We start from the raw sequence: 115,343 nt of genomic DNA, 5'->3' as shown, positions 1-115,343 counted from the left end.
GAAAAATGGTTTATCAGTTTTGGCAAAACTATTGATGTATGAAACGGTCGTATCATTAATAGCGTCGGTATGGTAGTAGTCTTTCGGAACTGTTTTGACCGGTTCTGTTCCATTCACAAGACTGAAAGGATCAAAGAAATCAATAACACCCCATATTGTGCCAAAAAATTTATCAAAACCATGATTGGTTGGATATTGTTCGATGGGAGAGAAATTGCCGAAATCCTTCTGATGGTTTAGCCAGGCCAATTGCTCTTTCGGATCTTTCTGAACAATTGTATTGGAGACGTGCCATTTACCCGTCATTCCGGTTTGGTAACCAGCCGCTTTCAAAACCTCGGCCAATGTAACAGCATTCGGCGTCAAATGTCCTTGATAACCGGGCTGATTCTCTGGCTCGGTCATTTTTCCAATGCCCGCCTGCTGATTATATAGCCCTGTCAACAGCGAGGCGCGGGTAGGGCAGCAGCGGGATGTGTTATAAAATTGCCGGTAACGAATGCCATTTTGGGCCAGGAAATCAATATTTGGGGTTTGGATTTCCCCTCCGTAGCATCCCAGATCCGAATAGCCGAGATCATCAGCAAGGATGACAATGATGTTTGGTCGTTTTGCTTTCTGACCAACATTAGTTTCTTGCCGTTTCCAGGCTAATAATGTAATAATGAAAATTGCGGTAATTAACGCGCACAGTAAACGGAGTGATTTTCTGATCATGTAATATATGCTCTATAATCCTTAATTATACACTGTTATTCAGCGCTTTAAATTTGTAACCCTTGTTTCTTTAAATTTTCTTTTTTCAATGTAAAAAAGTAATTTCACTTGACCATCTCCAACTATCAAGCCATGAAAAAAATTATCCTCTTGTCGTTGATCGCAATTTTTGTGGGTTGCAAAGAAAGCAATGAGCTTAACCCCGTTTCTTTTATTCCTGTTGGCGGTTTAGAGGATTTCTCAGTGCCTGGGGTTGGCCAAAAAAATATCAAGATCACCGACGGCAGGATCGTGATTCATCTGCCTGCAAATTATAGTGCGGGTGATTTTATAAAACCTGTTTTAAAAGCTTCAAATGATTACAAACCATCTCCCGATATCTCAAATGGGTTTAGTTTTGAAGGGAAATCAATCAAATTTGATTTAAAAAGTGCAACTTATTCACCTGTCTCTTATGAGATTTACGTAATTCCTGCCAATCCAATTCAGGCAGTTGATCATGACAAGGACTATGAATTGATCGTTCAGGAGGGGCTGGAAATTGATATTCCACTTCAAATCCGAGGGACAGCTTATACAATTACAGATAGCGGCTCGGTTGTTGATTTACCTGCATTGATACTAAAAAACAAATCAGATCAAACGTCTGTACGGATTCCGGCGAATATGGGAATTGATGCTTCTGGTGAGAATGTTCTTCGTGTTAATTTTCCCTGGAATATGCAGGTGGGAGAATTTGAAGGCACAGTAGAATGGGGAAGCAAAAAGGCAGTTTTGCCCGACAATTTCATCTTGAAACCTGGTGCAATTGACGTTGCAGCGATGCCCTGGGTAGACGCCCGATCAGCCAGGTATCAAGTTCAGGGATATAATTTTTTACCAGGAAAGCGTTACGAAGTGATCATTGAAAACGATTTTGTAAAACCGAGAAAATTGCTTCTTGACAGGAAAGATTACAGCAATCTCGAACTTAATATTCCAGCCGGATTGCCGAAAGGAAGTTATAAAGCATCGCTTTTGGTTGACTCAAAACCGGTGGCGGTCAGGACTTACAAATATCTCTATTATGGGAATTTTCATATTCGGGAAGATGAGACGCAACCTATTTTGGGCCTGATTTCACAGCGGTCAAAAAAAGCATTTTTAGAAGCAACCCGCACTGAATATTATGCTGCGGCAACGGATATCTCCCGGAATGAACCAGTGATGACATATGTTCAGAAATTTTCGTCAAATAACGCGGTACCAACATTAATACTCCGAAACATTACGACAAAAAAAGAATATTCGTTAACACAGATGCGCGACCTCACTTGCATTATGGATGGGGCCTTTTGCTTCAACAATTTCGAAATCAGCAAAGAAATCCCTGACGGTCAGTATGAAGCATATGTGACGATGAATAATGGTGGAGCAAGTGAAAAATATGGGCAGATTCTGAATATAAGGTAAAAAAGTCAGCTGGCGGCTGAAAGAAAATAGAAATCTCGGGCCTAGTTGAATCCGCACTTCCATCGGCGCAATACATAAGTATATCATTCGCGTCACTTCCTTTTTTCAAAACCTCTCCGTTTGAAATTTTAGATAGTTGCAAATTTCGGTTGCTGTAAACTCAACTGCACTCTACTATATATAATACTTTTTTTCCTAATTTTAAACCGAATAATCATAACACAATCTTTATAATTTTTATGTCCACATTCCGAAAATCTTTGATCCTGCTGCTTTTCGTTGGTTTGATGGGATTGCAAAACCAGATTGCGGCACAACAAAAGCCCAAAGCTGCCTTGGCAAAGACAGATACGGCAAAGTACGACCGCGATTATGCACTGGAAGCAACAATGCTCGGTTTTTTTGGCCCGGACGGTGCGCGTAACCCGACATTAAAAGCCAATAAAGGTGACAAGGTCCGCATCAAGATCACCAATGGAGAGCTGATGACGCACGACATTGCTTTGGAAAAGTTGGGCATCAAGAGCAAAGTAATCCTGGAAAAAGGATCGAGCACCAGCATTAATTTTGTGGCAGAGCAAAGCGATACCTATTTCTGTTCCGTGCCCGGGCACCGCGCTGCGGGTATGGTAGGCAGTTTTGAAGTTGTGGAAGGGAATGTTACCGAGAAAACGGTTGCCGGACAACTGCCGATGAAAGACGGCCAACCCCTGAACCTGAATTTTGAAACAGGCACATTGAAGGACTGGACTGCAACGGGCGATGCTTTTGCAAACCCATTGTTTAGCGACGACCCCTCGCCCGTGCATGAAAAGGAAATGAAGATTGGTTTTGACGGAAAATATTTCCTAAGCAGCGGAGGAAACACGAATTACAAGCTGACGGGAACATTAACGTCGGCGCCGTTCAAAGTAACGCAGCCTTTTGCCGCATTTAAAGTTTCCGGCGGTGCATTGCTGGATACGCGCGTTGAGCTGGTTTTGGCGGGCACGGATAACGTCATTTACCACATTACCGGACAGGGCCGGGCAACATTACAGCCTGCGGTTGTGGATTTGCAGAAATACCTGAACCAGGAAATTTTCATCAGGATCATTGATAATGAGACGGGTATATCGCAAATCCCTTACATAGCGAACGACAAATGGGCGCACATTAATTTTGATGAATTCCTTTTCTATCCAAGCCGTCCGGAGTTCGCCAATGAGTTGAAACAGAAAGATATCATCATTCTCCCGCCATTGGATCCAGTACTCAATGCCGGGCTTTCGGGTGAAAAAGCGGCTGCTGCAATGACGCCCCCAAAAGGTTTCAAAGTGACATTGGCGGCGTCGGAACCCGATATTGTCAAACCCATTGCATTTACGATCGACGCCAAGGGCAGACTTTGGGTTGTTGAGGGACATACTTATCCAGTTCGCGCCCCGGAAGGCCAGGGCAGGGACAGGATACTGATTTTGGAAGATACAAATGGTGACGGAACCTTGGACAGCAAGAAGATTTTTACCGAAAACCTGAACCTGATCAGCGGGATAGAAGTGGGAATGGGAGGCGTTTGGCTGGGTTCTGCACCCAATTTATTATTTATTCCGATTGATCCAAAAACGGATAAACCGGCCGGCCCTGAGCAAATATTGCTCGACGGCTGGGGCTTGCACGACACGCATGAGGTGCTGAATAGTTTCAGGTGGGGGCCGGATGGCTGGCTTTACGGGACGCACGGTGTTTTTACCAATTCTGAGGTTGGCAAACCAGGGACACCGGCAGCGGACAGGGCAAAAATCAACGGCGGTGTTTGGCGCTATCATCCTACGCTGCACAAATTTGAGGTGTATGCAGAAGGTTCGAGCAATCCCTGGGGCATCGACTTCAATGATTACGGGCATCCGTTTATCACCGTTTGCGTGATCCCGCACATGTATCACGTGATCCAGGGTGCGCGTTACCAGCGCCAGGCAGGCAAGCATTTTAATCCTTACACTTACGACGACATCAAGACCATCGGCGACCATGTGCATTGGCTTGGTGAACGTGGCCCACACGCTGGCAATTTCCGGTCAGCGGCAGCAGGTGGCGGGCACGCACATGCAGGGGCGATGATTTATCTGGGCAACAGCTGGCCAAAAGAATATCGCAATGAGATTTTCATGAACAACATCAATGGCGCCCGCATGAACATTGACCATTTCGAGAAAAAAGGATCAGGTTATGTGGCGCAGCACCGGCCGGATTTCATGGCTATGAACGATTCGTGGTCGCAGTGGCTGAATTTCAAATATGATGCAAGTGGTTCTGTTTGGGCTATTGACTGGTATGATAAAAACCAATGTCACAGCCCTAACCCTGACGTGCACGACAAAACCATGGGCCGCATTTTCAAAATCACACACGAAAACGATAAGTGGGTGAAGGTGGACCTGACTAAGGCGTCTGATATGGAACTGGTTAATTATCAGTTGAATGACAATGATTACTACGTAAGACAAGCGCGCACGATTTTGCAGGAGCGCGGCGCGAACAAAAAAGTGCACAAAGCCTTGAAAGAGATCCTGGTAAAAAATCCCGACGTAACCCGCAAGCTCCGTGCATTGTGGACATTGCATGTTACGAAAGGTTTGGAGGACAAAGATTTGATGGACCTCCTGGCAAACGAAAACGAATACATGAGAAGCTGGTCCGTTCAACTGCTGACAGAAGACAAGCAGGTTTCCCCGGAAGCATTGAAAAAATTTGCAGAAATGGCACAAACCGACCAATCGGCCATGGTTAGGCTTTATCTGGCATCCGGAATGCTTAGGCTGGATCCGGCGCAGCGCTGGGATGTGGTGGATGCATTGATGCAAAAAGAACAGGACAAGGATGACCATAACCTGCCGTTAATGGTTTGGTATGCCGCTGAACCGCTAGCAGCATTGGATATGAAGCGGGCACTTCAAATGGCTGAGAAAGCAAAGTTGCCAAAAATTCTGCCTTACACAATTCAACGTGTGGCTGCGATTGGAACCGAAGATTCTAAAAAGGTTTTAAAGGATCTCAACCAAAAACTGGGACAAAGCGGCTCGCATGAAAATCATGAAAGCCAAATGCTGATCGGAAAAGTACTGGATGAAAAGTAGGTTTTGATATGGTCGAAAATGAACGAGGCCCGGAATGTTCCGGGCCTCGTTCATTTTCAGACTATTGCATAAAAAAACACGCAGGTTTCAAAATGAACCCGCGTGTCAAATTACACTTCATCAACAAACTAAAAACCAAATAAAACTAATACGAAAAAATTCGCTTGTCAAGTTTTTTTTGCTGTAGGAGGGGGATTCGAACCACCCACGGTGCGGTTAGCTACGGTACAAATACTGTTGGTGGTCCACCCCAGTCGACTTGCGTCGGCATTATGCCGCGTTTATCCCTAATTCACCACCCCCGAGACAGGAGGGCATGGCTGCCAATTTCATCACCCTACAATGTGACATTTCTCATTGCAAGAGGCATTTTTTTGTGATGCCTCATACTTTGGTTCTGCAAAACTAAAAATTCTGAACTTAAATATAAAATATTTTCATTTAAAATTGTTAAAATTTACAATTGTTTCATAATTTAGATAGGATTATTATGAAAAATTCAAACATTCAGGGGTAAATGCAGAAATATTCAGATATTGACAGCACCGATTTACGCATACTTTCTTTGTTAATCGAGAATGCGGCACTGCCTTATACGGAAATCGGGAAAAGAGTGTTTGTGTCCGGCGGTACCGTACACGTTCGCATGAAAAAGCTGGAACAGATGGGCATTGTGAAAGGCTCGCAACTCGTCATTGATCCCGCAAAATTAGGTTGGGACATCAGCGCATTTTTAGGAATTTACCTGGATAAGAGTTCGCTGTACGAACAAGTCGCCACAGAGCTGGAAGGCATTCCGGAGGTTGTGAATATCCATTATACCACAGGCATTTACAGCATATTTTTGAAAATAGTTTGCCGTGATACGGGCCATTTGCGCGAGATCCTGCACGACAAGATTCAGAAGGTAAATGGCATCCAGCGAACGGAAACCTTTATTTCCCTCGAAGAAAGGATTAATCGCTCTATTCCTTTGGCAGAAAGTTAAAATTTTGAAGCAAACATTTGTAAGGAAAAATAAATCCAATAATTTTGTATTGTATATATAAAAAACTTATATATATTTGGTCAGAAACAAAATCACTCATGGAGAATAACGCAACGAGCAACGAGTACGTACGCGGTACATTGAAAACCATAGTATTAAACTTATTGGCAGAACATGACCGGATGTACGGATATGAGATCACCCAGGAGGTAAAAGACAGAACAGGAGGCGCCATCGCATTAACATTCGGTGCATTGTATCCTGTTTTGCATAAATTGGAACAAGAAGGAATGCTGATAACCGAGTCGGTTGAGGTGGATGGCCGTTTGAGAAAATATTATTCATTGACAACCCCTGGAAATGAGGCTGCCCGTAATAAAACCAATGATCTTGAACGTTTTATAGATGCAGTAAGATTATTACTTGCTCCTAAGAGTTTGGCAACTGAGTAAAACCTTGTTACATGGCTCATATCTAAAACAGATAATCCGATGAAACGCCTTCAGGAAAATCGCATCGATTTGATTAACAAATATTTGCAATCAAGCAAGTTGGACCCGGATTTACTACCCGAAATCCTGGACCACCTTGCTTGTGAAGCAGAAGAGCGTCTTTGGGATGGGAAACCGTTTGAGCAAATCTATGATAATATCCTGGAAACTGCTGATCCGCAATCGCTCCTGAATCTGAGTGTCGATCACAAAAATCTGTTAGCCATGAAAAAATCATTAAATGACATTGTTTTTGAAGGCCGTAACAAGTTGTATGGAGCGTATGATCTGCGTAAAAGCTACGGGCAAACCATTCAGCGCTCGGTGTTGATGGGCGTTACGCTTTTTCTGCTTTTGGTCATGTTTCCCAATCTTTATGCACGTCTGGTGCCGGAGTCCAAGCCGGAGGATATTGCGTATATCGTTGAAGCGAACCCATTGAATATTACGCCGGAAATGCTCCCGAAGCCACCTGTGGAGGATGAAGTTGCGCCAGCACCTAAAACAGTGCGCTCGCTACCGCCAGTTGTGCTGCCGGACGAGGAGGTTACCATTGAAAATCTGCCGCCGGCTATCGAAGAGCTCGAAAACGCTCAGCCCGCAGAAAAAACACTGGACGGTATGGAGGAGATTACCATCATTATTCCGCCGGCCCCGGAAGCCGCTTCATCCAAACCCGCGACGGCAGGATTGGAGCCCAGGAAAGAAGAAATATTCAGGAGCGTTGAACAAGCGCCTCAATATAAAGGTGGATTAGCGGAAATGGGTGCTTTCCTGCAAAAAAACCTGAGATACCCTTCCAGCGCGGCGCAAGCTGAGGTTCAAGGAAAGGTGTTTGTCGAATTCACTGTTGCATCTGATGGAAAAATTGAAAATGTGACTGCAATCAAGGGAATTGGTTTTGGCTGCGACGAAGAGGCAGTACGCGTGGTTAAGCTGATGAAAAACTGGATTCCTGGCAAACAAGCCGGCGTGCCTGTGAAAGTTCGCTTCACGTTACCAATCGTTTTCCAGCTGAATTAAGGATTGCTTATGGCATTGTGTAAATGCCTCCCTATTATTGAAAAAATCCTCGCTTTGCCGGGGATTTTTTTGTTTTTTTGTATGTAAATAAAAAAGAAAGAGCAGAAAGGTTAATGTACGCGATAGTAGATATTGAAACAACAGGCGGAGGAGGGGGAGCGCGCATTACCGAAATAGCCGTGTTCAGGCACGATGGCCAGCAGATCGTCGATATATTTCATTCCCTAATTAATCCGGAAATATATATTCCGCCATTTATTACCCGCCTCACGGGAATAGATAATGCAATGGTGCGCGATTCACCTACATTTTACGACGTGCAAGACTCCGTTCGTGCGCTAACCAAGGACGCCTGGTTCGTCGCCCATAATGCCAAGTTTGATTACGGGTTTATCAAAAGGGAGTTTGGCGCTATGGACGAATATTTTCAGCGGGACTTACTGTGCACCGTTCAGTTAAGCAGAAAAATATTCCCGGGGTTAAAATCTTACAGCCTCGGCAACTTATGCCAGAGTCTCGAAATTTGCATTGAGAACCGTCACCGCGCGCATGGAGACGCAGCTGCAACGGTCCAATTGTTTGAAAAACTGCTCGTTAATGACCGTCAGAGCCTTATTCCAATGGATTTCATGTTGAGATAAATGCGATTTCCGGAAGTGGAACGATTATTTAGGTAAAGCATTAAAGTATCAACTTAAATTTACCTGCACATGAAAGCATACATCAACTTCCTCGTCGTTTTGCTATTAACAGTAACACTTACAAGCTGTGAGGTCGTAGGCGGCATTTTTAAAGGTGGCGTTTGGACAGGTGTGATATTAGTGGTTGCGGTCATTGCGATCGTGATCTGGGCATTATCCAGAGCATTTGGAGGCGGACGAAGGTAATCAAGATAAAATTTGCCACATGCTTGCTTATAAGGATTCTCCGTTTCATCTTTGCACTCCCTTCAAAGGAGGGGGCATTACAGACTTGAAATGGGGGATTAGCTCAGTTGGCTAGAGCGCTTGCATGGCATGCAAGAGGTCGTCGGTTCGAATCCGATATTCTCCACGTGATAACCAGCCACTTACAAATGTTTTGTAAGTGGCTTTTTTTTAGGTCGAACATAGGTCGAACATTTTTTATCACATTGCCTCAGGTTTTCTAGCTTTTATAGCTATCTGATTTCCAGAAATTCTTTGTTTAAATTTTTTCTAATATCCTATATACTCTAATCGACTACAAAGTTGACTTTATTTAAGGGATTAGGCCATCTTCTGCAATCCACTACAATACTCTAGTAAACCGTTGTGGATTTAACTAATCTGAGCCGTCGTTGCATGTTCTATTCTAACCATTATTTTTTCCATTCGGTACAAACACAGCCCAAGTATTACAGGCATTGATCTGAATTAACCAAGGATATTTAAGCATGCATGACAACTATGCCAGTTTAATAGACCATCTTGGTTAAAAATAGAACATGTCAATAAACATAGTCCGGAAGGATATTGTATTTCAGCCCGATTCCAGTCGCGTAATTGCCCGTTTTTTGTTCAGCAGTGAAGATAGGGCCAGACAGTTAATCACACTGATTCTAAATCTTTCAGAGCAGCAGCAAAAACAGGAGCTTAGTAACGTTTTCCGTAAATACGCCAAGCGCCACCGGAATATTCTCAAAATATTTGAACGACATTTTAACAGGCTGCACCACATTCTTGATTCGCTGGGAATTGATCCTGAAACAATTGGGATACCGCAAAAGATGCTCATCGGTTCCTACTTTACAATGGAATATTCGATTGAAGCAGCAGCTTTTTTCAATCCGTCCATTATCGAGGATCCCGACCAATCCCGCGTCGGCTTTAATGAGCGACGGGTCATCATCAGTTTCAGGGCCACAGGCGAAGGACACATCTCTTCCATTGTTTTCCGCTCGGCCATTATCGACAATAATAACACGATCACAGTGGAGCCGCCGGGCAGAATGCTGGATTCGCCTGAACATGTCCGTAACCATGTCTACGACAAGCGTTTGTTCCTGATCAAGCTGGGTGAAATGCAAAATTTGGAAAATGCCGCTTACCCGATCATTGAACAAAAGCTGACTGAAACCTTTACTTATGAGGAGCTTAAACGCTACGTAGATGAGACGAATAAGTCCATTGAGATAGATCAGCCAAGCCGCGTTTTCCTTCGCGAGACCATGTGGCTTGCGTCTTCACATTATGAAATGGATTTTTCCCTGGACACTGACATTTCCGAGCGGGTCATTTTCCCTATCGCGGATACGGAAAAAAAGGGAATTGAAGACGCCCGGTTTGTGAAGTTTAGTCAGGACGATGGAAGCTCTGTTTACTATGCCACTTACACCGCTTACGACGGAATTTCCATCCTGCCGAAGCTTTTGATGACCGATGACTTCCAGCATTTTCAGGTATTGCCAATTCACGGAGAAATAGCCCAGAACAAGGGAATGGCACTTTTTCCAAGAAAAATAAACGGTAAATACGCAATGCTTTGCAGGATTGACGGCGTTAATAACTATATCGCCTTTTCCGACAACATCAGCATCTGGCGTAACGCTGAAATGATCCAGTCACCTAAATACCCGTGGGAATTTGTTCAGATCGGCAATTGCGGATCGCCATTGGAAACTGAGGCGGGCTGGCTGGTACTCACGCATGGCGTTGGCCCGATGCGCGAGTATGTGCTGGGCGCTTCTTTGTTCGAGATTGACAATCCTGCGAAAGAAATTGGCCGGTTAAGCCAGCCGCTTTTGATCCCAAACCGGAAGGAACGCGAGGGTTATGTGCCTAATGTGGTTTATTCCTGCGGCGCAATTATCCATCATGACAGTCTCATTATCCCTTATGCCATGTCGGACTACGCCTCGACTTATGCAGTTGTTAATATGAAAGAGTTATTGACAGAATTGACCCAAAATGCTGGTGTTCTACCTTCCTAAAATGGTCTTATAAACTGCGAGGTAATCATCGACCATCTTTTCCCTTGAAAACATAGACTGTGCCCAATCGGCGCAGTCTTTTCTATTAATGGTATGAACGAGCTTTACAGCCTCCACGGCCTCATCAACAGATTTCACCAGAAAGCCTGTCTTTCCATCTTTTATCAGTTCCGGCATCGACCCGCGGTTGAATGCAATGACGGGTGTGCCACAAAACATCGATTCGGCAACACTCAGCCCAAACGGTTCCTCAAAGTCAATCGGGTGCAGCATCGCATAAGCCCTTCCTAGCAATGTGCTACGTTTTTTTGGACCCACGTTTCCGCAATAGATCACATTTTCGGAGTCAATGTGCGGTTCAATTTCCTGTTTGAAATAAGCTTCGTCCTGGATTAACCCCGCAATCAGCAACCTGCGACCACTTTTGTGCGCAATTTCAATCGCATGGCTGGTCCCTTTGTCGGGATGTATCCTTCCAAAGAATAACAAGTAATCGTCTGGTTCATTGGTAAAATGAAATGCAGCGGAATTTATCCCATTATAAACCGTAGCCGCATAATCTAAATCTGGATCCCGATCCGCATTGCTGATAGAAACATAATGTGAACTGGCATTGTACTTCCGGTAAACTTCTTTGATTTTGTTTGAAGAAAACCCGTGAATGGTTGTCAAAACGGGCGTTTGGATGAGCCTGGAATAAGTTAAAGGCAGAAAATCGAAATGATTGTGAATCAGATCAAACTGGTTCGCCTTTTCCATCACGTTACTAATGTGCAGACATTCAACAACTTTGGGATCGACGTCCGGATTTTCTGCGTAGGGAACCGCACAGGTCGCGTCCAATTTTGCATGGGTGACAGAGTCAGAAGTGGCAAAAAGCGTCACATCGATTCCTCTTGCCACCAGCCCCTCGGCCAGGTCGGAAGTGACCTGCTCCCATGGCCCGTAATTGCGTGGCGGCGTGCGCCACGCAATGGAAGATAAGATAGCTATTCTCATGATTTGGCTGCCTTCAACTTGGTCAGCTCTTCAAATGCTTCCAGCACGCTCAGGTGTGATATCAGATAAGCCAATGTGCTCTCAGCTCCCTGGTTGCGGTTTACTCCATAACTTTCCAAGCCATCACAGCAGCCTTTTGTTTCAAAATCATAAAGACTGATCCTAAGGTCATTTTCACCTAAAAACCACATAAAACAAGTATTAAGCTGCTGGACATAAGCCTGGTCACCCGTTAGCCGGAACGCCTGATGGAACATAAGGACCATAGCCAGCGCATCAAGTGGCTGCTGGGCAAACATCGAGCTTTCGCCATCCTTTTTGTACCATTTTTCATTGCCGACAATGGATAGATAACCGTTCTTCAAAGTGATGTCGCAAAGAAAATCCATACTTTCCAGCGCAATGCGGTTCACTTCTTCATTGTTTAAAAACTCTGCGGCGTGCAACATCGCCAGCGGCAAAAACGCATTGTCGTATGCCAGCAGGGATTCATACCAATGCCAGTCGTCAGTCCGGTTAAGCTCGTAATCCGCCATAAGACGATTGGTAAGTTGCCTGAGGACTTCGATCATTCCCTCATCGGTAGGATTGCTTTTCAGATAATGGCAAATTCCTACAATGGTATTCGCTATGCTCCTGATGGATTTGAGCTTTGCGAAATTGGGCATTGCGTCAAAGAAGATTTCCCTGCCAGTTTGGTAATAAGCGTCATTCGGGGCATTTCCGAGCAAGTAACCCAGTGACCAGATCGTGCGGCCAAAGGAATCTTCCGAACCAATTTTATCCAAAAAGTTACGGTTGAAACTAAGGAAGTTCCTAAATGCACCATCCGGGTTCTGCATATAATTGATGTAGCTCAGATAGGTCGGCGATAACCGCAACGCGAGCGGATGCTTGTTTCGCTTGTAAGTCATCAGCACCATTAAAAGTGCCCGCGCATTATCGTCAAGACAATATCCTTCTTTCAGATTTGGAATGCCGTATTTGGCATGTTGAATGATCCCGGTGTCGTCCGTGAGCCGCTGGATATGGTCGAGCAAAAACGGTGGAAGCGCCAGCAGATCCAAGATCGTTTCCGTTTCGCCCACGACATCGGGCTGCTCGGCTACGATTTTTTCGGCAAGCTGCGCGTACTTCTCACCTATTTTCGGCCAGGTGATTTCCCGGCCATAGTCATAGGCGTTGCCGCGAAGCGTTTTCATCGTTTCGGGATTATCAAGCAAATCCAGAAAAATATCACTCAGAGCCTGCACATCATTAAACGGAAACAACCTTCCCCGATCTTCTGAAAGCAGCTCCGCCGCATGCCAGTAGGGTGTCGAAATCACCGCAGAGCCTGCACCGATGGCGTAGGACAATGTTCCGCTGGTGATCTGAGCCTCATTGGTATAAGGTGTAATGTAAATGTCAGAAGCTGAAAGATATTTGAAAAGCTCGGTCTGGTCCACGAACTCGTTCATGAAAATGACATGCTTTTCAATGCCGAGTTTCTTGACCAATCCCATTAAAAAAATCCGGTATTCCTCGCCCGAATGCCTGATCACATTTGGGTGTGTTTTTCCCAAAACAATGTAAACCAGCTGCGGATATTTGGCAACCACAGCGGGAAGCGCTTTCAAAACAACTTCAATGCCCTTATTGCGGCCTATAAACCCGAAAGTAAGCAAAACGTGTTTAGTCGAAAGCTTAAATTCCTTTTTAGCCGCCAGCTGGTCGAACTGAATGTCGGGAACGCCGTGCGCAATCTGCGCGATCTTGCTTTCGGCGACGCCATATTCCTCTATCAGCATTTCCACAGCCGTCCGGCTCATCACGACAACGGTATGCGCAATTTTGCAGATCTCTATCATGACCGCCCTCTCATTGTAAGAAGGGGTTTTCAAAACCGTGTGCAAAGTGACGATCAACGGGATTTTCAGCCGGTGAAGCAGTGGGAGAATGTAAATGCCGTTCTGTCCGCCAAAAATCCCAAACTCATGTTGCAGTACGCAAATGTCGGCGCCGCTGATATTGATAAAGCTTGCAGCTTCCAGATAGTCGGCCTGCTCTTCCTGACGAATGGTCAGTTTTACTTCTTTTGGATAATCATAACGCTGGCCGTGATCATCAATAGCGACTACCATCACCTTATTGGGGCCATCATTGCCCGGTGCAGCAACCACCGAATCGATAAGATTTCTAGTAAATGTACCAATTCCGCATTCCCGTGGCGGGAATGTTCCTATAAACGAAATTTTCATGAAGTGCGGAGTTGATTTCTTCTAAGTTAACCCTATTATCCCGCATTATTCGCTTATTTTCCTGTGGATTGATTCACTCTACCTTAATAATGCTAGCCTTAAAACAGCGAGGTTGAATGTCCATTATTAAGGGTTACCTTACATAAAACCGAAACAGATCATGTCAAAAGAAAAGGGTGCGCAGAAGGGTGACAAAAAAAAGGCGGAGAAAAACCTGAAAGAGAAAAGGGCCGATAAAAAAGAGAAGAGGGATACAAAATCGCAGGCATCCTAGCAGGGCGAAACAGACTAATAAGTTGTTTTTTAACCCGCTATCAAATCTAATGTCTGCCAAAAATGAACAAAGATGGCGATATCATCATCATTGAAGATGATTCAGATGACCAACTACTAATCGAGCAAGCCTTCCAAGAGTTTGGTTATGCTAATAAGCGAATATACTTCGCGGATGGGCTCGAGGCATTAACGTATTTAAATGGTCAAACACCGTTGCCATTTATTATTTTTATCTGATATCAACCTCCCCAGGTTAGACGGGTTGCAATTAAGAAGACGGTTGAAAGAGAATGCATCGCTAAACTTAAAGTGCATCCCTTATCTGTACTTTACGACTGCACTCAACCAGGATGTGGTCATTGAAGCTTACAGCGCATCAGCGCAAGGTTTCTTTGTAAAACCCTCAAACTTCAATGAAATCAAGCAAACTTTGAAATTCATCATCGAATACTGGAAGCGGTGCGCCTCTCCAAATAATTTTTAAAGTGTAATTGGTCGGTAGCAGTAACGACAGAGTATACAAATGAATCGGTTATAAAAGAGAGTTAATCCCGCTAACAAGCCTTTAATTTACTCAGCGCTTTCCTAAAACATTAGGTGTGTTACCAATATGCTTATACATGATTTATTTCATATGACTGATGTGACAAAAAAGCCTTTTTTGGGGTTTTGGGAGGTGGATTTAGCAAAGCAACTTACATTTGACTTTCCCGAATTGGCCGTTTTACTAGGTTATCAGATCACCGAGTGTGCTGGTGGATGGTCATTTTTAAAGCTTGTGATTGATCCGACACAATTGTTTAGATTGAAAAGATCATTTCTAACTGCTGGGACATCCCCATTTAAGCAAAATTTAGATTTAAAGCACAAGAATGGGTCCCTGATTTACCTTGCAGTGATCGGCAGGGCTAGAATGTCGCAAGCCGGACATATAAGGATTGAAGGTACTATTGAGGACATCACTGACTATAAATCTGAAAAGGAAGTTTTATGGCTTGCCAATCGGCAGCTCGCGTCTTTCATACAACAATTGCCGGTGGCGATTGCAATCATAGATGATAATCAAAAGTACATTGCCGCAAGCAACGTCTGGAAAGTCCACTTTAATCTCGAACACACCGAGGTTGCAGGAGAGAGCCATTATAATATGTTTCCTGGTACCCCAAAAATCTGGAAGCAATATCACCGGCGAGCGATGGAAGGTGAACATATAAAAATGGAGGAAGACAGTTTCTTGGACCGGTATGGAAATACTGACTGGATACAGTGGGAAATCAAGCCCTGGTATAAAATATGGACGGCTATTAGGCCACTAAGACTATTAGGCAATTGGTTGGGGACAAGTATTGTAGTTTACCAATTCTTGGCCTAACAGCGTCTGCGGTTCCTAGCATTAAAGGTCAAATCCTTGACGCTGGGATGAACGGAGTGCTAGGTAAACCTTTTGAGCCGAAAGAGTTATTTGATCTTATCAATGAGGTTACACGGACAGGTTTAAGGCCACAATATGCTATGGCAAGACAGGTGTAGTTAAATAATATTCTTCAATCTGGTTCCAGGAATAGCTGTAAGTTATCCCTCCTACTTCCTGGACAAAGTCACCGGTTTCGCCATCTGTAAAGCCAACGCGCCAGTTGGTTGTATTTTTGATTCGGAACTTCAATGTTGAATTCGACGGCGGGAGATCCTTTTTTCCTAGTATCTTAATTTTCATATGCTAAGGTAACCTTATTCAGACAGAACCATCCACATTCCGTTAGTTTGGCCATTGTGTGACCTTTGAAGGTTTATACCGAAGTTTCTGCATATTCACCTTTCTACATCGGCATTTGTGGTATTGGTTTTGGGGCATCATGTGCTCGTAAATGTGTCTCCGAAGGACATTTGAGCTATTTGTCGCCTTGACAGCTTTCGATCGAAAATTGGCTGCTGCTGGCTCATTCCCAGCCTTGGTCAAGTTATTAGCGGTTAAGTTAAGCAGCATGATCCATTCATCGAGACTACGAATAGATTGCCAAAGCTTTTCTTCAATTGTCTCTTTTACTTGAAGCAAGAGTGAGCTAGCCGAGAAACGGTTGTTAATTCGACCAGCAGCGTAAGTGCTGGGCTGAGCTGCCTGGCAATCCGGAATTTGAGATCGGTGTCTCCTAGTCGGTTGCTTTCGTTGTAATTGCTGATCGCCACTGCAACGCTTATACCAGTTGTGAGCAATAGCACTGCTGCCGAGATAACAAAGCCTTTCGAACGAGAGTCGAAATGATGGTGGTGCCTCGATTAGCCACTTACAAGTACTTTGTGAGTGGCTTTTTTCTTGCGGTCAAACATGGCGTCCGTCCTGAAATTTATGTACCGAATCTTTTTTCGGTTATTTCCTTATGAATGGATCCTGTCGATTTTTGCTTTCAACGTTTAGCAAAAATTTATGGATAATCAATTTAACAACAAAACAGTTTTATCACTCGACCGAACTGACATTGTCCCGCTGCTTTTGTGGGCCCTCATCGTATTTCTGACCTGGCTGTTCATGCATGGGGCCGATCATTTCCTTGCACTTACACCGGCAGCGCTGGGGAAATATTTCGAACTACGTTGGGTTTTGATCGCACACATTACCGCCGGGGGTGGTGCGCTCATCATGGGCTTAATTCAATTCTGGCCAAAACTTAGAAAGTATAGCTGGAAACTGCACCGCATTGTGGGGTTTTTGTATTTGGCGGCGATCCTTTTGAGTAGTTTATGCGCTGTAATACTGGCATTCAGTACGGCATACGAGGTCAATTGGGCGTATGCATTTTCTTTACAGATTTGGGTTGGAGTTTGGATCAGTTCCACTGCCATTGCTTACTATGCTGCCCTGACAAGAAAATTTCAGCTTCATCAGGAATGGATGGTAAGAAGTTATCTGGTCACTTTGGCATTTATTTTATCGGGGTTGGCCGTTAAACTTCCTGTTATCCAAAGTTTGGGTAGCTTCGCCGAGATCTCACCGTCACTTTTCTGGATGGGCTGGTCGGTTCCACTTTATATTTATCAAATTATTTTAAGCGGCAGGGCCAAGAAATGATGTGTTATTTTACTAAACGGCCTCTGTTAGTACATCTTTTAGCTTGTGCTTGTGGCTATTACCCCATTCATCCAGCTGGGTCACTATCGGAACGATGCTTTTGCCCAGTTCAGTAAGCGTATATATGGTGTAAAGTGGAAATCCGCTTCCCGACTCGCGCGTAAGCACGCCAAGTTTTAGTAGTTCACTGAGCTGAATATCAAGCACACGTGGTTTTGCCTCAGGTATGAAACGATGAATTTCACTTGGTCTTCGAAAGCCTTTATAAATTGCGTCAATAATGCAGGGTTTCCATTTATTACAAAAAACACGCATTGCCACCGTAATTCCGCATTCGAGATCCTGGCTGATTTTTCTTTGATACTTCATAATGGTAAAATTTGATCGGATGGTAATCAGGTTATGCATACTTCATCGTTTTTTTATTACCATTTAAAAGACATATTCGTTCATTGCTGGAATCAAATGTCAGGCCTGGAAATTTTATGAGCGGATTGGTTTAGAATTTGAAGAAAACCGCCAGTTTGGAGCGGATAAGTGCGCTATCTACCGCCTTCCGAGAGGGGTGTGGACAGTGAGCCGCGGATTCCGTTTTTAAGGGCACATACTTATCTCTGGATACCTTTTTCGGCAAGCTTTACATCCAAATTGTGCATTTTTCGAACTTTACCCTCAACTTTGAGCCTGGTTCGCATCATTACCCACAATTCCCATGAAAGGTTATATTAACCTGTTCGATTTTACACAAAAAATAAACTATAAGAATGAGATTCTTGCCGGGCTCACCGTCGCGATGACAATGATGCCCGAATCGCTTTCATTCGCCATTCTTGCGGGTTTTTCGCCATTGGTTGGCCTTTATGCGGCATTCATTATGGGGTTGATCACTTCCGTTTTCGGGGGGAGGCCTGGTTTAATCTCGGGAGGAGCTGGGGCGACGGTAATCGTTTTGATCGCGTTAATGCAATCGCATGGTGTCGAATATGTGTTTGCTGCGGTGGCACTAGCGGGCCTTTTCCAAATTCTGGTGGGGGTTTTCAAATTCGGCAAATTTGTGCGTCTGGTGCCGCAACCTGTGATGTATGGCTTTGTGAACGGCTTAGCTGTTGTGATTTTCTTATCTCAGCTGGAACAATTCAAAACCGTTGTAAATGGTGAGCAGGTTTGGCTTGCCGGCTCCGAACTAATGATTATGGCCGGATTAGTTGCTTTAACCATAGCAGTTGTTGTGCTCTTACCAAAAGTTACCAAGGCGGTCCCGCCTTCACTCGTCGCAATTATCGTTGTTTCTTTGATCGTGCTGGGTTTCGGAATTGAAACCAAAACGGTTCGGGACATTGCCTCGGTAAGCGGCGGATTTCCTCCCTTCCATATTCCAATTGTTCCTTTTGATTTCTCGACATTACAAATTATCTTCCCCTATGCGCTAGTAATGGGGGCAGTCGGCTTGACTGAAGGCCTTTTAACATTGAATTTGGTGGATGAAATAACCGGCACCAGAGGAGATGGGAACAGGGAGTGCATTGCGCAGGGAGGTGCCAACATTCTCAACGGATTTTTCACTGGAATGGGCGGCTGTCCCATGATCGCGCAAACGCTGGTTAACCTTTCCGCAGGTGCGAGAGCCAGGCTTTCGGGCATTATCGCATCGCTGACCATATTAATGATTATCCTCTTCGGCGCTCCAATTATTGAAGTAGTGCCTATGGCTGCGTTAACCGGCGTGATGTTCATGGTTGCGATTGGCACTTTTGAATGGGTCAGTTTCAGGATTATTAACAAAATGCCGAAGCAGGATGTTTTTGTCGGTATTCTGGTTGCAGCGATCACCATTTACCTGCATAATCTGGCATTGGCTGTTCTGATCGGCGTAATTATATCGGCATTGGTTTTCGCATGGGAAAGTGCTAAAAGAATCCGCGCGCACAAAACGATTGATAAAAATGGCGTCAAGCATTACAAAATTTACGGCCCGTTATTTTTTGGTTCAGTAACCGCTTTCGCCGATAAATTCGACATTGCCACCGATCCGGAAAGAGTGGTAATCGATTTTTCCGAAAGCCGCGTCGCCGACATGTCTGGCATTGAAGCGCTGAACAAAATCACTGAAAAATATCGAAAAGCGGGTAAAAAGATCCACCTCACGCATCTTAGCCCCGATTGCCGGAGGCTGCTGGACAATGCACAAGATGTGATCGAGGTGAACATTATTGATGATCCCAATTATCATGTGGCATTGTAAGATGCACAATCAAGGTCGTTCGTTTCAACATTGCCGGCATACTGACAGCGTGAATTATTCCTGATTAACAGAGTGATCCCATTTGATCATGTTGTATTAACTACTATTTGACGGAGTAATCTTTCGGAATAGTTACTAATAACTATATCAAAAGTTGATAGTAGATAAAATTAGCTACAAAGCGAATCCCATAGCGTAAATTCCTTTATTATTGCAACTTCTTTATTCAAGACGCTTAAATTATGTCAAATAACGTATTCGATTTTGGAATGATCGGACTTGGGGTGATGGGTAGGAACCTGTTGCTCAACATGGCCGATCATGGCTTCTCTGTTATCGGTTTCGATAAAGATGGGGCCAAAAACGCGGCTTTGGAATCTGCTGCAACACCCGGAACCACTGTTAAAGGGGTTGCCGAGCTTGCACAAATGATCCAGCTTTTGCAGCGCCCTCGCAAAGTAATGATGCTTGTTCCAGCCGGTCAGCCTGTTGACGACGTGATCGCTTCTTTGCTTCCTTTGCTGGAAAAAGGCGATGTGATCATCGACGGTGGAAACTCACATTATACAGATACATTGAGACGGGTTAAATACCTGCGTGAGAAGGAAATACATTTTATGGGCATTGGTGTTTCCGGCGGCGAGCAAGGTGCACGCACGGGACCGAGCATTATGCCTGGAGGTGATCAGGCTGCTTATGAGCATGTCAGGCCTATGCTGGAAGCCATTGCTGCCAAAGTGGATGGAACTCCCTGTGTAGATTACCTTGGCAAAGAAGGAGCCGGTCACTACGTTAAAATGGTGCATAACGGTATTGAATACGCGATCATGCAATTGATCAGTGAATCATATGCAATCCTGAAACACGCCGGACTGACTAACCAGCAGTTGCACGAAGTTTTTAAAACCTGGAATGAAGGTAAGTTGCAATCGTTTTTAGTTGAAATTACCGCGGATATATTCTTGCAAATGGACGATCAAAGCGACGCCCATCTTGTTGACGTGATTTCTGATAAAGCAGGTTCCAAAGGAACTGGTAAATGGACTTCGCAGGATTCTATGGAACTGCCTGTTGCTGTGCCAGTTATCGATACAGCGGTAGCAATGCGTACATTGTCTGGCTATAAGGATGAGCGTGTGCAGGCCGCTGAAATTTATGCGAAAGAAGGTTACGGATCATCTGCGCCGTCTGACGAACTAGTTCAGGAAGTGCATGATGCATTGTATTTCGGGACGATTTTGGCCTACGCACAAGGACTTGCGATGTTGTTCCAGGCTTCAAAAGATCTGGCAATGGACATCCCGCTTCCAAAAGTGGTGAGCGTGTGGCGGGGCGGCTGTATTATCCGTTCTTCCTTATTGGAAATATTTACGCATGCATATACGCAAACACCGGAATTATCCAACATTCTGCTGAACCAAGAGGTCGCCTCAGTCGTTAAGTCGGTAGAAGATAATACGCGTTCGCTGATCGCGTTTGCAGCCAAGGCAGGAGTGGCTGCAGCAGGGTTAATGTCGTCTCTGGCTTACTTTGACGCCTATAAATCCAAGCGCATGCCTACCAACCTGATCCAGGCACAGCGTGATTATTTTGGAGCGCATACTTATCAACGTATCGATATCCCCGGTACTTTTCATACAGAGTGGGGTCAACAATAAATTAGAAATTTTATGCAAACCAATAAACGTCCACCTGCCTCAGTGTTATTTATTTTCGGAGGAAGCGGGGACCTTAATTACAGGAAACTGACTCCGGCACTTTATAATCTGTTTTTAGATAACTGGATGCCAGAGAAGTTTGCCATAGCGGGCATTGGCCGCAGTGCTTACTCAAACGAGAAATATCACGAGCATCTGCTGGATGGCGTAACCAAGTTTTCGCGCCGTAAAGGAAAACAGAACGGTCACTGGACAGAGTTCGCTGAGCACGTTTCCTATCTGCAAATGGATGGTGACGATGCAGCTGCTTACCATTTAATCACCGATTTGGTAAAACAAAAAGAAGAGGAATGGGGCGTACATCCTAATGTTATATTTTACCTGGCTGTTGCACCTCAGCTTGTTCCTTCGATCGCCCAGAAATTAGGCGCATTGAAAATCTGTTCAGAAAAAGGCACGACCAGGATTGTGGTTGAAAAGCCGTTTGGGCATGATCTGGAAAGTGCGCACGAGCTTAATGAGTTGCTTTCCAGCATGTTTGCTGAGGAGCAAATTTTCCGCATTGACCATTATTTAGGGAAAGAAACGGTTCAGAATATCCTGGCTTTGCGTTTTGCAAATGCACTTTTCGAACCGCTTTGGAACCGCCATTATATTGATCACATTCAGATCACAGCTGCGGAGAGTGTTGGATTAGAGGGCAGGGGAGGCTATTTTGAGCATGCCGGAGCTTTGCGCGATATGGTTCAAAACCACATTCTGCAGATTCTTTGTATGATCGCAATGGAGCCTCCTGTTTCTTTTGATGCCAATGAAATCCGTAACAAAAAAGTGGATGTTCTGAATGCGATCCGTCGCATCACAAAAGATCAGGTTCACGATTATGCTGTCCGCGGGCAGTATTCGGGAGGTTGGAAAAAGGGTGAAAAAGTGGTTGGATATCGTCAGGAAGAAGGGGTGAACCCGCAGTCCAACATTGATACATTTGCCGCTGCGAAGTTTTATATTGATAACTGGCGTTGGCAGGGTGTTCCTTTTTATGTACGCACAGGCAAGTTTTTGAATCAAAAAGCAACGCACATTACATTGCAGTTCAAGCCGGCCCCGCATTACGCATTCCCGGCAGAAGCTGCCGAAACATGGCGTTCTAACCGGTTGACGATCAGTATTCAGCCGAACATGGACATTAGCATTCGTTTTCAGGCGAAACGTCCGGGACAAACCATGACATTGGATCCTGTTGACATGACGTTTGATTATGACGCAGTTGCTGGCGAACATGCTCCCGAAGCCTATGAAACATTGCTTCTGGATGTAATGGAGGGCGATGCAACATTGTTCATGCGCAACGATCAGGTGGATGCAGCCTGGAAAGTGATTATGCCGATCCTGGAAACCTGGGAGGCCAGAACACCGCAGGATTTCCCCAATTACGCACCAGATTCCTGGGGCCCGGACGGCTCGGACGCACTTCTTGCACGCGACGGGCACACCTGGATCAACCTTCCACCAGCGCCTTAATTATGGAAATGCACATTGCAAACGATACCGGACGGCTCAGTCATGATCTGGCTGCCTGGTTAAGTGATTATATCAAAGACGTGCTGTCAAAACAGGACCGATTTACATTCGTATTGTCCGGTGGCAGCACACCCAAGCAACTTTATGCATTGCTGGCAGAATCACCTTATAAAGAGGCAATTGACTGGCAAAAGATCCATTTTTTCTGGGGAGATGAGCGGGCTGTTCCTTTTGAAGATTCGCGGAACAATGCAAAAATGTGCTATGACGAATTATTGAATAAAGTGCCGGTTAACCCCGCTCACATTCATATCATGCGCACCGATATCGGGCCTGAAGAATCTGCCATTGAATACGAAAAGGTCTTGAAGGAATATTTCAATGACCCGGAAGTTACATTCGATTTCGTGTTGTTGGGTATGGGAGATGACGGACATACATTGTCCTTATTTCCTGGTACAGAGGTCATCCACGAAGAAAGAGCCTGGGTTAAAGCATTTTATCTGCCAGCTCAGGAGATGTTCAGGATTACGCTGACGGCTCCGGTTGTCAATAGTGCAGCCTGTGTTGCTTTTCTGGCAGCAGGCGCGGGAAAAGCAGAAACTTTGAAACACGTTTTAAAGGGCGAGCCTAACATTGATCTTTACCCATCTCAGATCATAAAGCCGGTAAAAGGACAACTTCATTGGTTTGTTGATCAGGCTGCGGCGGGAAATCTCTGAAATTGAAAAGATTATGATGTCAAAAAGACGCGTCTGAAAAGGATGCGTCTTTTTTGTTTGTAATGCTTTTTGATACGTTTAACGTTCCAAAGACACCACTGGATAAATTTATTACATGTCTGGGTTTGATAGCATTAAATTTACTTCAAACAAACCTCACAGACATGAAATACTTTCTCAAAATCGTGGCGGTTATCATCGTCATCACTTACTCCCTTAAGCTTATTAATGCGCAATCCGACCTGCTTGTATTTGGCGGTTTGGCGATCATTGGTAGTGCCATCTATTTTCTTGTTGCGGATCTCAATCAGTTTTTCAGCTCTTCTAAATCTAAAATATAATGACCCTAGGTAGAAAAATTGTTATTGCTTCTGTAAGTTTTTTCCTGGCCGTAATGTTGCTGTTCGTCCAGCCTTTTACGTTTGAAAACATCGATGCTGGTAATGTAGGCATTCGAATCAACCTTTACGGAACAGACAAAGGGGTTGATAACATTACATTGGTGACCGGCCGCGTTTGGTACAACGCCTGGACAACCAAGATCATTGAGTTTCCTACTTTTACGCAAAGCGTTGATTACGATTCTTTTGTAATTACAACAAAAGATGCCGCAGAATTTAAGGTGGACCCGAAGCTAAATTACCACATTAACCCGGATAAAGTCCCGCAGATTTACCGCCAATACAGACGACCGTTAGGAGAAATTCAACAAGGTTTTATGAAGAACACAATTTATGACGCCTATCGGATCGTTGCCAATTCATTCAGCTCGGACAGCGTGATGTCGAACCGGGAAGCGTTCGAGGACCGTGTTCAGAATGTATTGACCAAGACACTGGGAAAAGACGGCTTTATATATGACCAGCTGACCTCTGCCATCACACCTCCGCCTTCTTTGCGCCAGATGATCGACGAGAAAAATACGTCTATTCAAGCACGGTTGAAGGCTGAAAATATGGCGAAGCAAGCAGAGGCGGAGGCAAAAGTAATTATAGCGCGTGCGGAAGGTCAGGCTAAGGCAACATTGATCAAAGCCCGGGCCGAAGCAGAAGCCAACCAACTCCGGCAAAAAACATTGACGCCATTGCTGATTCAGCAGGAATGGGTTTCCAAATGGAACGGTGTGCTGCCCACTACTAATGCTGGCGGCAGCACCAGTTTAATGCTTGGGATAAAATAGATTTATTCTTTTTTGATCTCCGGGTTCACCCGGAGATCAAAAAAATCATAGTTTCCTCAGCAAGCTTCCGGGCAGATTTGCGTGAGCGCTGTTTCCGACTTTGAGGTCTAAGGACTCGAAAATATCAGCGTCAACTTGAAAACTGCTGCTGTCCGTTACTACGATCTTGCTCTCTCCAAACTGGTTCTTACCATTCAATTTGGCGATTGCGCCAGCGCCAAATTGTGCATCCAGGTTGGTTACCTGATTGTCTGACAGAAGAATTGCACTTCCATGTTGCATGACTTGCAACTTTTCTCCCTTGAAGCCTTTGATCTTACAAATGATGTTTTGGGATTCCAGTCCGTCCAGCCGTGGAGCCAAAATGTACACGACAGGCCTTGAATAAAGTAAGTGTTCCGAAAGTTGCCATCCTTGCGGTATTTCCTTATTGTAGCTAACTATCAATGTGTCATTTACAACTTTCCAGTTAATGTTTTTTTGATCCAAAATAGACTTGATCTCATAGTCTTCACCATAACTAATCTCACTAACGCCAAAGTGTTTGCCCTGTAATTTTACATAACGAAATGGTGCAACGCTGTGGCCCTTATAACCTGTATATGGATCTTTTCTGTTAAGCGAATCAAAACCTTTTTTCAGGATCAAATTGGATCCGATGACCGCTGTCAGGAACATGGAGACCATTATTACGAGTAATATATTGCTGGCTTTCATAGCTATTAGATTAATTGTTTAGAGGAAATGTATCTACGACAAACTGCTTATATAGCGTTTCTACCTCGTCCATGGTGATATTGAGCAGATAGAGCGTTTTGAAAACTTCCGGCAACTCCGATTCAAGGAAACGCTCTTTTTTATAAAGCAAAATGCGTTGTTGCGCATCTTCGCTCACAGAATAGCCAATGCCTCTTTTATTAAAAATAATTTCCTTATTCTGCAAAAAATCATAGGTCCGCATAATTGTGTTCGGATTAACTTCCAGCATTCCGCCGAGATCCCTAACAGATGGAATGCGCTCGTTTGGAGGCCATTTACCCAACAATATCTGCTCGCAGATATAATCCGCAATTTGAAGGTAAATAGACTGTTTATCTTTAAATTCCATGAATGCGCTTTTTAAACTTCCTTTTCTTTAAGTCGTAGATAGGCCATGTACCAAAAGCTCAGGATAAATAGTGCCGTAAAACCTTGTATCACACGATAATTTGTTAATGAATGTATAACATGCAACTCATTAACGCCCGAAGCGATATTTTGCCCCTCGAAATACCAAATTTCCCATCCGGCAAGGGGTAAAGTGTTAATATGGGATGGATAGTGAGCCAGATATCCGGCGAGCACAATGTGGATGGTGAAGACAACAGTCACTGCAATGATTATAAATGCCGCAGTTTTGACATATGACCGCTTTGAAAAATAGATTGATCCTAAAAAGACAATGCTGTGCAGCATAAAATAGGTAAAGCAAAAGTAAACTGCCAAATCTGGTTTTATATATGGGTATTTGTAGCTGTTAGCCGGGAATTGGGCATTGGCAACATCAATTGTTCTGTAATGCAATTGGAAAAAAAGGATCAGGAACGGCACAATGAACACGAGGTTGAAGAAAAGAGCACTTAGAAATTTCTCCAAATTTGAGGCAGGCAGCATCAAACTGCTGATGGAAGTTGGGAAAGCGGTATAATGTGTCATTGCACTGCCCGTGTAAAGAGAAGTTGCGAAAATCATGACGACGAAAAGTGCCATGTAATGCAAAGCTTCGTAAAAACCAACTGGTTTATTTGACGTTGTAATGGGAAGCATCATTGAGAGCAATAATACCAGCAGGATAGCGGCGATCATCAGGTAATTTTTGGCCCGCTCGGAAAAGTCAAGCTTGATAACGAGTGCGAACCTGTGAATGTTAAATGTCTGATTCATAATCTGCTAGTTTTTGCTAAAAATTTGTTTGATTCGTTCCGGATTTTCAAGCACGGCATTGAATAAATATTCAAGGTCTACACGGCTTTCTTCGAGGTCAGAATTTTCAAAAACCGCCTTGTAACCTTTGATTGAAGGCTCGGAATAAAGCACACGGCTGTCGTAATCAATGCTGGCTAATGTTCCGAAGCATAACTTTTCAGCCACCGTATCCAGGCTGTGCTGAATCAATATCTTGCTGTTTTCCAAAATAATGATTGAGTCGATAAGATTATCAAGGTCACGCACCTGGTGTGTTGAGATGAGGATGAGCCTGTTTTTATCCAGACTTGTTGAAACCAGTTTTCTGAACTGACTTTTTGAAGGAATGTCCAGCCCGTTCGTCGGCTCGTCCATGATCAGCACTTTGGTGTTGGTGGACAGCGCAAATGCGATCAAAAACTTTTTGCGCTGGCCGTAGGACATATCTGTGAGTTTGTTGCCTGCGGGCAGGTCCATTTGGGAAATGTAATTTTCAAATTGCGCTTCATCAAATTTCGGATAGAAGGGCGCCATTATTTCCAGGTATTTCCTGATGGTTACCGACGGCAGGTAAATCTCTTCCGGCAAGAAAAAAACATCTTGTAAGAATGCCGGAAGTCGTTTTTTTGGTTCGTATCCTCCAACATGAATCTTGCCGGTTTGTGGAAAAAGGAGCCCCACCATATTTCGCAGCAAGCTCGATTTGCCTGCACCATTTGTGCCTAGCAAGCCGTAAATGTGCCCGCTTTCCAAATGAAGCGACAAATCCTCAAACAGTTTTTTCTTCTTACTATATCCAAAGGTTACACGGTCTAGGTGGATCATTTCAGAATCGTTTAGTGTTCTAGTTAAGTAGTACACTGTAAAGGTAAATATCTGAAATTAATAAGCAAGGTTTTACGGGAAAATTTTTAATAGCATGAAAGGGGACAAGTGGCCCGGCGAAGTTGGTTACGTATCAATTAGCTGTTACGCAGCAGCTTCTGATAATCATCGGGTGTATCAATATCCACGCTGCCCAGTGGGAATGGGATGGAGGTGGCCTCGTCGGCAAATTTCTTCACGAGTTTTTTAGCTCCTTCCGCACCGCTAAGGGTTAGCAGGGCAGGAAAATACTTGTTGGAAAATAGAACGGGCGTTCCAAATGTATTGTCGTATTCCGATGCAACAATACCGGAATTCTTTTCCAACGCTTTATTAATTAATGCATCAAAAAGCGCAACACTAACAAAAGGCTGATCGCTCACCGCATAGATGGCCCCGGCAATGTTCGGATGCGTTCTCATGAGTTCATCAGTGCCTACCACAATAGAAGAAGCCATCCCACTTTCCCAATCCGGATTGTGAACGGAATGACAGGAGAGTGAATGCAATTCTTTTTCGATCGATGGCGCATTGGAGCCGGTTACTACAATCACGGCTGCACTTTTCGCTTCAATGGCTGCTTCTGCAATGTGTCTGATAAGCGTTTTGTTTTGATATACAAGCAATTGCTTTGGCTCACCAAGCCTAGAAGAATTGCCCGCAGCAAGAATAATGATCGCATATCCCGACAGCTCCGACATAATTTATGATTGAGTAGTTTGTATTTCACACAAAAAATCTTCCCGCGTGGATTTGTGGTAATCCACTTTCTGGTCGGACCTGCTGTGGATAGGTTCGGGTTTTTCACGCAGCGAAATGCCGGTTCGGCCATTCATAACAGCCTTGATTTCCGCGAGAACGGACAATGCTATTTCTTCCGAAGTTTCTGCGCCAACATCCAATCCAACCGGGCCAAAAATCTTTGACTTTTGTTCATCAGTGACCTCAACTCCTTCATTTCGAAGGTCATTATACATTCTTTCGAGCTTTTTTTTGGGTCCAAGTGCACCAATGTAAATGCATTCTTCCAAATTGATCAGCTCTTTTAACAGCGCCAGATCATAGTTGTAATTGTGCGTCATAAGCACGAAAAATGTCTGCGCGTCAGTTTCAATTTTAGACAAAACATCTGAGGGCCTTGCAACAATAACATTATTTGCCTTGGGAAAGCGCTGCCTCGTTGCATGGCCATTGCGACCATCAACAATCGTAATGTCCCAGCCCAGAATGTGCGCCATTTCAGACAGGGGAATGGTGTCATTTCCAGCACCGGCGATGATCAGCGCGGGAGCCGGTCGTAGATATTCCACAAAGCCAGTCAGCTTCTGACCATTAAAGGCAAACTCCTTGAAAAATGATTCCTGACGTTCCTTTACCAGCTCAGAATGTGGAAGCAGGCGTTCCAAAAGCTCGGGCTCCGTCAAATTGTTAATGGTGACCTTGTCCGTTTCTAAATCCAGAAAGCAAGTTCCAGGTTGATTTCCGGTTCTTGAATTAAGGGAGAAAAGTGTGATAACCACTGCGTTTTGCCGCTTTTCCAGCACCTTTTTTAAAAGTACAATCGGATTGGCAGGATCATTATGATGAATGGGCTCGAAAAGGATATGGACAATGCCGTTACAGCCAAGCTGAACGCCTAGTGTGGTGTCGTTATCGTCCGTTGTGTCGTAGGTTACGAGTTTGTTTTTTTGTTGAGAGATAGCCAGCAAAGCTTTCCTGAGCGCATCTCCTTCCAGGCAACCGCCACTAATAGCGCCTGTCAGCTGGCCATCGTCCGTAACGAGCATGCGTGCTCCGGGACGCCGGTAGGACGATCCTTCCACATGTACAACCGTTGCCAAGGCAGTTTTTTTTCCCTTCGCAACCGCCACGTCATACGACTTTATGATGTCCGTGATTTCTTTCACTCCTATGCTCTTTTACAATTTTAGAAATTACTTTAACAGCGTGATCTACTTGTTGTTCCGTAGAAAATCTGCCAAAGCTAAACCTGAATGTGTTGTGGATCAATTCATTGGAAAGGCCCATCGCTTTTAACACATAACTGGGTTCAAGTGTGGCAGAAGTGCATGCTGAGCTTCTGGAAAAAGCAATGTCACTGGCCGCCTCAAAGATCATTTTTTCACCATCAATATCATGAAATGAAATATTGGTTGCATGCGGCAAACGAGGGGCATTACCCGCATTGATATCAATATGGTGCAATTCCAAAAGCTGCTTTTCAAAACTGTCACGCAGCGCACTCAGTCGCTCACCCTCCGAGGCAATCTTTTGCGCGCAAATTTCGCATGCCTTACCAAAAGCAACGATGCCCGGGACGTTAAGCGTGCCGCTTCGCATGTTGCGCTCGTGACCACCTCCATCGATTTGAGCGGTGAGCATTACGGCCGGGTTTTTCTTTCTTACATAAAGCGCGCCCACGCCTTTGGGGCCGTAAAGTTTGTGTGCGCTGAAAGTCAGCAGGTCAATGCCGTCTGCCTGCACATTTACCGGAATTTTACCCACAGCCTGTGTCGCGTCGGTCAAGAACAGAATGCTGTTCGCTTTGGCAATGTCGCTTATCTCTTTGATCGGCTGGACAACACCCGTTTCGTTGTTGGCATACATCACAGCAATCAGGAATGTGTCCGGCGTAATCGCTTGTTGCAACGCTTTCAAATCGATTAATCCATTGGACTCGACGGGCAAATAAGTGACTGAACCGCCCAGATTTTCAATGTGCTTACAAGTATCCAGAACCGCTTTATGCTCGGTAATAACCGTGATAATGTGTCCTTTTTCCTCCCGATTATTTTCCCAAAGGCCCTTAATTGCCAGGTTGACCGCCTCAGTTGCACCTGATGTGAAGACAATTTCCTGTGGATGCGCACCGATCAGACTGGCGATATTTTCGCGGGCCATGTCAACGGCCTCCTCGGCTTCCCAGCCATAGGAATGTGTGCGGCTGGCAGCGTTGCCGAATTTGTCTGAAAAATAAGGCAGCATTTCCTCCAAAACCATTGGGTCCATTGGAGTGGTCGCATTATTATCCAGATAAACAGGCAATTTTAAATTCATGGCAACAAAAGCGGATGTTTATTGAGAAAACAAAAACCTTCTTTATAGTTCAAATTAAGCAAAAAAGCATCTTAATGTGAGAAACGCATTTTTGAAACTTATTATTTATTTTTGTGTTAAACTCTATAATGTTAGTAGATTAGATTTTCATTTAAAACATAATCATTATGTCACTTCGACTAGGAGATATTGCCCCTGATTTCGAGGCAAACACCACCCAAGGCCAGATCAAGTTTCACGAATGGTTGGGAGATAGCTGGGGACTGCTATTTTCTCACCCTGCCGACTTTACACCGGTTTGCACAACAGAGCTCGGTAAGACGGCTCTTTTGAAAGGAGAATTTGAGAAACGGAATGTCAAGGTGCTCGCTGTGAGTGTTGATGACATTGATTCGCACAATCGCTGGATTCCGGACATTAATGAGGTGAACAATACGGAAGTTAACTTCCCGATCATCGCAGACGAAGGCCGCAAGATCGCAGAGCTTTATGATATGATCCACCCGAATGCAAGCGAGAAAGCGACAGTTAGATCTGTCTTTATCGTTGGGCCGGATAAAAAGATCAAGCTTACATTGACTTATCCTGCTTCCACTGGACGTAACTTCAATGAAATTCTGCGTGTTGTTGATTCACTTCAATTGACTGCAAATTATTCTGTCGCAACGCCTGCCGACTGGAAGGATGGCGAGGATGTGATTGTTGTGCCGGCAGTAAGTACCGAAGATGCACAAAAGAAATTTACAAAAGGTCTTAACATTGTGAAGCCTTACCTGCGTTACACGCCACAGCCAAATAAATAATCGGTAATCCGGTAGGATGGCCCGGCCATAAAAAAGAGGATGTCTGTTGTCAGGCATCCTCTTTTTTAATTTGTCAGATCAATTTTCACTTTCGCTTTCAAGCACTTCTTCCGGCTTGATCATTTCTTCACCATAATAGGTCATATGCCGTGCTCCCTGGTAATAAAACCATATCGAAGCGCCCATACTAATGTGACTGATATCATTATAGTTGAACCACGGTCCGAAACTGAACTTTAAGGCATGCAATCCCGCCGAAACGGCTCCCAAGCCTGTGGCAATGAATATATTGACGCTCCCCGGATCCTTACGTTTTTTGTAAACATAAATTTCTATTAAGAAGAGCATGAGGAAAAGACCGTAAAAGGCGTGTATTTCCACTACTACGAAGTTGAGCGTAATAAAGGTCAGTATGAAGAACACAGCAAGCTCTACGTAATTTAACCATCCCAAAATAAGTCCATTACGCTCTTGTAACAGCGGTTTGATGTGCCAGATTGCCGCACGTTCAAACAGCGCCACTGCGATCATACTGGCAAACCATCCCGGGATTTTTCCTGGCTGACCGGTCAAATATAAGAAACCGTGCCCGAGGACGCCACCAATTGCCGTGGCAATTCCCATAAAAAGAAAGAAAAACTGGATTTGTCTATACATCCTGTGTGCCCGTCCCAGCTTACCTAAATGGACAAAGGCGTAGATGCATATCACTGTCATCATCAGACTGGAGATTACAGTCGAAGGTTCCAAAATGGTAATTCCAAAAAGCTGAATCTGGTGAACCTTACTGAAATCAATGGCAACTTCATTCATGAACGGATGAGTGTTTTAGATATTTAATGTAACAAAATTATACCACGATTTGGAAATGATACCCCATTTCCCGGATTATCTTCCATATTTGCTTATATTGACGATATATTTGTAGCGAATAAAACGTTATTATACAGAGGAGTTTTAGTATTTTTTTAATGTGGAATATTGATTGAGCAGTTTCCATTTTTTAATCACTGTTACATGAAATGGTCTTTTGTAATTCAACAGAAAATGAAAGCAGCATTGCTTCTGGGAGGCATTATGGCGCTGATCATATTGGCCACACTGCTGTCCAGACGCAATATGGAGGGGATTGACAAGTCATTTTCGTCTATTTACCAGGACCGGCTGATACCGGCGACAACCATCATTTACTTAACCGAAAATCTGTATGGGAAGCGGCTTTCATTGGAAGAATATTTACTGACGAAGGGTGCAGGAAATAAAAGTGAAATAAAGGCACAATTAAGCGCACATAATCAGAACATCGATTCGCTGATAGGGGCATTCGAAAAGACATATCTTGTGGATGAAGAGGCAAAAAGCCTCACTGCATTTAAAACCGAAGTGCTCCGGTATGAGGCATTGGAAAAGTCGGTGCTCAACTTATGCAGTTCCGGCGCACAGGAAGAAGGCAGGAAATTGTTTGCCGGTGCCGGATCGAACACATTTAAAAACACGATTACCAATCTGAATGAGCTGACAAACATTCAGTCGAGCATTGGTAAGGATCTGATGAAAGAGTCTAAAAGTGATATTGCAAGTTTTGGAATAATTTCTTTTCTGCAGATTGGGCTAGCGGTTGTTATCGGATTAATGTTGCTGGTCCTTATCCAGAACTCGGCCATTATTAACAAGCCAAAGATCACAGGTGAGAAAAATCAATATTTTAATCTTAACTAAAAGTTTGTAATGCAAAAAGGTCAGGATATCCTGACCTTTTTGCATTACAAACTTTAATATGATTTACTGGCCTACTTTACGGCCTTTCAATGTTTCTCTTGAATTTTTAACCTGCTTCAAAAGGTCTTTCTTCACGAATAAACGGGCGCCGTTTCCGCCTTGCAGGTCAAATGTCCGTTCCTTATAGTCGAACTTGTTGTTTGGAAGCACATCCAGGAAATAATTCTGACCGCTCAAATTGAACTTCATTCCTTTTGTATCCTGCTGCGTATCATCCCATGAAACGTGGATAACACCGTTGTCGGAGCTTAGTGCAACGCCTGGCGTAAATGGAAGCACATTAATGGTCTGAATGCTTTTGCCATTGCTCATCGTGATCTGTCCTTCCGGGTTTACCTTAATGTCGTTCGGATCCGAAACCTCTCGGCGGATATTGATCGCTTTGTCATTGAAAAACTGAACTTTGGCTATCTCAATATTTGCTGCTTCCAGGTCGCGGCGCAAATCTTCCGTAAAGACAGTATAATTAGATAGAGGGACAGAATTCATTGTGGTGCAAGCTGATACTGCGCTCAATAAGAATACGCCTGCGAAGAGTTTTTTAATAAGATTCATGTTACTAATTGGTGTTCTGAATGAACTGTTTGGATGATTTTAGTTGAGTTGTTTACAGATCGCAATATTAACAAAAAAGCCAGTCAGTTACCAACCCATTGATTATATGTCGTTGATTTCAGCTTTCCTGACAATCTGTCAGCCGGCTTGCATTTTAATTGTATTTGGAACGCATATTTGTATTCGGTATTGCAGGACAGAAAAAACAATTTCTTCAATAATATTAACAAAAACGGCATAACTATGGAATCAGTGATTCAGGAAAAAGGAAACCTAAGCATTCATACCGAGAACATATTTCCGATTATCAAAAAATTCCTTTATTCGGACCACGAAATCTTTTTACGTGAATTAGTATCCAACGCAGTCGACGCGTCTCAGAAAATCAAAAAACTTGCTTCTTACGGCGAATTCAATGGCGAGCTGGGCGACCTTAAAGTGGTTGTGAAGCTAGATAAGGAGGCCAAGACCATTACAATCAGCGATAATGGGATTGGTATGACTGCGGATGAGATCAAAAAATATATCAACCAGATTGCATTCTCAGGAGCGACTGAATTTGTTGAGAAATACAAAGACAAGGGCGAAGACGGGAAAGGTGATAAAGGCATAATTGGTCATTTTGGACTAGGTTTCTACTCTGCTTACATGGTTGCAGAAAATGTAGAGATCATTACAAAATCTTACAAGGAAGGTGCGGAAGCGGTTCGCTGGGAATGCGACGGTTCTACGGAATTTGAGCTTGGCCCGGCTGAGAAAGCAGAGCGTGGTTCGGACATTATCCTGCACATTGCTGCTGATTCTGAGGAGTTTCTGGATGAGCACCGTTTGCGCGGCATTCTTGAAAAATATGGCAAATTCCTGCCTATCGAAATTGAGTTTGAAGAAAAAGTCATTAACAATCCGAATCCGATCTGGACGAAAAATCCGGCTGACCTGAAAGACGAAGATTATTTGGCTTTTTATAAAGAGCTTTACCCGTTCAGCGAGGATCCGCTTTTCTGGATCCATTTAAATGTGGATTATCCGTTCAACCTGACAGGGGTGTTGTATTTCCCGAAATTGAAAAATGATTTCCAGGGACAACGCGAAAAAATCCAGCTTTACAGTCGCCAGGTGTTCATTACCGACGAAGTAAAAGACATTGTCCCCGATTTCCTTCAACTATTGCACGGTGTGATTGATTCGCCGGACATTCCTTTGAACGTGTCGAGAAGTTATCTGCAAGCGGATGGTAATGTTAAGAAAATCAATGGCTATATCACTCGTAAAGTAGCGGATAAACTTTCTGAGATCTTCAAAAACGACCGTGAAGGTTTTGAAAAGAAATTTGATGATATCGGCCTTTTTGTGAAATACGGGATCATCAGCGACGATAAGTTTTATGAAAAAGCGAAGGATTTCTGCTTGTTGAAAAACACAGAAGGTAAGTTCTTCACTTTCGAAGAATATCGCGAACACGTGAAAGGCAACCAGACGGACAAAAACGACACACAGGTTTGGCTTTACACGACAGATGAGAAAAAGCAGGATGCATTTATCCAGTCGGCCAAGAAACGCAGTTATGATGTCCTTACATTTACTACGATCATTGATTCACATTTCATCAATGCGCTTGAACAAAAACTCGAAAAAGTGAATGTGAAGCGTGTGGACGCTGATACGCTTGACAAGCTGGTTGAAAAGGATGTGACATTGGAAAGCATTCTTTCGTCGGACGATCAGGAAAAAGTGAAAAAGATCTTTGAAGAAGTGGCAGGAAGCAAAAGCGCGCACGTTCAAGTGGAAGCGATGCCGGTTGATGAATTGCCGGTTGTAATCACATTCCCTGAATTTATGCGTCGTATGACGGATATGCAGGCGACCTCAGGACAACGCTCGATGTTTGGTGATATGCCGTTGATGTATACGGTTTCACTGAATTCTAATCACCCGGTAATAAGCCGTGTGCTGCAAAGTGAAAATGAGGAAGCGCAGAAATCGCTGGCAAAGCAGGTTTTTGATCTCGCATTGCTTTCGCAGGGATTACTTTCAGGAAGCGATTTGACGCAGTTTATCCAAAGAACCGTTTCGACATTGTAATACAAATAGAATCAAGAAAAAGCCCGCTGCTGATTTTCAGGAGCGGGCTTTTTTGTATTTATATGTTGTCAGGATTCTTTTCCTGAAATGATCAGTTTTTTCAGTTGGTCCAATTCATCCCATTTCTGTTCTTTGGCCAACAATGCTTGTTTCGGCCAGGAAGTAGGATTTTGAATCTGAAACCTTGGGCCTGCTTTTTTCAAAACGGCCGCCAGCCTGATAATGGAGGTGTCGGCGAGCTGTTCAATGGTATGAATGCCTTCCCGATTGAGCAGTTCCTCAATCTTCGGCCCGATCCCTTCAATAATCTTCAAATCTTCCATGAGCCTGAATGCTTATCGGTTCATGGAGATCAGGAATTCCTCGTTGCTTCTGGTGCCTTTCATATGTTCAAGCAGGAAGTCCATGGATTCCATTGCATTCATGTCGGACATGTGTTTTCTGAGGATCCACACTTTTTTCAATGTTTCTTTATCCAAAAGCAAATCCTCACGCCGCGTACCCGACGCCATCACATCAATAGCAGGGAACACGCGCTTGTTGGATAATTTACGATCCAGTTGCAATTCCATGTTACCGGTTCCTTTGAATTCTTCAAAGATAACCTCGTCCATTTTTGAACCTGTGTCGATCAATGCAGTTGCAATGATGGTCAGCGAACCGCCGTTTTCAACATTTCTTGCCGCTCCGAAGAATCTTTTTGGTTTGTGCAATGCATTCGCATCCACACCACCTGAAAGTATTTTACCGGATGAAGGAACCACCGTGTTATAGGCACGTGCAAGACGGGTGATAGAATCCAGCAGGATAACCACATCGTGACCGCATTCAACCATTCTTTTGGCTTTTTCCAAAACAATGCTGGCCACTTTTACGTGACGATCGGCCTGCTCATCAAATGTAGATGCAATAACCTCAGCTCTTACGCTGCGCTGCATATCCGTTACCTCTTCCGGGCGTTCGTCGATCAGTAGGATCAAAAGGAAAACTTCCGGGTGGTTACGCGTGATGGCGTTTGCAATTTCTTTAAGCAAAACAGTTTTACCCGTTTTTGGCTGCGCAACGATCATCCCACGCTGTCCTTTTCCAATCGGAGCGAAAAGATCGAGGATCCTGGTAGAATACTGGTCAGGACGAGAGCTCAGCTTCAAACATTCTTCTGGGAAAAGTGGTGTGAGATATTCGAAAGGAATCCGGTCCCTGATTTCCTCTGTTGTTTTTCCATTAACGGTTTCAACACGAAGCAAAGCGAAGTATTTTTCACCTTCTTTCGGCGGGCGGATCTGCCCTCTTACCGTATCACCGGTTTTCAAACCAAAAAGCTTGATCTGAGAAGGTGACACATATATATCATCCGGACTAGCCAGGTAATTGTAATCTGCGGAACGAAGGAAACCATAGCCGCCATCCTGCATGATTTCAAGAACACCTTCATTAACGATCAGTCCGTCAAATTCTCTTACGTAATTATTGTAATTGCGTTTGATTTTTGAAGAAGGATCGTCGCGGTGAGCAGGTTGCTGCTGTTGCGCCTGGCGGTCGTTTGAATCGCTAGACTGATTCGGCTGATTAGGTTGATTGGGCTGGCGGTTCTGCTTTTCTTCTTTGGCCGCCGCAGCTGCTTCTTCCAGATTAATTTCAGATTTCTCTGAAACAACTTCTTGATTAGCAGGTGTTTCTGCTTCTGGTTGGTTAACTATTTCTTCTTTGCCCAAATCATTCAGCGTATCGCTGTCAGAATCCGCTTCTTCACGAATGTCTAAATTTTTTGGTCGGTCATTTATATCGGGACGCTGATTTCTCAGGGAAGTATCAAATAGGGGAGCAGGCGAAGGAACGGATGCATCTTTTTTCAACCTGGCAGGTCTGTTGTTTGCATTAGCCGCCCTGTTGTTTGCAGGTTTCATTGTATCGGCAGCATTCTCAGCTGGCCTGCGTGCTCTTTTCTTCTTTGGCTCATCGGAATTAAAATCATCCGCATCTGATGCCGTCGGGGCAAGGGGAGCAGCCTCGGGTGTACTGGTAACAGGCTCAGAAGCTGTGGGAGCTTCATTAACCGTTGCAGGCTGCTGTTTAAGCAGAATCCTGTTTATCAATTCTTTCTTAGGGAGTTTAGCATAATCTGCAACGCCAAGGTTGCCAGCTATTTCTTTAAGCTCTGATAAAAGCTTAATGTTTAATTCATCAATTGTAGGCATACAGACAAGGGAAAGTAAAGTAACACTTTACCAAATGGATATTAAGGTTTTGAATTTTTTTGGACAAAAGCCGAGAAGCATATCTCGAAGTGACGTGATGGTCATTAATATTGAAAAAATGTCTTCTGTATAAGTCCGGGTGATGACTTTACAAACTGAAAAACTTTGATGGATCTACTCTGAAAGTTAGCAATTAAATAAAGGAAGTAAAGACAGTAAATCTGCAAGATTTTTAAAACCTCGACAACGTTGAGAGTTATCGCGTGATGGAATTTGGATTTAGAAGTCGATACTGGACTTATAGCGACGAAGGTAAAGAAAATTATTTTATTTTCAAAACAAATAACCTCGCAATTTGAAAAAATAATGACTACGGAACCTCCACGCGCTGATATCAATCATTAAGGCTTGATAATGAATGTATAAAACACTGCCAGGCCTATTGATAAGCGTTAGTTTTTGTGCCCCAAATGTAGGACTTTTGCAAAATTATGAACATTGTCATTGATTCGGGGAACACTTATTCGAAAGTAGGGTGGTTCCAGGAAGATAAACTCATACGATATACGACGCGCCTTACATTTGACGAGTTGATTGAAGCGGTGCTCTCGGAAGTTCCGGATTGTATTTTGTTTTCATCGGTAGGTTACACCGCAGCTGATTTTGAGAATGCGTTAGGTAAGTCATTGAAAATATTCAACTTATCACCGGAAACGCCATTGCCGATCACAAAAAATTATGACACTCCGCAAACACTGGGCGCGGACCGGATTGCTGCCTCGGCAGGCGCTAATTTTCTCTATCCCGGCGAAGATCTGGTTGTGATCGATATGGGCACATGCATTACGTACGACCTGATCGATAAAAATGCAGTGTTTCAGGGCGGATTGATTTCCCCGGGCGTGAAGATGCGATTTAATGCCATGCATTCGTTCACTAAACGGCTTCCGCTGGTGGAACCTGAATCTGACCCGCCATTAATCGGAAAAAGCACACGCAGTGCCATGCAAAGTGGTGTCATGAATGGCGTTCTTGCAGAAATGCATGGAATTATTGAACAGTACCGTCACAATTCACCGGATTTGCGCGTACTATTATGTGGAGGAGATGCTGCTTTTTTTGAAAGTAGCCTGAAACCACCCATCTTTGCGGTGCCGGAATTGGTTTTAATAGGATTGAACAGAATTTTAACATATAATGTCTCGTTACAGTAGATTCAGAATACTCACTTTTGCAATTGCACTCATTTGGAATTGTACATACCTAAATACAGCGCTGAAAGCGCAAGGCCTGGGCAATTCTCCATACTCTTCACTGGGAATGGGCGAATTTTACGGAGATGCTTATTCTGACAATACAGGAATGGGGCAATCGGGTGTTAGTACCAGCACCGGGTTTCAAATTAACAATCTCAATCCTGCACTTTGGGTCCGCAACCGTTTCACAACGCTGGATATCGGCTTGATAGGTCAGTATAAGGATGTTGTTTCCGGCTCAAAAAAACAAACCAATGCCGGAGGGAACCTTGCTTATGTATCGCTGGCATTCCCGATCAGCCCGCGATGGGTCCTGGGGGTTAGTCTCAAACCGTATACTTTTGTTGATTACAGCAATGAATCAGTCCGTGAAGTAACGGGAACGCAGTTCGTAGGAATTTACAACACAACTGGTAAAGGCGGCATTAATAAGGCTTCTGTTACCACTTCTTACCAGGTTACAAAGTACCTGAGCCTCGGACTTGAAAGCTCCTATTTCTTCGGCAATGTGCGCAAAGCCACGGAGGTTTCTTTAATTGATAAGTTTACATACGACAATGGTCTGGATTTTTCAGACGAGCCAGTAGTAAGCTTGAATGACAGGACAACTTACAATGACATCGCATTTCGTGCTGGTGCTGCATTAAGAATCCCTATCAAAAAAGAAAATAAGCTGAATCTGAACCTTGGCGCTTCTTACAGTTTCGGGACGACTATTAATGCAGACCGGACGACGACTTTCGAAGTGACCTCGAACGCGATCAACATCATTAACCCGGACACGCTGGACAACGCCGTGGGCGGCGGACTCAAAACGCCTAATCAGCTTCAAGTAGGAGGAAGTTTGGAATGGCCGTTCAAACTGATCCTCTCAGCCGATTTCAGCTACCAGCAATGGTCTAAATACAGGAGTTTTGCCAATTCAAATGACGGCCTGAATGATGTGGGACGCATTAATGTGGGTGCTGAATATCTTCCAAGATTTACATCCCTGAACTACTTTGACCTTGTTAGATACCGCGTTGGTTTCAGCTATGGCAAAACACCTTATTCAATTGGAAACAAAGATGTGAATGATACAAATGTTAGTTTAGGCTTCACATTCCCAATGGGTCGTGGTTATCAGAACTTTCTATCCGTTGCGCTCGTTGGTGGTCAGAGAGGGAGCACAGGCGGTGGGATGATACGCGAACGATACGGACGCGTTGTGTTGGGCGTAACCCTTTTGGAAAGATGGTTTGTTAAACAAAAAATTGATTAAAAGTTGATATGCGTATTGCATTGATCTTCAAGTATATATTAAAAGGAGATATGTTTTTATCTCCTTTTTGCATTATTGCGCTAACTGCATGGCTTTTGACGGCCTGCGAAGGCAAACAAAATAAAGTCGGTGCCTTATACACAGGTCCGCTTGAAGTGGTGAACGATGTTGAGGTAAAATATAGTGAGCAGGGAAAGCTCAAAGTGGTAATGAAAACGCCGAGAAGGCTCGCTTATCAAAATGAAGCGCAAGTTTTTCCGGATACGATCAACATTAACTTCTACGATACAACCGGCACAATCGTTACCCGATTGCGTTCTGACTCAGGACATTACGACAAAGCTGCGGATGTTTACATTGTAAAAGGCAATGTGCGCGTAGTAAAGTCGGAAACGGAGGAGTTGCTCAAAACAACAGAGCTCAATTGGAGCCCCAGGACTCGTAAAGTTTTCACCGAAAAGCCACTCTCAGTTATTAATAAGCGGACTTCGGAAATCACCAATGCGATTGGAATGGATGCCGAACAGGATTTCACCAGGATCAAGTTTCGAAAGGCGACCGGGATCTATAAATTTAGCGGAGCGCCTTAATATGCTTTGCAGTTCTTTAAAGCAGTTTGAACGGCTTCAATAGGCGTATATAGGCTGTCTTTCCCCCATTTCATACTTACAAAGCTGACCAGCTCGGCAATCTCAATTTCAGTAAGCTTCGGATTTGCGGGCATAGGGCGATTAAATTCTTTGCCATTCACGAGGATTGTGCCTTTCATCCCGTTCCTGATAATGCAGGCAACCGCAGATTTATCTTTTAGAATGGACGAGTTTACCAGCGGAGGATAGAGGTTGGACATTCCTTTGCCATCGGCCTGATGGCAATTGGCGCAATAGGTGGTGTAGAGTTGATATCCTTCAACAAAATATTGCTCGCTCTTTAATTCGGAGGCGCTTTTGCAGGCAAACATTGTGGTAATAAACAAAAGAAGAATCGCTGGCTTGGTCATGCAATTAGGCGGTAACTTACTGCTTGTATTCGTCTAGCAGGATTTTAATGTCAGCAATTAATTTCTGAGTTCCTTCTTCGGTTGTGCCGTCGTACATGCCTCTTACGTGCTTTTCCTTGTCAATCAAAACAAACGCACCACTGTGAAGATAGCCGCCGTCCGCAGTTTTGTCTTCTTTAACGGTGGTCATATAATGCTGTTGTCCGATCTCGTAAATCTTCTCTTTTTCTCCCGTTAGGAACTGCCATTGATTGCCTTCAACACCCAGATCCGTCGCAAATTTCTTCAAAACCTGGGGCGTATCATGATCGGGATCGATGGAGTGGGAAAGGATCATCACATCCGGATTGCCTTTGTACTGATTATAAACTTTAACCATTTGACGCTTCATTATCGGGCAAATGGTGGGGCAGGTTGTGAAGAAAAAGTCGGCTACATATATTTTGCCCTCTACAATTTTTTCGGAAACCGTATCGCCTTGCTGATTAACAAAAGTGAAATCAGGAATTGCATTATAAACCGTATCGACAACTTCCTTGCCGTCCACTGTTTTCTTTACCACGTCGCGTTCTCCTAAAATAGGCAGCTTGCGCTCATCCTTGCAGCCGATCAAGCTGGAAATCAATGCTGTTAGAACGAATGTGTATATATGAACGGCTTTTTTTACTTGTCTCATAACCTGTTATTCCAAAAATGTTTGCGCTTCCTGAATCGATTTCAATGTTAATTGTTTCACTTCAAGGATTTTCTCCTTTTCCTTTTCAAAATACGCCACAGCACCTTCCGGAGCCAATTTCTTGGCAGAGTCGCCACGGTATGAGTGCATCCAGCTCATCATCAGCTTGTCAGATTCGTTGAGTTTTTGATTGAGGTCAACTGCTTTAATGCGTTCTTCGGCAATGGTGTTGCTGCTTATTCCCTCATTTTGCAGGCTATCCATATGCTGTATTTTCTTAGATAGCTGGGATTTTAACGTCATGATCTGATCCATTTGCGGCATCACTTCGTCGTGAATGGTCATTACTTCGGCTTCCAGCTCGGTAACCTTGTCTTTTTTGGCTTCCTGGCCACAACTTGCCAAAAGTACCATTGCTAGTAAAGAGAGTATTGGATATTTCATATCATTGAGAGGTAAGGTGTTAACTATAAAAACGCTTTATTAAGTCTGCTCTTTCAGGATCATTTCGCGTGCGTTCACCAGCACAGTTTCTGAGGGATTATGCCCGCCGATCATCTGCGCAATTTCCTGAACTCGCTCATCCACTGTCAGTTTCTTGATCTTACTCACAGTTTTGTCCGAAGAATGGTCTTTGTAAACGAAGTAATGTGCATTGCCGCTGCTAGCGATCTGGTGCAAATGGGTGATGGCGATAATCTGGTGGTTATGAGCCATATTAAGCATCATTTTGCCCATTTTTCTGGCAATTTCGCCAGAAACCCCTGTGTCAATCTCGTCAAAGATAATGGTCGGAAGTTTTCTTTTATCTGCCAAAATATATTTAATCACCATCATTAACCTCGAAAATTCCCCACCGGAAGCAACCTGTTTCAGTTCTTGCGGAACAATCCCTTTGTTACCGCTAAATAAAAACGCGACCGAATCCAGTCCGTTCACTGTGGGTAATGTTTCCGTGACTTGAATAGATAAACTGGCATTTGGTATTCCCAGTTCCGAAAGCCTTTCCAAAATCAATTTTTCAATTGCCTTGGTCACTTTACGGCGTTTTTCAGAAAGCACGTTCGCACTTTTCAGCATTCGTTCTTTTGCTTGTATCGCCGTTTTTTCTGCTTTAATGAGGTCGTCATCCAAGTTCAATACAATGCTCAGCTTATGCTGCAAATCCGCCTCGATCTTCAGCAATTGCTCTATGTTCGTCGCCTGGTGTTTTTTGAGCAAAGTATAAATTAAATCCAGACGCTCCTGAACCAGTTCTGCACGGCCCTGATCAATGTCTACCGAACTATTAGCCTGGTCAATTTCGTCCGCAACATCGCGTAACTCTATCAATGTGCTTTGCACACGCTCACGTATCGCGTCGTACACGGGAACGAGGCGCGCGGCCTGGCTTAATGCATTCGCGGCATTTTTAAGTAATTCAAGAATCGAGTTATCCGGATTATCGAGCAGCGTGTGGGCCAGTTGCAGCTTTTCCCTGATTTCGACTGCATTTTCGAGAATGTTTAATTCTACTTCCAGCTTTTCCTGCTCATCACCGGCAAGCTTGGCGTTGTCCAATTCCTGAAACAGAAACTGATCATAATCAAACTCTTTTCTTAGTTTGACTGCCTCCTGTTGAAGGTTTTCAAATGCTTTTGTCGCTTCCTTATATGTGGTAAAATCCTGCTGATAGGATTTGAGAAGCTGTGAATTATCCGCGAAGGAGTCCACAACCTGCAACTGAAACTCGTTGTTGCCAAGCATAACAGAATCATGCTGCGAGTGAATGTCCAGCAGCTGACTTCCTATACGCTTCAAAGCATCCAGATTTACTGGTGTATCATTGATAAAAGCACGCGATTTGCCGGCCACAGAAATTTCGCGGCGGATAATACATTCATCAGAGTAATCGAGATTTTCATCCTCAAAATTGGGTGCCAGGTCATATCCTGAAAGGCTGAAACTGCCTTCAATCACGCATTTTTCACTGGAATCATATAAGGATTTCACGTCTGCGCGATTACCGAGAAGCAACCCGATTGCGCCAAGCATGATGGACTTTCCTGCACCCGTTTCACCCGTAATGATGTTTAACCCTGGATCCGGGGACATCTCCAACTGCTTTATAAGCGCGTAATTCTTTATAAGTAAATTCGAAAGCATATCTATACGAATATAGTTATCATATCAACAAATAGGAAATATAACCATTCGCAACCCAACATTGCTCGCTTACCTTGAACCGGCATCATATACGATTTCATAAAGCGATGGCAATGGGATAAGATGCGCATGATTTCGCGTGTCACGGATCAGCAGGTGTTCTTTGGTGAATGATTCCAGTTTACCAAAGTGCGTGTTCCCGTTATCCATAACAGCATTAATCTCTATTTTGAGCAGCTTTTCGAGTGAAGAATAAATGTCTTTGGCAGAAATGCGAATTAGTCTTTTACTCATAATCAAAAGCTTCAAACGGAGGTTTTAGTGGTGGGAATGCAGATTTTATAAGGAAAGACGTTGATATAATTGCGTTTTTGTAGGATCCAGCCCTACTAACAATGTGTAAGCTTTGGCGCGATCCTCCGGTTGGGCTTCGATCAATATCCTGTAAAGCTCATCCGATTTGGAATCAAAAAATGAGTTGATAACCACACTGGCCGGGCGGAGCTGATTTACTTCTTTGGCAGTATTCAGCACTTCCATCACCTTCGCGCGCGTTTCAGCAGGGTTTTGAGTTGCTACATCCAGTCCGAGCCGGTAATATTTATACATTCCCTCACGGAACGGTGTAAACTGCTGGCTCATCAGGTTTTCTACCAGCCAATAACGGTTGCGGGAATCGCCGTTTGAATCCCAGCCACGCTTGTTAGGCGAAGAATTACGCGCCTGGTTCACAAGATTGAATGCCTTTTGAACATACGGTGACCCGCCTAATTTGCTGAAAGAATCATAGTCGAAAATCAACGCGATATTTGCGTAAAAAGCCAGGATATACGGAAGCTCTTCGGTGTAATTATTTTCGTTAAAATAAAGCGGCGTGTTGGGTAAGTAGGTGAATGTGAAGTTTTTGTCTACATAAGTAAACAGAACCGTCTCATAATTGGAATTATAAACGGGCCTTGAAACAACCAGCTGCGCATTTCCTTCATAATTCCCCTGATTCAGTGAGCGGGTCAGGTTGACATTCAATTTACATTTGATTTTTTCTTCCTTGCCAAATTCGTCATTGGTCCAGCGCGTGTTGTTCAGAAAATCATTCATATAAGTTTGAAGCTGCGCCATTGACTGCGGATCAGTCTTTTGTTGTGCAACAAGCTGTTCATAGTTGAGATTTACCGAGAATTGAAATTCCTGGGCAAAAGAATGTCCGGAAATTGTGCAGGTAACCAGTAAAAACAACCAAACCCCTATTTTTTTCATGCTTCACTCCATTTATCTAGGACAATGTTCAGGATGTCCTGTGCCACTTCTTCCTTATGTTTAAGATCGAAATGTTTCACATTTTTCCTTTTGTCAATAACGGTTATTTTGTTCGTATCGTGTGCAAAGCCCGCGCCCGGATCATTGAGTGAATTCAAAATGATGAAGTCGAAATTTTTGCGCAGTAATTTGTCCATCGCATACTCCATTTCATTCTCCGTTTCCAAAGCAAAACCGATCAGTAACTGGTTTTCGGATTTCGTCTTTCCCAATGTTCCCGCAATGTCGCGCGTCTTTACCAGATCAAGCGACATTGCCTGGCCTTGTTTCTTGATCTTATGCCCTGCCACAAATTTTGAAGTGTAATCAGCAACGGCGGCAGCAAATATTACCACATCGCTTTTGGCAAAACGTTCCTGGGTTGCCTCAAACATTTCATCGGCACTTTGCACGCTAATGCGCTGTATGGTTGGTTCGGGAGTCGCCAAGCTTGTAGGGCCGCTGACGAGCGTTACCATTGCGCCTGCGGAAGCAAATGCTTCGGCAATCGCATAGCCCATTTTACCGGAGGATCGGTTGCTGATATAACGCACCGGATCAATGGATTCCACGGTTGGCCCGGCTGTAATAAGCACTCTTTTTCCGGAAGCAACAGATTTTTTAGCAAAAAAAGCATGCAATGTCTGGATGATTGTCTCTGGCTCTGCGAGACGTCCGTCGCCGATCAGTCCGCTGGCCAATTCGCCATGTTCCGGTTCAATCAAATGGTTACCAAAACTTATTAATGTGTCGATGTTGTGCTGCGTCGACGGATGCTGGTACATGTCAACATCCATGGCAGGAGCAAAGAAAACCGGGCATCGCGCAGATAAATAGACGGCTGTCAGCAAATCATCACAGTTTCCGGTTGCGCATTTGGAAAGCGTGCGCGCAGTTGCGGGGGCCACAATGATGGCGTCCGCCCAGAGTCCCAGCTCGACATGATTATTCCAGGTTCCCTCTTCTTCGAATGTGAATGTGCTTAATACAGGCTTTTTGGATAAGACGGACAAAGTAAGCGGTGTAATAAATTCCTTCGCTGATTCTGTCATAACAACTTGAACCTCAGCAGCAGCCTTAACCAAAAGTCGGACAAGAAGTGCAGATTTATATGCAGCAATGCTGCCTGAAACGGCAACCAGTATCTTTTTACCTTTGAGATTCAATCTTCAATTGCTTTGGGTGGTCAGTTTGGAAGGATTCCTGTCAGGCATAAAGTTACAGAGATAAGTGTAACAATTTAAAATCTTTGACGCCTATAAATGAAAAGCCAGCCGCAAAGGAGTTTTGCGGCTGGCTTTTTCTAAAATCAAATTTTATTCTTCCGTCGTATCGCGGTAAGCGTGATATGTTTTTCCTTCAATGAATTCATCGATTGAAATGCTTCCGGCTTTCGGCATACGCTCGTAAAACTTAGAAATTTCAATCTGTTCCCTGTTTTCAAACACCTCTTCCAGGTTATCTACGCCAGAAGCAAATTCAGCAAGCTTATTATTAAGCTCTTCCTTCATTTTGCTCGAAATCTGACGGGCTCTTTTAGAAATCACTGATACTGACTCGTACAAGTTACCAGTTACGTCTGCGATCTTGTCCGTATCCCGGGTAATGATTGATGGATTGGTTGCCATGCTTATGGTGATATTAGTTTAAATTTAATTTAATAAAAGAACTACTGTCCTTTTGGTTCCGAAATGGCCGGCGTTGTTACTTTCGTCGGCTTATTAGCTGGATCTGGCTGTGTTTCAAGTTGTTTCTGCCGCTCCACTTCTGCTTTTGCAATGACTTCAAGCTGCTTCTGGCTGTTCTCGAACATATCCTCCGCATCCCTGTTATACTTTCCGGTCGGGTATTTGTCTATCAATTCCTGATAGAACTTCAAAACATCCTGATATCTTTCTTTTTGCTTAACGCTGAAACTGTTCGCAGCAAGATTGTATTGCGACTCAACTTTAAGGAATGCAAGTTCCTCGTTGTATTTAGAATCCGGAAAATCTTTGCGGAAGTTCTCGATCGAGATCACAGCCGATTTCATCGACATTGCATTGAAGTCGCTGATCTTGTGATACAAGCGTGCCCTCTCATATGCTTTCCTTTCCAGCTTCGAACGCAGCTCTAAAATGTAACGCGTACATTCTTCCCGGAAAGGACTTTCAGGATAAGTATTAATAAAATCCTGCATGGCCGAAATAGCCGTAAATGTGCTGGTCTGGTCAAGATTGAACGGAGACGAATCCTTGTACAGGGAAAAAGCATGCATGTATAGTGCTTCCTGTGCGTAATCGCTGCGTGCGTATGTATCAAAGAACTTTTTAAATAAAAACTGGCTCGTATTATACTGCCCTTGTTGATATTGGGTGTAAGCGTAATAGAACTGCGCCAACTCAGATTCCGTACTTCCTTTCAATAGCGGAATAAGCTCTTCAAAGAGTAAACCTGATCGGTAAAAATCCCCTTTTTTGTAGTAAGACATCGCGGCATCATACTTTTCCTGATCCGTACCAGTCTTTTGTAACTTCGAGAATTTACTACAGGAAGTAATTACAAGGACCGCAATAAAAAGCAAGAAATAGCTTGCTGGACTGTTTTTTCGCATATTAGGTGCAAAGGTAATAAAAAAAGCTACACCATTCATAACGAATGCGTAGCTGATATAGTGTTAAAAATTAGCCTATTGCTGATGACGTACAAGCATTTTTTTGGTGGCTACTTTTTTACCGTCAAGTGACAATTGATAGAAATACAGCCCTGTTGGCATATCCTTCGTATTCACACGCAGCTTTCTGTCGTTTCTGTTTAGGGGCAGCTCGGCCATTTGAGAACCAAGCACGTTGTAGATAATCAATCTGGCATCACGGACGCTTGCTGTAATGCTATAATCCAAATCTGCATATTCACTGGCAGGGTTTGGGTAAATATTCGAAACCGAAATTTTGTCATTTACATATAATTGCTCTTCTGCCCTCATCTGTGCTTCCATCGCTGGCTGTCTCCTGTCAGCAGACTTTTCTACAACTTCGGTGGTCGCGACGCCAGTGCTTTCAGAAGCATTTGGAGAAGAAAACAGGAATGAACGGTAAAAGCTATTGAGCGCTTTTGGATTTTGTAAAGACAACAATTTATAGCTTGAACCTGTTGCAAGGCCTGAAAATTTGATGTTTTCTCCGGAGGCTGGTTTCTTTTTGCTGACCATGTTCAAACGACTACCGTTCGAGACGGATTGTGCGTTTAAACCCTGTAAGGCCAACGTTAGTAAAATCATTAAGTAAAGTATATTTCTTTTCATAGCGTCATGTTGGGATACTTTTGACTAATATGTTCGACTATTTTAGTTAAAAAGTACATTACAAAAATATAGAGAAATAATTGTATATTCAAAATATATTGTGTGAATGGCCATCTTTATTTTTAGACTAAAAAACCATGCCGGTTTTTAAAATTTTAAGCGTGTCCTGATATATTTTTTACAACTCTTTCCAAATTGTCTTGTTCTTAGTTGGTTTTTCTGAAATTCGCCAGTTAAATCCTTCCAGTTGTCGCTCCGGAGCCTTGATTTTTGAAGGCGGAATTAACTTCCCGTCCGGTTTCCCCACAAATGAGATTTTTTGTACACGGTTGTCGGTAAACAGCAGGTTCATCCTTCCACACTCGACCCGGTTGAGCCCGATGTTTTTTTGCTCATCATCCACTGCATAGTAAGCGCTTTCGCCGTTTCCGTCCACGAGAACCTGTTTTAACTTGTTTCCCGTTTCAAAATAAGCATTGATCGTGCGACCCTTTACCTGATTGAACTGCCTTACCAATGTGTCTTCGGTAATTACAAAAGATTTTCCTTTCAGCAGCATCCGGTTGATCTCATTATTCACTAAAAAAGCAGTGATCGAATCCGCCTCCATCTGATAATGCTGATCGCTCCATAAAATCGGCTTGCGGAAAAAACGAATGATCGAATCAGCTGTGTTATATGTGATCGAATCGCATTTGCCCTGGAAATCCGCTTTGTATATAAAGACATTCTTATTTCCAACCAATTTCCTGGTGCTATCTCGCTGATTTTCATAAGAGTACAATGTGTCAGCGCGGATGTAAAGTGTGTCGTCTGATACTACATTTCTAACGTAGGCATGACCGAAAATTTTGGAATAACCTTCTTTTTTCCAGTAATAACCTTCGTCGCCGTTCAGAACCGTTTTGTCCTTCTTAGCAACAATCACAACATTACCTTTTCCACGACCGTTGTTACTCTTTCCATCCACTTCCAGCGAGTCTGCGGTAAGCGTATACGTTTCATTGTCAACCATTGTCCGCCTCTGAAATGACGACTCCGCAGATTCCGTATTATACCGACCTTTCGTTCCATTTACCGTGCCGTCTTTGTTGGTGATTTTCGTAACACCATTAAAGTCCGACCATTTTGTAATCGAATTGTAAAGCAGCGTGTCGGTGGTAAGCACATATTTTTTGTTGACCAGCTTTACACTTTTATAATAAGTAAACTCTTTGGTCCGCGTATTATAAAAACCTTCTTTACTCGTCAGCACATTCTCTTCATCCACGGTCCGGCCTGGCGTTTTGTAATTGGCAATGCCGTTCGCCATGTCGTATTCAATTTTTCGGGTGGTTAATGTGCGTTTGCTATCTTTCAAAACCGTCTTTTTGCCGCTAACGATCGCGAGACGAGTGTTTCCATAATAATAAAGCGTGTCGCCAGTAACCGTAACCGTGTCACCCTGAACGATTTTTACATTTCCAAAGGCCTCAATCACATTCGTATTAATGTTCTGGATGGCCAGTTTGCTATATAACAGTGCTCCCTTATGCTTGAAAATACCATTTGTCACTCGTCTGGAGTCGACCCCATTTTCGTTGATAATTTCCAGCTCGTCAGATTTTATAATTTCAACAAGATCCTCACTTTGAACAGGCTGAGATTGCGGTAAAGCTTTCTGTGCCAACAGATAAGGTGAAAAAAACATCAAGACAAAGAACGTCAATCGGAATATATTGCTTTTGATATTGATGACGCGCAAAAGTTTAAAAGGGTTGCAGTTTGCGATGTATTTTTTTTTCTTCATGTTGCCGTTCTTTCCTTTACCTTTGAAATAAGCGCTTTAAAAAAAGCCTGGTAAAAGACTTATTTAATCCTATATACGCCAAAACTACATCAATTACGTTTCTTAGGTTCATGTTGGATCCTTTTTTAACTTTTATTAACCAACACAAGCTGGATCTCAAAAAGCAGCCTTGTCTTCTGACCGTAAGCGGAGGTGTAGATTCGGTTGTAATGCTTCATTTGTTTCAAAAAGCCGGTTTCCCGGCAGGAGTTGCGCATTGTAATTTCGGTTTAAGAGAGGAAGAGTCCGAAGGCGACGAACAGTTCGTCAAAACGCTTGCAAATGCATCCGGTTTTCCTTTTTATTCCAAACGATTTAATGTTAAATCATTCGCAAAGGAAAAAGGTATTTCTACTCAAATGGCTGCCAGGGATTTGCGCTACGGATGGTTTGAAGAACTCAGGGCAGGCAACAACTACTCATATATCGCAACTGCGCATCACGCAAATGATTCGCTTGAAACGACGCTCCTGAATCTCACGCGGGGAACCGGTTTAGCAGGTCTGCACGGCATATCGGGCATTAACAATCATCTTCTACGTCCATTGTTGTTCGCTACAAAAGAGCAAATTCTCGCATACGCGCAAGAAAATGGACTGCAATGGAGAGAGGATCGGTCCAATGATTCCGACGATTACAAACGAAACCTGGTCAGGCACAAGGTTATTCCTGTTTTGAAGGAGCTTAACCCATCATTGGAGTCGACATTCAATCATTCTTCGGCGAAGCTCCGAAGCGCAGATCAGCTTTTAAAGGAAATGCTTGATGATTGGGCAGCAGGCGTTGTCGTAAAAGCGGAGGATCAGATCCGGATAAGCAAGACAATGCTTATTCTTGCAACTGAGCCCGCATATCGGCTTTGGCATATTTTGCAGGATTATGGTTTTGCATATTCACAAGTGGAGAAGATAATTAATAGTTTGACAGGGGTTTCGGGTAAATTTTTTCATTCTGCAAGTCACGAATTGTTGATAGATCGGGAAAACTTGATTCTGAAAAAGACAGCCGTGGATGAATCAAATGGTGACATTCAGATTGTTGAAGAGCAGCATGAAGTAGATCTCGTCGGACGACACATCATCCTAAGCAAGAAAATCCAAAATACAGACGAGGGTTTCCTCAAAAGCCGTAGTTCGGTTTCCATAAATTTAGACAAAGTCATTTTTCCCTTGACAATCAGAAAATGGAAACCGGGCGACGTTTTTCAACCGTTGGGAATGAATGGCAAGCAGAAGAAGTTGAGCGACCTTTTTATTGATTCAAAAATGGACCAGTTTACAAAGAAACAAACCTTGGTTCTCTTAAATGGTAATGGAGAGATTATGTGGGTGGTAGGAGTGAGGCTGGACGAGCGATATAAGATTCATCAGGGCGTGACGCACATTTTGCAAGTGACATTTGTGGATAACAGATAATGTCAAAGGCCATAATTTTTTAACTGAACTATTGCGGATAAGGATTTTGTTTTTACCTTTGCACCACGTTTCGCACACGGCGAAATATTTTAGAGAGATGGCAGAGTGGTCGATTGCGACGGTCTTGAAAACCGTTGACTGTAACAGGTCCGGGGGTTCGAATCCCTCTCTCTCTGCAGGACATGATGTCAAAACATTCAAAAACCCCGTTTAAACGCTTTAAACGGGGTTTTTGCGTTTTTGTGCTACACCAAAATATTCAAAAATTCCCAATAAAAATGTAGCGATTCGTGGAAGTAAGAAAGTCTCAAAAAAACTTCCACGATTAGGTGCATAACTAGCTGGTTAGCAAGATGTTCACCCCGTAAACATCTTGCGTTTCAATGGTAACAATTCGATTTTTGTTCATCTTAAACATTATGTACTATGTTAGAAACAAGCTTCGGGTTGATTTTCTTTTTGAAAAGACCCAATCCAGAATTAGCAGACGGAATGCGCTATGTGTACTGCCGTGTCACCGTCAATGGTGTTCCAAAAGACATCTCCACCAAACGTATCTGGCATCCGTCCAAGTGGAGCGTGGGTGCTGGTCGGGCGACCGGGAACAAGGAGGATACTAAAACATTGAATGCGTACCTTGATACGTTGACTTCGAAGATTTACGAGGCAAAGCGATCATTAATTGAGGCAAACAAAGAGGTCACGTCAGAAGCTATCAAGAATATTCTTTTAGGCAGGACGGAAAGCGGGAAGACTATCCTGCCCATTTTTCGAGAGCACAACGATCAGATCGCTGCATTAATCGGAGCGGATTTTGCACCAGGCACCTTGGAGCGGTATGAGACCTGCCTTAAACATACCCGTGATTTCATTAAATGGAAATATCAAGCAGACGATTTCGAAATCAAGAAACTTGACTACGAATTCATATCACAATATGAATACGCCCAGGAAATCGATGACTGGTCTGCTTTGTTGCTAGCCGAGGTTGAAGAACACTTTGACCGCATTAAGGCCGAGGTCGATCAATCCGTAGACACAATCGACAAAGCGGCAGCTGCAATTAAAAGCAACCAGCGACCAGTTCATTTTTCCGACAGAAAGCAAGCTTTCTATTATGGCTTGGCGCAGAGTCTTCCATGGTCTGTTGTTGCGATAATTTGCTCGATTTTATTTTCTTGGCTGATCTCAACAGACGAGGAGTATCGAGAGCGTCTCAGGATTGTTGAAGCTTATGAAAATGCACCAGCCTACCGTCTTCTAATGCAAAATGGCGAGATTGTGCAGGATGAGCGCGGTAATTTTTTGAAGCTTCGACCTCAGGAGAAGAAAGGAGATGTGTTGATCGGTCAAGAGTACATTTTTGACAAAAAAAGCAAGGAGATGCTCATTCCACTTGGGCGGAAGTAACATCCCATAAGTCTGAAATCAAGCTTCAAACATTTTCAAACAAAGACAAACAAACTCAAACATTTTCGGGAACCACGGTGGTTTTTCCACAGCCAGCTATCGCCGGTACGTCGCAAAAAAGCGACTCCCCGGCGGCTGGCCATGGGAAAACCCCTGGACCCCTGCTATTCGCCTCGCGGCTCATAGCTTAAACCGTAGACATTATGAAAAGCAAAAGAAAAGGAAGACCACCGAAAGAGGAGAAGGTTGTGCGAAGGGACCACTTTTCTGTATGGGTTACCAAAGATGAAAAAGTCGAGATTAACCAGCTGGTTGAGAAGAGCGGACTCTCAGCAAGCCAATTCTTTTTAACACTGGCATTGGATACACCCATCAAACGGCCGCAAAAGAAAACATTGCCCGCCCGAACGGCGGAGATGATCCGGACTCTCGAACAACTTAGCGGTATTCTGTCGCTTGCGGTTTTGAAAACAAAGGACCACCAAATGCAAAGTCGGCAATGGATGCAGAGCAGTCAGCACCTGCGCTTACTTTCACAGATCATCACGCTCTGGATATTTGAAGATTTTGAGATCAGGATATTTCATAAGACGCTCAACAATGTACAGGAGTGGATGCACCAGTTAACGCTATACATTCAGCAGATCCTGCCTGAATCTCAAAACAAGACCAGCATTCTTGAAACAACTGAAAACATTTTTCGCAATGCCCAAGAGCTATTGGCAAAATATGAGAGCTACTATCAGCCGGGTGAACTGGCCGGACAGCTTCGGATATGGAAATCGGAGGTGTCGGATCATCCCGATCAAGTGCATAAGATGATTGAAGAGAAGGTCAGGGCAATGCTTAAACGTTTCGACTTATGATAGGGAAAGTGGGTTTGGGAAACTTTGCGAAGGGAATATTGAGCTACTGTTATTACGAAAAAGAGTTGACAGCAAAACAATTGAAAGAAGTTACGATTGACGACGTTCGGGGAGAGCTTATTTACATTCAGCATCTTGGCATAAATACAATGCAGGACGGAAGGCTGGACTTGGATTATCTAGCCAAACAAATGCTGGATAACAGGGACAAAAACAGAAATCTCAATAAATATGTTTGGCATCAATCGTTCAGCTTTCCCCCAGGGGAAGATCCGTCCACAGAGAAGCTCACCAGCTTGGTCGTAGAGTTTGCAAAGGAATTTGGTTTTGCGGAAAATCAAATGCTTGCCTTCAAGCACAACGACACGAAGCATAAGCACATTCATATTGTCGCAAACCGGATCAACTACAACGGCAAAAACACCGCCGATCATTTTAAGAACTATGCGCGGACGGGCGAATTCTCAAGACGAATGGAATTGGAACTTGGACTAACTATAACTTCTGATATGACCTTGAATCAAAAAGGAAAGCAGCAAGCACCAAGGCAGGATACAGCAATCATCAACCTCCGGACTTTGGTAGATCAGGTTTTAGCAAAAGCATCTTCAATCGATGAGCTCGGAAGGCAAATGCAAACGCACGGATTCAAGACGTATATAGGAAGAGGTGTAGCTTTTTTCAATATGCAAAATCGGATGAAAGTGAAAGGTTCTGACCTGGGGAAAGACTATTCATTGCAAAATCTTGAAAAGCGAATGGGGATGGAGATGTCGCAAGCTTTTGTGCCTGTAAAACGGAAGAAAAAGTCTCGGCGGAAACGACAAGGATTGAGCATCTGATGAACGTCAAATAGAGAAACAGCCGACAATATGTTTTCCAGAGTTCAAAACCACACGCACACTTGTCAGTCAGTGCAACGAAAGATACGAAGTAAAAAGTGACGGCTGTAAAGTCTACGGCTATTTACCGCGGCCATCGCCGCTCCTTAAACCGCCTCCCGACTTTGCACCCAGGGGCAAGCCCGTCACTTTTTCTTCGATTGAAGGAGGCGATTGCCCTGAGCACAAAGCCAGGCTCGTAACTTTAAAGACTTTCAATCATGAAATCAGTAGAAAATGCTCCAAAGATTTATGTAGGCACCTATGGAATGTACAACAGCGGTTCACTCTTCGGGAAATGGTTTGATTTGACTGACTACGCTGAGACAAAAGAGTTTTACCAGGATTGTTATGAATACCATAGGAATGAATTTGATCCAGAGCTTATGTTTCAGGACTGGGAAAACATTCCGGACTTTTTGATTTCGGAATGCAGCTTGGATGATAGCGTATTTCAATACTTTCAAGCATCGGACGAGATGGATGATGATACAGCGGAAGCTTTCAAAATTTACTGCGAACAGATCAGTAGCTGGCCTGGGAATGGAAAAGCACTAGACGAACAAGTCGAGAGTTTTCAGGAGAGCTACCGCGGCCACTTCGGCGGATCGATGAGAGACGCGAAGGTAGAATATGCTTATCAGTACGTTGATGAAACTGGAATGTTGGCTGACGCGCCTTCTCTACTTGAACGGTATTTTGATTATGAAGCTTATGCTCGGGATTTGTTTTTAGAAGGATATGCCGAAGTGGATGGTTATGTGTTTGCTGACTACTGAGTAATTACAAGGATATAACAGGCTACTGCTTGTTATATCCTTGTAATTCTTATCTTGAATAAACTTTGCTTAGCAAAATCTAAACAAGTCCTGAATCATGGATGATTACTTGTTTAGAACTCGGATTCTGGCGAAAAACCAATTGAAAACTGCTTATAATCTCCCACTTCTATACAGGACAAGATATCGAAACATTTCGATGAAGCTGCAATTAATCGTGTGCAAGTTCATCAAATTCACTACGACAGTGGAAAAGTTTAATGCTCCCTAATATCTAAATAGTTACTCAAATTTTCCAACCTGGTACGAACTGCTCCCAGATATTGAGACTGTTGAAAGTAGAATTTCCGATGTTATAAACGGGTTAAATCCCATAGCCCTAACGCGGGGACAATTACAATTCAATTCCTGTTAGAACCGAACTGCAAACTTCTCTATAATATGCCAAGATTTTTATAACATTTAAATAAGAGAAAGCGATTGTTTGATATTTTAATTCCTAGATAATATATTGGTAACAATTAGTGCACTACGACCATCCTCACTCATGAAACTAATTTGGACTTTTGGGCTAATACTGTTTACCGCTACATGCTATGCACAATTGTGTACCGATTTGCCGCGTGGAAGCGTTGCATTAGCAGGTGATCTGGGTTATAAATCTCGCGGCAGCTACTGCGAGGGATTGATTACCGAAAGCAAAGTAAATGGAGCCTTATTTGACATAGCTTCTTTTACCAGCGGACCAGTTAATTTTTTTGATGCAGAAGATGAGATAATATCACTAGGAACATCTCTAAATATAAAGACTCCTGTTAAAATTGTTGGTGTATCCTATAATCTTTCTGATGAATATCGCCTTGATGTTAACACTACTGCTGGAAGTGTTATTCAGATAGCAGCCAGGAATGTTATTGCCAAAAGGCATATCAAAAAGGAAAATCTAGGATTTTATGCTCAGTACACTTTCGGCGGCGAGCAGTATTTTTTTCCTGTTGCAATGTCTTCTTTTCGAATTACTAATAGGCCTGCTGATCGAAATTATAAGTTGCGCTTGGCTGGTAATGTTTCGATAAAGTCTGCGACCTATAAACTCCTGAGGGTTAAAAATGGACAAAGCGACGGAAATGCTATGAATGCGTCTAACGCGGGGCAAGCCCGGGTGTTGGGTCCTCGTCTTATCGAAATAGACATCATCAGGTCAATCGGTAAAGGCCTGTATAAATTAGAAGTAACGGTCGAGTCGTTTGACGGGTATAAGTCAGAGTTGCCAGCCAAGATGATCGAACTCCCCGGATGAGCCATTTTTATAAAAAATTTCCGCCGTCAATCAGGGAAGTTGTTCGTGGCGGGTTCGGTTTTGCAACCGCCTATCGTCGTATACGCCAGTACCGGCGCGTCAATAAACGGTACAATCAAATGCTTGAACAGACTGCCCTTAACCTTCCAAGGGTTGAAAGCAACATGGCGCGGCTAAATGCGCTACGGGACTTGAAGGATCACTTTCTTGAACACGTATATTGGTTTGCGCGACTGGTTATTATACTGTGTGTCGCCGGGCTTTCGATATGGCTCATGCAAGGAGCATCAAGCACCGCGGTAACAGGGACCATACATACCTCCGCACTCTCATTTGTAAATGTGGATGAAGAGTTGTTGAAAAGCGATAGGTCGGAAAATACAGGTGTTTCCTGGCGCGGAGCGGCGATATTCGAGAACGTAAGACCCGAACAGAGGCGAAAAAACGGGAATTTTCTGCTTACCTCCGAAAAGGACTCGATTCTGAATTTCAAGTCTATGTACCTGCCCGAAAACAGCCTGATCGACGTGTATCAGCAGCGCCCAGACAATATCGGACTGGAAATCAGGCAGTCACACCCCGATTTGACTTCCGGGATAAAAGTAGGTTCAACCGGAAACGGAATTTTGCGTGAATTCTCGTCTGTCGATAGTACGGTTGAGAATTTAAGGGGAGAACCTTTGAACTTTGTCAATCAGGCCAATACGATGCCTATCAAAATTGATCTGCACAAAGTTGAGAAATTCCGCATCCGGAATTTAAAAGTTACCCGGCTGGCCTTTGAGTCCAAATCCCCTATTAAACAGAGAGGCGCATACTGCGGTTACAGGAGGTTTGGTAAGGATGGTGGAGATTAAGGAGGACTCCGTGCCGGTAAGGGCCGGAGATGTGGTGAACCTCGGGCCTACCGACACCCTGCGAATCGACATTGAGTCCGATCCGGAAGGCTTCGAAATTAATTTTCATGGAAAGGTCTCCACTTTAGAAGTGGGCATTGAGGAAAGTAGTGCTACCAATGACAAAAGGCCGTCGCGTTTCCGTGTTATGCTTGATACCAACTCGTGGATACTTACCATTCTCTGGGGCGCATTGACATTTGTGATACCCTATTTAGTCCGCTCAAAACGACAATTATGAAATCGGTCATCTCCATCGCCGTCTATTTATATCTGGGATTAACTTATTCCTTTGCCCAAACAATCAGCGCATCTGCCCGCGATCTGCTGAGCGACAATGTGGTTGAGATCCGGGCCAACAATGCGGATCGTACATTCAATGAAGTAGGCAGTGGATTCGTGGCGGGTCGCAGCGGCGATACCATTTTTATCATCACGGCAGCGCATGTGGTTGAAAAATCCAGTGAAGTAAAAGTTCGTTTTTCTCAGAACCGATACGACGGCGAGGCTGATGTGTTAAAACAAAACATATTTTTAGATGTCGCGGTTTTACGCATTGTCTGCCCGGGCCGCTCTTGGAGGCCGTTTCTATATGTTCGGGAGCCAAAAGGCGGAAAAGCGGTTTATATTTTGTCCGTAAGGAGCGAGCGGAGCGCGGTTGACCTCGGGGGAGCCGCTATACTAACCAGCGTGGACAAGGAGCAGCTAATGTCGAAGGTCGGTGCCCAGCATGGCGACTCGGGTACTCCCTTGTTTTCCGGGGATGCAATGGTAGGAATGGTTTTTAAAAGCCCGGGCCTGGCACGCCCGGCCATGATGCTGAAAAGTATGCTTGAAAACTGGGGGATTCCATGGGGCTTACCGGAGGCGTCGCCCGATTTACATCCAACTAAGCCACAACCACCGACAACGAAGGTTCCGATCATTCCGATCCGCTCGATCCGGGACTCCAAAACGCAGGAACTGATCACCCCGCTGTATGACAACGACGGCTCGTCCGAAAAGAAAATCGTGGATGGCGGTGCTTACTCGTACATCATTTCTTTCGGCGAGAAACGTATGATAGATCAGGTTCGCTTGTATTACCCTGCGCACATTGACGAAGATTTACCTTCATTTGCTACCCTGTTTTTTCCTGGAAGCAACAAGCGGATCAAGTTGAAGTCTTACAAAGCACCGGTTATAGAAAGTAATATCCATGGTCATTGGATTATTTTCAATCTTCGCCAGGTCTTCTTTGAAGAAAAAGTACACCTCGAATTTGCGCTTGCCCAATATTCGGATGGAAAAGTCTTTCCATTCACTTTTTATGAAATACAATTCCGTGGCCCTAACAATAATTGAACCTCATGAAACAATTTCTACCCTGCCTCATCTTCATACTTGTTTCAACATGCTCACTGGCGCAATCCGTCAACCATGAAGTTTATCTGCCCAATATCGTATATCTGGAAGGTGAAATCTACGGATTAATAGTTGGCCAGGAAGGGAATACCTATTATGTCATGACAGCAGATCAATCGAAACCCGAGGAGCTGCCAAATAATTTGAATACCTATTTCTATAAAAATAATACGACCTACCTCGCGATGCAGGTTCGTACTTTCAATTTCAAAGGATCAAGACTGTATTTGTATGCCGTGAAAGCGAATATAGCCGTTGATTGGCGTAAGGCTTATTACCAGTCCTATTCCAAAGCATCGGCACCGTTTTATTCTTATATCGGTGATTCCAAACAAAAGTCGACATGGTATCCCAACAGCCGTGAATTCACCAAAAATCAATTGCTGAGTAAAGCAGAAATACAACTTGCTACGGTCAGAGGGAACGTTTATGCGCAGGGAATGCCGGTTATTGATAATTTCAATTCAATCGTCGGAATCATTTCAAGCTCAATGGCGGGAGAAGAGTCTACACCGCTAACCACCATGATTGACATCGGCCAGATTGCTGATGAACTAATATCGGCCTCGGACTGCAAATACTTTCAACTAGTGGAATTTGGTCAACCGGCCAACAGATGTGACACCGAACGGCAGCTTGCTCAAAAAGACAAGCAATTGAAAGCAAGAATCCAACGTGACAATAGAATGCGTGCGATAGCGATCGCCCCTGTAGTATCGGTAGGTCTTTCGGCCACATATGAGGACAATGCCGGGAACTCAACATCAGGGGCAAAAGGCTATGCGCTGGGCGTAAACCTGATCACCAATCCCGACGCAGGCCGGGTTAGGTTCGCCATCAAACCCAGGGCGCTCTTCACCGAAATCAAACCGGGGAAAAACGTGACTTCGTCTTCCCCGATCGGCTTTCAGGCTAAGAAATTCAGCTGGTACAATGTCGATGTCCCGATATTCGCTGAATTTGTTTTTAGCCGGAAGGTGCATTCCACCGGATATTTTGGTTTAGGTTATACCCTCGGCTATCAAAAGGACATCGACTACGAATTCAGTTATAGCGGATACAGAGGCAATCTCGTTAATAAGGCTAGTGGCACGGCTGGTTTTGTTCAAAAACCAACCGCAGAGATTGGCATTGAAGGAGGTCGTCTGAGGCTTGATCTGTTCTTTTGGTATCAGCTGAGCGACTGGAATAAATCGCAGATGTACCGGATCTCCAAGACGGATGTGAACCCTTTTGAAGGCATGCAGCGACACATTTGGACGATTGGCCTTGAATTATCATTCAGGATCAACGGAAAATGGGGGATGAAGTCGATACCGGAATAGGTAAATGCCATCCTGCCGTAGGAAATCAATGCTGTTTCGGAGAATTTGGGACTCTTGCAAGCTGCTGGCATGAGTGGTGAGAAGCCCGTAGAATTTTTCTGAAAGGCCTGATCCATTCAAGAATTGAACCGGCCAAGTATAGCCTGCTTCTGACTAACGCCGGGTGTCCAAGTAATGGTTTTGAAAACTTTGTCAGTCGCAGCATGTGGCTACGCCCCGGGATATGCAGACGAAAACCTTAATGATTCGTTAAGTGGTTGCCAAGTATGTTTTCAATTTGATTTCGCGAAAATTGGAAGCACGGCCCGATTTACCGGCTATTTGAGAGACCTTTGATAGTTTCCTGATTGAAGTTAGCCCCGGAATTGTAGTTATTGTTGATTAGGCGGCCTTTATCAATATTTGATCAAAGATTGAGCGTTGAAACAAATACTTTCGTCTCTTGTCAGAGACAAGTAGTTTTCAAAGCTTAACTTACAACCTGTTCCCAATTCAATTTATCGTCTTATAGGCAATTGTACTTCATTATCTCTATTCCATCTTTGGATGATTCGCAGTGTTAGTTGCCGGGATGATATTATTCATATCGTTAAGGTTGGGTGCCTTTATTTCGCGTGACCTAGATTTCGAGGAGTGGTGCAAGGAAGTTGTTGCCGAAGCGATATTTCATATCGTAATTGGTGGCGGTGGATCATACCGGCCAAGTGTTGAACATCTGCAAAAATGATTTAGTTACTGGGAGGCAAGTTTCGAATCTTGTTGTGGGAAAATGTTTTTAGTTTCCGGCAATTCCCTATGCTTTCCGATGAATTAGCTGGCAACAGTGTATCGAAAGTTACGAAGTAAAAGTGACGGCTGTAAAGTCTCCGGCTGGTCGCCCACGGCTATTTACTGCGGTTTTCAACGATCCTTACACCGCGCAATGGCCGCCTTCCCCCCACTTTGCATCCATGAGGCAAGCTCCGTTACTTTTTCTTCGAGTGGAACAAGCGATTGCCCTGAGCACAAAGCCGGGCTCTTGCAACTTTAAAGACTTTCAAGCATGAGATCATTAGGAAATGCTCCAAGGATTTATGTAGGCACTTAAGGAATCTACAACAGCGGTTCACTCTTCGGGAAATGGTTTGACCTGACACAGACTACACTGATGCAAAAGAGTTTTACCATGATTGTTATGAATACCATAAGAATGAATTTGATCCAGAGCTCATGTTTCGAGACTGTGAAAACATTCCGGATTTCTTGATTTCAGAATGTAATCTGGATGATTATGCCTTTCTGTACTTCGAAGCGCTGGAAGAGATGGGTGATGCGTTCAAGGCTTATTGCGAACAGATAAGCAGCTGGCCCGGGAATGCTAAAGCACTAGACGAACAACTCGAGAGTTTTCAGGAGAGCTATCGCCGGGATTTTGGTGGATCGATGATGGATACGAAAATAGAGTATGTTTACCAGTACGTGGATGAAACTGGAATGTTGGCTGATGCAGCTTCGGCACTTGAACGATATTGTGATTATAAAGCTTTCGCTAGGGATTTATTCCTAGAAGGATATACAGAGGTGGATGGGTATGTGTTTGCAGACTACTGAGTTTTCAATGCGATATAACCGGCTATGACCGGTTATATCGCATTGAACTAATATCTTTCGGCCCTGTCAGGTAGGAAAAACGGGCTCAAGACGTGAATCATGGATTACAACTTGTTCGGGACTTGAACTGGTTGACAAGCAGCTGATTGATTTGCTCGTTCCAATCCCTCGCTTACAAACTTATTCCAGCGACCAATGTGACTTCGAATAATGGAGTGCCGATTGAAAGCTTCCCAAATAGCAAGGCATTGTGGAATATTTTTCAGCCATTTCTCGATCGAAGCAGAAACCTTCTTGGTCATCGGTTTTCAGAATATTAGACCGGGCATTGTTTCGAATGCCCGGCCTTTGCGTTGAAGTAACTGGTCAGTTACGATAGGCATCACAATCATCTGCGTCGTTACTTATGATCTGACCAGCCAGCAGTCTCAGATCAGCCATGCCCCTGGATTTATCGGTCAGTTCTTCATCGGTAGCATCACACCATTTCGTCCAGACATCGGAGTATTTGGTATCTTTGGAAAGGTAATCCTCCGACTTCATTCAGCTCTCATCCGAGGGTATCACTGTCGGGCTAGCTACAATGTAAAGAGCACTGAACATTCGGGCATGTGTACCCAACTTAATCATCATAGATCTTTGATGATATACGACTTTATAAACTCTTTGACCGTTTAATAATTTTTTAATAATCAGGTTTGATATGCATGTTTAATTTTCTAAATTCTTTCCATATGATAGTCATATGAAAAATCAATATATCTAGAACACTTCTTTTATACTCTTATGGTGAAGTAACCTCCCTCTGGTAGGCAAGACATTTAAAAACTAGGGAGGGTTCAAATAAAATATTAATTTACGATGCTTCCTTTCTGATTAAACGCAATACACTATCAATAAACTAATTGCCACGAAAGACGTTCTCAATTTATTGTTTGTATATTGCTATTGATAAAAGTTAATTATGTCACCCTAAATATACCAAGCGATGGGCAAATTTTACATAGGATTATTTGTGTTCCTCTTTCTAAACCTTTTGGCTTGTACAAATAAATCGGCGTTGACGCAAATAATAGATGCCGTTCCAGTCAATAAAGTATTACCAGACGATTACACAAATAGGCTTTTATTTAAGAATACCTCAATAGTTAGGGAAGACTTAGCATCTTTTGTGGGATCAATTGTGTATGTCGACACCGCAGGGAATGCCCAAATTGTATATCCACCCTCTCTACTTCGTGCAAGCGGCCGGCCAGCGACTACTGTTCCCCTAAGCGATCAGGTCGTTTACGAATCTAAGCTTACCAGCGATTGGGAAGCGGACGTCAAACTGGCTCTATTGAAACAGTTGTTCAGTTCAGAACTGAATTCATCTGGAAAACGTGGGTACTCAGTAATTATCCAGGACATAGCTTCCACTAAAATATCGCAGGATAGTTTGAAATGGGATAAAGTTTTTGACATTGCTCTTAATGTTCCAAAACCTTCTGATACTAAATGCCGATGTCTTATAATGAATTCTATTTTGACAAATATTAATTACAAACAATTTACCGAAATAGATAATAAACTAAAAATTGGAGTGGGCGAGGTGTTTGCTGCCGATGGAGTTAAATACAATTCACAGAATAGCTTGAATTCCAAAGATTACCGGCTATCCTACTGGTGCTATGACATAGATAAGGCGTTAAAATATACTAAAACGAAAAATGCTTTTGATGGAAATGATGATAAAAGCAAATTAGAGTCAATATCATATCTAAAATCACTATCGACTGATGCCCTTATCAAAACAGTATTGTCTTCAAGTGTCGTTAATAGTCTAAAATAGTGGAAAAATGAAAACAGGAATATTTATAATTTGTTTTTCGTTCTCGATATGGATGTGCTCGCCCCGACAACTAAAAAGCATTTCTGAAACGAAAAACGTTACTGCGCAAACTAAGCAACGCGTTTGTGACGAGACTGTATCCACTTCCATAGTTAATGCTCTTCAAAACTCAAGTTTTGTTGTTGATCAATATTTGCCAGGCGACTCCATCTTGGCTTATTCCAAAAGATCAAAAGGTAATCTAGTAGATTCAGGCGCCGCTGCTCTAATTCGAAAAATTTTATCTAATAAATCGTTGTACAAAAACCCAGGCCCATTTACTAACTTGTTTCGAATTTATTCTGAGAGCCTAGTTCAAACGTCAAGACTAGTGAATCAAGGTATTGATACAAGTGATTTTATTATTTTGAGCAACCATACCCGCGATGTGAATGCTCGGACATTTGAAATTGCAGGCTGTTACAAGAAACTGATACTTGTGAATGATATTTTTGCAATTTTTTGCCATGAGCTCCCGCGAAATCTTTATTATCTATATGATGTAAAATTTTTTGCAAAAAATAAAGATGACTATGATGCATTTAATAGCGGTAGAAGTAAGTCGCTTGATTTAGATGTTGAATTTGCAGACTCAATTAGTTTGTTGTCAAATGCTGTTGATTCAAAAAATAAAATGAGATTCGCTTCAATAGTGATGAACCATTTAGACGCTTCGTCGTGGGTTGAAGATGATACCCTCGTCGATCATCAAAAAGCTTTCATGGCGATTGTTACCTCGTCAATGGAGCATTTTGTCATAGCCCATGAACTTGCACACATCTTTCGTGGGCACATAGGAACAAATACCCCTATGCAAGCAATATCGAAATATGCAGACACATTAATAAATTTAAATACAAAATTATTCAGTTGGGCGGAAGAATTGGAGGCAGATTATTTTGGAGCAATGGTCTTTGCGGAGTACCTTAAGGGGAAACCCAAAAGTTTAACATCAAATAAACTTGCGAAATGGAGCCCGTCTATACTAATGAGTAATAGGCAATTATATAATAAAATTCAGACTATTAAAGTGGGAGGGGAGAGTTGGGCACCTGACGAAGATATTAGCCGATTTTCTGCAAATCTTAAACAGCTAAACGAAAATACAGCAACAATTGATTTTCATAAATTAATTTTAAGCTCGATCGATATCTCTGAAAGATATAAAACCTTAAAGTATCCCCCCGAAGTGTACAGAAATGAAGTAATTAAATATGCGCTTTACAAGAGTAGCCTGCTGACAAAAGATGAATTCGAATCAAAAAATAACTTAGGGTCCAGGTGGCAGGAAGGATTACGAATTATGTATAATTCCACGAAAGACGATCTTAAACTGGCATTCGACCAGTTTTCCAAAAAATAGCGTCTCAACTTTAACGCGTAAGCATGTAGCTGTTCTAAATAACAACTACATGCTTATGTTTCTAGATTATCATAATTCACTTCTTAACTGCCGCAAGATTATTGCTTTTGCCATTTCCTGGGCCACCGCCATCAGTAATTTCATGTGAGCCATTTGCCTCTTTTCGCAACTTCTTGCCTCGCTGTACAACTGCTACTACTTTTTCAGTGCTAACGCCATGGCCTGCAATGTCAGCATCTTTTGCCTTATTTTCTTTATCCGCAAGTCTAGTATTATTTCTTCCATTTCCCTTTTCACCATTCTGTCTACCGTTGCCCTTTCCATCTGATGTTTTTCCATTACCTCCTTTCTCACCCTCATTCGCAATAAGCCCTTTCTTTTTATTAGGGTTATCGTTTTGAACCTTCCTTCCGGACGTCGTGTAGGTAGACTCTTTGCTTTTAGCCGCATGAACATTTGCTTGGTGTGAGCTTTTGCCATTGCCAACACCATTGCCGTCCTGGGCATTTGCCAAACCTGTAAAGGAAACGAGAACGACAGCTAACACATGTTTAACCTTTTTCATAATTTTGAACGGTTCGTTTTTGCATGCAAAGATATACAATTAATGCGATTTTTATTGTGCGTCAATAATTATAATAATGCGACTAGTAGCTATGTACTTTGGTGAAGTTTTGTAACTGTCTTTAACTTGCACTGAGGTTGCACTTAAAATTCAGCAGCCGTACTAGCAGGTGTAAACCGATCTTTCGGAAGCTTGCTATTTGGTTGAATAGATTTTTAAATCTATTCAACCAAATAGCAAGCCGTTCCAATGTTAAGTAAAATCAAAGAAGATCACGAATATTTAAATTGTGGCAACAAACATCATTTTTAGGCTGTCGCTGAAGGCGAATGACCAGCATATCCCTGATCATTTCTATACAATGTCGGGACAATTTTGGTTTAACAAATTAAAATCACGAGTTGCACGAATCTGTCTCCTAAAACTGCGCATCTCTGGCGCTATTATATCTCCGTATGAAATGAACTGAATTCAAAAGGTTGCTAACATATGAAGGTATTTCACAATTCCAATAATTTACCTAGTTGACTTGGAGCAAAAGAAAAATTAAATGTAGTTGTTGTACGCATCTCTGTCTGACGTGGTTCCGTTTTGGTTTGCATTTTTGCGGGTTAGTAATTATTAAAAACTTCAATTCTCATTCGGTTTGCCGATAGTATTGGGCCGCAAAAGCTACTGGATTTAGACAGTTTAATGACGAATGCAGCCTCCTGGTATTTCAATATCCATTAATGTATTCAAATAAAACAGACTTAATTTCTCGATACTTTCGTAACTGAGCCGCTCCCAGGTTTTCAGACGGTTGAAAGTAGAGTTTCCGGTGTTTCTTGATGTAAATTAACAAATTCCTTTGGGGTTAAATCATTCAGCGAGCTGTGAGGCCTGAAGTGGTTGTATTCCCACCGAAAGTCCTCGATTTTTTCTCGGGCGTCGTCCAGCGATAAGAACCAATTGACTGAAAGGCATTCGTCTCGGAATTTTCCGTTAAATGATTCAACATACGGATTATCGCTTGGTTTCCCGGGTCTTGAAAAGTCTAAAGTAACCCTATTTGTATAAGCCCACAAATCCATTTCCTTCGAGATAAATTCACTGCCATTGTCGCACTGCATACGTTCTGGAAAACATCCTTCGATTAAGCAGATCCTGGTCAGTTCAGCTGCGACATCTGTCCCTTTCAGAGATTTGCCAAGCAGCAATCCGTGGCAGATTTTACTGCAATTATCCACTACAGTTAACACCCGGAATTGTTCGCCGTTGTAGAGCGCATCTTGCACGAAATCTATACTCCACACCTTATTTATTCCTTGAGTGTCCAGACGTTCCAATCGGTGCTCTGCGCTTCGGCTTCTTCTTGGCCTCTTAGTTCGCAAATTCAGCCCGCAGGTCTTATAAATGCGGTAAACACGTTTATGATTGTCACTAAACCCTTCTCTTTTCAACAGCACAAAAATGCGTCTGAACCCATATCGAACCCTCGTATTTGCGATTTCTTTCATGCGCATCATTAGCAATGTATCGTCACGACGGTGCGATTTGTAGTAATACATTGCCCGAACCAATTTCACACACCGGCATGCTCTTTGGATTGAGACGCGATAATTCGAAATAAGCCAATTGGCCATTTCTTTTTTGTAAGGAGGCCTCACAGCTTTTTTTTAATAACATCCTGAAGCATTTGCTTGTCCAGGCTCAGATCTGCGACAAGCTTTTTCAACTGGGCGTTTTCCTCCTCCAACTGACGCAGCTTTCGCAGTTCGGCAACGCCCATGCCGCCGTACTTTTTCTTCCAGTTGAAAAAAGTGGCCTGGGAAACCCCTAATTGACGGCATATCTCCTCGACACGTGTGCCGGTCTCCGATTGTCTAAGCGCAAAAGCGATCTGCGCTTCCGTGAATTTCGACTTTTTCATAGTGACAAATTACGTTTTTGATCCGTTTTTGCCACCGAAAATCTCTAGTTTTCAGCTGTCTCGATTGCTGGGGGGAGGTCAGCGACTTAAAGTACTCAAACTTTATAAACGTCAGTCGGCAGCCAATTCAATTGATTTTTTAGACAAACTTATTGAAGAGTTCCATTACACATTACCCAGTGTAACGTGTTCAAACAGATAGAGGCAAGAGTTCGTTGCAGTGGCATTTCAGAAGAAGCTGATGGACTACAGTATTAAATTTCGCCCAATAAAGCCGCGATCTGCACATCTTATTGGCAAAGTGGAAAGAAGCCGACAGACGGACCTTCAAGAGTTTTATTCAACAGTTGATCGCTGCGATCCCGACCTGGACGACAAGCTGGCTCAATGGCAATTTCGCTACAACTACTTTCATCCTCAGAGTTCGTTGGGCGGAAAGACCCCGATAGAATTTGCTACCAGACATTGCGCCAAAGCCCCTTTCTGAGATGAGAGAGGAGGTTCCTATGACCAATAAGAGGAACGAATCAGAGAACAGGCTTACTGGCGAGATCAGCGGATGAAGAAACTGACCAAGAACAGCAAAACATAGTTTTGTGCTAGATTTTCAGGGTTATAAGATGTAGCGAAACTATTGAACCACTACACTGGAAGTGACTATGATAGCAAATAGGATAAGACCGAGAGAAGTTCGCATTTTTACGATTAGGTATCCAGGGCTGGAATTAATTATAATAATATGTGAATGGCCAATTTGATTTCTTGCTCTCCACCTATCCGCATAACATCAACTTCTATAAATTACTTTCAACCAAATCTGTATTTTCTTCAATTGAGAGAAATTGAGACCTGTTGCGTTAATTTCTGTAATCGGAATACTGAGTTCATAGTATCCGAAAATCGGTCTGTAGCTCAGCCCAAAGTTAACATCATAACCAATATGATCGACCTTCACTGACAGACTATCTCCTGATAATTTGGTGGTTCGGACATCACTAATATTTACACTACGTCCTTCTAAAACCGTTTCGGCCGGAGTTATATCGTCAGTACGTTGAGTTACTGATCCTGATTGATATAAGATAGCATTAAATTCATTTCCCGATTTCTTCGTTATAGCCCCTATAAAGCTGATTTTTACATTTTGAATCATAACATATTTCTTATTCGAAATTCCAGTCTCATCGAAATTTATTAAAAACTTCAATTTTGCATTATTGGGGTCCTCAATAAAGCTGCTTATCGCACTTGATGTAAACTCTTTTCTCAAAATATAGCCATTCCAATAACTCGGTGCAATAAAACTATTGTATTGACTTTGAAGATATATTATGTTTGAAAAGTTTGTAAATGAATTATTAAATGCTATTAAGAGTTGAATAGCACTGGCCTCATCCCTGAAATCTAATAAATCTGCCTCTAAGTCTGGGTTGACATAGCCAATATCGTATCGTATAAGGTCGGAGTAATCTTCGAATTTTAATATTTCCAAACTTCTTATTGCATAAAATATTTGCTCACTAAGAAAATTCATATATAGCTGTGTCCTTCTTACCATAATCGAGAATTCTACGTAAAATTTCACTTCATCTGATTGTAGAATTTTAATCTGATCATCTATTTGAATAGCGGCAGCTGTAAAAGTTTCTATTTGTGCTATGGCTACTTCTTCGTCAAGGGCTAACAGTTCAAGATCTCTCTTCGTATTCAGTAATTCACGCATATTTTCAGCTTTTTGCACTAATAGGCTGTCCAATTCTTGATTCCCAGTTGTTGAGCTGCTAATTTGGCTTATAGCCCTCCCGATATTGATTACAATGTCAACATTTTCTTTAAAAGTACCTGTCTCAGAATTAAAATTCTTAATTGCTCCCTTTAAATCTAGGGCGCTGTTAATCAGCTTTTGATGATTTGTATGATCTGCCTTTATTTTCCCTTTACTTACATCAATAAATTCTCCTATCACTGTCTTGACATCTGTTAGCGATTTAATTTCATCGAAAGCCCCGATCATGCTGTTGCTAGTTTTCAGGATAGCCATAAGGCCTTGTGCTGATGCAATTAATGAAGTTCCGGCAGTGAACGCTGCGCCAATTACACCAACAACAACGCCGACAGTTGAAAAGAATTCGCCGATCCCAAACGGTCTATTTTCGATTTCCTTTTTTTTAATATTTATAAGTTCAGTGATTTTCTTGTCTTCTTTGATTCGTTCATTAATGTCATTTAGTTTATGTTGCTTGACTACTCTTATTTTTTTGTTAAGGTTATGTTCGATATTTTGCTTGAGTGCGCCAATCGTAGTGATTTCTGAGCCGAGAATAGACTTCATTCCATTTCTATGTATAGCAAGATTTGCATAGTCCTGAGCTATTGTCCTAACTTGGGATACGATGTTAAAAAAACTAGTGTAATTGTTTCTGTATTTTTCAAATTCAGGTGTCAGATCTATAAACCTGGGCTGTCCTAATGGTGTGTGAAGTAGTATAATTCGCTGGCTAAGTGTTTTAGCCAAAGTATTGGAAGAGTCTAGTTTATTTGCACTGTTCAGTTCGGACAGCGAGAGAGAAATAATTTTGGTACTAGATTCAAGACCCGAGATAGAAATTAGGTCGGGGCTGTTTACGGCTCTGAAATAATATTCACCAATCAACGTTCTATAATTACTCCAGTTCGGGGAAATTTTTGCCGCCATTAACCACCATTCTTCTAGATCTCGAATCTCTTCTCTAATCGAACCCGGAGATGAGCTATCGCCTGTTTCCCCTACTTCTCCAATTGCCGCCCTTATCGATGGCTGTAACTCACTTTCGGTGACATAGCACTGCTCTTTTGTTCCCGTGCAATCGTCTGTAATTTTTTCCACGCGACACTTTCGAGAGGCGCCGCCATCTCCGCCATCTCCACCCTTACCTGGGTTACCAGGGTCAAGTTTGATATTTTCAGATTCAAGATATATTGATGACAGTGATGTTAGGACTAGATTTCCACCATTTCCTGCCTTACCTCCTTTAAGGCCTTTCTCACCTTTAACCCCGGGAATTAGTTTGGCGGTGAGTGGATGTGACGGAGGTGGTTTAGCATCGGCTCCGTTTTTCCCTGCCTGCCCTTTTGCACCGTCACCACCGTTCAATCTGACAGAAATACCAGTCGCTTTTTGAGCAAAAATTGATACATTATTACCATCATGTCCAGATTGGCCAAATTCTGATTCTGCCCTTAGCGCTGGCAAAATTGTGATACAGTTATTATTGCCTTGAAAATCATCTGCAACAAAAACTAAATCCAAGTTGTTAAACGTTACCTCTTCTGTTACAATTATCTGGCGCCCTGATATGACTAGCTTTTCTATGGATGACTGGAGGGTCCTATTTAATATTTGGCTAACGAATAATTTGTTCAGGATAACGGAATCTCTAATAATATGGACTTCGTTCAAACTGGTCAATATATCATTTTTTGTTATTTTCAAAAATGTTGGTAGTAACGACTGACTCAATATAGAATCTGATAGGATAAAACCTAACGAAGCGTTTTTTATGAACCTACGGCGATTTTGCATAACTTTTTAGCTATTAAATTTTCACTTGAGATAGTGTCAAAAGAGGTATGGATATTAAATGAAGGACTTGGTAGCTGGTAGTAGTGCTAGTCATAATAGTTTTATTGCTAGCATTTTAAGACCCTATTGTGGATTAACTCCCAAAAACGTTATGTCTCCAATATTAATGCCTTAACTGCTTAGATGGCGTTCAAAGCTAGATTAGTTGAACTTTTATGCCGCAGGTCACTGCAGGTATTTTCATTACTCCTGATAATTATTCGAGAAGTACCTATTCATAATAGTGAAGCGACAATTAAAATGGTTGTAGTTTATTCTCTATATTTGTTTATGATAAATATTCTTTCGTTTAGGTTATGTGAATCAGTGAACAACTATTTCGAAATTTCTACAATTTATCATAATGCGTGTAAAAAATGTTTTAAATTCTGAAAAGAATACTTCAGTGAGAAAATTTAGAGTTACAATACTATGAGCGAAATTTTCAATTGGGAAGCCATGTAATTTCAAGATTAAATTTGATGCTGCTAGATATAATTATATTTAGAGAAACATCGAAGCGAAACTATCGTTTTAATCTCAGGCATACTTCTTTCCAACAAAAGCCTGAATTGTCAACCTATATACAATTTACACCATGACCACTTTTATTATCTTATAGAATTCACGATTCCATTCCTATGCGCATTTTATATATTCGATTATCTTAAAGGGAACTAATTTAAAACTATATAAATAGGGTTCTAAATTTATGGTTAAGGGCAACTTAGAACCATATAATTTTAGTCAACCACTTGGTAAGTAACAGATGCAGAATGTTTTCCCATTCGCTTCGCGCCAAAAACTTTTAAGATTGCGGATTACTTTAACTTTTTATATTTTCTAGCGATCCTTAAAACTTTCTTTTTGTTTAACTTGGCATATGGTAGGTTTTCATAAACAATGTTTAAATTAACGCAAAGTCGATTAAGGAAGATGTTAGAAATTGCGCTTTCTCCTTGGGGCAAATATCCAGTTGCGGAACAACTTGACAGTGCACACTCAACATGGTCTTTAGAATATCCTAGCTTTTTTAGTGCTCGAGTATCTATTCGAATCGCATGGAGCGCATTTTTGGTTTCGCGATTTCTCGCATCAAACATGGTGCCCGGTGAAGACTCAAAATAAGACAACAATAATATTGATGAAAGAAGGAATCTCATAAAAATCAGTTTAATTTCCAGGCCAGGCCGATGTAAAAACCTATTTTGTCACTCAGGCGGTATTTAATATCTTTGTCAATCTCTGCTTGTCCACCTGTAATAATGTCACCCTCTTTTAATTTATCCAGTTCTCTTAAAAATGGAAAGACAGTCCCACCTGATATTGAAAGTCGCTGCATTTTTTTATTTAATATTCGAAACCCGCCACCAGTCAGTAGACTGGGGTAGTCTTTTCCAGTACCAATGCCAATTTGGAGAAATGGATAAATTGGATGTAGTTTTAGATCGAAGATTTGATTATAAAAGACTGCAGCTAGGAAACGCTTCTTAGTGGATGTTTTTTCAACGATAGAAGACGCGACTGACGCACCAGATCCTATGGTAGTTGATCCCACAGAATATGTGTCGTAATTAATTCCTGCAAAGAAGACTCCACTACTTAATTCGGGCCAAGATTTTCTATACCTAGTTATCTGAAATGATCTTGTGAATTCCTTCTTTACTTTTAAAAAGTTGGAGGATGTATGGTCTATTTCCTGTTGCTTTATTTCAAGAGATACAGTATTAATCATATCATGATCAATTAATATTTCTCTATTATAGATTATTTCTTTCTGCTTGCCGTTAAATAATAAAACCTTATTGTCTAAGCAGAAATTGTCCCCGATTTTGACAAGGTCGTTCAAGATTATAATTATCGCTTCTAATTTTTTTATTTTTTCTTCAGTGGCTCCTAAATATTCCGCAAATGTCATTTGGTGATATAGGGCCAAAGCATTACAGAATCCTGTTCCAGTTATTGGTAGTCTGCTATTAGTATCTTTAATCTTTGTAGCGCTACTTTTCGCAGCTTTTATTTCTTCTTGCAGATCCGCAATTAATAATTTTGATGTTTTAAGACCTAAAATTAACTCATCAATTTCTGTCGGTTGATACAATGCATTTACTATTGCTTTTACGTGACCTTCGAATGAGTCTGTTTGGCCGTTCGCGTTAAAGGTCTGGAAAAATAACGTTTCCAATATTGCAACATTTTCAACAATGGCGTTGATCTCGTCAGTTTTAGCTATACAGACCGCTGACTGCTGAGATTGTATCCAAAGACTCCATTCTATCATGGATGTACTCCTAATCAATTTCAAATGATCTTCATTCAGAGCGTGTGTTACAGCAGTCGTCGAGGCATCTCCTTTTGCCATCGTAGCGGCACTGCTCACAGCTGACGATAGGTCAGAAGATGGTATACCAGTTGTAACGGTACCAAGCATACCAATGAGCGCCGTAAAGAATTGTTCTGTAGTCTCTGCGATTGGATCCTCCGAAATTTCCGACTTGAACGTGACATTGTACTTGTACGGATTAAAGAAGCCAATTGACACCCGTAGCTTATTAGAGTTCGATGTCCAGAGAGGAGCATCTTTGTCAGGCATAATAAATCCTGCTGAATTGCGATCATTCTCAGTTACGTCATGTAAGTAGTAGACATCATCTTTGACAATGTGTAAATAGATGTTTGATTTAATTTTCTCTGCGCTAAGTCGTCGAAAAATATCGTCTTTTTGAGCAATGGAAAATTGAGTTTTAAATACTAAAATCGCTATACAACAAAAAACACATTTTAAATGATGGTAGTAGTTTTTCATAGAATTTGCTGAGTTTTTAGGTTTTAGAAAGGGTTTGTCAGTAAGGAGAGAATATTCAACCTCCCATGGCCATAATAGTCATCAAAATTAGGAGTTCCTTTGTCATCACAACTGTTTACCAGCAATCGAATAACCTGAGATGGGGTCAGATCCGGCCTAATTGACAGTAAAATAGCTACTGCACCGGAGACCATAGGTGCTGATGCCGATGTACCATTGAAATCAAAAATGTAGTCGGAATTTTTGTCGTATCCATTCCCAATTCCAGAATTGTCTGTTGTACAAATGTGAACACCCGGAGCCGTTAGTGTGATCTCGGGCCCAAAATTTGAACCCCATCTTTCATTGTCCATACTTGAAGGGGATTTAAATTCATCCCATTCATTAGTAGCACCTACGGCAACAACACTCTTTGTTTTTGACAGCTTTGCTGGATAATTCACGGATCGATTTTCATTTCCAGCAGCGAAAACCATGACTGCATTTTTGCTAATCGCAAAATCTATTGCATCGTTTATATGCCAACTTGGTATTGCATACCGCCAACTACAATTTATTACTCTCGCGCCCCTCTCCGCGGCATACCTTATGCCTCTTGCGATTGTACTCGTGCTTGTAATCCATTTCCTTTCCTGATTGACTTTCGCAATTCTGACTGGCATTATTTTGCAATTCCATGCAATTCCAGAAACTCCAAGAATATTGTCCGTAGAAGCGCCAGCAATCCCGGCACAGGCGGTACCATGCCCGGCTTCTGGTTGGGGGTCTTGCGAGAAGTCTTGCTCAACCGCATCATAGGCATTTACTATTTTGTCCTTTAGGTCAGGGTGTTTAGTATCTACACCTTCATCAAGAATAGCGATTACAATTCTCGCATCACCACGAGAGACATTCCACGCTGATATTGTCTTAATATCGGCAAACTCTTTTCCACGGGGTTGTCCATTGTTGTAATGAAACCATTGGGAACTTAAAAGAGGGTCGTTTGGGCTTTGGATGTTTGTGGAATTTGGGCCTTTTATGTTATTACTATTTTTACTCTGACTCATAGATAATTTATTGTCGACTATTTGAACAAAATTTGGTTCAATGTATTGAATAAATTCATCTTGAAAATTGTTGATTTGTTCTATTGCCTGGTCTGGAGTCAAATTACTGAAACGAATTACAAAGTGACTATCAGAGGATTCATAGACTTGAACTACTATCATATTGTGATCCTTCAAGTATTTAGTAATCGTCTCCGACGTTACATTTTTCTTAAATTTGATTATGAATTCTCCAGTCAATATATTTTGTGAATTATCGTATTCATACACTGTTGCTATTTGAACTTCTCCAAGATTCCGTTTATTGTAATCCTTAACAGTACGTTTAAATCTTCTTTTCTTCGAATTCCCGCCCAATTTAAATAGTGCATATTCACCGCTACTTTCATTTTTCGATTCATTACTCACTTCAAGATCACGTTGAATCCCTTTACTACCTAATTCGGATATAATTGATATGTCCTTGTCCTTGAAAATTAACCCTGCCTTATCTGTGGCTTTATTAAGCTTGACTTTCTCCCCACCAAGCGTTAGTTCTATTTGCGCCATTGACGGGTTAGAACAGGTAAAAGTTAGATAGAAGAGAAAGCATAGCTTAGAAACTGATCTTAATCTTGAAAACATAAATAGTTGCATTAGATATTTCTTAGATTGCTCCATGTTGTTTGATGGGGTAATTGTGTCGGAAACTGGAATTATTGGCTTGGTGCCAAATAGCAAAAATTGTTCGGGTCACTACGAAGAATAGTTCACTGGTAATAAATTTACAAGAATGATCCCCAGAATGGATATTACTCAACCGGCATTCCAAGGGTCTAATAATCATTTTTAAAATTAGAAAAAATGCAAGTGTAGGTGGGTATTAAAATATATTTAAAAAATTATTTTGCGTGTTCCGCGTTGTGAGATCTTTTTTTGCTGACTTTCTACACAACTGTTCAACACAATGTGTTACTTACTGTAGAATAACAATCCAATGATCGGTGAGCAGATTCCCCGTAAAACAGTACCGATATTTAGATATTAAGCAGATCTCGAAGGTTTCAGTCTTCTGTGTTCTGGCTTACAGGCCCTAAATACGACAGTCAAATATTCTTAGGTAGGTAAAGCTCTGCCGTTGCCGATGGCATTACTCAACTTTTATTAGCAAGGAATTAGAGGCTATTTGGAATTAGCCGCTCGTATTAGGTAATCTTTGAATTATAAGTAAGAGAGCATTTCTTGTTCTGGGGACACTTAAAAGAACGTGTTACACAAGGCCGTAGAGTATTTTTCATCGTTATTTGCGGGATGTTGGTGAGTAAGGTTTACTTGTTTTAAATGTCGATAAAAAAATAATACTGACAAAGGGTAAATCATTAATTAGAAATAAACTTATTATTCGGTATTCCACGTTCAATGACAAACCGTGAGATGATGTTCCTATTAAGTGGAATGCTTATTCCGAATGGCTAGCTTTACCCAGTAGTTTCATGTTAAATGGAATCAGAAGCAATGCGATCTGTACTTACAGACTTTGGTTTCAGTCTATCATACGATTTTTTTGCTTCGCATTCATGTGGAAGAATATGGCAGTGCGCCAGTTAAAATCTGATGCTACCTCGAATATCAAATCAGCGACATCTTTTAAACAAATTTCCATGATTTACGCATTGTCCTTTTGAAGTCAAAAACATAGAGCTAAATTTACAGAAGCAAGAATTTTTATTTGTTGATATTCAGCTAGTTGCAAAAACAGTGTCAACCGGGATTTGTTTGGTTCGCGCATCATGGAACGCATTTAAGAGAATTCTATATTTCATTGACTTTCAACCCATTAAGTTAATCGTTCGAATCCCTCTCTTTCTTCTGCAGGAAATGTTAAAACCATTGAAATTGAGCAGTCCGTCCGCCAGCGGGCTTTCTTTTTGAGCTGCAATGAAGGTTTAGCAACTATTTCTATATGAAATGTCGCACGAACCGTTTTGGATACCATAGAAAATTTGGTATCCAAAATTAAGAATACGGTGAATGCCGGTTAGTAATTATAGTACCTATCCATCAACGCAAATCGTACTCGCATGCGATTCTTTCTAAGGATTTCAAAATATCCGGTTGCCTCATGATGTCTACTCAATCAAGCAATACTTGTGTAGTTCGCTCGGTAGCTTCATTGTTAAGCTAGGTACGACCAAACATCACCTAAACGGATTTGGCCCGCCAAACTTCAACTCGTTCAACGTGCGCGATGCTTCTGAGCAAAAGAATGCAATTAGCATAGTCGGTGAAGGGACGGAAGGAGCTGTGTTGATTTATCAGAATGATCATCTGTAGGTTCACAACTACGAACACAATGTCAGGATCCGTTACAATGGAACTGTCTACAACCTTGGTCGGGTATAGACATCAAACCGTGATCAAGAAAATATGAAAAAGTGCATCCACGTGGCTTTTCTCATTCACCATCACCGTATCGATCCTTGGCGTCATCTGGTTATCAAAGACTTATAACCGCGAAACGGTCGAAACGAGCGCGTGGGTTATTGACAGCTTGGCCTATTACAAAAGCCTTGCAAAGAAAGATCTGCTACCTCCGATCAATGTCATAAGCCGTATGAAGATAGCTACACTCATTTTCTCAATCCTGATTCTGCTGGCCGGGAAAGGTCACACGCGATCTTATGGAAGCGAGCTCTCGGCGCTGACAGCCTTCAAGCAAATGAAACTTTTCGAGCATTTTAATCTTACGTCAATGCTCGCCTCTATCAGTTTGACAATCAAATGAATGGTCACAAATCCCGCATTCCCTTTGCTCTCTTCTTCGACTGTGGGGTTCATACAGGTCTTCAATTACCGCAAAGATTTGACGATCGATCTGCTGGTTGCAACTGCTATCTGCCTTACTACCATGACATTTCTCGGACCGGTGAAGCATTATAAAAGCCAAAGCGGAAATATTTGTAAGGAAAACAATTGAGCAGTTTGTTGTGATGGTGTCGGTTGTCCTTTCGGGCTACATAGCATCCATCATTATTGCCGTTGTCTTCAAGATCGTAACGCAGGCAGTTGCAGGCGCCAACCCGGTGCCGGGCATGCCTTTGTATTTCATTTTCCAGGGTACGGCGTGATGTTTACCTATTATTTTGTCAAGAGCTGTGAACTGATTGATTAGATACTACCAAAGCCGCTCCCTGCCTGGTTCAGCGCCCCATTCCGGAAATCCCTGCAGTCAGGCGATTAAAGATCTGTTATCGTTTGCCAAAGAGGAAGAAGAAACAAAGCTTCCCTGATCATGAAGCTCACAAGGAACTTTACGCTGGAAGAGATGATCAGATCATCGACGGCCAGCCGTGAGGCTTCAAGGAACAATTTAATCCTGGTGCTGAAATCGTTAGCAATTTGCAAGGACTTTGCACAAACATTTTACAGCCGCTCAGGAGTATATCAAGATGCCGACATTTGTCAGCCCTGGATATCGTTGCTTGCGGCCTAATACGGCTGTGGGAGTGTGCGGATAGCCAGCATTTAACCGGCGAAGCGGCAGATTTGCAATCAATTGGTCAAATGGAAAACCGTCAGTTATTGGAGACAATTACGAATGTGAAGCTTCCCTTTGACCAGCTTATTTGAGCGTATGGCGACCAGCGGAATCCGGATTGGGTTCATGGTTCATTTTCAGCGAAAAACATAAGGTAGATCTTGTATGTGGGACGGAAATAAATAGAGTCAGTGTATATGGTGCGTAAAGAGTAGTCCCCTTCGGCTGCTCTTTTTTATTAGGAAAGCTTTTTTGTAACTATATTTATACGTCACTCAATCTTATTAAAATGAAACACAAATTCTATCTGCCTTATCCTTTTGCATTTTCCTTTATAGTTGCGCGGCCGACCACATTCCTCCCATAGCGAAAGGAAATGTTGCCGTATTTGATGAGTATGCATCTGCCGCTGGCTATCCGTCCAATGTTAAGGTTCGATTGGAGGGTGGCGATGCTACGAGAGAGACATTGACTGACAAAGATGGCGATTGGTCATTCAAGGACGTGCCTGCCGGAACATACGATATCATACTATCCAAGGAGGGCTTTTCCACATACAAAATTTTGAGAACTCCTCATGTTGGAGTAGCCTTGCTACCGTGCCGTACAGCGATGTCATACCGCTGTACAAAAAGACGACTCAAGTTGTCTTAAAAGCGGTGATTTTTACGGTAGGGGACGATGCCATTGGGGGCCGCGGTTATGGAATTCTTCCTGATCAATACTTCGTCGCATTAATCGGACATGCTGCACCAACTCACCTCAAAATTATGTAGCCTGTTTCATGAAAAAAGGATCAGGAGGATTAGGCTATTATGAACGGCAGTATAAGGCTATGGGCTTCAAATCAGGAGATAAGATCTCAATTAAGTTTTATGATACCATCCCAATCTTATATAGTTATTCGATCCAAATGTAAATGAGATGATTTTGCGAATCTATCGGAAGATTATAAAGAGGTCGTTTTTACACTAGATTAACAGGTTAGCTGCTTTGTGTATTAAATAGTACGCTGATTATTTACTCCCAATACCCTCAATTCGGGTGAGTTATTCCTTATTTGACATATCAATCTTTCCCATGAAGCAACTTATACTCATCTTTCTCGTCTTATCAAGGCATTTAAACTGTTTTGCTGTCATACGCTACGTCAGAGTCGGCGGCGGCGGCCTACAAACCGGTGACAGCTGGGCCAATGCATCGGGAGACCTCCAATTGATGATAAACCAATCGTCGAGCCTTGTGCTGGACACTATTTATGTTGCCGAAGGCACGTATGTCCCCAGCCGTCCAGCGGATGACCTTAATACTCTCGATGCAACAAACCGAAACAATGCCTTTACTTTCACTAGAAATATTCAGGTTTTTGGTGGTTTTGCTTCCAGTGGCAATCCGACATTTATAGAAAGAAACCCAGTTGTCTATAAAACAACGCTCAGTGGGAACATTGGCGAAGCAGGTGTTTTATCCGATAATGTTTACCATGTGGTTATTACTGTCGGGACAGCAATAACTAGGGATTTTTTAGTGGATGGATTTAATATAATTGACGGATTTGGTGATGTCGGAAATGGTATGTACGTTAATAATGTTATCATCTTTGAAACTCAAGGGGCGGGATGGTGCAATCTCGGAGGTAGCCCTACGATTCGCAATACGGTTTTTACAGGCAATGTTATTGGACTCGCCGTTATTGGAAACACCTACTTTACAGGTTATGGTGCGGCGTTTTTTAACGATGGGGCCCTGAGTTTTTAAACGTAGCTTTTATCAATAATAACAATACTTCACCTCGAGGCACGGGAGGAGCATTTTTTAGCATGGGTGGGAATTCCGTTTTTACAAATGTTCTCATGCAGGGAAATTATAGTTATGAGGGTGGAGCTTGGGCTCAAGCATTCAATAGCTATTATGCAGGTAGTGCAGAATTCAACAATGTTACCATTGTTGGAAATAGCGGATAGAGGTGTTGCCTTTGCCCTTGCATATTCTATTAAGCTCACTGCGAACATTTGTATCATTGCTAATAACATCTCATTAAGGGGACAGACGATTGATATAAGTTCAATTGATTCCTGGTACCCTGCCCCTGTATTTATATTCAATCACAGCCTCGTCCAAGGATTTATCGGTGGTGGAAACCAGAATTTAGATGGAACTGTCGACCCTCGATTCGAAATTCCGTTGACTGGCAACTTTGGGCCGACGGCAAGCGGAAATTACAGGCTCAAAGCAACAAGCCCTTGCATTAACAAGGGAGCAAATCTGGTGTGATCACGGACCTGGACGGTCAGGAACGCATTATTGAAGGAACTGTGAATATGGGTGCGTACGAATACAACGTTCCGCTGTCAGTTACCTTGGTTAAATTTGAAGTGTCGAAAGAAGGGCAGACCGCCCACTTAAAATGGTCTACTACTGATGAAACCAATAGTAACCGCTTTGAAATTGAACGCAGTCATAATGGCAGAACCTGGAACAAGATTGGAATGGTAAAAGCTTACAACGAAAGTAGGGTTTTAAGGGATTACCGATATGCTGACTGCACACCTGATAGAGGAGAGAATCTGTATAGGCTGCGTATGGTTGATAAGGATGGAATTTTTGCATACAGCCATATTGTCATTATCGAATTTGATGGTAATTCACCAGATGTTTTTATATATCCCAATCCTTCCGAGGACAAAATCAGTATTAGGGATTATGCTAATGTAAAGGAACTGATCATAAGTGACCTGAATGGCCGCCCGCTTTATCATTCCAAATCATTTTCACAGGGCAATGGAATAGTTGAGATTAAGAGCCTTGCCCAAGGAGTGTACATCATAAAATTAAAACATGTGAATGGGAAGGTCTTGTCACACAAAATAGTAGTTAGTGAATAACAAAATTCGTTTGTTCACTTGTACTCAAAACGGAGAACAGAGGATCCTTGTGATTTACTTCGATTATTGGAGCAAATAGGACTTTTCCCCACAGCAATGTGATCATTGCTCAATTTAGGCTAATAAATTTTCACCAATCAACTACTGGGATTCCGGAAATGGCTTCATACTAATCTTTCAATGGATTTGTAGCAAGTCCTGATATCCTCGATGTGCACATCAACTTATTTGTCGAAAGCGTGCGGACCTCCGAAAATCGCGTCTAGGCGCTCCGAAATTCGGCCCGTAATATTTGCCCATCTATCCTCTTTTATACTTTGATGGGAATAAATTACCATCAGGTGCGCAGACCGGTCATAATGAAGCACCATTGTTGCGTAGGCCGTTCTTGTGCTTTGCTTTCAGCTTAAACTTGCTGCTCATTGCGCCGTATTCATACACGACCTCCACCTCTTGGTAATGTCGCCGCTAGTTGAATTGTCCATATTTTTATTCTTATATTATTATTCTATTGATTTTTTGAAATGCGGATTATATCTTTCGGCAATCAGACCAATCCTTACATGCTCAGAAATCATGTGAGAATGAATGACCCACTGGTAAAAGATTTGTATTGTAGTTGTAAAGCCGGTGCTTTTGGTGCCGGCTTTTTTCGTTGGGTTAGTCAAGAAAAAAACCACGGGTGTAATCGGATTAAAAAGGCTACCATGCTGATCGATTACAGGTGTAAGCGTCAGCTAAGCATGTGTCGTGTGAAATAGGGCTCCATCTGATTGGATGGATCTTTCCTAGGCTTCTTTGATTTTGTATAACGTTAACTTATAAAAGTAAGATTGGGGGTCATTTCGTACGGAATCAGGAAGCCTTTCATTTGTTCGTTTATACGGTCGATGGGCTATTGAATTCCATCGGCATTGACCAGCATGTAATTAACGATTTTCTTTTCCTTGCCGCTTTTTTTGTCAACAGAGAAGTAAATCACCTTTGCTTTGAACCATTGTTCGCATTCTTGGTAGTTGAACCGATCAGCAAGGTGCATGCGGGTGATGCTTTCAACTGAAATTCACCTGCATCGGTCAATGAGCTTGCAACATTTCGCTTCTGCTTCGGTGAACGAGACCGAATCGATCAAATACACTTCATTGACTGTTTGCAGAGAGCCCGCTTCGTCTCGTTTTGATAGCGGATTTTGCAGAGATACCAGGTAGCCATAGATATGATTTAGAGTCTGAAATTGAATGCTTTGAGCGTGTGATATCAGAGCAGAAAGAGCTGCATTATAATAATTGTCAGCGCGAGCCCGGCCAATTGGGCGCAGGCGAAAAGGGTTCGAAATGTGATGATCATATTTGTTCGAGCATGTCAAAGATTATTATCGAGTTGTGTTGTCGCACTAGCCGGGGAAATATCAATTTCCTAGATAGGGTGGAATATTTGAGTGCCGCTGGAAATAAAAACTTGCCTTAGTTAAGTATTGAGTTAACTGCGGATTTACTTACACGCAATAGTTAAGGGATAAATAATACTAAATAGGTGAATTATTGTATTATGTTGCTATGATTATTATTTTGCAAGACCGTAAACTCCCTCATGAAGAAAATTATTTTACCCGCAGTCATTTTGACTGTCTTAGCCGTTGCCGTTGCCTACTTTGTCTAAATAACAGATCGTTGACAACTGGACTTACAAAAAATCAGGTCTTTCGCGAAGTCTTGCCAGAGAGCATGTCCAAATCTATTGACCTTACCTCTGACACTCTCATTTTGCGCTTTCCTCACAATTGGATCAGCTACGGAGATGAACATTTGCTTTTGATTTTTAAAAATGATACTCTTATTCATTACAGTAGAAAGGCTCGACATTAAGCTATTAACCACAGACCACATGGGTTCAATGCTGTTAAAAATTAGTAATTTCTACCGAGTGATACCCGTAGCAATTTGAGTCCTCAATTTTAATGGCTGTAAGCTCGTCTGACTCGACCTCAATTTGGTTACGCTTTCTTTAATTTCTGAGCGTATAACAGATAAGTGCGTCAACATTTCATAATAATCACTGCACTCAATTCTGATATCTATGTTAATTGGTTTGGCTCTGTCAAATTTTAACTGTTTTCAATGAGGGCATGAGCTCAAACACTTTGCGCACATATCGGCAACCATTCTGACTGTTTCAGGCTCAAAGCATATTCTGCAAAAGGATGGTCAAAACCGCAATATGCCTTACCAGTTCGAGGATTTATAACATGGGCCTTTGTCGGTCTTTTAGTGCTAACATTACTGAAATAAGGGGTCATTTCAGAGGTTTCCACAAAGTCCCAGCTATTAAAACTGTGAGCATTTAGCCTTGACAATTTTGGTATAGGTTCGAATCTGTTATGGTTTTAAACTGTCTCAAAGTAACCCGCGAGACGGGGCTCGAATTGGTATGTCGGGCGGCACATTGCTAAACCCTTTTTCTAAATCTGATCTTTAATGCTTTGGTTGGTATTTCTATTCGTCGGCAATTTTCCGGTTGATATCACGGCCAAACGATTTGCCAAGGGAAAGAGCTGTATTTTGATACATTCAGCTTTCAGCTTCGGAAATCCCTGATAAAGGGCATTCGGCTTTTTGTTGCCGACATCGATCGACCAGCAGTTTTTCTCGTGCTTCAATTCTTCGGGTACAGCGTCCACCATGATCTGAATGCTGGCCGATCCTGTGCGACGAATTGTAAAGCCTGTAACCGGTTCAAGCACAACCAGGTCAATCGATCCTTGAACCTCGTTTTGAAGGGCTGACCAGCGGAAGTTCTCAGTGCTCCATAGACCAAAAACATCTCGTCCAGCGACATTTCGACAAAAGAGATGGGTTAGTGCCAGGCCTTGCCATTGGGCGTCTTTTGAAGTTCTTCCGGCTTCGGAGGGTTGTTTAATCGTTTGGTGAAGTTTTCCAGTTTGACGCGAAGATCATCCTGTACTTCCTGAAAAATAGGAGTTGTCATTTTGATAGATTTAGAATTGGTTGACTAGGCAATAGGGAGACAGGCACTGTAACCCTCGGACCTAATTGCTAAAGTGCGGTTATGATTATACGTTGATCAAGTGCAGCACGGTTTGGATTACGCTCGTGATCGTCGTCGGGCCAAAAACCGCAGTTGCAATAAGGATTGCCACACATGCAGCGGCTACGATCAGGATGAATTGGAACAGCCAGTACAGGTACACTATCATGATCCAATGGTTGTTCGGTTCTTTCATCGTCCACGTGTTTGAGCGTTGTTGACAGTGTAAATGAGAAGCGCGGCAAACACTACAATTCCCATTGTAATCAGGTCAGTCCAGTTCAGGCGATCAATAACAGACTCAATGAATGAGTCGGCCATTGAAGCCACACAAAGCAGCAGCATGAGGATGATCGCGGCGCGCATTATTCAGCCTTGGTTAAACTGGTTGCCTGGAAAGAAGGTCGAGTCCGGCTTTAAAATCTTCGTGAGCTTTTTTGCCGTCTGTTGTATTGAAGGCATATTTCTCGATCCAGATCTCCAAGTCAGCAGCCATGTCATTGAACACATTTAAATCCTGGCTTCTGACTTGATTTCCAGCAGCGGCGGCTCCCTTTAAAACTTTTTTGGTAGGCCCTGGCTCATTGGCTGAAAACGCAACAAGCTCGCTTATTATTGTTACAACTGTCGGAACGGGTATTTTCTTGGCTTCGAGCTCTGCTTTACCCGCTTCAAGCTTTTCGCGGTCTCCTTTGATCTTGTCCTCTTTCGCTTTCAGTTCATCGGCTTCGCTGCTTGTTCGATATGCTGGGTTTCAAGCTTATTAGCCTCCTCCAGAATCAATTTTAAAAGATCGATTGTGGTCTTTAATGGATAACTATGGCATAGGTGTTAAGGGATTGCTTGAGAAAATCGGTGGAAGTAGAGCGACTTATTTTAATATTTAAAAGGCTATTCTAAGCCGGATTTTAAAACAACCGTTGCCATCCTTAATGGTTTTCCAGAGATGTCAGCTGAATGGTGGATGCGTGGAGAAGGCCCTATGCTGAAAACCTCTGTATTATCGAAAGAAGAGGCTGACAGCATTATTGCAGAAAACAAAGCGATCAAAGCTCTGTGCCGCGCGGAGCTGATGGGAAAGCCTAAGGGTGCGATCCTTTGCCCAGATGGAGAAAGAGAAACGCGTAAACACCAGTTTAAATATACCATGAAGTCTTTAAGAGGAAAACGCAATTCAAAATCTATATCGGTTTGTATCCCTGAAGTAAAAGTGCCTTCCTTATCGGACCTTTCCGGTAAGGAAGGCACACCTTAAAAAGGGCTCAAATTCTAAGGGTTGGTTACCATATTGGATACCAAACCGCATTTAAAGGCAAGGAAGGGCGATTTTCAAAGCCCTCTCTCTTGCCCCAATCCCCTCAAACCAAACTATGATACCCCAATTTCCTATAACTCTCAAACTGCTCTTCGGTGAAGAACTGGTCTGATGTTGGCTGCTGGGGGAATAGGGGGTTTTGCATTTTGTATTCCCGGATGTCGGTTGGTTCGTCGCCGGTGATGGCGGTTTTGATGTAGATGAGCTTTCCGGGCTTTGCGTTTCCGGGGTATTTAATTGTTCCTTCGGCTATATGTGATTTGCAAAATCTGGTCTTTTCGTCATTGGATGTAATGCTGTCTGTGTTAATGACTATTTCAACGCCGAAATCGATCCGGCAGCGTCTTACTGCCATGGCAAGACCTTCACAAAGCGATTTGTCGTCTTCTTCGGCGTCTGACAGGATGATCAGGCTGCACCTGCGCCGGACCAGCTCGTAAAGGCCCATATTGTCAAAATGTCCTCCGTCTGACAAGCTTACATATTCGGAGCTTATATCGGATTTGCCGATGAGATCGGAAACCAGGTAGGCCAGACCGAAAAAGGGCTCCGGATTTTTCCATTTTTTTGTCCGCGGATTGCCGATCCACCATCCTAATTTGACATTAAATACACTCAGGAGAAATGCGGTTGCGGTCGCGGAATGGTAACCCATGTTCGGATTGACGGCCGCACCCGAAATGGCCATGGCAGTTCCCAGTGTCGGGCCGCCTCCAAATTCGGACGTTGGACGATAGCCGTAATTTGAGACGCCATTTTTATCATAGGCAGCCGCACGCGTCGCGCTGAAATCGAAGCCACAAAAAAGTGGAGAAAAAAGGAATGATTCCGCTTTGCGGTCCTGCCTGTCCAGCTCAGAGACCACTGTTGCATTGAGGGCGGTATTAATGAGCGGGTAGGGGCCATAGTAACTTTTCTTGACAAAATCTTCGAGCGGAATGTCGTCCTTGCTGTCAAAACCGGTGAAACTGTTGGCGGTTTGCATGCGATCGGTGCGGCGACGTGTTGCGCCCAAATAGGCGCGGATGAGCCTGTTGCGGTAAAAGTGATGCAGCGTGAATTCGTTTACGCCTGCCCGCCAGCTCAGTAAAGCGGTCAGCAAACCCAGAATGATGGTGTTCAAAATTGCAAGACAGAACTCGCCAAACCGTGTTTCCGCATGCCATAAAGCAATTCTTTGAAAATAATTTAATGTTGCCGAGCCGATCAGGACAAAACCGATCATGAAAAGATAAGGCACGGCACGCACGAATATTTCTTTTACACTTAAACCGCTCTTGTCCTGGTTTTCTCCGGATGTTGTAGAGCTGAAAGCCAGGCGGACGCCAGCCCCTACAAGCGCCATCCAGCCGCCGAGTAACCCGACAAATGATTGAATTTCCGCCTGCCCGATCCGGCTCACAAGTTTTGGTAAGATAAAAACTGAAATAGTCATCACAATCCAGATCACTATGAAACGATGCAGCACCGCGCCGGTCCGTCCCCACCATTCGCGCCGTTCGTCAGAAAAGAAAATGCCCATAATGAACATTCTGATGACCACGGCAACGCTCATAACTTCAAGAACAATAGGTAGTCCGAATGTAAATGCCTGGGTTTTGATACCAATGATACGTGTCAGCTGAGAGAGCCAGCCTTCCGTTGAACTATATACGATCTGTGTGGAAGGGGACGATTCCCGCAGGCTTTCATAGAATTTCCAAACGCCCGCCATGAGCAGGAATGTCGCCGCTACTGCCACCGCTGAGGAAACGACAATCAAGGCAAATGCAATGTATTTATTGCCAAAACGCTCATGTCTCTGATAATTGCCGGCGTAGGCAATGGCCACAATGCAAATGAGAGCAACCGCAGCCGGCGCCCCAAAAATCAGAAGCTTGTCTGTGAGCAGATAAGTATCTTTCGCGACCTTGTAAAGCCAGGTTGATAAGAAAAACGCCGACACAAGCGCCCATCCAACCAGATAAACGGCCAGCAAACTATTCCTTCCATATTTTAAAATGCCTTCTTGCGGTAATTCTTTATCGAAGGTCCGCATTCCGTAGCCGGCGAGAAGAGTCCCTATAATCAGCATGACGCAAGCAGCAGCGGTTGTGGGGAACTGGACATATTCTACGTCCTCCGCGAGCCAATCCCAACATTTATACACCGTTTCAATGCCCGATAATACAGCGCAGAGCAATATCAGGAGAATGCTCTGGTTAATGAGCGTGTTCCTGATCCATGTAATGCCTATCGTCCAGGCGTCGGTGGACATAATGCTCGCATTAGGCGAAAGATAGTTGCTGTACATGCGTAACCAGCGGAGTGGATGCACCTCGTCTGCCATCGGATCGGAAGACTTGCGGGTATCGAGGCGACTGATAACTTTTGAAATGGAGCCTGATCGGTAGATCCACGAGAGCAGCCAGGAACCAATATAACCGCCGCCCGACACAGTTGACAAATAATCAATATGATGTAAAACGCCTTTTTCTGCCAATTTTTGAATGATACCCAAATTAAAAGTTGCGGAGCGAATCCCGCCACCGGAAAACGCCAGCGCTGTAAGTTGCATCTCTTCGGCCCTTTTAAGGGGATCCTTTGTATGTCCCGGCGGTGGCGATTGAGGAAAATGGTGCAAAAACTCGCTGCCATCCGGACCGGCTGAATCAAACTTGTAAGATTCCGCTTTTTCGCTTCCCGGGTCTTGCTGGCGCTTTTCCCGCGCTTTTGCAATCAGGTCCAATTCGCGGTTGAATGTCATGTCAAACGAAACAGGATTTTCCCTCACTACCCAATCGAAAAGCTCGCTGTCATCACTTAATAAAACGGCACCTACTTCCAGCCTGTTGCCGGTCAAAGAAGTTGCTTCGCTGATTGCAACCGCGTCATAATCAGCTGCTTCGGAAGCATTTCGTCTTTCAAAATAGGCAGAAATAGTCCAGCCCTCCGGCCCGGCAGGAAGGCCTGACCACCATTTCAATGCGTCCTCGTTGTGTTTGTCCGAGAGCAAAGGGTCAGGTTTTCCGTCATTGAAAACCTGATAGATACGCTGGTGTTCCTTATTTTTTTCACCCAATGCCGAAATCAGCAATGCTGGCATATAATGAATGGTTTTGGCCAGGATCAAACGCTCCCCGGGCTTGCTGTACAAAATATGCCTGATATTTCGCCTCCATTCATCGGGTGCCATCAATAGAATAGGCGTGTTTCCGAACAAATTTTGGGAAAACACAGCTTCGTCTTGCACACGCCAGCCGTCGAGCCAATCAAGTAATCCTTTTGTAATATCAAAAAATGCGGTGAGTAATGCCTGATCTACGTCAGCAGATGGCAGGGAACAAAAAAGGATTTCTTTGATCCGGTTAACCCGCTTTTCGTCCAGGCTATATTTATCATCGGCATCAGGTTCTGCCGACGACAATTCAATATCGGCCACATGTTGCTTAAAGAAGGATAACTCTCGGCGTACGGCAGGCATGTATTCTGCATCGCGCATGCCCCGTGTCAAAATGTTCTTATCCTTTGAAATATCCTGCAGCAGCGTCAGGAACGAAATGGCTTGCGAGGCGAGGTCGGTAACGATGTCCATACATGAGTATATAATGGCCAGGCACCGAAACGGAAAGGCGCTTCATGTTACCAGCTTAGTTTGATTGCACTCCTGGTATAATCTATAAAAAAAGAAAATCACACTAACCAAATTCATGAGATATTGATTTAGCGGTAGTTAATGTTAATGCGGATGGTCATTGTCAGTTGCCGTCCGCATTTTTTTACAATATTGTTTAAAAGCAGTCTAAATACGGGTTACTTTTGTAAGGCTGCCTTTGAGTAGGAGCCATCATGAGTGAATTAAGGTAAAAAAATGACGCATCAGGGAGAAATGAGTTGTGATCCGGTCCTGGACGAAATAAAGAAAAACCATTTTTGGCAGTTTCCAGATTTTACAGGACATGCCAGAGAAGAAGTTACCGAACGTGATCTGATTTACGACGACGAAAGGACAAAAGGAATTGGAAAGGAGCTGATTACCGAAGGCTTATTTGTTTGGTACGGACATTTTCAGGTGCTTTCCGACAAACCGCTTCTTGTGAGGTCGTCGGGCTCCCATATCCAGATGAATTTCAGCTTGCAAAGCAGCACGACGTATTTTTCCGAAACGGCTACCAAACCATTTGTCAGGTTCAAGACGCAGCAGCATAACTTGTTCCTCTTGCCTGAAAGAAATCTTTTGGTGCAATGGAAGCCCAATGAGCAGGTGGAGGTCTTTGCGGTCAATATGAGCACGGAATTTTTCTTCAACAACCTGCCGGCGTCACATCCGCTTTGCAAACACTTCCAGACGGGAATAGACGCACTTTTGCCAGCATTTATGAGCATGCGGAACCTGCCGCTTACTTCCCGAATGATTTCCTCCCTGTTCGAGATCCTGAATTGTACTTACAGCGGGTATTACAAAAGCTTATTTATCAAAGCCAAAGTGATTGAGCTAATGGCTTTGCAATTTGAACAATATGAGCAACTTCCTTTGCCGGACATCACATCCTCATTGAAAGAAGCGGACAAGGAAAAAATGCATCTGGCAAGAAAAATCCTGTCTGAGAATCTGGATAAAACGTGGTCGCTGAAAGATCTTGCTCATCAGATCGGGACAAATGAATTTAATCTCAAAAAGTATTTCAAAGAAGTTTTCGGCAAACCTGTTTTTGGTTATCTGCACGATCTGCGGATGGAAAATTCAATGTTGATGTTGCAGCAACCGGGAAGTAAGATCGGAGAGATTTCTCAAAAAACAGGATACAAAAATCCCACGCATTTCACCGCAGCATTTAAAAAATATTTTGGAATTCTGCCAAACAAAATCCGCATTGGCATGTTCAATCTGATTCACTTTTCAGAATATATCGTACAGCTTTTTTCGGAATATGTGGGTGAAACTTCCATGGTTGAGGTGATCTGAGATGAAATATTTCCTTACGTTTCTTGCCCTGTTTTTTTCATTCGGAGCGCATGCCCAGGTTTTGCGGAAAAGGACCACCATGCTCATGGGAGGCCGTTTTGACATTACAATCGTCGCCAAAGATTCAGCGGGAGCAGAAAAGAATATTGATGCGGTGATCGCTGAAATCACGCGGATAGAGAACCTGATCTCTGATTGGAAACCCACGTCCCAGGTTTCAGAAGTGAATGCCAATGCGGGCATTCGTCCCGTAAAAGTCGATCTAGAGGTTTTTGAATTGACAGAAAGGGCACTTGCACTTTCAAAGTTAACCCGCGGCGCATTCGATATCAGCTTCGCAGCCATGGACCGCATCTGGAAATTCGACGGCTCTATGACCGAAATGCCATCTGCCGGGAAGATTGCGAAATCCGTTGAAAAGGTTGGTTATCAAAACATTATCCTCGATAAAAAGCACACGACTATTTTTCTGAAAAAGAAGGGAATGAAGATCGGTTTTGGAGCATTGGGAGAAGGTTACGCAGCGGATCAATGCCGGGATATGATGTTAAAAAAAGGCATTAAAGCCGGGATTGTGAATGGCTCGGGCGATATGAGTGCCTGGGGAAAGCAACCGGACGGCAGCGATTGGGTGATCGGCATTACGGACCCGAACCGCCAGGGAGAACTTTTTGCCGTGGTGCCGCTTCGTCAGGGAGCAGTTGTGACTTCGGGCAGTTATGAAAAATTTGTTGTACTCAACGGCAAGCGCTATTCGCACATTATCAATCCCGCAACGGGTTACCCGGCAAGCGGACTTACCAGCGTAACGGTTTTCGGCCCCAGTGCTGAGCAGGCGAACGGTTTCAGTACTTCGTTAATGGTGATGGGAAAACATGCCGGAATGGAATTGATCAATGATTTTCCGGAATTCAGCTGCATCATGATTACGGACGAGGGTAAAGTGCTCACCTCCCGGAATTTTGATATTTCCAAATATCAAGCTCAATAACAATCCATCAGCACCTGGCCGTGAGACTGATAATAGCTGATATTTTTTCCTAAACGAGCCTGGCAAATATCATCCAGCAATGCTATCACATTGTTTTGCATCGACAACGACCCGCAAAGCATGATCACGCCATTATTTTGCAGTGTGTCCGCTACAAAAACTTCGTCCCTGGCCAATAAGTCCCGAACATATTGTCGCTCTCCCTCGCGGGAATAGGCAATGTGCAGACTTGCTAACTTTTTGTCATTCAAATTATTATCAATCGCCGATTTATAAATCGAAAAAGAAGCCTGGTCCCGGAACCCACAGTATAACCGGCAGTTAGCATTCAAATTTCGCTGATCGATCATGCCCAGGAATGGTGCAATGCCTGTTCCATTGGAGATCATGATGACGGAAGTTGCTTTTTCCGGAAAATGAAAATGCTCGTTCCCAACGATCCGTGTGCTGATCACGCTTTCTGCATTAAGGCGGTACAAATAATCAGAACCCAAGCCTCCTTCGTGCAATTTCACGCTCAATTGAATGTTGTTCCCAACCTTACCAATGGAATAAAGGCGCTCGCGATGATCGTTGGCCGGATAAATAGCCAGCAAATCACCCGAAGTGAAGTTAGTTCGTTCATTTGCCCGAAAGCTGATTAAAAATGACTCTCCTGCGGCGGAAACGGTTGTTTTACGAACCACTGTCAGCTCTTGCAGGGGTTCTTGCCGGGCTGCCAGTGAATCAGCTGAAACTGCGAGCTCTACACCTGCCTGTTGCGCCCAGCTGGCTGCCCACTGCCCGAATTCATCCGGGGATTTGTCATTAACGGTATGGATTTCGAGCGAAGGAATGGCCCATTTCTGCTTTGCAAAAAGGTTATCAACCTCAAAAGCGAACTTGCAAAAATCAGGATACCCGTGCGAACCGAAGCCCACTACGGAGAAACGGATAGGATTGGGCTGCTGATGCTTTTCCAATTGCGCTGCGAACCGTACAGCATTGGTGGGCGGGTTACCTAGCCCGTATGTCGCCGCCATCACGATCATGTTCGAGGCTTTTGGAAAAACCTGATAATTATTTAATTCCGTAACAAAAGCCGATTTTCCGCCCGCAATAAGCTGTTTATGAACGGCATTGGCAAAGCCAAAAGTGCTTCCGTTTTCGGAGCCCACGAGAATGATAAACTCGCTTTCACGGGCAGTGTACTTGTTTTTTACCCGGTTGGCCCTGCGCTTGAATGTCATGGCAAAGCCAGAGTAAATAAAAAACAGGATGTTCCCTGATGCAACCGCCAGAATAACTGCCCAGATCGCGTTTGTACGGCCAGTGTGCAGGTCCAGGTTCAGTTCGGTAAGCATTGCGGCAGTCGGGTAATTGACCTCACTTAAAATGTCCCCGGTGATCTGGTTCACAGTTACTTCGCGATCGTTGAGTTTTAATGTATAATAATCCTCGGGATCTTCTGAAAACGGGAATTCTACGGTTTGGATTTCTGACAATGTTACCTTTTTAAAAATCTCAAAATCGGCCGGGTTTTTAACAGGCTCCGATTTTATTGCATCAAAATCCACTTCCGCCGACACCTTAGGGGATTCAATAATTCCAAAACGGGCGAGGGACAAATAAGTGCCGCTTAATGCAATGATAAAGATCGGGATGAGTGATAACCTGCCAAGCACCACATGGTAATACTGGGCGAAATTATCCCTGACAATGCGCGTAAAAAATCGTCTGAGGCCACGCTGCCGCTGAATGATCAGCATTGTGCCCGAAATGGTGATGAGCAGCAGCAAGAAAGCCGTAAGGCCGATCAGGAAACGGCCGGTTTCGTGAATAAAAAGAGAGCGGTGTAAAGCGGTAACCCATTCAAAAAATTCACTTTTTGGTGCGGGATAACCCAGTATCCTGCCAGTTTGCGGATCAATGTAAGCTTGCAGCTTTTTTCCTTCGGCATCGGAGCCTTTGATCTGAACAAACTGATTTTTGTCAACCGTCAACTCGCTGATTTCCGGATATAATTTTCTTAAAACCGGAAGGGTCTGCGCGAGCGTCGTTTCATTAAAATTGTCGGTGCGGTAGGGTAGGACTTTTTCCGATAATGGCTGGAATGCCAGGATGATGCCGGTTACGGAAGCGAGGGTCAGTAAAAGAAAAGAAGACACAGCCAACGCGAGGTGGCTGTATCTCCATATTGAAATGGTCATAGGGCACTCATTGCATTAATTTGGGCTGAACCGGACGTAGCGGATATATCCGGTGCCTTCGTTTTTGGCAGAAAGCGCCTCGGTGGTTAATGGTATTTCGAGATCTTTTACATGGTATTTCTGGTCTTCCACTGCGCTCTCAAAACGGATTTTGTAACCCGCATTGATTTTAGCATTATCAATCTCGAACACATTCACGCTGCGGTCGCCACCTGTGACGGATGCTCCAGTGATGGCGCTGATATTGGTTTTTTGTTTTGATTGGAATTTATGCCATTCCTTCATGCTGTTATACCACTTTTTATCCGGCCCAAGTACGTACAAGGTTTTTTCGTAAGCACCTTTGCCATTAATGAGCGAGATTACAATGTATGCGCCTTCACCCATGTAATTGGTCATCTGGATCATGCATTTGTATTTGCTGGTGCCCGTTGTTTGTGCAACAGCCGCATGAGGTCGGGCAATGGTCAACGTGAAGAAAAGGAGTGTTATTTTAAGTAAATCAGACATGAAAATTATTTCAGGAAATTAACAGTTACATTGTTTTTAGACAGCGATTCGTTCTCGCCGGCAAGGTCAAAAGCAGTTTCTTTGAAGTTGGTTTCAATCTCCTTTTTGGCGCCGATCGAAAGCAGATATTTGAGCATTGCATCATCCTTGGAAACCATCGCCGCTTTGTGCAACGCTGTAATCCCCTCCGTGTTTTTTGCATTCACATCAATCTGATAAGGTTCCAAAAGTTTTACCAGCGCAAGGTCATTTTTCGCTACTGCTACGTGATATAATGTGTTGCCATTTTTGGCGGGTGCTGCAACTTTGAAACCTTTATCCTGCAAAACCTTCAGTTTCGGCGCAAATTCATTTGCCGTCCTCGCATTGTAGGATTGTGCAAGGTAAAATGCCAGGTTATCGCCGTTTTTGTCAATCATATTAATGTCGGCACCCTTGCCAATCAGATACCCGATCACTTCCGGAGAATTGCTGCGAACCGCCATTGCAAGCGCGCTAACGCCCTTTTCGTTGCCTTGGTTAATGTTTTTAACAGTGGAAAGTAATATTCCAATGGTTGCTGTGTCGCGATTGCTGGCGGCGGCATTCATGAAAACGGTGTTGCCATCTTCATCCGCTTTGTTGACGTCCACACCTTTGCTTAGGAAATATTTGATGATTTCTTCCTGCTTAGGCTTGCGAACAATGGCATGCAATGCGTTTTCTCCGTTCTTGCCGATGACCGTTGGTTTCAGTTTCAGGCTTTCCAGATATTGATAAACTTCTATCGGGTTAGCACCTCCGCGTGAGCCCTGTGCCGCCATTAGGATAGCATTCGAATTTGCTGGAACTCCTTTGGCCAGAAGCGCTTTCAGCACCTCGATTTTGCCCGCCCGTGCAGCATAACTGAATGCGTTATTACCGGCGGCATCGGTGCTTTTAAGGTCCAGGCCTTTTGAGATAAAGTAATTGGTCAAAGCCAGGTCCTTATCATTGGCAACACCAATCAGCAATGCATTGGCACCATCATTGTTCAAGTCTTTTTTCAGATCGGCACCGTGCGCCAGGCAGATGTCGTAAACCTTAGTGTTCTGCTGACCGCCACCCGCTGCAAAATTGATCGGGGTAGCACCGTGGCCATCCACATAATTTCCTTTCGCGCCTTTTGCAACAAGATATTCCATCAGCTCCACATTGCCGCGCATGGCTGCCCAGTGCAGGTAAATGCGGCCATCGTGGGTTGCCTTGTCGACTGTGTTGCCCGGCTGGGTAAGCAGATATTCAATGGTAGGATTGGGGGCACCGGCGTTGATCGCCAACACGACCGGATCAAACATATTGTTATTAAATTGAGACGGATTGCTTCCTTTTTCAATTTCCGCTTTTACTGCATTTATATCCGGGGAGGTTTTCCAGAACGACTGTTCAAGAAGCACATTTTGCTGAGCCTGAGCAGCAAATGAGAAGAATGCGCAAGCGGCAATAAGAAGTTTTTTCATACAAAGACGAATTAGTAGATACTGGGTTAACCTGATGCGTTTTCCCTGTTTTGAGAGTCAAGGTGCACAAAGTTAAACGATAATTGGTCTAAATATGGATTTAAATGAAGTTTTTGAGATGAATTAAATGGTAAAAAGACAAGTCATCTTAATACCCCGCTTGAAACAACATACTTCGAAAGCTCTTTTGCGAATCTCTGCGCACCCTGCTCGCTGAGGTGGCAAACGTCGCAAAAGGTTGCTGAATCTTTTGGCATAACCGCCGACATGTCGAAAAAGTAGGTTTGCTGTTCGCGATGGACTTTTTCCAGCATTTCGTTATGTGTCCGAATGCCTTTGAGCACATTTTCGGGTTTGCCCCATGTGGTAACGGGCGATACCATATAGCAGGGAGTGAAATACTTTTTGTCGGTGGCCTTACCCGTCAGCTTCACGCCGGTGGGGAAATATGATGCATACTTCACCAGCAGCAGCGGATCTTGCTTTTCCCTGGCCAGGCGGGCAATGGCGCTGATGTTGTCATAATAGGAAGCTGCGGTCTTAATATCTTTGCCATAGGCGGCATAGTTCGGGTCCACCTCGTCGTTGCTGATGTAATTCCGGTGCCTGAGCTTATCCTTAACGTTTTTATAGAGTAAATGCACGGCGTAGGGCATCACGGTAATGTTCATTTCCGGGTGGAGCAAGAGCAGGTTTATCTCGTCGTACCATTTGATATGGCTGTAATCGGCATAGAACATTTGCGGAGAAATGTTGTTGGCACGGTTCTCATTAATCGCTTCATAGTAGATCACCAGATCGTAATGCTGGTCTTTCAGCAGCTGGTATTTCACCACATTATCCCGGGAATTATGTCCGGGCATTGCGACATTGAAGAAGTTGAATTTCTTGATATCGGGATAGGCCTTCTGAAACAATGTGTCCAGTCTCATTTCCAGCCGGGACCAATGCGTGTTGACGACCGATCCGCCCAGGATAAGGATATTACGTGAATTATCCCCACGTTCAGTTTTTGCCTGCTGCATGGGCTGAATGTAGGGATAATATTTTTTTTCGAGATAACGCGCGGGCTGTAAGAAAGGGTAGCCGAAAAATACAAGGGCCAGCCTGAAAACAAGCTCCGAAAAGATAAACAGCAGCGCAAACAGGGTTAATGAGAGGTAGAATTTTCTGGATAGCATTGAAAGGTAAGGTAACGGTGCGGCGTTACTCCATGAGACACCATTCCGCTTTCCTAACGTTGCATCCAATCGTGATTTTTAACCGGCCGGTTGCATATGCGTGCTGATCGCAATGCGGTTCCAGCCGTTGATCGTCACAATAGCCATGATGAGCTGCGCCAGATATTGCTGGCCAAAAGTTTCTTCTGCCTGGCGGTAGAGTTCGGCAGGGATGCCTTCGTGATGGATCAATGTAACCGCCTCTGTCAATGCTAGAATGATCTTTTCTTCCTTTGTAAAAAGTGTTGTCTCTTTCCAGGCATTCAGCAATATGAGGCGTTCTATGGTTTCGCCCGTTTTAAGCGCCTCTTTGCTATGCATATCCAGACAAAACGCACAGCCATTGATCTGCGACGCCCGCATTTTAATCAGTTCTTTATGGACTTTGGTTAACTGGCTGTTTTTCAGAAATCCTTCCAGCGCAAACATTGCTTTATAAGCTTCCGGCTGCACTGCCTGCATATTCAATCGATTTTCCATGATCTTGTATTTATAATGAATTATTTTTTCAACAAGACAAAGATCGCAAGCAGCGTTTTGAAAAAACTTAAACTGGTTTAAGAACAGATCACGTATTCATCTCCACCCTAAAATTCACCCTGGCCCCCAACGCAGCAAACACTTTGAGAACAGTTTCGAGGCGCGCATTGGTGACGCTGTTTTCCAGCTTCGAGATCTGTGCTTTCTGTACGCCAACCAATTCACCTAGCTGTTCCTGTGTAAGCTGTCGCTCAATCCTTGCTGTTTTTATCGCATTTCCAAGCAGATCAATTCGTAGTTCATTTTCAAAAGCATCACGCTTCTCAGTGCCGACCACACCAATATGCTTATCAATCATTGTGTCCAGCGACACGGTTTTGAGTGCTTTACCTGAATCTTTCATCGTCTTTCGTTTAAGTATTGCCGTCTTAGGTTCTCCGCTTTTTCGATTTCCTTAACCGGAGTTTTGTTACTCTTTTTCATAATTCCATGAGTTGCAATCACAATAGTGTCATCGGCACCCTCGCCCCAGAAGGCAAAAAGTCTGTAAGCCCTGCTTTGATACATTGTCCTGAACTCCCAAATGTGCTTATTGAGTTTTTTAAATAGCTCAGCATCAGTTATATATTGCGCTTTCGTGATATTATAGTAGATCTTCTCGCGCGCCTCCATGCCGAGCTCTTCCAAAAATTTAACAGCGTCCGGTAACAATTCAACTTTAAATTTTTTCTCCAACGTCTAAAAGTAAAAGTTTCTTAATCAGGAAACAAGCGTGGGTCGCTCTTGTAGTTTAGACGTTGGATACGATCGGAAGTAACGGAACTGATTAAGGATTTTTTTTAATGTTCAGACAGCACAACCCCCGGCACATTAATGTCGGTTCACCAGGAGATTTTAAGCTAATAAAGATTTATACTTACTTTTGAAAAAAGCTATTCAAATCAATATGCGGCCTTACATTTTTGGTAAAAAATGGTTGCTCGGCTTCGCTCTCGCAATTGTCTACATCCCCTTACGAACATTCATTAATGTCCAGCAGGATTTTTGGAATACCATATTAACCAAATTGCCGCTCTTTTGCATTGAAATCCTCATCAGCACAATCTTTTACACAACCTGGATCTATCTCATCGACTGGTTTTTGCAAAAACTGGCATTGCTCACCGGCAGCGACAGGTCTTCGGAATTCAAAATTTCCCATCAGCTGATGACGCTGCTGCCGGCTGTTGCCCTCGCGCTGCTTTTCAATCTGATACTGATTTATACCTGGGGCTTTATGAACTCTTACTGGACCCATGTGCCGAGGCCGATCCTACGCGGCACTTCCTGGTCTGAAATAGGAATTGTCAAATGGCGATCGAACCAGGCATTAACCATACTGGCTTTACTTGCGGGCTACTATTTGTGTCTGAGTAATCAGGTGCAGGAAAAGTTGAAAAGGTTGTTGGTAGATTCAGAGAAGCTGGCGAAGGAAAATATGGCAGCACGCTTCCAGGCACTTAAAAACCAGATCAGCCCGCATTTTTTGTTCAATAATCTCAGTGTTCTGGCATCGCTTGTGGAATCACAGCCCGAAAAATCGAGCGAATTTATCCAGCAGCTTTCGCTTGCTTACCGCTACATTCTCAGCCAGGCCGAACTGCACCAGATCAGTTTGAAGGAGGAGATCAAGTTTTTGGAGACCTACACATTTTTGCTGCGGACGCGTTTTAAGGACAAGGTGCGCATGGACGTGAACATTGCGCCGGAGGATCTCGATAGGTTCTCCATCATTCCGCTTACATTACAGCCGCTGATCGAAAACGCAGTAAAACACAACACGATGTCTGCCAGCAACCCGCTCACGATCCGGATTTTTATACAAAATGAAATGCTGGTGGTGTGCAATCCTTTGCAGCTCAGGAAATTGAATGGATCTTCGACAAAGCTTGGTTTGCAAAATATTGAAAGCAGATATAAGCTTTTACAAAACAAACAGGTTATTGTTGAAAAAACGGACGCTAATTTTATTGTAAAAATTCCATTGCTGGTATGAATGTGCTCATTGTTGAAGACGAGGAACTTAGTGCGGAGCGCTTGCAAAAACTGATAGTAGGGATAGACGCCGGCATTCGTGTGCTGGCCATTATTCCGTCGGTTTTGGAAACGATCGCCTATCTGGAAAATGACGCAAAAACCAAGCCTGACCTCATTTTTCTGGACATTCACCTCGAAGATGACAACGGTTTCCGTATCATTGAAAGCCTTAACCTGTTAATTCCGGTTATTTTCACCACCGCTTTTGAAGAATATCTGCTGAAAGCATTCAAGGCCAACAGCATTGATTATCTTTTGAAACCCGTCAATCCGCTCGAATTACAGGCTGCACTTGTGAAGTTCAAAAAATTATCTGCCATTCCCCCTTCTGGTCAAGCGTTTTTGCCTGCGGAAGTGGTTGTTAACGAGCCTTATAAAGATCGCTTTCTATGCACGGCCGGTCCGCGGATCTTCACTTTCAAAACCTCGGAGATCGCTTATTTTACCATTGAGGAGCGGGCCACTTTTCTGAGGCTTTTCGATGGCAGACATTTTGCGGTGGAGTATAGTTTGGAAAAATTGTCCCAAATCCTCGATCCAAGCCTGTTTTTTCGCATTAACCGCACTTTATTGATCTCAATCGAGGCTATCCGCGACATTCACACGATTTCTGCGGGCCGACTGAAACTGGAACTGAATCCGGCTTCGTCGCAAGAAGTGCATGTAAGCCCCGACCGCATCACAGGGTTCAAAAACTGGCTCGGAAGATAATGCTCCAAATGCTTCCGCATGTAGAAATGGCTTTTCGGGAAGCAATAATTGACCTACGGACACAAAAATTTTCGCGATAAATTTTGATTAACAAAATTGGATTAGCATTACTCCATTTTGTATCATGTCGCCCGTTAAGTTTACAGTTCGCAAGCGATTCCATTTGCTTCAATGCAAAACCCGCAGGTTGGATTCCGGGCAGGAACATCTTGCGCATTACCGCCTCATTTTTGTGCTAGCGGGGGAAGGGAAGTTTATTCTAAATCGTGAAATTCATTCTTACGTCAGCGGTGGCGTCATTTTTCTGGAACCGGACCAGCAGCCAACTTTTCAGGAGGATAAGGGAACCGAGATTCTGATGATCGCTTTTGATACGCATTTGGCACACGATTTTCAGCAAAAGAAAGCATACAGCCCCGATTTTGCGGATACTTACAAACAAGTCGAAAATCTATGCAAAAACATCCGGCTCAGCCAAGGAATGCGTGTGAAAAATGATAGGGACGCACAAACTGTCAGCTATTTAGTTGGTCAGATATCATTTGAGCTTTCTCAGCAATCACCTTCGTTTATCAAACTCATCAAAAGCAGCATTGACCTGATCGTGACAATCCTGGTCAGGAACAATTTTGAATCCAAGAAGGCCGATGAGCCCCTGCAGCAAAATCTGACGGAATCCATGATCGGCTATCTTAAAAGTCAGATGCAGCAAAATAAGAGCGTCCGTATAGGGGAATTGCTGATCAAATTCAATGTTTCCGAAGAAGCCGCCAATCTATGCATGCTGAACCACACGGGAATGTCGCTGCGCAATTTTATTTTTAAATACAAAGCCGATCTTTTTAAAAGCAGAATGCTGAAAATGGATGTATCGGATTTTTCTGCGCGGGTATAAATTGCCGTACGTACTGATAGCGCCACATTTTAATGCAGCTGAAATGAAGAAGCACATTGAATGTTCCAAAGATTTACGAATTTCGGAATTGCGGAGTGTATAACCTTCGCGATCCCGGTTCATGATGCGATTGATTTCAAGCTTAAATTTATTTTCAAAACAAGAATGGCAACTTGCAGCCGGGATTGTGTGCATTTACCTTCCTGTGCGGATTTTTGTGAGTAATACAGTCCTTTCCGGCGAAGTGTTTTTAAGTAAAGCTCCACTCTGGCTTGCAGAATTTTTGGTTAACCTCCTTTTTTTCAGGCTCTGGATTTTCATCATCGGCGCTATCCAATATTCCTCCGGCAGGCTTAAATTATCCCGGTCCAGGTTGCTGAGACGCTTGTTTATCTATGTAACTGGCTTGTCTCTGGCTGTACTTTTCAATTTTGCCTTTATATTCTTATGGTTGAATATGGAGAAATTACTGGCGAGGCAGCTGCATATCACCATCAAGAGAACGGAACAGGAGATGCAGCCTTTCAGTCGCCAGCAAAAAGCCAAGGCTAACACGGCATTGACGGTGATGGCCATGCTTGCCACAATTTATATGGTTTCTGTCAAACGCAGCAATGAACAGCTGGAACAGGTAAGCCTGCATGCGGAACGGCTCGAAAAGGAGAATTTGCAAACGCGTTTTCTGGCGCTGAAAAACCAATTGAGCCCACATTTTCTTTTCAACAGTTTAAGCATCCTTACTTCCTTAATCGAAAAGAACCCGCAACAGTCGGTGTTATATGTCAACCGGTTATCTAAATCTTACCGCTATATCCTGGATCATTCGGATCTGGAATCGGTAATATTGAAAACGGAACTTGATTTTATTGATGCATATGTTTTTTTGCTGAAATCGAGGTTTGAGGAGAAAATGCAAGTTAACATTGACATCCCGCAAGCAGCTCAATATCAATATAAAATAGCTCCGCTAACCTTACAATTGCTGATTGAAAATGCTGTAAAACATAATCGGATGTCGTTGGAAAATCCGCTGTTAATAACTATCGAAATGATTGGTTACCAGATCGTTGTGACTAATCCGGTCAGGAGAAGGAACGGGGTAGGGGCTTCTGCGGAAATCGGATTGCCCAACATTATCCGCCGATATGGCCTGCTTACCAGCGAACCTGTAACGGTAACAGAAGCGGATGATTTGTTTATTGTAAAAATTCCCTTGCTAACATGAAAGTATTGATCATAGAAGACGAAGGGCAAACCGCCGAGCGCCTGGAAAACCTCATTTACAGGTATGACAAAACAATTCGTGTGATCGACAAAATTCCGTCTGTGGAGAAAACATTGGCATACTTTGCAAAAAATGATGCTGAACTTCCTGATTTAATTTTCATGGATATTCACCTCGAGGACGACCTCGGTTTCCGGATTCTGGAAGAGTTGAAACAGACTATTCCTGTCATTTTCACTACGGCTTTCAATGAATATGCTTTGCGGGCTTTCAAAACTTTCAGTATTGATTATTTATTAAAACCAATTGATTATCAAGAGCTTTCAGATGCCATCGATAAATTTAAGACGATAATAAAATCAACGCCGCCAACAGACCGGTTTGACCAGTTTTTGGAAAATTACAGGCAATCCACTTATAAGGACAGGTTCATGGTTACTTCTGGCACCAGATTGCAAAGCATTTCGGTTGCGCAGATTGCCTATTTCTCCTACGAACGGAAAACAACACTGGTTAACACGGCGGACGGAAAATTTTACAGTCTGGATTACAGTTTGGACAAGCTTTTAGAAATGGTGGATCCCAGACAATTTTTCCGGGTCAACCGGACGTATGTCATTGCAATGTCGGCTATCCGCTCAATAAACCAGTATCCGATGGGCAAAATGGTTGTGGAAATAGAGCCAAATCCGCGTAATGAGGTTTCCGTGAGTATTGACAGGATCCCCGCTTTCAAAGAATGGTTAGGCAAATAATGTCGACCTGGATTTTTCGGATCGAAAAATCGGCCATTTAAACCAAAATTCCAGGCATTCGGTGGCCGCCCTGCGTCGCTTTTTTAGCTCATCCGGCTATCTTATGTATTGCTTTAATAAACGAGCGGATACATTTGAAGACCGAAATGAGCGTGCAATTATTTGAATCCACAAGGTATTTTGACCTCCAAGACTGCGAAGCGGTGGAACTGGGCGCTGTGGCTAACATTACCACGGGATGCCAATATCCGCAATTTGAGTGGGCGGATGAAGATTTGCAGCCCTTCCCGCTTATTGAAAAGATCATAGGTGGTAACATTATGCTGGGAGAACCCAGGTTTATGCGTATTTCGGAGCGCGATAAACGGAAGTTTGGATTCAGGCATGGCGATATTATCTTTATTCATAACAGCAGCCCGGTACAGCTTGGCAAATGTGTCCTGTTCGATCTTCCTGAATTTGTGTTGCATACAAAATATCTGCGCATGGTCGCCAATGAGCATTTGAGCGGTAAATTTCTGCTGTTAATGCTGAATAAGTTACGTTCTGAGGGCAGGTTTCGCAGCATTGCCAAACAACGGGGCCATGTTTCCTACATGACCATCGATGACCTCAAAAAACTAAAAATACCTGTTCCTACAATCGAGGAGCAGAAACAATTGCTCAAAACGTTCGAAAATCCCTTGCACCTGTCTGCCATTTAGCCTTATCTCAGCTGATTTTTTCATATTTGTATTTGAGTAACCAATTTGTCTGCCTATGTTAAGGGCGGAATGTAAGCCAGGAATTAATTTAAAGTTTGGAATATGTCGATTACCAAAGAGGAAGAATTGCAGGGAATGCAGCGCGCCAGCGAAGTTGTTGCATTGATTCTCAAAGAAATGACGCGTTTTGCGAAACCGGGAATAACCACCAAGGAGCTTGATAATTTTGGGGCGGGGCTTTTCAAAGATTTTGGGGCGAGGTCGGCGCCTAACCTGGCATACGGGTTTCCGGGCTGGACTTGCATTAGCGTCAATAATGAGTTTTGTCACGGCATACCTTCATCCAAAACAATCCTTCGCGATGGAGACCTGGTCAATATCGATGTTTCAGCAGAAGTGGATGGTTACTGGTCCGATAACGGGGGATCGTTTGTTTTGGGACCGGATAGTAACGGGCATCAGCAGCTTATTGACGCCTCCAAACAAATTTTAAAGAAGGCTATCAGCAACATTAAGGGAGGCGTAAGGATCTCAGATATTGGTTTTTTAATTGAAACCGAAGCGAAAAAACGGGGCTATAAGGTGATCAAAAACCTGAATGGTCACGGAATCGGGAGAAGCCTGCACGAGGAACCCTCGGAAATTGCCAATTATCGCGACCGTAATAACACAAGACGCTTCAAGAAAAACTCAGTTGTAGCAATTGAGACATTTATTTCAACACGCTCATCGCTTGCCGTAGGTTCGGGGGACGGCTGGACAACGGTCGGGGATAAAGGTGGTTTCATGGCGCAGCATGAGCATACGATTGTGGTAACCGATGGTGCGCCGATCATTCTTACCCATAACAATGATATCTGGGCATAATGAAAGGGGGGACGGACTATCCATTCGGCACTTTGTAGCCGTTGTGGTAGTCCTTTTCAATTAGCTTGTTAGCAGCGGAATCGTCGAACTTTCCTTTTTCTGCATTCCAATCAATTTTCTTTCCGGTGCGATAAGCAATGTTGCCCATTTGCGACAAGATCGCAACATCTGCACCAACCCGGATAGGCGCGTTTAAGTCCTCCATTTTCCTGGATTGGATGACGTCAACAAAGTTTTTAGCATGAAGGTCCAGGCCATTGTCGGATGCTTTTTGGAATGGCACTGCTTCCATTTTTTGTGCTTGCGGCATTCCCTGCGGCACCACTTCCCAGCCTCGTCGGTCCAGAATGAGCGTGCCGTTTCCACCCATGAATGCAATGCCGTGCTCGCGGTTATAAATGCCGGCCCCATAACCAATCGCGTGTTCCCACTGAATGTTAAAGCCGTCGAATTCGTAAATTGTGGTGAGTGTATCCGGTGCATCCACGCCGAAATTGAGAACCATGCCACCTGCGGCGGAAATGCTTTTTGGCGCACCAGCCTTCATTCCCAGCAAGGCATAATCCAATAAATGAACGCCCCAATCGGTCATAATGCCGCCTGCATAATCCCAAAACCATCGGAATGTGCCGTGAAAACGGTTTGTATTAAAGGGCCGTTTTGGAGCAGGCCCCAGCCACATATCGTAGTCAACGCCAGCGGGAGCAGTACTATCGGGAATGGCTGATAAGGGCGCACCATAATTAAAATATCCCCAGACTTTGACCAACCCGATTTTACCCAATTTTCCTGAGTGCACAAATTCGATGGCATCCCGGAAGTGCTTTTGGCTTCTTTGCCATTGTCCCACTTGCACCACACGCTTGTATCGCTCCTGTGCGGCCACCATACTCCTGCATTCTTCAATCGAGTTGCCGATCGGTTTTTCAACGTACACATCTTTCCCTGCCTCGCAGGCCTCAACCATCATCAGGCAATGCCAATGATCCGGCGATCCGATCACAACAGCATCAATGTCCTTGTCTTCGAGCATTTTACGGTAATCTCCGTAAGTTTTGACTTTCATGCCCTTCGCAGCAAGTTCCGCAGCGCGCTTATCCAACACATTCTTGTCCACATCACACAACGCGACGCAGGTAACGCCAGGATTTTTGAGGACGGCATTCAGGTCAGCCCAGCCCATTCCATTGATCCCGATGGCCGCCACACGAATGGTGTCGGCGGGAGAAAAAAGCGTTGGAAATGCGGACAGGGACGAAGGCAACGCCGTCGAGAGCCCTGCACCGGCCATAATCGCCGAAGCCGAGCTGATAAATTTTCTCCTGGAAGTCGTCATGATTGGATCAAAAGAAATGTGCTGCTCAAATAACAGAATATTCTAATTATAAAGAAATATAATGCTACTTGATTTGGCTTTTTCCTTCAATCGTTCGATGCGTAAAAGTGCTTTTTTTATTTTTCGCACCTGGGCAGGTCACATTTCCCCAACCACCGCCATAACCAGCGTCGCAGCATTGTGTGCAGCAATGTCGTAAAATGTCATGATGTCATTTTGAGCCTTGTCGTTCGCGTTATCGCTGAGGCTGCGGATGATCAGGAACGGCGTATTCTGCTGGTAACATGTTTGTGCGATGGCTGCGCCTTCCATTTCGGTGGCTGCGGCATTCAGCTCCTTGCGAAGCCGCTGGGTAATGATCTCAGAAGATACGAACACGTCTCCGGTAACAATAATGCCTTTCTTAACTGCTGGTTCGAAGCTGCCATTTGCACGCTTGATTTTGGAGAATGTTAAACCATTTGAAACTGATAATGCCTTTTGCACCAATGAGCTGTCGCAAATAAATGATCGTGGGTTTTCCAGCATGGTAGCAGGGTTTTTGGTAGACCAATATTGCATTCCGCTGTCTTCTGCCATGCCATAGTCGTGGTAAGTTACGTGCGTGCCAATCACAATGTCGCCCGGGTTAAGGGTTGGGTCAATGCCGCCTGCAATGCCTGAAAAGATGATCTCCGATGGCTTGAAATGTTCGATCATGATCGTGGTGGTAATCGCAGCATTCACTTTACCAATCCCCGTTTGCGCCAGGACGATCCGGCGACCATTTAATTTTCCTTTTGTAAAATGGATATGTTGTATGACAGTGTCTTTTTTATCTTCCATTTTACTCTGGAGTAAAACCAGTTCAGGTGGAAAAGCGCCAAGCACACCGGTCACATTTTGGGCACAAAGGCTGATTATTTGTACAAACAAAAAGGGGAAAAGCAGGAGTGATTTTTTCATAAAAAGTTAAAGAATGAGTGCCAGAATGGCAAAAATATCGATAATCCACAACGCAAGACTAATCTCGCGGATCTTGCCTGTGGCAATGTGCAATGCAGTCCAGCTCAGAAATCCCCAGATAATTCCTTGTGTGATAGAGTAGGTGAACGGAATGAGCACCATAGCGAAAAACGCAGGAAAGGCCTCACTTAGGTTTCCCCAGTTTATTTTCACAACCGGTTTCATCATAAAAACGCCGACGAGAACGAGGGCCGGGGCAGTCGCAATGGCCGGAATTGCGCTTAGTAATGGTGATAAAAACAAAAATGGCAGGAACAAAATGGCTCCTGCAACAGCGGTAAGGCCCGTTTTTCCGCCTTGCTCAATGCCCACAGCGGATTCAATGTATGCTGTGCCAGGGCTGCTGCCTACCAATCCGGCAACGGTTGTCGAAAATGCGTCGGTTATGAGGGACCGTTTGATATTTTTTGGTTCACCGTTTTCGTCCAGCAAATCGGCTGCTTCGGCAAGTCCTACGAATGTGGACAAGCTGTCGAACATATCGGTGAAAACAAATGCGAGGATGATCGGCGCAAGGCTCCATTTAAGTGAATTGACAAAGTCGAGTTGAAAAAGTAGGCTGAAATCCGGCTTCGAAATAATATTGGTAATGTCGATGATCGTCTCCGTTCCGCCCCACCATCTGCCGATTGGCCAGGCCATCAGGCTTGTAAGCACGATACCGATGAGAATGCTTCCTTTTACGTTTCTGATCAATAGAACCACGGTGATCAGCAGTCCCGCCGCAAATGTCAGGGAGGATGCATTTAATTTTCCCAAACCAACCATTGTCGCGGGATGAGCCACGATGAATTTTGCATTTGCAAAGCCTATCAATGTGATAAACAGGCCAATTCCCGCAGCTATCGCGAACCGCAAAGATTTTGGAATAGCCTTTACAATGTAGGCCCTGACATTAAAAAATGACAATAACAGGAAAAAAACACCGGACCAGAACACGGTTCCCAACGCAACCTGCCAACTCAATTTTTCGGTAAAAACTGCTGTGAAAGTAAAAAAAGCATTCAGCCCCATTCCAGGCGCGACAAGGATTGGGTTGTTTGCATACAAGCCCATCATTAAGCTGCTGAAAAATGCAACCAGGATCGTGGCGGTAAGCACCGCCGAAAACGGCATGCCTGTTTGACTTAAAATCGACGGATTGACAACGATAATGTAGGCTGTTGCCAGAAATGAGGAGATCCCCGCAAGAATTTCAGTTGAGAACGAAGTGTTGTTTTTCTTTAATTCAGCAGCGGAAAACATGGCGTATCGGTTTATTTCAAAGATATTGATTACGCTCTGTTTTAAAAAATCGGACTTCGGACTAATTCATAGCTTTATCATATCAGGCCATTGCGTTTGGCAATGTTCACAGCCTCTATGGAATTATCGACGCGAAGCTTTTCAAGAATGCGTTGCCTGTGGGTGTTTACCGTATGCACACTGATTTCCAGCAACCAGCCAATTTCCTTGCTCAATTTTCCAGCGCTTATCATTTGCAGGACTTCTTTTTCGCGGTCTGTAAGGCTTTGCGTTACGTTTGTTTCGGCGAGTTGAATAAGCTCGCCTGTGTGAAAATTACTGATCTGATATTTCACGCCCTGAATATCTGTCTGATCCGGGGATATGTCGATTATGCCCAGTGAAAGCCAGATATTCCCTAACGCATCCTGCTCCAAAATCTGCTGCTGCTCAATAACTTGTATGTATTTTTTAGGGCCGGTAAGGATTCGGTATTCACTCACCATTTTGTACTGCTTCCTGGCTTCCCGCGGCACTTTCATAATGAACTTCATGGCTTCAAAACCATTCTTTTTCAATTCTTCCAGATCATCGGGATGGATCTTGCTGTCGTAGACTTCGTTGTTGATGTTGGTTTGCAGCTCGCCAATTTCGTATCCGTAAATCTTGTAAAACCGGTTGGAAGTGAAAATATGAATATCGTTCTGCATGTCGTAGACCGTAACACCGCTGCTGCTCAGCTGGGCCATTGTGCGGATCATAGCAAGTTGCTTTTCCAGCAAATTATGTTCCTTTCCGTCAAACTTAAAGGGTTTTTTCGCTGCATCGTCAGCCGGATTTGTATGCAGGGAAAAGCTGTTCATTGCGTTTTGGTGTAATGATAAATCAGTATTTCGTTTCATTTTGAAGCTGTCGTTATTTGCAAAAGGTTTGGAAGCATTGGATGGCGCCGGTTTGCAGCGGTATGACAACTTCAACCGTGTTTACCTTAAACAGATCGGATTTTTTTAGAAAGAAAATATGAATTTTTCTGTCATCAGAAGCGCGGATACGCTTTGGGGAAGCGCTGCGGCTATGGAATTGGCTATGCAAAAAAGACATTTGATCCTGCTGGGGAACGAGCTTCCCGCACTGGAATCATTGAGTCAAAAAATAAAAAGGCATGCTGACGTCCACGTGCGGCATTTTATAACGGACGATGCCGTAACCCAGGATATTATTGCCGTTTGTGACCATATCAATATGCATTACGAAGTAGATCTGCTGTTCAATTTCGCGGAAATTGGCTTTGAGCAAAAACTGGAAGACTACGACATTCACCAGCTTGACCGCAAACTAAAAGTAAGCCACGCGGCAGGAACATTGTATTTACATCAATTGCTGCCCAACCTGCTTCTGCACGGCAATGCCCTAGTGATGCAATTCTGGTGCTGCGCTGCTCCTATGCGACCCTGGCAGGAGGCTTTGGTGAATTATAACCTGCATTACGCTGAATTCTTGAACAGTGAATGGAAGGACACGGGATTAAGCATCAAGAATTTCACAGTGGAAGTTCCTGTGTCAGTTACAACCTAGTTCGTATAATGTCTATCGTCATGTAAAATTGGTTTTTTTTGTGCTTTTATATTATCTGAAAATTTATTAAACTACGGTCGTAAATTGTTCTTTAACAGGGTATTAAATCTTACTCTAATGGCAGCAATCGGCCTTGCGCCGGTCCCGGAGCCAAAGCTGACCGGATCGGCAAGAATTCAATCAGTTGATATAATACGCGGTCTCATTATGGTCCTGATGGTAATTGACCATGTGCGCGTTTATTCTGGCTTGCCACCGGGCGGACCTTCTCCCGGCATTTTCTTTACCCGCTGGATCACTCATTTTTGCGCCTCAGGTTTTACCTTTTTCGCCGGGACGAGCATTTTCCTCTACGGCCTGAAATTGGGAAGCAAGGCTGAGTTGGTGCGTTATCTGCTTACCCGGGGATTATTGTTGGTGGTTTTGGAAGTCACGGTGATTCGCTTCTTCTGGACTTTCAGTCTGGATTATTCAGGATTCATCTTGTTTGGCGTGATCTGGATGTTGGGCTGGTGTATGGTGCTGATGGCTGCTTTTATATGGCTTCGTCCTGCCATTGCAGGAATTGTCGGTCTTTTGATCGTTGCCTTCCAGGATTTTTTTGCAAAGGTGCCAGCTGTCTTGCCGGGGCCATCGCAAGCCTCTTTTGGCAAGTTTTGGGAATTTATTTACAAATCAGGCTTTGAAACCTGGCCGGACATGAACGTTTTGTATGTGATCGTGCCCTGGTGCGGCGTTATGGCGGCTGGTTATGGTTTTGGGGAGATTTTGTTGATGGATCCGGCCCGGCGCAGGCGCTTATGTCTCGCATTGGGTTTGTCGGCAATTGTTTTATTCATCGTCATTGGCAGCATAATCATTTCCCAAAAGGTCGGTGATCCGGACGAACTTCCGTTTGTGTTACAATTGTTAAATCAAAGAAAATATCCCGCGTCGCAACTTTATCTGCTCATGACATTAGGGCCACTGGTCGCACTGATTCCACTCGCAGAGAACGCAAAAGGCTGGCTATCAAGCTTTTTAAAGGTTTTTGGCCAAGTTCCATTATTTTTCTATTTAATGCATATCCTGCTGATCCATCTTTCTGCATTGGTGGTAAACCTTACCCTTTATGGCAACATCCACCAGGAATGGTACGAGGTTGCCCCTTATACACAGATCCCGGAACAGTTCCGTTGGGGTTTGCCGCTTTTGTATGCGGTATTCGTCGCCGAGATCGCATTGCTTTATTTGATATGCAGGTGGTATGCAACTTACAAACGCAATCATCCTGAAATGAAATGGCTTAAATATCTTTGAACAAAAGACAAACCACTATGAACCAGCCCGATGCGCTCAGCAGGAATGAACCGATACTCTGGTCGACCGGATTAGCGACTGACGTCTGGGAGATGTTCTGTGCAGCCAAAAAAGTGACTTCGAAACGCTGAAGGCCTTGTTGGAAAAAGACGATTCTCTGGCGCGAGGCGAGTTTGATTCTTATTGCAAATGGCGCTTACCTGGATATCCTGGGCAAAAAGCCGGGGACAGCATGAAATTGTATTGATACTTGAGGCCAAAAAGTCTATTTGAAATTTTATAGTTTTTTGATAATGACCGGCCCGACCAGTCCTGCGGGGACCGTGGTTTTTTCCTGTCCTTTAAATTGCAGATACAACGGGTTTTCTTTCACAGCTTCACCAATAAAACCATTGCGGCGGGAGGTTGTCACTTTCACCTCGATCTCATTTTCACCTGATTTCAAAAGTTTGGTAATGTTTAATTCAAAAGGTGTAAACAGTCTTTTGCCAGCAGGTTTGCCATTAATCATCACTTCGGCAGTGTAATAAACCTGACCGAGATCGAGGAAATAATTGGCATTCGACTCAACATTCTGAACATTAAATTTGGAACGGTAAATGCCATCACCGCTTGTGAATTTCAAGTCATCAATCTGCCGCCAGTCTTTCAAACTCTGATCACTCAGTACGGTTTTGCCAACTCCCAACGTCCAGTTATTAACTTTCAACATTTCAGTAGCTTTTCGGGAAGATGCAACGGGTGGAGAAAGAATGCTTTCTGATATATTCTTTGAAGTAGCATACAAAATTACAGATCCGTAAGGGGCAAGGTCATACGCAGCTGTCGCCTGTCCTTTTGTTACCTGACCATTTTCTGCGTTCATCCAATAATGATCCTTAAACTCTGAGCCGATTTTTAATTCCAAAGTTTGCCACTTGTCCGATTTATTCCAGAAAAAACGAACCTCGCTTCCATCCTCCATCTGCCGGACGATTTGCCGTGAAAAGTCCATTTTTCCAGTAAAATTTATCTTTTGCTCAATACTTTTATATGGTTTTGAATCCCATTTCACTGCGGTTTTCTGGCTGGCGGTCTCCTCCATCATTTGTTTCACAAGCTTATCATTTGCTTCAAAATCGCGATAGGATGGCTGGACTTCGGGTAATGCACCGTCCATCCACACTGCTGCACCGGCCTTGGTCATGGTGTTGATTTTTTGCGCCGCACGAAGGCCGATGAATGGCAAATTGGCGACAATCAGCGCTTGGTAATTGTTGCCGGCAATGGTGAAGTCCTTCCCAACGCTCGTGGCCTTTTGCAATGATTCTTCATTAACGAATTCCCAGGTTATGCCATTGGCTTCAAGCTCATTGATAATTGGCCAAAGCTTTTTGTACCAGCGGTTAATGCGCGTATCCGGCGCTTTGAAAACACCAAACCCTTGAATGTCGGGCTCTATGCCTTTCAGGTAACCGCGTTCCAGAATTTCTTCCGGATTCGTGGCAAGCTGATCTTCCGTAAAATCGACGAAAGGCATGTAAATAAGCACGTCGGTCTTTGGTTTGCCCGCCCGTAATGCATATTGGCACCGCGCCAGGTAAGCATTGATCTGCTTTACGTCCTTCCAAAAAGGATCGGTTTCGTTCATCCCGGTTGAGAAATTGACAAAAGGCAGGAAAGGTGATGACCAGGTGTTCCAGCCCTCAGCCCCGTATTCTCCATTGTTGTATTTGTAGGGTGTACCGTGGTAAATAAGCTGGTTAATGCCACAAGCCAGCGACTTGTCTGCCCACATTTTAATTTTCTGAGGCGTGGTCATTTCCGCTCTCAGGATCGACACGAATGATTCCTGCGTAATGACCGGCTTGTTGTTCAAATGCGCGCCGGATGTCACAAGTTTTAAATAACCCTCCGAGCCTTCTGCAAATAGTTGTTCAGCTTCCGGAATGTCGGCTGAGCCAGCAGCCCCGATCACATCAATAGGGAATCCATAGGCCTGCGTGCGGTGTAGCATTCCGCGACTGCCAAGCCAGCTGTTGGAAGCGCCTATGAAATTTTTCTTAAACACCTCGTTAACGGTTCTATCATAATCATACATCATCCGCCAATTTTCTTTTTCATTAAAAACTACCGGTGGTTTCGCACCTGCGTACATGCTCGCGAGATAAACGGGATGATCATAACCTTTTTGAAAAACGGAAGCGAGATACGGCGTGATGTCATAACCATTCATCGTCTTGAATTTATTCAGGAAATCGGCTGAAATGATCCTGTCTGTATGGAATTCGTAGCTATCATTAAAAATGGCACGCATCGGCTTGCCATGATATTTATTCAATCCGGTTCTGCGACCAAGCAGATATTCATATGTTTTTGCTACAACGGCCGGGTCCAGATGATCGATCACGTAGTTGTTTTTCTCGGAGGCGATGAGCGATGGCTTTTCACCGGAAGGGATTTTCCATGTTACCACGATCTGCCACTTTCCGTCATCCGGCGCCTTCCAGTCAAGTGTTCCGTTGTGAATGTTTTTACTGAGATCAACAATCGTTTTAGGTTCGAGAACGGTCTGATGATCATTTACTTTTTCAACTCTGGCAGCGATAATGCTCAACGGAACGGCCCATTTATCATCGACAAAATTCTTGGTCATCATAGCCGCCATCATGCCAGTGGCTTTTGGTGCGTGATTGCCAGGCTTAGGAAGGGCACCCTGGAAACTCTGGCCCGCATTGAGTATGGTATCAGACACGGCCAGCGTTTTCATACTTTCCTTCGGGTCAAAAAAGGATCCGCCCAGCGGCCATCCGCTGCCGCCGTTCATGTCAACAATTACCTTAGACTTTTTCGCCTGCTCCATGAGTGCAGCGATGTGGGCATAGTAAGAGGGTGTATCCCAGCTATAAACACGGTCGTGCTGTCCCTTTGGCGCTTTTGGATTCAACCCCTGCGTAAGCGGCTGCACTTCCACACCTGCAAAACCATTGTCGGCAAACATACGGATCTCGCGTTGCAGTTCTTCACTTGAAATGTCATTGCCAGGAAGCCACCAGCGGGTTAAAGGCCCGTAAGCACGCGGTGCGCTCTGAAATACTCCGGGATCAAAATCGTAATAAGGAAACCATTCCTTTTCTTTGGCTTCCTTGTTCAGGAATGCTGCGGAAAACGCTATTATTGTGATATAAATAAGGCAAATGAGGAGTCGGCTGTATAGTTGTTTCATTGTGATAGTCATAGTTTTAATAAATATAATAATATTTAACAAACATTATTACTGTCCCGAAATTTCCGATACAGCGTATCAGTGTAACTTATTCAAAGAACATGGATGATAGCCAACAACCTTCTTTCTCTCATGCAGAACCGGTTCTTTCAGTCCATAATGTGGCTGAAACGATAAAATACTGGCAGGAAGT

107 protein-coding genes, 2 tRNA genes and 2 pseudogenes (2 of these 111 cut by a window edge) are annotated in these 115,343 nt (G+C 43.4%); 59 read left to right on the top strand and 52 right to left on the bottom strand.

The window, feature by feature from the left end; all coding sequences use genetic code 11:
- Positions 1 to 717, bottom strand: partial view of an arylsulfatase gene (locus B5X68_RS03835; protein ID WP_082213321.1) — the beginning only. It extends 987 nt beyond the left edge of the window; the window shows 717 of its 1,704 coding nt (coding positions 1-717); the start codon lies at positions 715 to 717; the stop codon falls past the left edge of the window.
- 132 nt (positions 718 to 849) lie between these two features.
- Between B5X68_RS03835 and B5X68_RS03830 the strand changes: the two genes are divergently transcribed.
- The 9 genes from B5X68_RS03830 (at position 850) to B5X68_RS03795 (ending at position 10,737) form a co-directional block, all read left to right on the top strand.
- Entirely contained in the window at positions 850 to 2,169 is a 1,320-nt protein-coding gene (locus B5X68_RS03830; RefSeq protein WP_082213320.1) for a hypothetical protein, read from the top strand.
- Positions 2,170 to 2,456: 287 nt separating this feature from the next.
- The gene (locus tag B5X68_RS03825; protein ID WP_374754812.1) at positions 2,457 to 5,285 is read left to right on the top strand and encodes a PVC-type heme-binding CxxCH protein; all 2,829 of its coding nucleotides are present in this window, start codon (positions 2,457 to 2,459) and stop codon (positions 5,283 to 5,285) included.
- 517 nt (positions 5,286 to 5,802) lie between these two features.
- Positions 5,803 to 6,273 carry an Lrp/AsnC ligand binding domain-containing protein gene (locus B5X68_RS03820; RefSeq protein ID WP_026630987.1) on the top strand — a complete coding sequence of 157 codons (471 nt, stop codon included), beginning with the start codon at positions 5,803 to 5,805 and terminating at the stop codon, positions 6,271 to 6,273.
- 98 nt (positions 6,274 to 6,371) lie between these two features.
- Positions 6,372 to 6,725: a PadR family transcriptional regulator gene (locus tag B5X68_RS03815; protein ID WP_082213318.1), complete on the top strand. Its 354-nt coding sequence runs from the start codon at positions 6,372 to 6,374 to the stop codon at positions 6,723 to 6,725.
- 39 nt (positions 6,726 to 6,764) lie between these two features.
- On the top strand, positions 6,765 to 7,787 hold the full coding sequence (locus B5X68_RS03810; RefSeq protein WP_082213317.1) for an energy transducer TonB: 1,023 nt from the start codon (positions 6,765 to 6,767) through the stop codon (positions 7,785 to 7,787).
- A gap of 113 nt (positions 7,788 to 7,900) precedes the next feature.
- Positions 7,901 to 8,428 (top strand): 3'-5' exonuclease, encoded by a 528-nt coding sequence (locus tag B5X68_RS03805; protein ID WP_082213316.1) that lies wholly within the window; start codon positions 7,901 to 7,903, stop codon positions 8,426 to 8,428.
- 69 nt (positions 8,429 to 8,497) lie between these two features.
- Positions 8,498 to 8,674 (top strand): hypothetical protein, encoded by a 177-nt coding sequence (locus tag B5X68_RS28835; protein ID WP_170916576.1) that lies wholly within the window; start codon positions 8,498 to 8,500, stop codon positions 8,672 to 8,674.
- Positions 8,675 to 8,766: 92 nt separating this feature from the next.
- Positions 8,767 to 8,840: transfer RNA gene (locus B5X68_RS03800), tRNA-Ala, on the top strand.
- A 412-nt stretch (positions 8,841 to 9,252) separates the two neighbouring features.
- Positions 9,253 to 10,737, top strand: coding sequence for a glycoside hydrolase family 130 protein (locus tag B5X68_RS03795; RefSeq protein WP_082213315.1), 1,485 nt, complete (start codon positions 9,253 to 9,255; stop codon positions 10,735 to 10,737).
- On the opposite strand, the gene B5X68_RS03790 is transcribed toward B5X68_RS03795, so the two are convergent.
- Complete coding sequence (locus tag B5X68_RS03790) at positions 10,726 to 11,736, bottom strand: glycosyltransferase family 4 protein (protein ID WP_082213314.1); 1,011 nt, start codon at positions 11,734 to 11,736, stop codon at positions 10,726 to 10,728. The genes B5X68_RS03795 and B5X68_RS03790 overlap by 12 nt on opposite strands.
- Complete coding sequence (locus B5X68_RS03785) at positions 11,733 to 13,976, bottom strand: glycosyltransferase family 4 protein (protein WP_082213313.1); 2,244 nt, start codon at positions 13,974 to 13,976, stop codon at positions 11,733 to 11,735. The genes B5X68_RS03790 and B5X68_RS03785 overlap by 4 nt, the downstream gene beginning before the upstream one ends.
- Before the next feature lie 475 nt (positions 13,977 to 14,451).
- Here B5X68_RS03785 and B5X68_RS03780 point away from each other — a divergent pair, with 475 nt between their 5' ends.
- Positions 14,452 to 14,736 carry a response regulator gene (locus B5X68_RS03780; RefSeq protein WP_229208270.1) on the top strand — a complete coding sequence of 95 codons (285 nt, stop codon included), beginning with the start codon at positions 14,452 to 14,454 and terminating at the stop codon, positions 14,734 to 14,736.
- Between the two features lie 150 nt (positions 14,737 to 14,886).
- Positions 14,887 to 15,624 carry a PAS domain-containing protein gene (locus tag B5X68_RS03775; RefSeq protein WP_170916575.1) on the top strand — a complete coding sequence of 246 codons (738 nt, stop codon included), beginning with the start codon at positions 14,887 to 14,889 and terminating at the stop codon, positions 15,622 to 15,624.
- A gap of 138 nt (positions 15,625 to 15,762) precedes the next feature.
- Here B5X68_RS03775 and B5X68_RS03770 read toward each other — a convergent pair whose 3' ends face one another.
- Positions 15,763 to 15,966: a hypothetical protein gene (locus tag B5X68_RS03770; protein ID WP_082213311.1), complete on the bottom strand. Its 204-nt coding sequence runs from the start codon at positions 15,964 to 15,966 to the stop codon at positions 15,763 to 15,765.
- Positions 15,967 to 16,674: 708 nt separating this feature from the next.
- Between B5X68_RS03770 and B5X68_RS03760 the strand changes: the two genes are divergently transcribed.
- Entirely contained in the window at positions 16,675 to 17,316 is a 642-nt protein-coding gene (locus B5X68_RS03760; protein ID WP_082213309.1) for a DUF2306 domain-containing protein, read from the top strand.
- Between the two features lie 12 nt (positions 17,317 to 17,328).
- Here the strand turns inward: B5X68_RS03760 and B5X68_RS03755 are convergent, their stop codons facing one another.
- Positions 17,329 to 17,685, bottom strand: a complete 357-nt coding sequence (locus B5X68_RS03755; protein WP_082213979.1) for a winged helix-turn-helix transcriptional regulator — start codon at positions 17,683 to 17,685, stop codon at positions 17,329 to 17,331.
- Between the two features lie 343 nt (positions 17,686 to 18,028).
- Between B5X68_RS03755 and B5X68_RS03750 the strand changes: the two genes are divergently transcribed.
- The 6 genes from B5X68_RS03750 (at position 18,029) to B5X68_RS03725 (ending at position 24,639) form a co-directional block, all read left to right on the top strand.
- On the top strand, positions 18,029 to 19,558 hold the full coding sequence (locus B5X68_RS03750; protein ID WP_082213308.1) for a SulP family inorganic anion transporter: 1,530 nt from the start codon (positions 18,029 to 18,031) through the stop codon (positions 19,556 to 19,558).
- A gap of 242 nt (positions 19,559 to 19,800) precedes the next feature.
- Positions 19,801 to 21,216: an NADP-dependent phosphogluconate dehydrogenase gene (gene gnd / locus B5X68_RS03745; protein ID WP_082213307.1), complete on the top strand. Its 1,416-nt coding sequence runs from the start codon at positions 19,801 to 19,803 to the stop codon at positions 21,214 to 21,216.
- Between the two features lie 12 nt (positions 21,217 to 21,228).
- Positions 21,229 to 22,737: a glucose-6-phosphate dehydrogenase gene (gene zwf, locus B5X68_RS03740; protein ID WP_082213306.1), complete on the top strand. Its 1,509-nt coding sequence runs from the start codon at positions 21,229 to 21,231 to the stop codon at positions 22,735 to 22,737.
- 2 nt (positions 22,738 to 22,739) lie between these two features.
- On the top strand, positions 22,740 to 23,459 hold the full coding sequence (gene pgl / locus B5X68_RS03735; protein ID WP_082213305.1) for a 6-phosphogluconolactonase: 720 nt from the start codon (positions 22,740 to 22,742) through the stop codon (positions 23,457 to 23,459).
- 164 nt (positions 23,460 to 23,623) lie between these two features.
- Positions 23,624 to 23,800 (top strand): hypothetical protein, encoded by a 177-nt coding sequence (locus B5X68_RS28830; protein WP_170916574.1) that lies wholly within the window; start codon positions 23,624 to 23,626, stop codon positions 23,798 to 23,800.
- Positions 23,800 to 24,639 carry a prohibitin family protein gene (locus B5X68_RS03725; RefSeq protein WP_082213303.1) on the top strand — a complete coding sequence of 280 codons (840 nt, stop codon included), beginning with the start codon at positions 23,800 to 23,802 and terminating at the stop codon, positions 24,637 to 24,639. The genes B5X68_RS28830 and B5X68_RS03725 overlap by 1 nt, the downstream gene beginning before the upstream one ends.
- Positions 24,640 to 24,684: 45 nt before the next feature.
- Here the strand turns inward: B5X68_RS03725 and B5X68_RS03720 are convergent, their stop codons facing one another.
- The 7 genes from B5X68_RS03720 to B5X68_RS03690 form a co-directional block, all read right to left on the bottom strand.
- Positions 24,685 to 25,356: a hypothetical protein gene (locus B5X68_RS03720; protein ID WP_082213302.1), complete on the bottom strand. Its 672-nt coding sequence runs from the start codon at positions 25,354 to 25,356 to the stop codon at positions 24,685 to 24,687.
- A 10-nt stretch (positions 25,357 to 25,366) separates the two neighbouring features.
- The gene (locus tag B5X68_RS03715) at positions 25,367 to 25,747 is read right to left on the bottom strand and encodes a GntR family transcriptional regulator (RefSeq protein WP_082213301.1); all 381 of its coding nucleotides are present in this window, start codon (positions 25,745 to 25,747) and stop codon (positions 25,367 to 25,369) included.
- An 11-nt stretch (positions 25,748 to 25,758) separates the two neighbouring features.
- Positions 25,759 to 26,562, bottom strand: coding sequence for a hypothetical protein (locus B5X68_RS03710; protein WP_082213300.1), 804 nt, complete (start codon positions 26,560 to 26,562; stop codon positions 25,759 to 25,761).
- A gap of 6 nt (positions 26,563 to 26,568) precedes the next feature.
- Positions 26,569 to 27,408, bottom strand: a complete 840-nt coding sequence (locus B5X68_RS03705) for an ABC transporter ATP-binding protein (RefSeq protein WP_082213299.1) — start codon at positions 27,406 to 27,408, stop codon at positions 26,569 to 26,571.
- Between the two features lie 137 nt (positions 27,409 to 27,545).
- On the bottom strand, positions 27,546 to 28,148 hold the full coding sequence (locus B5X68_RS03700; RefSeq protein WP_082213298.1) for a nucleotidyltransferase family protein: 603 nt from the start codon (positions 28,146 to 28,148) through the stop codon (positions 27,546 to 27,548).
- A gap of 3 nt (positions 28,149 to 28,151) precedes the next feature.
- Positions 28,152 to 29,354: an XdhC family protein gene (locus B5X68_RS03695; RefSeq protein WP_082213297.1), complete on the bottom strand. Its 1,203-nt coding sequence runs from the start codon at positions 29,352 to 29,354 to the stop codon at positions 28,152 to 28,154.
- A complete protein-coding gene (locus B5X68_RS03690; protein ID WP_082213296.1) occupies positions 29,320 to 30,504 on the bottom strand; it encodes a cysteine desulfurase family protein in 1,185 nt (394 codons plus the stop codon). Before B5X68_RS03690 ends, B5X68_RS03695 begins: the two co-directional genes overlap by 35 nt.
- Positions 30,505 to 30,671: 167 nt before the next feature.
- Here B5X68_RS03690 and B5X68_RS03685 point away from each other — a divergent pair, with 167 nt between their 5' ends.
- Positions 30,672 to 31,307: a peroxiredoxin gene (locus B5X68_RS03685; RefSeq protein WP_082213295.1), complete on the top strand. Its 636-nt coding sequence runs from the start codon at positions 30,672 to 30,674 to the stop codon at positions 31,305 to 31,307.
- A 78-nt stretch (positions 31,308 to 31,385) separates the two neighbouring features.
- On the opposite strand, the gene B5X68_RS03680 is transcribed toward B5X68_RS03685, so the two are convergent.
- The gene (locus B5X68_RS03680) at positions 31,386 to 32,120 is read right to left on the bottom strand and encodes a DUF6962 family protein (RefSeq protein WP_082213294.1); all 735 of its coding nucleotides are present in this window, start codon (positions 32,118 to 32,120) and stop codon (positions 31,386 to 31,388) included.
- Positions 32,121 to 32,324: 204 nt separating this feature from the next.
- Here B5X68_RS03680 and B5X68_RS03675 point away from each other — a divergent pair, with 204 nt between their 5' ends.
- Positions 32,325 to 33,026, top strand: coding sequence for an MCP four helix bundle domain-containing protein (locus B5X68_RS03675; RefSeq protein ID WP_082213293.1), 702 nt, complete (start codon positions 32,325 to 32,327; stop codon positions 33,024 to 33,026).
- Positions 33,027 to 33,089: 63 nt separating this feature from the next.
- Here the strand turns inward: B5X68_RS03675 and B5X68_RS03670 are convergent, their stop codons facing one another.
- Entirely contained in the window at positions 33,090 to 33,575 is a 486-nt protein-coding gene (locus B5X68_RS03670; protein ID WP_229208269.1) for a hypothetical protein, read from the bottom strand.
- Positions 33,576 to 33,884: 309 nt separating this feature from the next.
- On the opposite strand from B5X68_RS03670, the gene htpG reads away from it, so the two are divergent.
- Positions 33,885 to 35,723 carry a molecular chaperone HtpG gene (htpG, locus tag B5X68_RS03665; RefSeq protein WP_082213977.1) on the top strand — a complete coding sequence of 613 codons (1,839 nt, stop codon included), beginning with the start codon at positions 33,885 to 33,887 and terminating at the stop codon, positions 35,721 to 35,723.
- 68 nt (positions 35,724 to 35,791) lie between these two features.
- On the opposite strand, the gene B5X68_RS03660 is transcribed toward htpG, so the two are convergent.
- Positions 35,792 to 36,046 carry a helix-hairpin-helix domain-containing protein gene (locus B5X68_RS03660; RefSeq protein WP_082213291.1) on the bottom strand — a complete coding sequence of 85 codons (255 nt, stop codon included), beginning with the start codon at positions 36,044 to 36,046 and terminating at the stop codon, positions 35,792 to 35,794.
- A 12-nt stretch (positions 36,047 to 36,058) separates the two neighbouring features.
- Complete coding sequence (gene rho / locus B5X68_RS03655) at positions 36,059 to 37,921, bottom strand: transcription termination factor Rho (protein WP_082213290.1); 1,863 nt, start codon at positions 37,919 to 37,921, stop codon at positions 36,059 to 36,061.
- Positions 37,922 to 38,412: 491 nt separating this feature from the next.
- Between rho and B5X68_RS03650 the strand changes: the two genes are divergently transcribed.
- Genes B5X68_RS03650 through lptC form a run of 3 tightly spaced genes read left to right on the top strand, consistent with a single transcriptional unit; the run spans position 38,413 to position 41,028 of the window.
- Positions 38,413 to 39,135, top strand: coding sequence for a type III pantothenate kinase (locus B5X68_RS03650; protein ID WP_082213289.1), 723 nt, complete (start codon positions 38,413 to 38,415; stop codon positions 39,133 to 39,135).
- Complete coding sequence (bamG, locus tag B5X68_RS03645) at positions 39,119 to 40,438, top strand: BamG family beta-barrel-assembly machinery protein (protein WP_229208268.1); 1,320 nt, start codon at positions 39,119 to 39,121, stop codon at positions 40,436 to 40,438. The genes B5X68_RS03650 and bamG overlap by 17 nt, the downstream gene beginning before the upstream one ends.
- 8 nt (positions 40,439 to 40,446) lie before the next feature.
- Positions 40,447 to 41,028 carry an LPS export ABC transporter periplasmic protein LptC gene (lptC, locus tag B5X68_RS03640; protein WP_229208267.1) on the top strand — a complete coding sequence of 194 codons (582 nt, stop codon included), beginning with the start codon at positions 40,447 to 40,449 and terminating at the stop codon, positions 41,026 to 41,028.
- Here lptC and B5X68_RS03635 read toward each other — a convergent pair.
- The 11 genes from B5X68_RS03635 to B5X68_RS03585 form a co-directional block, all read right to left on the bottom strand.
- The gene (locus B5X68_RS03635; protein ID WP_082213288.1) at positions 41,025 to 41,438 is read right to left on the bottom strand and encodes a c-type cytochrome; all 414 of its coding nucleotides are present in this window, start codon (positions 41,436 to 41,438) and stop codon (positions 41,025 to 41,027) included. The genes lptC and B5X68_RS03635 overlap by 4 nt on opposite strands.
- 16 nt (positions 41,439 to 41,454) lie before the next feature.
- Positions 41,455 to 42,114: an SCO family protein gene (locus tag B5X68_RS03630; RefSeq protein WP_082213287.1), complete on the bottom strand. Its 660-nt coding sequence runs from the start codon at positions 42,112 to 42,114 to the stop codon at positions 41,455 to 41,457.
- Between the two features lie 6 nt (positions 42,115 to 42,120).
- The gene (locus B5X68_RS03625) at positions 42,121 to 42,558 is read right to left on the bottom strand and encodes a viral A-type inclusion protein (RefSeq protein WP_082213286.1); all 438 of its coding nucleotides are present in this window, start codon (positions 42,556 to 42,558) and stop codon (positions 42,121 to 42,123) included.
- Between the two features lie 39 nt (positions 42,559 to 42,597).
- Entirely contained in the window at positions 42,598 to 44,259 is a 1,662-nt protein-coding gene (gene recN / locus B5X68_RS03620; protein ID WP_082213285.1) for a DNA repair protein RecN, read from the bottom strand.
- Positions 44,260 to 44,328: 69 nt separating this feature from the next.
- Entirely contained in the window at positions 44,329 to 44,553 is a 225-nt protein-coding gene (locus B5X68_RS03615) for a hypothetical protein (protein ID WP_082213284.1), read from the bottom strand.
- A gap of 45 nt (positions 44,554 to 44,598) precedes the next feature.
- Positions 44,599 to 45,516, bottom strand: coding sequence for a type IX secretion system protein PorD (gene porD / locus B5X68_RS03610; RefSeq protein WP_082213283.1), 918 nt, complete (start codon positions 45,514 to 45,516; stop codon positions 44,599 to 44,601).
- The gene (coaBC, locus tag B5X68_RS03605; RefSeq protein WP_082213282.1) at positions 45,513 to 46,721 is read right to left on the bottom strand and encodes a bifunctional phosphopantothenoylcysteine decarboxylase/phosphopantothenate--cysteine ligase CoaBC; all 1,209 of its coding nucleotides are present in this window, start codon (positions 46,719 to 46,721) and stop codon (positions 45,513 to 45,515) included. Before coaBC ends, porD begins: the two co-directional genes overlap by 4 nt.
- A gap of 150 nt (positions 46,722 to 46,871) precedes the next feature.
- Positions 46,872 to 47,183 carry a DNA-directed RNA polymerase subunit omega gene (locus B5X68_RS03600; protein WP_026632203.1) on the bottom strand — a complete coding sequence of 104 codons (312 nt, stop codon included), beginning with the start codon at positions 47,181 to 47,183 and terminating at the stop codon, positions 46,872 to 46,874.
- A 41-nt stretch (positions 47,184 to 47,224) separates the two neighbouring features.
- On the bottom strand, positions 47,225 to 48,148 hold the full coding sequence (locus B5X68_RS03595; RefSeq protein ID WP_082213971.1) for an outer membrane protein assembly factor BamD: 924 nt from the start codon (positions 48,146 to 48,148) through the stop codon (positions 47,225 to 47,227).
- 75 nt (positions 48,149 to 48,223) lie between these two features.
- Positions 48,224 to 48,838: a T9SS type A sorting domain-containing protein gene (locus B5X68_RS03590; RefSeq protein ID WP_082213281.1), complete on the bottom strand. Its 615-nt coding sequence runs from the start codon at positions 48,836 to 48,838 to the stop codon at positions 48,224 to 48,226.
- Between the two features lie 178 nt (positions 48,839 to 49,016).
- A complete protein-coding gene (locus B5X68_RS03585) occupies positions 49,017 to 50,507 on the bottom strand; it encodes an OstA-like protein (RefSeq protein WP_229208266.1) in 1,491 nt (496 codons plus the stop codon).
- 230 nt (positions 50,508 to 50,737) lie between these two features.
- On the opposite strand from B5X68_RS03585, the gene tilS reads away from it, so the two are divergent.
- The 5 genes from tilS to B5X68_RS03560 all read left to right on the top strand — a co-directional run bounded on the left by tilS (position 50,738) and on the right by B5X68_RS03560 (position 55,199).
- Complete coding sequence (tilS, locus tag B5X68_RS03580; RefSeq protein ID WP_082213279.1) at positions 50,738 to 52,081, top strand: tRNA lysidine(34) synthetase TilS; 1,344 nt, start codon at positions 50,738 to 50,740, stop codon at positions 52,079 to 52,081.
- Positions 52,082 to 52,172: 91 nt separating this feature from the next.
- Positions 52,173 to 52,257, top strand: a tRNA-Ser gene (locus B5X68_RS03575).
- A gap of 250 nt (positions 52,258 to 52,507) precedes the next feature.
- Positions 52,508 to 53,491 (top strand): phage integrase SAM-like domain-containing protein, encoded by a 984-nt coding sequence (locus tag B5X68_RS29160; protein WP_082213278.1) that lies wholly within the window; start codon positions 52,508 to 52,510, stop codon positions 53,489 to 53,491.
- 203 nt (positions 53,492 to 53,694) lie between these two features.
- Complete coding sequence (locus tag B5X68_RS03565) at positions 53,695 to 54,357, top strand: plasmid mobilization protein (RefSeq protein WP_082213277.1); 663 nt, start codon at positions 53,695 to 53,697, stop codon at positions 54,355 to 54,357.
- Positions 54,354 to 55,199 (top strand): relaxase/mobilization nuclease domain-containing protein, encoded by an 846-nt coding sequence (locus tag B5X68_RS03560; protein WP_082213276.1) that lies wholly within the window; start codon positions 54,354 to 54,356, stop codon positions 55,197 to 55,199. Before B5X68_RS03565 ends, B5X68_RS03560 begins: the two co-directional genes overlap by 4 nt.
- 120 nt (positions 55,200 to 55,319) lie before the next feature.
- On the opposite strand, the gene B5X68_RS28825 is transcribed toward B5X68_RS03560, so the two are convergent.
- The gene (locus tag B5X68_RS28825; protein WP_170916573.1) at positions 55,320 to 55,457 is read right to left on the bottom strand and encodes a hypothetical protein; all 138 of its coding nucleotides are present in this window, start codon (positions 55,455 to 55,457) and stop codon (positions 55,320 to 55,322) included.
- 2 nt (positions 55,458 to 55,459) lie between these two features.
- On the opposite strand from B5X68_RS28825, the gene B5X68_RS03555 reads away from it, so the two are divergent.
- From B5X68_RS03555 to B5X68_RS03520, 7 genes and pseudogenes are all read left to right on the top strand, one after another.
- A complete protein-coding gene (locus tag B5X68_RS03555) occupies positions 55,460 to 56,017 on the top strand; it encodes an antirestriction protein ArdA (RefSeq protein WP_082213275.1) in 558 nt (185 codons plus the stop codon).
- A 547-nt stretch (positions 56,018 to 56,564) separates the two neighbouring features.
- The gene (locus tag B5X68_RS03550) at positions 56,565 to 57,317 is read left to right on the top strand and encodes a hypothetical protein (RefSeq protein WP_082213274.1); all 753 of its coding nucleotides are present in this window, start codon (positions 56,565 to 56,567) and stop codon (positions 57,315 to 57,317) included.
- Positions 57,318 to 57,436: 119 nt separating this feature from the next.
- A complete protein-coding gene (locus tag B5X68_RS03545; protein WP_141110183.1) occupies positions 57,437 to 58,174 on the top strand; it encodes a hypothetical protein in 738 nt (245 codons plus the stop codon).
- Positions 58,161 to 58,454 (top strand): hypothetical protein, encoded by a 294-nt coding sequence (locus B5X68_RS03540; RefSeq protein ID WP_082213272.1) that lies wholly within the window; start codon positions 58,161 to 58,163, stop codon positions 58,452 to 58,454. Before B5X68_RS03545 ends, B5X68_RS03540 begins: the two co-directional genes overlap by 14 nt.
- Complete coding sequence (locus B5X68_RS03535) at positions 58,451 to 59,557, top strand: S1 family peptidase (protein ID WP_082213271.1); 1,107 nt, start codon at positions 58,451 to 58,453, stop codon at positions 59,555 to 59,557. The genes B5X68_RS03540 and B5X68_RS03535 overlap by 4 nt, the downstream gene beginning before the upstream one ends.
- A 5-nt stretch (positions 59,558 to 59,562) precedes the next feature.
- Positions 59,563 to 60,942 carry a hypothetical protein gene (locus B5X68_RS03530; RefSeq protein WP_082213270.1) on the top strand — a complete coding sequence of 460 codons (1,380 nt, stop codon included), beginning with the start codon at positions 59,563 to 59,565 and terminating at the stop codon, positions 60,940 to 60,942.
- Between the two features lie 1,203 nt (positions 60,943 to 62,145).
- Positions 62,146 to 62,532, top strand: a pseudogene (locus B5X68_RS03520) (antirestriction protein ArdA); the annotation flags it as partial.
- Between the two features lie 366 nt (positions 62,533 to 62,898).
- Here B5X68_RS03520 and B5X68_RS28820 read toward each other — a convergent pair.
- Entirely contained in the window at positions 62,899 to 63,075 is a 177-nt protein-coding gene (locus B5X68_RS28820) for a hypothetical protein (RefSeq protein WP_170916572.1), read from the bottom strand.
- 445 nt (positions 63,076 to 63,520) lie between these two features.
- On the opposite strand from B5X68_RS28820, the gene B5X68_RS03515 reads away from it, so the two are divergent.
- Both B5X68_RS03515 and B5X68_RS03510 read left to right on the top strand, forming a co-directional pair.
- Positions 63,521 to 64,363, top strand: a complete 843-nt coding sequence (locus B5X68_RS03515) for a hypothetical protein (RefSeq protein WP_082213269.1) — start codon at positions 63,521 to 63,523, stop codon at positions 64,361 to 64,363.
- A gap of 7 nt (positions 64,364 to 64,370) precedes the next feature.
- Positions 64,371 to 65,765 carry a M48 family metalloprotease gene (locus B5X68_RS03510; protein ID WP_141110181.1) on the top strand — a complete coding sequence of 465 codons (1,395 nt, stop codon included), beginning with the start codon at positions 64,371 to 64,373 and terminating at the stop codon, positions 65,763 to 65,765.
- Between the two features lie 76 nt (positions 65,766 to 65,841).
- Here B5X68_RS03510 and B5X68_RS03505 read toward each other — a convergent pair whose 3' ends face one another.
- Both B5X68_RS03505 and B5X68_RS03500 read right to left on the bottom strand, forming a co-directional pair.
- Positions 65,842 to 66,330 carry a hypothetical protein gene (locus B5X68_RS03505; protein WP_082213267.1) on the bottom strand — a complete coding sequence of 163 codons (489 nt, stop codon included), beginning with the start codon at positions 66,328 to 66,330 and terminating at the stop codon, positions 65,842 to 65,844.
- Between the two features lie 794 nt (positions 66,331 to 67,124).
- Positions 67,125 to 68,242, bottom strand: a protein-coding gene (locus B5X68_RS03500; RefSeq protein WP_374754809.1) for an IS3 family transposase whose coding sequence is annotated in 2 segments (ribosomal slippage) — positions 67,125 to 67,990 and positions 67,990 to 68,242 — 1,119 coding nt in all. Because the reading frame shifts where the segments join, the coding sequence is not laid out codon by codon here.
- A gap of 241 nt (positions 68,243 to 68,483) precedes the next feature.
- On the opposite strand from B5X68_RS03500, the gene B5X68_RS29155 reads away from it, so the two are divergent.
- Positions 68,484 to 68,729, top strand: coding sequence for an integrase core domain-containing protein (locus tag B5X68_RS29155; protein ID WP_082213264.1), 246 nt, complete (start codon positions 68,484 to 68,486; stop codon positions 68,727 to 68,729).
- 300 nt (positions 68,730 to 69,029) lie between these two features.
- On the opposite strand, the gene B5X68_RS03485 is transcribed toward B5X68_RS29155, so the two are convergent.
- From B5X68_RS03485 to B5X68_RS03470, 3 genes are all read right to left on the bottom strand, one after another.
- Complete coding sequence (locus B5X68_RS03485) at positions 69,030 to 71,804, bottom strand: hypothetical protein (protein WP_082213263.1); 2,775 nt, start codon at positions 71,802 to 71,804, stop codon at positions 69,030 to 69,032.
- A gap of 1,207 nt (positions 71,805 to 73,011) precedes the next feature.
- Positions 73,012 to 74,649 (bottom strand): hypothetical protein, encoded by a 1,638-nt coding sequence (locus tag B5X68_RS03475; protein ID WP_082213261.1) that lies wholly within the window; start codon positions 74,647 to 74,649, stop codon positions 73,012 to 73,014.
- 23 nt (positions 74,650 to 74,672) lie between these two features.
- Positions 74,673 to 76,247, bottom strand: a complete 1,575-nt coding sequence (locus tag B5X68_RS03470; protein ID WP_170916571.1) for a S8 family serine peptidase — start codon at positions 76,245 to 76,247, stop codon at positions 74,673 to 74,675.
- Between the two features lie 2,044 nt (positions 76,248 to 78,291).
- On the opposite strand from B5X68_RS03470, the gene B5X68_RS28810 reads away from it, so the two are divergent.
- From B5X68_RS28810 to B5X68_RS03435, 7 genes are all read left to right on the top strand, one after another.
- A complete protein-coding gene (locus B5X68_RS28810) occupies positions 78,292 to 78,462 on the top strand; it encodes a hypothetical protein (protein WP_170916570.1) in 171 nt (56 codons plus the stop codon).
- Positions 78,463 to 78,654: a hypothetical protein gene (locus B5X68_RS03460; RefSeq protein WP_082213258.1), complete on the top strand. Its 192-nt coding sequence runs from the start codon at positions 78,463 to 78,465 to the stop codon at positions 78,652 to 78,654. It abuts the gene before it with no gap.
- 10 nt (positions 78,655 to 78,664) lie between these two features.
- On the top strand, positions 78,665 to 78,805 hold the full coding sequence (locus B5X68_RS28805; RefSeq protein ID WP_170916569.1) for a hypothetical protein: 141 nt from the start codon (positions 78,665 to 78,667) through the stop codon (positions 78,803 to 78,805).
- 164 nt (positions 78,806 to 78,969) lie between these two features.
- Positions 78,970 to 79,170 carry a hypothetical protein gene (locus B5X68_RS03455; RefSeq protein ID WP_082213257.1) on the top strand — a complete coding sequence of 67 codons (201 nt, stop codon included), beginning with the start codon at positions 78,970 to 78,972 and terminating at the stop codon, positions 79,168 to 79,170.
- Between the two features lie 345 nt (positions 79,171 to 79,515).
- Positions 79,516 to 79,869: a carboxypeptidase-like regulatory domain-containing protein gene (locus tag B5X68_RS29420; protein ID WP_082213256.1), complete on the top strand. Its 354-nt coding sequence runs from the start codon at positions 79,516 to 79,518 to the stop codon at positions 79,867 to 79,869.
- Positions 79,870 to 80,295: 426 nt separating this feature from the next.
- Entirely contained in the window at positions 80,296 to 80,973 is a 678-nt protein-coding gene (locus tag B5X68_RS03445) for a hypothetical protein (RefSeq protein ID WP_082213255.1), read from the top strand.
- Between the two features lie 512 nt (positions 80,974 to 81,485).
- Complete coding sequence (locus tag B5X68_RS03435) at positions 81,486 to 82,100, top strand: T9SS type A sorting domain-containing protein (RefSeq protein WP_082213253.1); 615 nt, start codon at positions 81,486 to 81,488, stop codon at positions 82,098 to 82,100.
- 895 nt (positions 82,101 to 82,995) lie between these two features.
- Here B5X68_RS03435 and B5X68_RS29150 read toward each other — a convergent pair.
- The 5 genes and pseudogenes from B5X68_RS29150 to B5X68_RS28790 all read right to left on the bottom strand — a co-directional run bounded on the left by B5X68_RS29150 (position 82,996) and on the right by B5X68_RS28790 (position 85,511).
- Positions 82,996 to 83,238 (bottom strand): annotated as a pseudogene (locus B5X68_RS29150) (DUF4494 family protein).
- A gap of 1,320 nt (positions 83,239 to 84,558) precedes the next feature.
- Entirely contained in the window at positions 84,559 to 84,840 is a 282-nt protein-coding gene (locus B5X68_RS03420) for a hypothetical protein (RefSeq protein WP_141110178.1), read from the bottom strand.
- 113 nt (positions 84,841 to 84,953) lie between these two features.
- Complete coding sequence (locus B5X68_RS29350; RefSeq protein ID WP_262485856.1) at positions 84,954 to 85,085, bottom strand: hypothetical protein; 132 nt, start codon at positions 85,083 to 85,085, stop codon at positions 84,954 to 84,956.
- Positions 85,086 to 85,170: 85 nt separating this feature from the next.
- Positions 85,171 to 85,341, bottom strand: a complete 171-nt coding sequence (locus tag B5X68_RS28795; protein WP_170916567.1) for a hypothetical protein — start codon at positions 85,339 to 85,341, stop codon at positions 85,171 to 85,173.
- The gene (locus tag B5X68_RS28790; RefSeq protein ID WP_170916566.1) at positions 85,338 to 85,511 is read right to left on the bottom strand and encodes a hypothetical protein; all 174 of its coding nucleotides are present in this window, start codon (positions 85,509 to 85,511) and stop codon (positions 85,338 to 85,340) included. The genes B5X68_RS28795 and B5X68_RS28790 overlap by 4 nt, the downstream gene beginning before the upstream one ends.
- Before the next feature lie 580 nt (positions 85,512 to 86,091).
- Here B5X68_RS28790 and B5X68_RS03415 point away from each other — a divergent pair.
- Positions 86,092 to 86,400 carry a hypothetical protein gene (locus tag B5X68_RS03415; RefSeq protein ID WP_082213250.1) on the top strand — a complete coding sequence of 103 codons (309 nt, stop codon included), beginning with the start codon at positions 86,092 to 86,094 and terminating at the stop codon, positions 86,398 to 86,400.
- Positions 86,401 to 86,503: 103 nt separating this feature from the next.
- On the opposite strand, the gene B5X68_RS03410 is transcribed toward B5X68_RS03415, so the two are convergent.
- Entirely contained in the window at positions 86,504 to 90,034 is a 3,531-nt protein-coding gene (locus B5X68_RS03410) for a patatin-like phospholipase family protein (RefSeq protein WP_082213249.1), read from the bottom strand.
- Positions 90,035 to 90,310: 276 nt separating this feature from the next.
- Between B5X68_RS03410 and B5X68_RS03405 the strand changes: the two genes are divergently transcribed.
- Together B5X68_RS03405 and B5X68_RS03400 are read left to right on the top strand one after the other, a co-directional pair.
- Positions 90,311 to 91,405, top strand: coding sequence for a helix-turn-helix transcriptional regulator (locus B5X68_RS03405; RefSeq protein WP_082213248.1), 1,095 nt, complete (start codon positions 90,311 to 90,313; stop codon positions 91,403 to 91,405).
- 1 nt (position 91,406) lies between these two features.
- On the top strand, positions 91,407 to 92,396 hold the full coding sequence (locus B5X68_RS03400) for an FAD:protein FMN transferase (protein WP_082213247.1): 990 nt from the start codon (positions 91,407 to 91,409) through the stop codon (positions 92,394 to 92,396).
- Here the strand turns inward: B5X68_RS03400 and B5X68_RS03395 are convergent.
- The 7 genes from B5X68_RS03395 to B5X68_RS03365 form a co-directional block, all read right to left on the bottom strand.
- The gene (locus tag B5X68_RS03395; protein WP_082213246.1) at positions 92,390 to 94,585 is read right to left on the bottom strand and encodes a PepSY domain-containing protein; all 2,196 of its coding nucleotides are present in this window, start codon (positions 94,583 to 94,585) and stop codon (positions 92,390 to 92,392) included. The two genes, B5X68_RS03400 and B5X68_RS03395, sit on opposite strands and share 7 nt — an antisense overlap.
- A 15-nt stretch (positions 94,586 to 94,600) precedes the next feature.
- The gene (locus tag B5X68_RS03390) at positions 94,601 to 95,095 is read right to left on the bottom strand and encodes a DUF2271 domain-containing protein (RefSeq protein ID WP_082213245.1); all 495 of its coding nucleotides are present in this window, start codon (positions 95,093 to 95,095) and stop codon (positions 94,601 to 94,603) included.
- A 5-nt stretch (positions 95,096 to 95,100) separates the two neighbouring features.
- Positions 95,101 to 96,573: an ankyrin repeat domain-containing protein gene (locus B5X68_RS03385; RefSeq protein WP_082213244.1), complete on the bottom strand. Its 1,473-nt coding sequence runs from the start codon at positions 96,571 to 96,573 to the stop codon at positions 95,101 to 95,103.
- A 143-nt stretch (positions 96,574 to 96,716) separates the two neighbouring features.
- Positions 96,717 to 97,754 (bottom strand): hypothetical protein, encoded by a 1,038-nt coding sequence (locus tag B5X68_RS03380; RefSeq protein WP_082213243.1) that lies wholly within the window; start codon positions 97,752 to 97,754, stop codon positions 96,717 to 96,719.
- A 78-nt stretch (positions 97,755 to 97,832) separates the two neighbouring features.
- A complete protein-coding gene (locus B5X68_RS03375) occupies positions 97,833 to 98,273 on the bottom strand; it encodes a carboxymuconolactone decarboxylase family protein (RefSeq protein ID WP_082213242.1) in 441 nt (146 codons plus the stop codon).
- Positions 98,274 to 98,361: 88 nt separating this feature from the next.
- The gene (locus B5X68_RS03370) at positions 98,362 to 98,676 is read right to left on the bottom strand and encodes a helix-turn-helix transcriptional regulator (protein WP_082213241.1); all 315 of its coding nucleotides are present in this window, start codon (positions 98,674 to 98,676) and stop codon (positions 98,362 to 98,364) included.
- A complete protein-coding gene (locus B5X68_RS03365) occupies positions 98,673 to 99,008 on the bottom strand; it encodes a type II toxin-antitoxin system RelE/ParE family toxin (RefSeq protein ID WP_082213240.1) in 336 nt (111 codons plus the stop codon). Before B5X68_RS03365 ends, B5X68_RS03370 begins: the two co-directional genes overlap by 4 nt.
- 187 nt (positions 99,009 to 99,195) lie before the next feature.
- On the opposite strand from B5X68_RS03365, the gene B5X68_RS03360 reads away from it, so the two are divergent.
- The 7 genes from B5X68_RS03360 to map all read left to right on the top strand — a co-directional run bounded on the left by B5X68_RS03360 (position 99,196) and on the right by map (position 105,506).
- Positions 99,196 to 100,308, top strand: a complete 1,113-nt coding sequence (locus tag B5X68_RS03360; RefSeq protein ID WP_229208264.1) for a sensor histidine kinase — start codon at positions 99,196 to 99,198, stop codon at positions 100,306 to 100,308.
- Positions 100,305 to 101,060, top strand: coding sequence for a LytR/AlgR family response regulator transcription factor (locus B5X68_RS03355; protein ID WP_082213239.1), 756 nt, complete (start codon positions 100,305 to 100,307; stop codon positions 101,058 to 101,060). The genes B5X68_RS03360 and B5X68_RS03355 overlap by 4 nt, the downstream gene beginning before the upstream one ends.
- A gap of 124 nt (positions 101,061 to 101,184) precedes the next feature.
- Positions 101,185 to 101,955: a hypothetical protein gene (locus tag B5X68_RS03350; protein ID WP_082213238.1), complete on the top strand. Its 771-nt coding sequence runs from the start codon at positions 101,185 to 101,187 to the stop codon at positions 101,953 to 101,955.
- A 217-nt stretch (positions 101,956 to 102,172) separates the two neighbouring features.
- Positions 102,173 to 103,180, top strand: a complete 1,008-nt coding sequence (locus B5X68_RS03345) for a sensor histidine kinase (protein ID WP_212567974.1) — start codon at positions 102,173 to 102,175, stop codon at positions 103,178 to 103,180.
- Positions 103,177 to 103,935, top strand: a complete 759-nt coding sequence (locus tag B5X68_RS03340) for a LytR/AlgR family response regulator transcription factor (RefSeq protein ID WP_082213236.1) — start codon at positions 103,177 to 103,179, stop codon at positions 103,933 to 103,935. The genes B5X68_RS03345 and B5X68_RS03340 overlap by 4 nt, the downstream gene beginning before the upstream one ends.
- A gap of 146 nt (positions 103,936 to 104,081) precedes the next feature.
- Positions 104,082 to 104,639, top strand: coding sequence for a restriction endonuclease subunit S (locus B5X68_RS03335; RefSeq protein ID WP_082213235.1), 558 nt, complete (start codon positions 104,082 to 104,084; stop codon positions 104,637 to 104,639).
- A 102-nt stretch (positions 104,640 to 104,741) separates the two neighbouring features.
- Positions 104,742 to 105,506, top strand: coding sequence for a type I methionyl aminopeptidase (gene map / locus B5X68_RS03330; RefSeq protein ID WP_082213234.1), 765 nt, complete (start codon positions 104,742 to 104,744; stop codon positions 105,504 to 105,506).
- A 16-nt stretch (positions 105,507 to 105,522) separates the two neighbouring features.
- Here the strand turns inward: map and B5X68_RS03325 are convergent, their stop codons facing one another.
- From B5X68_RS03325 to B5X68_RS03310, 4 genes are all read right to left on the bottom strand, one after another.
- Positions 105,523 to 106,842, bottom strand: coding sequence for a Gfo/Idh/MocA family protein (locus B5X68_RS03325; protein ID WP_082213233.1), 1,320 nt, complete (start codon positions 106,840 to 106,842; stop codon positions 105,523 to 105,525).
- A 138-nt stretch (positions 106,843 to 106,980) separates the two neighbouring features.
- Positions 106,981 to 107,787, bottom strand: a complete 807-nt coding sequence (locus tag B5X68_RS03320) for a 5'-methylthioadenosine/adenosylhomocysteine nucleosidase (protein ID WP_082213232.1) — start codon at positions 107,785 to 107,787, stop codon at positions 106,981 to 106,983.
- A 6-nt stretch (positions 107,788 to 107,793) separates the two neighbouring features.
- Positions 107,794 to 109,092 carry an NCS2 family permease gene (locus B5X68_RS03315; protein WP_082213231.1) on the bottom strand — a complete coding sequence of 433 codons (1,299 nt, stop codon included), beginning with the start codon at positions 109,090 to 109,092 and terminating at the stop codon, positions 107,794 to 107,796.
- Positions 109,093 to 109,169: 77 nt separating this feature from the next.
- Entirely contained in the window at positions 109,170 to 109,973 is an 804-nt protein-coding gene (locus B5X68_RS03310) for a LuxR C-terminal-related transcriptional regulator (RefSeq protein WP_082213230.1), read from the bottom strand.
- A gap of 118 nt (positions 109,974 to 110,091) precedes the next feature.
- Here B5X68_RS03310 and B5X68_RS03305 point away from each other — a divergent pair, with 118 nt between their 5' ends.
- Both B5X68_RS03305 and B5X68_RS03300 read left to right on the top strand, forming a co-directional pair.
- Entirely contained in the window at positions 110,092 to 110,646 is a 555-nt protein-coding gene (locus B5X68_RS03305) for an SDR family oxidoreductase (RefSeq protein WP_082213229.1), read from the top strand.
- A gap of 117 nt (positions 110,647 to 110,763) precedes the next feature.
- On the top strand, positions 110,764 to 111,945 hold the full coding sequence (locus tag B5X68_RS03300) for an acetyltransferase domain-containing protein (RefSeq protein ID WP_082213228.1): 1,182 nt from the start codon (positions 110,764 to 110,766) through the stop codon (positions 111,943 to 111,945).
- A 277-nt stretch (positions 111,946 to 112,222) separates the two neighbouring features.
- Here B5X68_RS03300 and B5X68_RS03295 read toward each other — a convergent pair whose 3' ends face one another.
- On the bottom strand, positions 112,223 to 115,150 hold the full coding sequence (locus B5X68_RS03295; RefSeq protein WP_170916565.1) for a glycosyl hydrolase: 2,928 nt from the start codon (positions 115,148 to 115,150) through the stop codon (positions 112,223 to 112,225).
- A 101-nt stretch (positions 115,151 to 115,251) separates the two neighbouring features.
- Between B5X68_RS03295 and B5X68_RS03290 the strand changes: the two genes are divergently transcribed.
- A protein-coding gene (locus B5X68_RS03290) for a GNAT family N-acetyltransferase (protein ID WP_082213226.1) crosses the window boundary here: on the top strand, positions 115,252 to 115,343 show its 5' portion. It continues 739 nt past the right edge of the window; 92 of the gene's 831 nt are visible here — the first part of the coding sequence; the start codon lies at positions 115,252 to 115,254; the stop codon falls past the right edge of the window.

It is taken from the genome of Dyadobacter psychrophilus (genome assembly GCF_900167945.1).
Lineage (GTDB): Bacteria > Bacteroidota > Bacteroidia > Cytophagales > Spirosomataceae > Dyadobacter > Dyadobacter psychrophilus.
This window is presented reverse-complemented; position numbering and strand designations above follow the sequence as displayed.

Excerpts from the sequence above, each read along its gene's own strand:
- B5X68_RS03830 (WP_082213320.1), top strand. The coding sequence starts at position 850 with ATGAAAAAAATTATCCTCTTGTCGTTGATCGCAATTTTTGTGGGTTGC.
- B5X68_RS03825 (WP_374754812.1), top strand. The coding sequence starts at position 2,457 with ATGGGATTGCAAAACCAGATTGCGGCACAACAAAAGCCCAAAGCTGCC.
- B5X68_RS03820 (WP_026630987.1), top strand. The coding sequence starts at position 5,803 with ATGCAGAAATATTCAGATATTGACAGCACCGATTTACGCATACTTTCT.
- B5X68_RS03815 (WP_082213318.1), top strand. The coding sequence starts at position 6,372 with ATGGAGAATAACGCAACGAGCAACGAGTACGTACGCGGTACATTGAAA.
- B5X68_RS03810 (WP_082213317.1), top strand. The coding sequence starts at position 6,765 with ATGAAACGCCTTCAGGAAAATCGCATCGATTTGATTAACAAATATTTG.
- B5X68_RS03805 (WP_082213316.1), top strand. The coding sequence starts at position 7,901 with ATGTACGCGATAGTAGATATTGAAACAACAGGCGGAGGAGGGGGAGCG.
- B5X68_RS28835 (WP_170916576.1), top strand. The coding sequence starts at position 8,498 with ATGAAAGCATACATCAACTTCCTCGTCGTTTTGCTATTAACAGTAACA.
- B5X68_RS03795 (WP_082213315.1), top strand. The coding sequence starts at position 9,253 with ATGTCAATAAACATAGTCCGGAAGGATATTGTATTTCAGCCCGATTCC.
- B5X68_RS03790 (WP_082213314.1), bottom strand. The coding sequence starts at position 11,736 with ATGAGAATAGCTATCTTATCTTCCATTGCGTGGCGCACGCCGCCACGC.
- B5X68_RS03785 (WP_082213313.1), bottom strand. The coding sequence starts at position 13,976 with ATGAAAATTTCGTTTATAGGAACATTCCCGCCACGGGAATGCGGAATT.
- B5X68_RS03780 (WP_229208270.1), top strand. The coding sequence starts at position 14,452 with ATGGTCAAACACCGTTGCCATTTATTATTTTTATCTGATATCAACCTC.
- B5X68_RS03775 (WP_170916575.1), top strand. The coding sequence starts at position 14,887 with ATGACTGATGTGACAAAAAAGCCTTTTTTGGGGTTTTGGGAGGTGGAT.
- B5X68_RS03770 (WP_082213311.1), bottom strand. The coding sequence starts at position 15,966 with ATGAAAATTAAGATACTAGGAAAAAAGGATCTCCCGCCGTCGAATTCA.
- B5X68_RS03760 (WP_082213309.1), top strand. The coding sequence starts at position 16,675 with ATGGATAATCAATTTAACAACAAAACAGTTTTATCACTCGACCGAACT.
- B5X68_RS03755 (WP_082213979.1), bottom strand. The coding sequence starts at position 17,685 with ATGAAGTATCAAAGAAAAATCAGCCAGGATCTCGAATGCGGAATTACG.
- B5X68_RS03750 (WP_082213308.1), top strand. The coding sequence starts at position 18,029 with ATGAAAGGTTATATTAACCTGTTCGATTTTACACAAAAAATAAACTAT.
- gnd (WP_082213307.1), top strand. The coding sequence starts at position 19,801 with ATGTCAAATAACGTATTCGATTTTGGAATGATCGGACTTGGGGTGATG.
- zwf (WP_082213306.1), top strand. The coding sequence starts at position 21,229 with ATGCAAACCAATAAACGTCCACCTGCCTCAGTGTTATTTATTTTCGGA.
- pgl (WP_082213305.1), top strand. The coding sequence starts at position 22,740 with ATGGAAATGCACATTGCAAACGATACCGGACGGCTCAGTCATGATCTG.
- B5X68_RS28830 (WP_170916574.1), top strand. The coding sequence starts at position 23,624 with ATGAAATACTTTCTCAAAATCGTGGCGGTTATCATCGTCATCACTTAC.
- B5X68_RS03725 (WP_082213303.1), top strand. The coding sequence starts at position 23,800 with ATGACCCTAGGTAGAAAAATTGTTATTGCTTCTGTAAGTTTTTTCCTG.
- B5X68_RS03720 (WP_082213302.1), bottom strand. The coding sequence starts at position 25,356 with ATGAAAGCCAGCAATATATTACTCGTAATAATGGTCTCCATGTTCCTG.
- B5X68_RS03715 (WP_082213301.1), bottom strand. The coding sequence starts at position 25,747 with ATGGAATTTAAAGATAAACAGTCTATTTACCTTCAAATTGCGGATTAT.
- B5X68_RS03710 (WP_082213300.1), bottom strand. The coding sequence starts at position 26,562 with ATGAATCAGACATTTAACATTCACAGGTTCGCACTCGTTATCAAGCTT.
- B5X68_RS03705 (WP_082213299.1), bottom strand. The coding sequence starts at position 27,408 with ATGATCCACCTAGACCGTGTAACCTTTGGATATAGTAAGAAGAAAAAA.
- B5X68_RS03700 (WP_082213298.1), bottom strand. The coding sequence starts at position 28,148 with ATGTCGGAGCTGTCGGGATATGCGATCATTATTCTTGCTGCGGGCAAT.
- B5X68_RS03690 (WP_082213296.1), bottom strand. The coding sequence starts at position 30,504 with ATGAATTTAAAATTGCCTGTTTATCTGGATAATAATGCGACCACTCCA.
- B5X68_RS03685 (WP_082213295.1), top strand. The coding sequence starts at position 30,672 with ATGTCACTTCGACTAGGAGATATTGCCCCTGATTTCGAGGCAAACACC.
- B5X68_RS03680 (WP_082213294.1), bottom strand. The coding sequence starts at position 32,120 with ATGAATGAAGTTGCCATTGATTTCAGTAAGGTTCACCAGATTCAGCTT.
- B5X68_RS03675 (WP_082213293.1), top strand. The coding sequence starts at position 32,325 with ATGAAATGGTCTTTTGTAATTCAACAGAAAATGAAAGCAGCATTGCTT.
- B5X68_RS03670 (WP_229208269.1), bottom strand. The coding sequence starts at position 33,575 with ATGAATTCTGTCCCTCTATCTAATTATACTGTCTTTACGGAAGATTTG.
- htpG (WP_082213977.1), top strand. The coding sequence starts at position 33,885 with ATGGAATCAGTGATTCAGGAAAAAGGAAACCTAAGCATTCATACCGAG.
- B5X68_RS03660 (WP_082213291.1), bottom strand. The coding sequence starts at position 36,046 with ATGGAAGATTTGAAGATTATTGAAGGGATCGGGCCGAAGATTGAGGAA.
- rho (WP_082213290.1), bottom strand. The coding sequence starts at position 37,921 with ATGCCTACAATTGATGAATTAAACATTAAGCTTTTATCAGAGCTTAAA.
- B5X68_RS03650 (WP_082213289.1), top strand. The coding sequence starts at position 38,413 with ATGAACATTGTCATTGATTCGGGGAACACTTATTCGAAAGTAGGGTGG.
- bamG (WP_229208268.1), top strand. The coding sequence starts at position 39,119 with ATGTCTCGTTACAGTAGATTCAGAATACTCACTTTTGCAATTGCACTC.
- lptC (WP_229208267.1), top strand. The coding sequence starts at position 40,447 with ATGCGTATTGCATTGATCTTCAAGTATATATTAAAAGGAGATATGTTT.
- B5X68_RS03635 (WP_082213288.1), bottom strand. The coding sequence starts at position 41,438 with ATGACCAAGCCAGCGATTCTTCTTTTGTTTATTACCACAATGTTTGCC.
- B5X68_RS03630 (WP_082213287.1), bottom strand. The coding sequence starts at position 42,114 with ATGAGACAAGTAAAAAAAGCCGTTCATATATACACATTCGTTCTAACA.
- B5X68_RS03625 (WP_082213286.1), bottom strand. The coding sequence starts at position 42,558 with ATGAAATATCCAATACTCTCTTTACTAGCAATGGTACTTTTGGCAAGT.
- recN (WP_082213285.1), bottom strand. The coding sequence starts at position 44,259 with ATGCTTTCGAATTTACTTATAAAGAATTACGCGCTTATAAAGCAGTTG.
- B5X68_RS03615 (WP_082213284.1), bottom strand. The coding sequence starts at position 44,553 with ATGAGTAAAAGACTAATTCGCATTTCTGCCAAAGACATTTATTCTTCA.
- porD (WP_082213283.1), bottom strand. The coding sequence starts at position 45,516 with ATGAAAAAAATAGGGGTTTGGTTGTTTTTACTGGTTACCTGCACAATT.
- B5X68_RS03600 (WP_026632203.1), bottom strand. The coding sequence starts at position 47,183 with ATGGCAACCAATCCATCAATCATTACCCGGGATACGGACAAGATCGCA.
- B5X68_RS03595 (WP_082213971.1), bottom strand. The coding sequence starts at position 48,148 with ATGCGAAAAAACAGTCCAGCAAGCTATTTCTTGCTTTTTATTGCGGTC.
- B5X68_RS03590 (WP_082213281.1), bottom strand. The coding sequence starts at position 48,838 with ATGAAAAGAAATATACTTTACTTAATGATTTTACTAACGTTGGCCTTA.
- tilS (WP_082213279.1), top strand. The coding sequence starts at position 50,738 with ATGTTGGATCCTTTTTTAACTTTTATTAACCAACACAAGCTGGATCTC.
- B5X68_RS29160 (WP_082213278.1), top strand. The coding sequence starts at position 52,508 with ATGTTAGAAACAAGCTTCGGGTTGATTTTCTTTTTGAAAAGACCCAAT.
- B5X68_RS03565 (WP_082213277.1), top strand. The coding sequence starts at position 53,695 with ATGAAAAGCAAAAGAAAAGGAAGACCACCGAAAGAGGAGAAGGTTGTG.
- B5X68_RS03560 (WP_082213276.1), top strand. The coding sequence starts at position 54,354 with ATGATAGGGAAAGTGGGTTTGGGAAACTTTGCGAAGGGAATATTGAGC.
- B5X68_RS03555 (WP_082213275.1), top strand. The coding sequence starts at position 55,460 with ATGAAATCAGTAGAAAATGCTCCAAAGATTTATGTAGGCACCTATGGA.
- B5X68_RS03550 (WP_082213274.1), top strand. The coding sequence starts at position 56,565 with ATGAAACTAATTTGGACTTTTGGGCTAATACTGTTTACCGCTACATGC.
- B5X68_RS03545 (WP_141110183.1), top strand. The coding sequence starts at position 57,437 with ATGCTTGAACAGACTGCCCTTAACCTTCCAAGGGTTGAAAGCAACATG.
- B5X68_RS03540 (WP_082213272.1), top strand. The coding sequence starts at position 58,161 with ATGGTGGAGATTAAGGAGGACTCCGTGCCGGTAAGGGCCGGAGATGTG.
- B5X68_RS03535 (WP_082213271.1), top strand. The coding sequence starts at position 58,451 with ATGAAATCGGTCATCTCCATCGCCGTCTATTTATATCTGGGATTAACT.
- B5X68_RS03530 (WP_082213270.1), top strand. The coding sequence starts at position 59,563 with ATGAAACAATTTCTACCCTGCCTCATCTTCATACTTGTTTCAACATGC.
- B5X68_RS28820 (WP_170916572.1), bottom strand. The coding sequence starts at position 63,075 with ATGAAGTCGGAGGATTACCTTTCCAAAGATACCAAATACTCCGATGTC.
- B5X68_RS03515 (WP_082213269.1), top strand. The coding sequence starts at position 63,521 with ATGGGCAAATTTTACATAGGATTATTTGTGTTCCTCTTTCTAAACCTT.
- B5X68_RS03510 (WP_141110181.1), top strand. The coding sequence starts at position 64,371 with ATGAAAACAGGAATATTTATAATTTGTTTTTCGTTCTCGATATGGATG.
- B5X68_RS03505 (WP_082213267.1), bottom strand. The coding sequence starts at position 66,330 with ATGAAAAAGGTTAAACATGTGTTAGCTGTCGTTCTCGTTTCCTTTACA.
- B5X68_RS29155 (WP_082213264.1), top strand. The coding sequence starts at position 68,484 with ATGGACTACAGTATTAAATTTCGCCCAATAAAGCCGCGATCTGCACAT.
- B5X68_RS03485 (WP_082213263.1), bottom strand. The coding sequence starts at position 71,804 with ATGCAAAATCGCCGTAGGTTCATAAAAAACGCTTCGTTAGGTTTTATC.
- B5X68_RS03475 (WP_082213261.1), bottom strand. The coding sequence starts at position 74,649 with ATGAAAAACTACTACCATCATTTAAAATGTGTTTTTTGTTGTATAGCG.
- B5X68_RS03470 (WP_170916571.1), bottom strand. The coding sequence starts at position 76,247 with ATGGCGCAAATAGAACTAACGCTTGGTGGGGAGAAAGTCAAGCTTAAT.
- B5X68_RS28810 (WP_170916570.1), top strand. The coding sequence starts at position 78,292 with ATGAAGATAGCTACACTCATTTTCTCAATCCTGATTCTGCTGGCCGGG.
- B5X68_RS03460 (WP_082213258.1), top strand. The coding sequence starts at position 78,463 with ATGGTCACAAATCCCGCATTCCCTTTGCTCTCTTCTTCGACTGTGGGG.
- B5X68_RS03455 (WP_082213257.1), top strand. The coding sequence starts at position 78,970 with ATGAAGCTCACAAGGAACTTTACGCTGGAAGAGATGATCAGATCATCG.
- B5X68_RS03445 (WP_082213255.1), top strand. The coding sequence starts at position 80,296 with ATGAAGCAACTTATACTCATCTTTCTCGTCTTATCAAGGCATTTAAAC.
- B5X68_RS29350 (WP_262485856.1), bottom strand. The coding sequence starts at position 85,085 with ATGACAACTCCTATTTTTCAGGAAGTACAGGATGATCTTCGCGTCAAA.
- B5X68_RS28795 (WP_170916567.1), bottom strand. The coding sequence starts at position 85,341 with ATGAAAGAACCGAACAACCATTGGATCATGATAGTGTACCTGTACTGG.
- B5X68_RS28790 (WP_170916566.1), bottom strand. The coding sequence starts at position 85,511 with ATGCGCGCCGCGATCATCCTCATGCTGCTGCTTTGTGTGGCTTCAATG.
- B5X68_RS03415 (WP_082213250.1), top strand. The coding sequence starts at position 86,092 with ATGTCAGCTGAATGGTGGATGCGTGGAGAAGGCCCTATGCTGAAAACC.
- B5X68_RS03410 (WP_082213249.1), bottom strand. The coding sequence starts at position 90,034 with ATGGACATCGTTACCGACCTCGCCTCGCAAGCCATTTCGTTCCTGACG.
- B5X68_RS03405 (WP_082213248.1), top strand. The coding sequence starts at position 90,311 with ATGACGCATCAGGGAGAAATGAGTTGTGATCCGGTCCTGGACGAAATA.
- B5X68_RS03400 (WP_082213247.1), top strand. The coding sequence starts at position 91,407 with ATGAAATATTTCCTTACGTTTCTTGCCCTGTTTTTTTCATTCGGAGCG.
- B5X68_RS03395 (WP_082213246.1), bottom strand. The coding sequence starts at position 94,585 with ATGACCATTTCAATATGGAGATACAGCCACCTCGCGTTGGCTGTGTCT.
- B5X68_RS03390 (WP_082213245.1), bottom strand. The coding sequence starts at position 95,095 with ATGTCTGATTTACTTAAAATAACACTCCTTTTCTTCACGTTGACCATT.
- B5X68_RS03385 (WP_082213244.1), bottom strand. The coding sequence starts at position 96,573 with ATGAAAAAACTTCTTATTGCCGCTTGCGCATTCTTCTCATTTGCTGCT.
- B5X68_RS03380 (WP_082213243.1), bottom strand. The coding sequence starts at position 97,754 with ATGCTATCCAGAAAATTCTACCTCTCATTAACCCTGTTTGCGCTGCTG.
- B5X68_RS03375 (WP_082213242.1), bottom strand. The coding sequence starts at position 98,273 with ATGGAAAATCGATTGAATATGCAGGCAGTGCAGCCGGAAGCTTATAAA.
- B5X68_RS03370 (WP_082213241.1), bottom strand. The coding sequence starts at position 98,676 with ATGAAAGATTCAGGTAAAGCACTCAAAACCGTGTCGCTGGACACAATG.
- B5X68_RS03355 (WP_082213239.1), top strand. The coding sequence starts at position 100,305 with ATGAATGTGCTCATTGTTGAAGACGAGGAACTTAGTGCGGAGCGCTTG.
- B5X68_RS03350 (WP_082213238.1), top strand. The coding sequence starts at position 101,185 with ATGTCGCCCGTTAAGTTTACAGTTCGCAAGCGATTCCATTTGCTTCAA.
- B5X68_RS03340 (WP_082213236.1), top strand. The coding sequence starts at position 103,177 with ATGAAAGTATTGATCATAGAAGACGAAGGGCAAACCGCCGAGCGCCTG.
- B5X68_RS03335 (WP_082213235.1), top strand. The coding sequence starts at position 104,082 with ATGAGCGTGCAATTATTTGAATCCACAAGGTATTTTGACCTCCAAGAC.
- map (WP_082213234.1), top strand. The coding sequence starts at position 104,742 with ATGTCGATTACCAAAGAGGAAGAATTGCAGGGAATGCAGCGCGCCAGC.
- B5X68_RS03325 (WP_082213233.1), bottom strand. The coding sequence starts at position 106,842 with ATGACGACTTCCAGGAGAAAATTTATCAGCTCGGCTTCGGCGATTATG.
- B5X68_RS03320 (WP_082213232.1), bottom strand. The coding sequence starts at position 107,787 with ATGAAAAAATCACTCCTGCTTTTCCCCTTTTTGTTTGTACAAATAATC.
- B5X68_RS03315 (WP_082213231.1), bottom strand. The coding sequence starts at position 109,092 with ATGTTTTCCGCTGCTGAATTAAAGAAAAACAACACTTCGTTCTCAACT.
- B5X68_RS03310 (WP_082213230.1), bottom strand. The coding sequence starts at position 109,973 with ATGAAACGAAATACTGATTTATCATTACACCAAAACGCAATGAACAGC.
- B5X68_RS03305 (WP_082213229.1), top strand. The coding sequence starts at position 110,092 with ATGAATTTTTCTGTCATCAGAAGCGCGGATACGCTTTGGGGAAGCGCT.
- B5X68_RS03300 (WP_082213228.1), top strand. The coding sequence starts at position 110,764 with ATGGCAGCAATCGGCCTTGCGCCGGTCCCGGAGCCAAAGCTGACCGGA.
- B5X68_RS03295 (WP_170916565.1), bottom strand. The coding sequence starts at position 115,150 with ATGAAACAACTATACAGCCGACTCCTCATTTGCCTTATTTATATCACA.